The organism is Corynebacterium coyleae, assembly GCF_030408635.1.
Lineage (GTDB): Bacteria > Actinomycetota > Actinomycetes > Mycobacteriales > Mycobacteriaceae > Corynebacterium > Corynebacterium coyleae.
In genome coordinates this window covers 1478791-1593036 of record NZ_CP047198.1, presented here as the reverse complement: position 1 = coordinate 1593036, position 114246 = coordinate 1478791, and the positions used below count along the sequence as shown (strand labels likewise).

The 114246-nt window shown below is 60.6% G+C and carries 108 protein-coding genes (2 of these 108 cut by a window edge); 60 read left to right on the top strand and 48 right to left on the bottom strand.

Features of this window, described 5'->3' with window-relative positions:
• Nucleotides 1–698, top strand: the 3' end of a protein-coding gene (locus CCOY_RS07760) for a penicillin-binding transpeptidase domain-containing protein (RefSeq protein WP_092100207.1). 1108 nt of this gene lie to the left of the window's left edge; only the last 698 of its 1806 coding nucleotides appear in the window; its start codon lies off the left edge, out of view; the stop codon is at nucleotides 696–698.
• 59 nt (nucleotides 699–757) lie between these two features.
• The gene (gene map / locus CCOY_RS07755) at nucleotides 758–1657 is read left to right on the top strand and encodes a type I methionyl aminopeptidase (RefSeq protein ID WP_167594451.1); all 900 of its coding nucleotides are present in this window, start codon (nucleotides 758–760) and stop codon (nucleotides 1655–1657) included.
• 142 nt (nucleotides 1658–1799) lie between these two features.
• On the opposite strand, the gene CCOY_RS07750 is transcribed toward map, so the two are convergent.
• From CCOY_RS07750 to CCOY_RS07735, 4 genes are all read right to left on the bottom strand, one after another.
• Nucleotides 1800–2279, bottom strand: coding sequence for a hypothetical protein (locus CCOY_RS07750; protein ID WP_143028411.1), 480 nt, complete (start codon nucleotides 2277–2279; stop codon nucleotides 1800–1802).
• Nucleotides 2280–2330: 51 nt separating this feature from the next.
• A complete protein-coding gene (locus CCOY_RS07745) occupies nucleotides 2331–2765 on the bottom strand; it encodes a hypothetical protein (RefSeq protein ID WP_092100203.1) in 435 nt (144 codons plus the stop codon).
• A 322-nt stretch (nucleotides 2766–3087) separates the two neighbouring features.
• Nucleotides 3088–4500, bottom strand: a complete 1413-nt coding sequence (gene mtr / locus CCOY_RS07740; RefSeq protein WP_092100200.1) for a mycothione reductase — start codon at nucleotides 4498–4500, stop codon at nucleotides 3088–3090.
• Nucleotides 4501–4541: 41 nt separating this feature from the next.
• Complete coding sequence (locus CCOY_RS07735) at nucleotides 4542–5552, bottom strand: alpha/beta hydrolase (RefSeq protein WP_070816292.1); 1011 nt, start codon at nucleotides 5550–5552, stop codon at nucleotides 4542–4544.
• Nucleotides 5553–5683: 131 nt separating this feature from the next.
• Here CCOY_RS07735 and mqo point away from each other — a divergent pair, with 131 nt between their 5' ends.
• Nucleotides 5684–7180 carry a malate dehydrogenase (quinone) gene (gene mqo, locus CCOY_RS07730; RefSeq protein WP_092100198.1) on the top strand — a complete coding sequence of 499 codons (1497 nt, stop codon included), beginning with the start codon at nucleotides 5684–5686 and terminating at the stop codon, nucleotides 7178–7180.
• Between the two features lie 27 nt (nucleotides 7181–7207).
• Here mqo and CCOY_RS07725 read toward each other — a convergent pair whose 3' ends face one another.
• Entirely contained in the window at nucleotides 7208–8413 is a 1206-nt protein-coding gene (locus tag CCOY_RS07725) for a protein adenylyltransferase SelO family protein (RefSeq protein ID WP_092100196.1), read from the bottom strand.
• 24 nt (nucleotides 8414–8437) lie between these two features.
• On the opposite strand from CCOY_RS07725, the gene cobA reads away from it, so the two are divergent.
• From cobA to CCOY_RS07705, 4 genes are read left to right on the top strand one after another with little or no spacing between them, the layout of a single operon-like run.
• Nucleotides 8438–9178, top strand: coding sequence for a uroporphyrinogen-III C-methyltransferase (cobA, locus tag CCOY_RS07720; protein ID WP_070771436.1), 741 nt, complete (start codon nucleotides 8438–8440; stop codon nucleotides 9176–9178).
• On the top strand, nucleotides 9162–10112 hold the full coding sequence (locus CCOY_RS07715; RefSeq protein ID WP_092100194.1) for a class I SAM-dependent methyltransferase: 951 nt from the start codon (nucleotides 9162–9164) through the stop codon (nucleotides 10110–10112). Before cobA ends, CCOY_RS07715 begins: the two co-directional genes overlap by 17 nt.
• 41 nt (nucleotides 10113–10153) lie before the next feature.
• Nucleotides 10154–10405 (top strand): type II toxin-antitoxin system Phd/YefM family antitoxin, encoded by a 252-nt coding sequence (locus tag CCOY_RS07710; RefSeq protein ID WP_070422281.1) that lies wholly within the window; start codon nucleotides 10154–10156, stop codon nucleotides 10403–10405.
• On the top strand, nucleotides 10405–10659 hold the full coding sequence (locus tag CCOY_RS07705) for a Txe/YoeB family addiction module toxin (protein WP_070422282.1): 255 nt from the start codon (nucleotides 10405–10407) through the stop codon (nucleotides 10657–10659). The genes CCOY_RS07710 and CCOY_RS07705 overlap by 1 nt, the downstream gene beginning before the upstream one ends.
• Here CCOY_RS07705 and CCOY_RS07700 read toward each other — a convergent pair.
• A complete protein-coding gene (locus tag CCOY_RS07700; RefSeq protein ID WP_070422283.1) occupies nucleotides 10656–11384 on the bottom strand; it encodes an NAD-dependent deacylase in 729 nt (242 codons plus the stop codon). The genes CCOY_RS07705 and CCOY_RS07700 overlap by 4 nt on opposite strands.
• Nucleotides 11385–11493: 109 nt before the next feature.
• On the opposite strand from CCOY_RS07700, the gene gltS reads away from it, so the two are divergent.
• Nucleotides 11494–12714, top strand: a complete 1221-nt coding sequence (gltS, locus tag CCOY_RS07695) for a sodium/glutamate symporter (protein ID WP_070422284.1) — start codon at nucleotides 11494–11496, stop codon at nucleotides 12712–12714.
• A 3-nt stretch (nucleotides 12715–12717) separates the two neighbouring features.
• Here the strand turns inward: gltS and CCOY_RS07690 are convergent, their stop codons facing one another.
• Nucleotides 12718–13440 (bottom strand): DUF1648 domain-containing protein, encoded by a 723-nt coding sequence (locus tag CCOY_RS07690; RefSeq protein WP_143028410.1) that lies wholly within the window; start codon nucleotides 13438–13440, stop codon nucleotides 12718–12720.
• 311 nt (nucleotides 13441–13751) lie between these two features.
• On the opposite strand from CCOY_RS07690, the gene CCOY_RS07685 reads away from it, so the two are divergent.
• Nucleotides 13752–14573 carry a hypothetical protein gene (locus CCOY_RS07685; protein ID WP_143028409.1) on the top strand — a complete coding sequence of 274 codons (822 nt, stop codon included), beginning with the start codon at nucleotides 13752–13754 and terminating at the stop codon, nucleotides 14571–14573.
• Nucleotides 14574–14576: 3 nt separating this feature from the next.
• Here CCOY_RS07685 and CCOY_RS07680 read toward each other — a convergent pair whose 3' ends face one another.
• The gene (locus tag CCOY_RS07680) at nucleotides 14577–15242 is read right to left on the bottom strand and encodes a YaaA family protein (RefSeq protein ID WP_092100186.1); all 666 of its coding nucleotides are present in this window, start codon (nucleotides 15240–15242) and stop codon (nucleotides 14577–14579) included.
• A gap of 31 nt (nucleotides 15243–15273) precedes the next feature.
• Between CCOY_RS07680 and CCOY_RS07675 the strand changes: the two genes are divergently transcribed.
• Complete coding sequence (locus CCOY_RS07675) at nucleotides 15274–17061, top strand: proline--tRNA ligase (protein ID WP_092102738.1); 1788 nt, start codon at nucleotides 15274–15276, stop codon at nucleotides 17059–17061.
• Between the two features lie 131 nt (nucleotides 17062–17192).
• Nucleotides 17193–17732 (top strand): hypothetical protein, encoded by a 540-nt coding sequence (locus CCOY_RS07670; protein ID WP_092100184.1) that lies wholly within the window; start codon nucleotides 17193–17195, stop codon nucleotides 17730–17732.
• Here the strand turns inward: CCOY_RS07670 and CCOY_RS07665 are convergent, their stop codons facing one another.
• Nucleotides 17733–18527 carry a DUF4439 domain-containing protein gene (locus CCOY_RS07665; RefSeq protein ID WP_244268613.1) on the bottom strand — a complete coding sequence of 265 codons (795 nt, stop codon included), beginning with the start codon at nucleotides 18525–18527 and terminating at the stop codon, nucleotides 17733–17735.
• A 30-nt stretch (nucleotides 18528–18557) separates the two neighbouring features.
• On the opposite strand from CCOY_RS07665, the gene rimP reads away from it, so the two are divergent.
• From rimP to CCOY_RS07620, 9 genes are all read left to right on the top strand, one after another.
• Nucleotides 18558–19109 (top strand): ribosome maturation factor RimP, encoded by a 552-nt coding sequence (rimP, locus tag CCOY_RS07660; protein WP_070422288.1) that lies wholly within the window; start codon nucleotides 18558–18560, stop codon nucleotides 19107–19109.
• Complete coding sequence (nusA, locus tag CCOY_RS07655) at nucleotides 19106–20119, top strand: transcription termination factor NusA (protein WP_070422289.1); 1014 nt, start codon at nucleotides 19106–19108, stop codon at nucleotides 20117–20119. Before rimP ends, nusA begins: the two co-directional genes overlap by 4 nt.
• Nucleotides 20120–20308: 189 nt before the next feature.
• The gene (locus CCOY_RS07650) at nucleotides 20309–20632 is read left to right on the top strand and encodes a YlxR family protein (protein ID WP_070451066.1); all 324 of its coding nucleotides are present in this window, start codon (nucleotides 20309–20311) and stop codon (nucleotides 20630–20632) included.
• A gap of 106 nt (nucleotides 20633–20738) precedes the next feature.
• Nucleotides 20739–23555 carry a translation initiation factor IF-2 gene (gene infB / locus CCOY_RS07645; RefSeq protein WP_092100182.1) on the top strand — a complete coding sequence of 939 codons (2817 nt, stop codon included), beginning with the start codon at nucleotides 20739–20741 and terminating at the stop codon, nucleotides 23553–23555.
• Between the two features lie 95 nt (nucleotides 23556–23650).
• Nucleotides 23651–24091, top strand: coding sequence for a 30S ribosome-binding factor RbfA (rbfA, locus tag CCOY_RS07640; RefSeq protein ID WP_070422292.1), 441 nt, complete (start codon nucleotides 23651–23653; stop codon nucleotides 24089–24091).
• Nucleotides 24054–25082, top strand: a complete 1029-nt coding sequence (locus CCOY_RS07635; RefSeq protein WP_083323260.1) for a DHH family phosphoesterase — start codon at nucleotides 24054–24056, stop codon at nucleotides 25080–25082. The genes rbfA and CCOY_RS07635 overlap by 38 nt, the downstream gene beginning before the upstream one ends.
• Nucleotides 25079–26413, top strand: a complete 1335-nt coding sequence (locus tag CCOY_RS07630; RefSeq protein WP_092100180.1) for an MATE family efflux transporter — start codon at nucleotides 25079–25081, stop codon at nucleotides 26411–26413. The genes CCOY_RS07635 and CCOY_RS07630 overlap by 4 nt, the downstream gene beginning before the upstream one ends.
• Complete coding sequence (locus CCOY_RS07625) at nucleotides 26410–27207, top strand: metallophosphoesterase family protein (protein ID WP_092100178.1); 798 nt, start codon at nucleotides 26410–26412, stop codon at nucleotides 27205–27207. Before CCOY_RS07630 ends, CCOY_RS07625 begins: the two co-directional genes overlap by 4 nt.
• A 2-nt stretch (nucleotides 27208–27209) precedes the next feature.
• Entirely contained in the window at nucleotides 27210–27863 is a 654-nt protein-coding gene (locus CCOY_RS07620; RefSeq protein WP_092100176.1) for a 4'-phosphopantetheinyl transferase family protein, read from the top strand.
• A 3-nt stretch (nucleotides 27864–27866) separates the two neighbouring features.
• Here the strand turns inward: CCOY_RS07620 and truB are convergent, their stop codons facing one another.
• Nucleotides 27867–28760, bottom strand: a complete 894-nt coding sequence (gene truB / locus CCOY_RS07615) for a tRNA pseudouridine(55) synthase TruB (RefSeq protein ID WP_092100174.1) — start codon at nucleotides 28758–28760, stop codon at nucleotides 27867–27869.
• Nucleotides 28761–28781: 21 nt separating this feature from the next.
• On the opposite strand from truB, the gene CCOY_RS07610 reads away from it, so the two are divergent.
• The 4 genes from CCOY_RS07610 to CCOY_RS07595 all read left to right on the top strand — a co-directional run bounded on the left by CCOY_RS07610 (nucleotide 28782) and on the right by CCOY_RS07595 (nucleotide 33514).
• Entirely contained in the window at nucleotides 28782–29762 is a 981-nt protein-coding gene (locus CCOY_RS07610; RefSeq protein ID WP_371326410.1) for a bifunctional riboflavin kinase/FAD synthetase, read from the top strand.
• A complete protein-coding gene (locus CCOY_RS07605) occupies nucleotides 29759–30721 on the top strand; it encodes a nucleoside hydrolase (RefSeq protein ID WP_092100172.1) in 963 nt (320 codons plus the stop codon). Before CCOY_RS07610 ends, CCOY_RS07605 begins: the two co-directional genes overlap by 4 nt.
• 102 nt (nucleotides 30722–30823) lie before the next feature.
• Nucleotides 30824–31093, top strand: coding sequence for a 30S ribosomal protein S15 (gene rpsO / locus CCOY_RS07600; RefSeq protein WP_070422298.1), 270 nt, complete (start codon nucleotides 30824–30826; stop codon nucleotides 31091–31093).
• A gap of 96 nt (nucleotides 31094–31189) precedes the next feature.
• Entirely contained in the window at nucleotides 31190–33514 is a 2325-nt protein-coding gene (locus CCOY_RS07595; protein ID WP_092102732.1) for a polyribonucleotide nucleotidyltransferase, read from the top strand.
• Between the two features lie 55 nt (nucleotides 33515–33569).
• On the opposite strand, the gene CCOY_RS07590 is transcribed toward CCOY_RS07595, so the two are convergent.
• From CCOY_RS07590 to CCOY_RS07575, 4 genes are read right to left on the bottom strand one after another with little or no spacing between them, the layout of a single operon-like run.
• Nucleotides 33570–35135 carry a succinic semialdehyde dehydrogenase gene (locus tag CCOY_RS07590; RefSeq protein ID WP_092100170.1) on the bottom strand — a complete coding sequence of 522 codons (1566 nt, stop codon included), beginning with the start codon at nucleotides 35133–35135 and terminating at the stop codon, nucleotides 33570–33572.
• 10 nt (nucleotides 35136–35145) lie between these two features.
• A complete protein-coding gene (locus CCOY_RS07585; protein ID WP_092100169.1) occupies nucleotides 35146–36117 on the bottom strand; it encodes an oxygenase MpaB family protein in 972 nt (323 codons plus the stop codon).
• A gap of 19 nt (nucleotides 36118–36136) precedes the next feature.
• On the bottom strand, nucleotides 36137–36388 hold the full coding sequence (locus CCOY_RS07580) for a hypothetical protein (protein WP_070422300.1): 252 nt from the start codon (nucleotides 36386–36388) through the stop codon (nucleotides 36137–36139).
• Nucleotides 36388–37038 (bottom strand): AMIN-like domain-containing (lipo)protein, encoded by a 651-nt coding sequence (locus tag CCOY_RS07575; protein ID WP_070771425.1) that lies wholly within the window; start codon nucleotides 37036–37038, stop codon nucleotides 36388–36390. Before CCOY_RS07575 ends, CCOY_RS07580 begins: the two co-directional genes overlap by 1 nt.
• Before the next feature lie 55 nt (nucleotides 37039–37093).
• Between CCOY_RS07575 and dapB the strand changes: the two genes are divergently transcribed.
• The 7 genes from dapB (at nucleotide 37094) to CCOY_RS07540 (ending at nucleotide 45701) form a co-directional block, all read left to right on the top strand.
• Nucleotides 37094–37837 carry a 4-hydroxy-tetrahydrodipicolinate reductase gene (dapB, locus tag CCOY_RS07570; RefSeq protein WP_070816278.1) on the top strand — a complete coding sequence of 248 codons (744 nt, stop codon included), beginning with the start codon at nucleotides 37094–37096 and terminating at the stop codon, nucleotides 37835–37837.
• Nucleotides 37838–38473 (top strand): FAD-dependent thymidylate synthase, encoded by a 636-nt coding sequence (locus tag CCOY_RS07565; RefSeq protein ID WP_092100167.1) that lies wholly within the window; start codon nucleotides 37838–37840, stop codon nucleotides 38471–38473.
• 36 nt (nucleotides 38474–38509) lie between these two features.
• Nucleotides 38510–39418 (top strand): 4-hydroxy-tetrahydrodipicolinate synthase, encoded by a 909-nt coding sequence (gene dapA / locus CCOY_RS07560; protein WP_070422304.1) that lies wholly within the window; start codon nucleotides 38510–38512, stop codon nucleotides 39416–39418.
• Nucleotides 39419–39420: 2 nt separating this feature from the next.
• A complete protein-coding gene (locus tag CCOY_RS07555; protein ID WP_070422305.1) occupies nucleotides 39421–41499 on the top strand; it encodes a ribonuclease J in 2079 nt (692 codons plus the stop codon).
• 70 nt (nucleotides 41500–41569) lie between these two features.
• A complete protein-coding gene (locus CCOY_RS07550; RefSeq protein WP_070451016.1) occupies nucleotides 41570–41995 on the top strand; it encodes a hypothetical protein in 426 nt (141 codons plus the stop codon).
• Between the two features lie 24 nt (nucleotides 41996–42019).
• Nucleotides 42020–42646: a TIGR03085 family metal-binding protein gene (locus tag CCOY_RS07545; RefSeq protein WP_083316784.1), complete on the top strand. Its 627-nt coding sequence runs from the start codon at nucleotides 42020–42022 to the stop codon at nucleotides 42644–42646.
• 67 nt (nucleotides 42647–42713) lie between these two features.
• Nucleotides 42714–45701, top strand: a complete 2988-nt coding sequence (locus CCOY_RS07540) for an FtsK/SpoIIIE family DNA translocase (protein ID WP_092100165.1) — start codon at nucleotides 42714–42716, stop codon at nucleotides 45699–45701.
• Nucleotides 45702–45760: 59 nt separating this feature from the next.
• On the opposite strand, the gene CCOY_RS07535 is transcribed toward CCOY_RS07540, so the two are convergent.
• Nucleotides 45761–46810, bottom strand: coding sequence for an HNH endonuclease signature motif containing protein (locus CCOY_RS07535; RefSeq protein WP_167594449.1), 1050 nt, complete (start codon nucleotides 46808–46810; stop codon nucleotides 45761–45763).
• Nucleotides 46811–47071: 261 nt separating this feature from the next.
• On the opposite strand from CCOY_RS07535, the gene CCOY_RS07530 reads away from it, so the two are divergent.
• On the top strand, nucleotides 47072–48247 hold the full coding sequence (locus tag CCOY_RS07530) for a TerC family protein (protein ID WP_070820314.1): 1176 nt from the start codon (nucleotides 47072–47074) through the stop codon (nucleotides 48245–48247).
• On the opposite strand, the gene CCOY_RS07525 is transcribed toward CCOY_RS07530, so the two are convergent.
• Entirely contained in the window at nucleotides 48244–48528 is a 285-nt protein-coding gene (locus CCOY_RS07525; RefSeq protein ID WP_070422311.1) for a YciI family protein, read from the bottom strand. The two genes, CCOY_RS07530 and CCOY_RS07525, sit on opposite strands and share 4 nt — an antisense overlap.
• Before the next feature lie 49 nt (nucleotides 48529–48577).
• Here CCOY_RS07525 and pgsA point away from each other — a divergent pair, with 49 nt between their 5' ends.
• From pgsA to CCOY_RS07505, 4 genes are all read left to right on the top strand, one after another.
• Nucleotides 48578–49117, top strand: coding sequence for a CDP-diacylglycerol--glycerol-3-phosphate 3-phosphatidyltransferase (pgsA, locus tag CCOY_RS07520; protein WP_083279421.1), 540 nt, complete (start codon nucleotides 48578–48580; stop codon nucleotides 49115–49117).
• Entirely contained in the window at nucleotides 49114–49653 is a 540-nt protein-coding gene (locus CCOY_RS07515) for a CinA family protein (RefSeq protein ID WP_092100159.1), read from the top strand. The genes pgsA and CCOY_RS07515 overlap by 4 nt, the downstream gene beginning before the upstream one ends.
• Nucleotides 49654–49676: 23 nt before the next feature.
• A complete protein-coding gene (locus CCOY_RS07510; RefSeq protein ID WP_070422314.1) occupies nucleotides 49677–50024 on the top strand; it encodes a helix-turn-helix domain-containing protein in 348 nt (115 codons plus the stop codon).
• A gap of 74 nt (nucleotides 50025–50098) precedes the next feature.
• Nucleotides 50099–50923 (top strand): PspA/IM30 family protein, encoded by an 825-nt coding sequence (locus CCOY_RS07505; protein ID WP_070451023.1) that lies wholly within the window; start codon nucleotides 50099–50101, stop codon nucleotides 50921–50923.
• 55 nt (nucleotides 50924–50978) lie between these two features.
• Here the strand turns inward: CCOY_RS07505 and CCOY_RS07500 are convergent, their stop codons facing one another.
• Genes CCOY_RS07500 through CCOY_RS07490 form a run of 3 tightly spaced genes read right to left on the bottom strand, consistent with a single transcriptional unit; the run spans nucleotide 50979 to nucleotide 52842 of the window.
• The gene (locus CCOY_RS07500; protein WP_092100157.1) at nucleotides 50979–51584 is read right to left on the bottom strand and encodes an energy-coupling factor transporter transmembrane component T family protein; all 606 of its coding nucleotides are present in this window, start codon (nucleotides 51582–51584) and stop codon (nucleotides 50979–50981) included.
• Complete coding sequence (locus CCOY_RS07495; RefSeq protein ID WP_092100155.1) at nucleotides 51581–52270, bottom strand: energy-coupling factor ABC transporter ATP-binding protein; 690 nt, start codon at nucleotides 52268–52270, stop codon at nucleotides 51581–51583. The genes CCOY_RS07500 and CCOY_RS07495 overlap by 4 nt, the downstream gene beginning before the upstream one ends.
• A gap of 5 nt (nucleotides 52271–52275) precedes the next feature.
• On the bottom strand, nucleotides 52276–52842 hold the full coding sequence (locus CCOY_RS07490) for a biotin transporter BioY (RefSeq protein WP_070422318.1): 567 nt from the start codon (nucleotides 52840–52842) through the stop codon (nucleotides 52276–52278).
• A 58-nt stretch (nucleotides 52843–52900) separates the two neighbouring features.
• On the opposite strand from CCOY_RS07490, the gene CCOY_RS07485 reads away from it, so the two are divergent.
• The 4 genes from CCOY_RS07485 to miaB all read left to right on the top strand — a co-directional run bounded on the left by CCOY_RS07485 (nucleotide 52901) and on the right by miaB (nucleotide 56679).
• Nucleotides 52901–53116: a DUF3046 domain-containing protein gene (locus tag CCOY_RS07485; RefSeq protein ID WP_070422319.1), complete on the top strand. Its 216-nt coding sequence runs from the start codon at nucleotides 52901–52903 to the stop codon at nucleotides 53114–53116.
• 201 nt (nucleotides 53117–53317) lie between these two features.
• Nucleotides 53318–54439 (top strand): recombinase RecA, encoded by a 1122-nt coding sequence (gene recA, locus CCOY_RS07480; protein WP_092100153.1) that lies wholly within the window; start codon nucleotides 53318–53320, stop codon nucleotides 54437–54439.
• Between the two features lie 3 nt (nucleotides 54440–54442).
• The gene (gene recX / locus CCOY_RS07475; RefSeq protein WP_092100151.1) at nucleotides 54443–55027 is read left to right on the top strand and encodes a recombination regulator RecX; all 585 of its coding nucleotides are present in this window, start codon (nucleotides 54443–54445) and stop codon (nucleotides 55025–55027) included.
• Nucleotides 55028–55149: 122 nt separating this feature from the next.
• Nucleotides 55150–56679, top strand: coding sequence for a tRNA (N6-isopentenyl adenosine(37)-C2)-methylthiotransferase MiaB (gene miaB, locus CCOY_RS07470; protein ID WP_092100149.1), 1530 nt, complete (start codon nucleotides 55150–55152; stop codon nucleotides 56677–56679).
• Nucleotides 56680–56694: 15 nt separating this feature from the next.
• Here miaB and CCOY_RS07465 read toward each other — a convergent pair whose 3' ends face one another.
• The gene (locus CCOY_RS07465) at nucleotides 56695–57363 is read right to left on the bottom strand and encodes a response regulator transcription factor (RefSeq protein WP_092100147.1); all 669 of its coding nucleotides are present in this window, start codon (nucleotides 57361–57363) and stop codon (nucleotides 56695–56697) included.
• Complete coding sequence (locus tag CCOY_RS07460) at nucleotides 57360–58505, bottom strand: sensor histidine kinase (RefSeq protein WP_167594448.1); 1146 nt, start codon at nucleotides 58503–58505, stop codon at nucleotides 57360–57362. The genes CCOY_RS07465 and CCOY_RS07460 overlap by 4 nt, the downstream gene beginning before the upstream one ends.
• A gap of 194 nt (nucleotides 58506–58699) precedes the next feature.
• Here CCOY_RS07460 and CCOY_RS07455 point away from each other — a divergent pair, with 194 nt between their 5' ends.
• The 3 genes from CCOY_RS07455 (at nucleotide 58700) to CCOY_RS07445 (ending at nucleotide 62488) form a co-directional block, all read left to right on the top strand.
• Entirely contained in the window at nucleotides 58700–59395 is a 696-nt protein-coding gene (locus tag CCOY_RS07455; RefSeq protein ID WP_092102729.1) for an ABC transporter ATP-binding protein, read from the top strand.
• 64 nt (nucleotides 59396–59459) lie between these two features.
• A complete protein-coding gene (locus tag CCOY_RS07450; protein WP_143028408.1) occupies nucleotides 59460–61832 on the top strand; it encodes an ABC transporter permease in 2373 nt (790 codons plus the stop codon).
• Between the two features lie 41 nt (nucleotides 61833–61873).
• On the top strand, nucleotides 61874–62488 hold the full coding sequence (locus CCOY_RS07445; protein WP_092100141.1) for an Rv2732c family membrane protein: 615 nt from the start codon (nucleotides 61874–61876) through the stop codon (nucleotides 62486–62488).
• Nucleotides 62489–62632: 144 nt separating this feature from the next.
• Here the strand turns inward: CCOY_RS07445 and CCOY_RS07440 are convergent, their stop codons facing one another.
• Both CCOY_RS07440 and CCOY_RS07435 read right to left on the bottom strand, forming a co-directional pair.
• Nucleotides 62633–63700, bottom strand: a complete 1068-nt coding sequence (locus tag CCOY_RS07440; RefSeq protein ID WP_092100139.1) for a GNAT family N-acetyltransferase — start codon at nucleotides 63698–63700, stop codon at nucleotides 62633–62635.
• Entirely contained in the window at nucleotides 63700–65064 is a 1365-nt protein-coding gene (locus CCOY_RS07435) for a DUF349 domain-containing protein (protein WP_092100137.1), read from the bottom strand. The genes CCOY_RS07440 and CCOY_RS07435 overlap by 1 nt, the downstream gene beginning before the upstream one ends.
• Nucleotides 65065–65194: 130 nt before the next feature.
• Here CCOY_RS07435 and CCOY_RS07430 point away from each other — a divergent pair, with 130 nt between their 5' ends.
• The 3 genes from CCOY_RS07430 to dapF are packed head-to-tail and all read left to right on the top strand — an operon-like array spanning nucleotide 65195 to nucleotide 67454.
• Nucleotides 65195–65761 carry a hypothetical protein gene (locus CCOY_RS07430; protein ID WP_092100135.1) on the top strand — a complete coding sequence of 189 codons (567 nt, stop codon included), beginning with the start codon at nucleotides 65195–65197 and terminating at the stop codon, nucleotides 65759–65761.
• Complete coding sequence (gene miaA / locus CCOY_RS07425; protein ID WP_092100133.1) at nucleotides 65758–66657, top strand: tRNA (adenosine(37)-N6)-dimethylallyltransferase MiaA; 900 nt, start codon at nucleotides 65758–65760, stop codon at nucleotides 66655–66657. The genes CCOY_RS07430 and miaA overlap by 4 nt, the downstream gene beginning before the upstream one ends.
• Nucleotides 66600–67454, top strand: a complete 855-nt coding sequence (gene dapF / locus CCOY_RS07420; protein ID WP_092100131.1) for a diaminopimelate epimerase — start codon at nucleotides 66600–66602, stop codon at nucleotides 67452–67454. Before miaA ends, dapF begins: the two co-directional genes overlap by 58 nt.
• Nucleotides 67455–67458: 4 nt before the next feature.
• Here the strand turns inward: dapF and CCOY_RS07415 are convergent, their stop codons facing one another.
• Entirely contained in the window at nucleotides 67459–67974 is a 516-nt protein-coding gene (locus CCOY_RS07415) for a hypothetical protein (RefSeq protein WP_070483813.1), read from the bottom strand.
• Between the two features lie 18 nt (nucleotides 67975–67992).
• The gene (locus tag CCOY_RS07410; protein ID WP_208856563.1) at nucleotides 67993–68745 is read right to left on the bottom strand and encodes a hypothetical protein; all 753 of its coding nucleotides are present in this window, start codon (nucleotides 68743–68745) and stop codon (nucleotides 67993–67995) included.
• Between the two features lie 106 nt (nucleotides 68746–68851).
• Here CCOY_RS07410 and hflX point away from each other — a divergent pair, with 106 nt between their 5' ends.
• Entirely contained in the window at nucleotides 68852–70396 is a 1545-nt protein-coding gene (gene hflX, locus CCOY_RS07405; protein WP_092100129.1) for a GTPase HflX, read from the top strand.
• Nucleotides 70397–70429: 33 nt separating this feature from the next.
• Here hflX and nagB read toward each other — a convergent pair whose 3' ends face one another.
• Entirely contained in the window at nucleotides 70430–71191 is a 762-nt protein-coding gene (nagB, locus tag CCOY_RS07400) for a glucosamine-6-phosphate deaminase (protein ID WP_092100127.1), read from the bottom strand.
• Nucleotides 71192–71268: 77 nt separating this feature from the next.
• Here nagB and CCOY_RS07395 point away from each other — a divergent pair, with 77 nt between their 5' ends.
• Nucleotides 71269–72546 carry a uracil-xanthine permease family protein gene (locus tag CCOY_RS07395; protein WP_092100123.1) on the top strand — a complete coding sequence of 426 codons (1278 nt, stop codon included), beginning with the start codon at nucleotides 71269–71271 and terminating at the stop codon, nucleotides 72544–72546.
• 76 nt (nucleotides 72547–72622) lie between these two features.
• Here CCOY_RS07395 and CCOY_RS07390 read toward each other — a convergent pair whose 3' ends face one another.
• From CCOY_RS07390 to lexA, 5 genes are all read right to left on the bottom strand, one after another.
• The gene (locus CCOY_RS07390; protein WP_070422337.1) at nucleotides 72623–72892 is read right to left on the bottom strand and encodes an HPr family phosphocarrier protein; all 270 of its coding nucleotides are present in this window, start codon (nucleotides 72890–72892) and stop codon (nucleotides 72623–72625) included.
• A gap of 66 nt (nucleotides 72893–72958) precedes the next feature.
• On the bottom strand, nucleotides 72959–75025 hold the full coding sequence (locus CCOY_RS07385) for a PTS fructose transporter subunit IIABC (RefSeq protein WP_092100121.1): 2067 nt from the start codon (nucleotides 75023–75025) through the stop codon (nucleotides 72959–72961).
• 19 nt (nucleotides 75026–75044) lie between these two features.
• Nucleotides 75045–76028 (bottom strand): 1-phosphofructokinase family hexose kinase, encoded by a 984-nt coding sequence (locus tag CCOY_RS07380; protein WP_280137887.1) that lies wholly within the window; start codon nucleotides 76026–76028, stop codon nucleotides 75045–75047.
• A gap of 55 nt (nucleotides 76029–76083) precedes the next feature.
• Nucleotides 76084–76884 carry a DeoR/GlpR family DNA-binding transcription regulator gene (locus CCOY_RS07375; RefSeq protein WP_070451043.1) on the bottom strand — a complete coding sequence of 267 codons (801 nt, stop codon included), beginning with the start codon at nucleotides 76882–76884 and terminating at the stop codon, nucleotides 76084–76086.
• A 104-nt stretch (nucleotides 76885–76988) separates the two neighbouring features.
• On the bottom strand, nucleotides 76989–77636 hold the full coding sequence (lexA, locus tag CCOY_RS07370; RefSeq protein WP_092102723.1) for a transcriptional repressor LexA: 648 nt from the start codon (nucleotides 77634–77636) through the stop codon (nucleotides 76989–76991).
• A gap of 657 nt (nucleotides 77637–78293) precedes the next feature.
• Between lexA and nrdR the strand changes: the two genes are divergently transcribed.
• Complete coding sequence (gene nrdR, locus CCOY_RS07365; RefSeq protein ID WP_070422341.1) at nucleotides 78294–78755, top strand: transcriptional regulator NrdR; 462 nt, start codon at nucleotides 78294–78296, stop codon at nucleotides 78753–78755.
• On the opposite strand, the gene hrpA is transcribed toward nrdR, so the two are convergent.
• Both hrpA and CCOY_RS07355 read right to left on the bottom strand, forming a co-directional pair.
• Nucleotides 78752–82690: an ATP-dependent RNA helicase HrpA gene (gene hrpA, locus CCOY_RS07360; RefSeq protein WP_092100117.1), complete on the bottom strand. Its 3939-nt coding sequence runs from the start codon at nucleotides 82688–82690 to the stop codon at nucleotides 78752–78754. The two genes, nrdR and hrpA, sit on opposite strands and share 4 nt — an antisense overlap.
• 15 nt (nucleotides 82691–82705) lie before the next feature.
• On the bottom strand, nucleotides 82706–83662 hold the full coding sequence (locus CCOY_RS07355; protein WP_092100115.1) for a hydrogen peroxide-inducible genes activator: 957 nt from the start codon (nucleotides 83660–83662) through the stop codon (nucleotides 82706–82708).
• Between the two features lie 115 nt (nucleotides 83663–83777).
• Here CCOY_RS07355 and CCOY_RS07350 point away from each other — a divergent pair, with 115 nt between their 5' ends.
• A complete protein-coding gene (locus tag CCOY_RS07350) occupies nucleotides 83778–84374 on the top strand; it encodes a peroxiredoxin (protein WP_070422344.1) in 597 nt (198 codons plus the stop codon).
• Nucleotides 84375–84460: 86 nt separating this feature from the next.
• Nucleotides 84461–84985, top strand: a complete 525-nt coding sequence (ahpD, locus tag CCOY_RS07345) for an alkylhydroperoxidase, AhpD family (RefSeq protein WP_070483800.1) — start codon at nucleotides 84461–84463, stop codon at nucleotides 84983–84985.
• An 88-nt stretch (nucleotides 84986–85073) separates the two neighbouring features.
• On the opposite strand, the gene ocd is transcribed toward ahpD, so the two are convergent.
• The 6 genes from ocd to CCOY_RS07315 all read right to left on the bottom strand — a co-directional run bounded on the left by ocd (nucleotide 85074) and on the right by CCOY_RS07315 (nucleotide 96305).
• Nucleotides 85074–86102 (bottom strand): ornithine cyclodeaminase, encoded by a 1029-nt coding sequence (gene ocd, locus CCOY_RS07340; RefSeq protein ID WP_070422346.1) that lies wholly within the window; start codon nucleotides 86100–86102, stop codon nucleotides 85074–85076.
• A 31-nt stretch (nucleotides 86103–86133) separates the two neighbouring features.
• Nucleotides 86134–87645, bottom strand: coding sequence for an amino acid permease (locus CCOY_RS07335; RefSeq protein WP_083279407.1), 1512 nt, complete (start codon nucleotides 87643–87645; stop codon nucleotides 86134–86136).
• 35 nt (nucleotides 87646–87680) lie between these two features.
• A complete protein-coding gene (locus CCOY_RS07330; RefSeq protein WP_092100113.1) occupies nucleotides 87681–91112 on the bottom strand; it encodes a bifunctional proline dehydrogenase/L-glutamate gamma-semialdehyde dehydrogenase in 3432 nt (1143 codons plus the stop codon).
• 203 nt (nucleotides 91113–91315) lie between these two features.
• On the bottom strand, nucleotides 91316–92563 hold the full coding sequence (locus CCOY_RS07325; RefSeq protein ID WP_083279408.1) for an NAD(P)/FAD-dependent oxidoreductase: 1248 nt from the start codon (nucleotides 92561–92563) through the stop codon (nucleotides 91316–91318).
• Between the two features lie 104 nt (nucleotides 92564–92667).
• On the bottom strand, nucleotides 92668–95196 hold the full coding sequence (locus CCOY_RS07320; RefSeq protein ID WP_092103128.1) for a DEAD/DEAH box helicase: 2529 nt from the start codon (nucleotides 95194–95196) through the stop codon (nucleotides 92668–92670).
• A gap of 56 nt (nucleotides 95197–95252) precedes the next feature.
• Nucleotides 95253–96305, bottom strand: a complete 1053-nt coding sequence (locus CCOY_RS07315) for a PAC2 family protein (protein ID WP_425284118.1) — start codon at nucleotides 96303–96305, stop codon at nucleotides 95253–95255.
• Between the two features lie 36 nt (nucleotides 96306–96341).
• Between CCOY_RS07315 and CCOY_RS07310 the strand changes: the two genes are divergently transcribed.
• Complete coding sequence (locus CCOY_RS07310; RefSeq protein ID WP_092103125.1) at nucleotides 96342–97589, top strand: DUF4192 family protein; 1248 nt, start codon at nucleotides 96342–96344, stop codon at nucleotides 97587–97589.
• Here CCOY_RS07310 and galE read toward each other — a convergent pair.
• The 6 genes from galE to CCOY_RS07280 all read right to left on the bottom strand — a co-directional run bounded on the left by galE (nucleotide 97586) and on the right by CCOY_RS07280 (nucleotide 103054).
• A complete protein-coding gene (gene galE, locus CCOY_RS07305) occupies nucleotides 97586–98566 on the bottom strand; it encodes a UDP-glucose 4-epimerase GalE (RefSeq protein WP_070422349.1) in 981 nt (326 codons plus the stop codon). The two genes, CCOY_RS07310 and galE, sit on opposite strands and share 4 nt — an antisense overlap.
• A gap of 19 nt (nucleotides 98567–98585) precedes the next feature.
• A complete protein-coding gene (locus CCOY_RS07300) occupies nucleotides 98586–99275 on the bottom strand; it encodes a metal-dependent transcriptional regulator (protein WP_070422350.1) in 690 nt (229 codons plus the stop codon).
• A gap of 129 nt (nucleotides 99276–99404) precedes the next feature.
• Nucleotides 99405–100394, bottom strand: coding sequence for a sigma-70 family RNA polymerase sigma factor (locus CCOY_RS07295; RefSeq protein ID WP_070422351.1), 990 nt, complete (start codon nucleotides 100392–100394; stop codon nucleotides 99405–99407).
• A 118-nt stretch (nucleotides 100395–100512) separates the two neighbouring features.
• Nucleotides 100513–100947, bottom strand: coding sequence for a D-aminoacyl-tRNA deacylase (gene dtd, locus CCOY_RS07290; protein WP_070422352.1), 435 nt, complete (start codon nucleotides 100945–100947; stop codon nucleotides 100513–100515).
• Nucleotides 100948–100968: 21 nt separating this feature from the next.
• On the bottom strand, nucleotides 100969–102510 hold the full coding sequence (locus tag CCOY_RS07285) for a DUF7782 domain-containing protein (protein ID WP_208856562.1): 1542 nt from the start codon (nucleotides 102508–102510) through the stop codon (nucleotides 100969–100971).
• Nucleotides 102503–103054 carry a DUF3099 domain-containing protein gene (locus CCOY_RS07280; protein WP_083279411.1) on the bottom strand — a complete coding sequence of 184 codons (552 nt, stop codon included), beginning with the start codon at nucleotides 103052–103054 and terminating at the stop codon, nucleotides 102503–102505. Before CCOY_RS07280 ends, CCOY_RS07285 begins: the two co-directional genes overlap by 8 nt.
• A 48-nt stretch (nucleotides 103055–103102) precedes the next feature.
• On the opposite strand from CCOY_RS07280, the gene CCOY_RS07275 reads away from it, so the two are divergent.
• Genes CCOY_RS07275 through CCOY_RS07265 form a run of 3 tightly spaced genes read left to right on the top strand, consistent with a single transcriptional unit; the run spans nucleotide 103103 to nucleotide 105730 of the window.
• Nucleotides 103103–103360, top strand: a complete 258-nt coding sequence (locus CCOY_RS07275) for a DUF3039 domain-containing protein (protein WP_070422354.1) — start codon at nucleotides 103103–103105, stop codon at nucleotides 103358–103360.
• Nucleotides 103357–105114, top strand: coding sequence for a DEAD/DEAH box helicase (locus CCOY_RS07270; protein WP_070820299.1), 1758 nt, complete (start codon nucleotides 103357–103359; stop codon nucleotides 105112–105114). Before CCOY_RS07275 ends, CCOY_RS07270 begins: the two co-directional genes overlap by 4 nt.
• A 52-nt stretch (nucleotides 105115–105166) precedes the next feature.
• On the top strand, nucleotides 105167–105730 hold the full coding sequence (locus CCOY_RS07265; protein WP_070451290.1) for a DUF4190 domain-containing protein: 564 nt from the start codon (nucleotides 105167–105169) through the stop codon (nucleotides 105728–105730).
• A gap of 109 nt (nucleotides 105731–105839) precedes the next feature.
• Here CCOY_RS07265 and CCOY_RS07260 read toward each other — a convergent pair whose 3' ends face one another.
• Together CCOY_RS07260 and ppgK are read right to left on the bottom strand one after the other, a co-directional pair.
• Nucleotides 105840–107282 carry an RNA polymerase sigma factor gene (locus tag CCOY_RS07260; protein WP_070422357.1) on the bottom strand — a complete coding sequence of 481 codons (1443 nt, stop codon included), beginning with the start codon at nucleotides 107280–107282 and terminating at the stop codon, nucleotides 105840–105842.
• 309 nt (nucleotides 107283–107591) lie between these two features.
• The gene (ppgK, locus tag CCOY_RS07255; protein WP_092102715.1) at nucleotides 107592–108410 is read right to left on the bottom strand and encodes a polyphosphate--glucose phosphotransferase; all 819 of its coding nucleotides are present in this window, start codon (nucleotides 108408–108410) and stop codon (nucleotides 107592–107594) included.
• A 160-nt stretch (nucleotides 108411–108570) separates the two neighbouring features.
• Between ppgK and CCOY_RS07250 the strand changes: the two genes are divergently transcribed.
• Nucleotides 108571–108864: a DUF4193 domain-containing protein gene (locus CCOY_RS07250; RefSeq protein WP_070422359.1), complete on the top strand. Its 294-nt coding sequence runs from the start codon at nucleotides 108571–108573 to the stop codon at nucleotides 108862–108864.
• Nucleotides 108865–108907: 43 nt separating this feature from the next.
• Here the strand turns inward: CCOY_RS07250 and CCOY_RS07245 are convergent, their stop codons facing one another.
• Nucleotides 108908–109429, bottom strand: a complete 522-nt coding sequence (locus tag CCOY_RS07245) for a DUF3093 domain-containing protein (RefSeq protein WP_070422360.1) — start codon at nucleotides 109427–109429, stop codon at nucleotides 108908–108910.
• 56 nt (nucleotides 109430–109485) lie between these two features.
• Between CCOY_RS07245 and dut the strand changes: the two genes are divergently transcribed.
• From dut to dxs, 4 genes are all read left to right on the top strand, one after another.
• Complete coding sequence (gene dut, locus CCOY_RS07240; RefSeq protein WP_224212648.1) at nucleotides 109486–109962, top strand: dUTP diphosphatase; 477 nt, start codon at nucleotides 109486–109488, stop codon at nucleotides 109960–109962.
• A gap of 71 nt (nucleotides 109963–110033) precedes the next feature.
• Nucleotides 110034–110984 carry a DUF3710 domain-containing protein gene (locus tag CCOY_RS07235; RefSeq protein ID WP_083279413.1) on the top strand — a complete coding sequence of 317 codons (951 nt, stop codon included), beginning with the start codon at nucleotides 110034–110036 and terminating at the stop codon, nucleotides 110982–110984.
• A gap of 2 nt (nucleotides 110985–110986) precedes the next feature.
• Complete coding sequence (locus CCOY_RS07230; protein ID WP_244268736.1) at nucleotides 110987–112246, top strand: class I SAM-dependent RNA methyltransferase; 1260 nt, start codon at nucleotides 110987–110989, stop codon at nucleotides 112244–112246.
• Nucleotides 112247–112375: 129 nt separating this feature from the next.
• A protein-coding gene (gene dxs / locus CCOY_RS07225) for a 1-deoxy-D-xylulose-5-phosphate synthase (protein ID WP_092100101.1) crosses the window boundary here: on the top strand, nucleotides 112376–114246 show its 5' portion. Its footprint extends 49 nt past the window's final position; 1871 of the gene's 1920 nt are visible here — the first part of the coding sequence; its start codon is at nucleotides 112376–112378; the stop codon falls past the right edge of the window.

Here is a 114246-nt window from a genome sequence, read left to right as displayed (position 1 = left end):
GGCTTGCACGGCAGGGGCTCACACCAGGTTCACCGGTACCGTGTCCGGGCACGATGAATCTGTATGGGCGCATCGTGACCAACTATGCAGGCTTCAGCCTCGGCACTGTGCCGTTGGAAACAGCCTTTGCGCGTTCGTGCAACACCACGTTTGCGGACATGTCGACGCGCCTCGGACCAGGTGAGCTGCAGGATGTGGGCAAGCAGTTTGGTCTCGGGCTCGATATGCAGATCCCAGGGGTAGAGACAATCACTGGCTCGATCCCGGTCGGGGAGGAACCCCTCGACCGCACTGAGGCCGGCTACGGCCAGGGCCTCGACCTTGCCAGCCCATTCGGCATGGCACTCGTTTCTGCAACGGCCGCGCGTGGATCCTTGCCGGTGCCGTACCTGGTACAGGGTGAGGAAACGAAACTCAGCGAGGACGTGCAGCCCCTTCCACCGGAAGCGATCGATCAGCTCCGCCAGATCATGGCTGCCGTGACCGGTCCAGGCGGTACCGCAGGCGGAATGAGTGCCGGTGGCGATATTCGCGGCAAGACCGGCGAGGCCGAAATCAACGGTGGGTCCCACTCCTGGTTCACCGGCTACCGCGTGGAAGACGACATCGCGTTTGCAACCCTGGTGGTCCTCGGCGGTGGTTCTGAAGCGGCAGTCGCGCTGACGAACACGATGCTTGCCAACTTGCCGCTGGGGTAGATCAGAAAGCTGGCTAGCTACCGCAGGGCCAATTTGCTCGCGGTACTACCATGGCGTTTATGAATCCAAGAGGACTACTTACACCAGGTAAACCGACCCCAGTGCGTAAGGTCCCGGACCACATTGAGCGTCCGGAGTACGCCTGGAAAGACGATGTGCAGGAAAACGTCGGCGAACCCGTCATCCAAACGCCCGAGACGATTGAGGCTATGCGCGAGGCATCCAAGATCGCCGCGAACGCCCTTGCCCTTGCCGGTGCGGCGGTTGCGCCGGGCAAAACCACCGATGAGATCGACGGCATTGTGCACGACTACCTGATCGAGCACGGCGCATACCCCTCCACGCTTGGCTACCGAGGCTTTACAAAGTCTTCCTGCGTGTCGCTCAATGAGATTGTGTGCCACGGCATCCCGGATACGACTGTGATCCAGGAGGGCGACATCGTCAATATTGACGTCACCGCATACAAGAACGGTGTGCACGGCGACACCAACGCCACGTTCTTCGCGGGCGAGGTTGCACAGGAACACAAGGACCTTGTGAACCGTACCTACCAGGCCATGATGCGTGGCATTAAGGCTGCAAAGCCGGGCCGTGAGATCAACGTCATCGGGCGCGTGATCGAGGCGTACGCGAAGCGTTTCGGCTACAACGTGGTCACCGACTTCACCGGCCACGGTGTGGGCACGACGTTCCACAACGGCCTTGTTGTGCTGCACTATGACTCGGATGCCTACACGGATGTTCTCGAGCCGGGGATGACGCTGACCGTCGAGCCAATGATTAACCTGGGTGAGTTGCCGTACACCGTGTGGGACGACGGCTGGACGGTACAGAACGTCGATGGTGAGTACACCGCGCAGTTCGAGCACACTATCGTGATCACCGACGACGGTAATGAGATCCTGACAATCCCGGATGCGGATGTGGCAGCTGGCCAGCACATGCTGGGGGAGTAGACGCTGTACCGGTAGATGCAAGTGTGCCCCGCAGGAATCATCCCTGCGGGGTACACATTTATAGCTTGCAAGGCCGACACTGACCAAAGCGAAAACCCGCTGCCAAAGCAGCGGGTTTCTATCGTCCTACGACGAAGTTAACTTAGAACTTCGGCAGCTGGATGAAGCCGTTGTAGGAAGCGAAGTTGATGCCAGCGATCACGAGGCCGACGAGAGCGCCGATACCAGCGACGATGGTGCCGTCGATCCAGTAGCGTGCCCACTGCGGGACAGCCTCAGGGTTGGTCTTCTCGCCGAAAGCGTCGGTCGGGTAGAACGGGCGCTCGATGTCCTTCTCATCGAAGTACTTGGAGGAACCCTTGCCGTTGAACAGGCCCGCGGTGCCGTCCTTGACAACGTTGCCGAAGGACTTGTCGCCCTCCTGCTTGCCAGCGAAGATGACCTGCTTGTCGGACTTCTTCTTCTCGTCCTGGCCGGTCTTGTCGTCCTGGCCGGCCTGCTGCTCAGCAGCGTTGGTCTGGTCCTTGTTAAGGTCCTCAGCGGAAGCGATAGCGGTGCCGCCAACGAAGACGGTCAGAGCGGTTGCGGAAGCAACTGCGGCGGTGCGGAAGTTACGCATCATATTCCTTCTTTCGAAATGTGAGTTGGAAGTGGTTAGCGGAAATCCGCGTTATTAGAACTTGACCGGGCCGTGAACGATGAAGTTGTACAGCGGGCCAACGATGAGGCCGACAACGGCGGAGACAGCGGTGAAGATGGTCAGGCCGTAAGCAGCCTTAGCGTAGTCAGGCTGGTTGTTGAAGCCGTTTTCCCGCTTCTTGGTGCCGAAGATTGCGCGGCCGTCAACACCGTTGACCTTGGCGTCGCCGTTCTCGTCCTTGCTCCAAACGCCGAGCTTGTTGCCCAGCTTGGTGGAGGAACCGTTGGTCTTCTCGGCGTCGTTGTCGACGCCCGGCTTCTGGTCGCGGACCGGTGCCGGGTAGGAGGTGTACGTCGGGGTCGGGGTTGCCTCCGGCTTTGCGGTCTCAGCGGTTGCGACTGCGGTGGAGCCGAATGCCACAGCGACGGCGGTTGCGCCGGCGAGGGCTGCCTTACGGAAATTACGCATGAAACGAAATCCTTCTCTGATAGTTCTTGCACGACGTCCGGGTGGAATTCAAAGAAGTCCAGGGGCATTGAGCTCCTAGGACCGATAGCAAGCCTTAGAGGCTCGGTCCCGGTGTCTGCAACGACAATAGCCGATCGTTTCCAGCATCGTGCAAGTTTGGTGTGTGATTTGATGCAAAGATCATCAAAAGGTTGGAGTCTCTGTGTGTCCGCTGGGAATGATTGCGGGTTGATAACAATCGCAACGTGCGCTTTTCGCTTCTTGGGCAGTTGTCCCAGCGGCTTTGTTGAATGGCCCCCAAATTAGGGGGTAAAGGATAGGTTTAGACTTCTTTGAAAGTCAGATCAAGGCCCAGGATCGCGTTTTCCGTCACTTCGGCCAGTGCTGGGTGGATCCAGTATTGGCTGCGTGGGAACTCGCGAAGGTCGAGGTCGTAAGCCATGACGGTGATCATTTGCTGGATCAAGGTCGATGCCTGTGGGCCCATGTAGTGGGCGCCCAGCAGTTTGCCGGTGGTGCGGTCGGCGATGAGCTTCACCAGTCCGGTGCTGTCCTCCAGCGCCCAGCCGTATGCAACGTCGCCATAGTTCTGGACCTTGACGGTGACATCGTGGCCGGCCTCGATTGCTTGCTGCTCGGTCAGGCCGACGGTGGCGATCTGCGGGTGGGTGAAGATCGCCGACGGTACATGGTCGTGCGGCATCGGAACGAGCGCGCCGTTGCCTCGCCACGTGGCAAGTACGTTGTGGGTCACCGCGCGCATCTCGGCGTTGGCAACGTGCTTGAGTTGGTAGGGGGAGGAGAGATCACCAAGCGACCACACACCCTCAGCGGTCGTGCGGCCGAACTCGTCGACCTTTACGCGGCCGTCGTCATGCGTTTCGATGCCACCCGCTGCAACGTTGAGGGTGTCACTGTTCGGGATGCGACCGGTGGCGATGAGGAGGGCGTCGGAGGTCACCTGAGTGTCGTCGTCAAGCGTGAGCGTCACCTGGCCGCCATCCTCAGTGGCGGATGCGACCGTGCGGCCGATGTGGGTGGTGTAGCGCTGTGTGGCGATCTCGTTGAACGGATCGCGCAGATCCTCGTCGAGCGGACGCAGCAGGGGAGATCGGCTGATGATGGTTACGTCGGTGCCCAGGGCATCGAAGACGTGCGCAAACTCCATGGCGATAAAGCCGCCGCCAACGATGGTCATCGACTTTGGCAGTTCGTTGAGGCGCATGACGTCCTCGTTGGTGTGATAGGTGACGCCCTTGGCCCACTCGGGGATAAACGGACGCGCACCGGCGGCGAGAATGATCGTGTCTGCGGTAATCGTTTCCTCTAGGCCACCGCGACCCGTCTTCAGGGTCTTCGGCTCGACAAAGGAGGCCTCCATGTCGTAGACGGTGACGTTGTCGCACTCATTGCGGCGGTAGTTTTCGCCGCCCTTAGCGATGAGGTCGATCCGGTTATCAAAGACACGTTCCTTGATGGCATCCCAGTCGGCGCCATGGAACTCAAGATCAACACCGAGTTTGCCGGCCTCTCGTGCGGCAAAGGCGTGCTCGGCGGCCAGGACGTACATCTTCGTCGGGATGCAACCCACGTTCAGGCACGTTCCACCGAATTTGCCCTTTTCGACGATAGCGACCTTCTTGTCATCGAAGTCCGGGGTCAGGATCGAGTTGCCGGAACCGGTGCCCACGATAATGAGGTCGTAGTGGGTGGAATTCGTCGCCACAGCAGACATGCTCGTCTCCTCTATATATATGTATGGATTGGGTTTAGACGTTACTGCGCCCCGGTGAGATCGTCTAGCCACGTAAACGTCGCCTTGAACGCGGACTCGCGGGCATGGCGTTCGGAGAGGAAAACGTCGTGGCGGGCGCCGTCGATAACTCGCACTTGTGAATCTTTCCCAAGTGTCGGGGCCCAACGCTGGATCTGGTCGACATCAAGCACGGTATCGGCCGTGTCGGCAGCGGGGGAGTACTCCTTGCCCAGGTATGAGTGCGAAGAGCACAGGGTCAGCGTTGGCACGCCGGTATCAACGTTGCCCTTGTGGATTTGTTCCTGTCCTTTAAGTACTGCCCGGATCCAGCCGAAGTACTTGCGGTGACCGACCAGCGGTTTCCAGGTGGTGTTGAAGCTCCATTCGCCGTGTTTGCTCTCGTGGATAGAGGTGCCATAGGTGCCCAGCCCGCCGCCCGGCAGTGGGATAGACGGGAAAATGGCTCCAAGCGTGTTCAGTACTGGGCGCAGGAGCTTCACCTGCCAGGTCGGGTACTGCAGGTCCAACCACGGGCTGTTGAGCGCGATTCCTTGAAGCAGTGCATGATCCGCGGGCGATTCTCGTCGTAAATGATCCGCCCACAGCGGAACAATCAACCCGCCAGTGGAGTGCGCGAGCACAACGACCGAGCCATGCTCGCGCGCGATGAGCCGCAGCGCCGTCGTGAGTTCCTCGAAGTAACGACGCATATCCAGCGTGAAGTGGAAGCGCTGGCCCTTCGTGTGCGCGCGGCCACAACGGCGCAGATCCAGCGCGTAAAAGGGGTAACCGCGTTCCACGAACTCGTCGGCAACATGGTTGTGGAAGAAGTAGTCCGACATGCCGTGGACCCACAGCACCGCGGGCTTATTGCTTGTCGACGACCTCACGTCCCGGACCAACACCGCCTCCGGTGCATGTCCCGTGTCGGGGTCCTTATCTAATTGCAGACGCGCATGCTCGTAATTTTTACCGAGCACGTCCGGTTTCCAGGTAAGTGTGTCGAGGGATGCTTCTTCTGTTTGATTCATGGGGCTGATGATACTGACCCGAAAGCGGGTGTGGGCCGTGTCATAATTCGGGCCTATGCACGTTCCGGTGCAGATAGACGTAGAATGTCTGTACTCCAAAAATTGTCGAAACACTATAAGGATGACTACGCATGTCTGACAACGGTGGTAATAAGTACGCGGACGAGGTGGACATCCTGCACGTTGGCGCTGGCATTATGAGCGCCACCCTGTGCTCGATGTTGCACGAACTGGAGCCCGAGTGGAGCCAGGTGATCTTCGAGCGCCTCGACGGTCCCGCCGAGGAATCCTCGTACGCGTTCAACAACGCTGGTACGGGTCACTCCGCTCTCTGCGAACTGAACTACACCCCGGAAAAGAACGGTCGAATCGACGTCTCTAAGGCGATGGCGATCAACGAGAAGTTCCAGGTCGCCCGCCAGTTTTGGTCCCACCAGGTAGAAAACGGTGTGATCAAGGACCCGCGCGCCTTTATCAACCCGGTGCCGCACGTTTCCTTCGCCCAGGGCGAAGACCAGATTGCATACCTGCGTAAGCGCTACGACAAGCTTTCTGCGAACCACATGTTCCCGGAGATGCAGTTCACCGATGACCGCGAGAAGTTCGCTGAGAAGCTGCCGCTGATGGCGCAAGGCCGCGACTTCGACGCTGAGCCGGTCGCAATTTCCTGGACCGATGCAGGCACTGACATCAACTACGGTTCCCTGACCAAGCAGTTCCTGGAGTCCGCTCAGGAAAGCGGCACCAAGATCCGCTACGGCCACGAAGTGCTCAACCTCAAGCGTGAGGGCAACTTCTGGAAGGTCACCGCAAAGAACGTTCGCACCGGTGACAAGCAGGTCGTTCGTGCACGCTTCGTGTTCATCGGCGCTGGCGGCTACGCCCTGGACCTGCTGCGCAAGGCAGGCGTTCCAGAGGTTCACGGCTACGCGGGCTTCCCGATCTCCGGTTTGTGGCTCAAGACCACCAACCCGGAACTCGTCCAGCAGCACAAGGCAAAGGTGTATGGCAAGGCCAAGGTTGGTGCCCCGCCGATGTCTGTTCCGCACCTGGACCTGCGCGTTGTCGATGGCGAAGAGACCCTGCTCTTCGGCCCATACGGCGGCTGGACCCCGAAGTTCTTGAAGGAAGGCTCCTACCTGGATCTGTTCAAGTCCATCCGTCTGGACAATATCCCGTCCTACCTCGGTGTCGCGGCAACCAATATCGGCCTGGTCAAGTACCTGGTTGAAGAGGTTTTCCGTAACTTCGACGGCAAGATGGACGTGCTGCACGAGTACTACCCGATGGCAGACGGCAAGGACTGGGACGTTGTCGTCGCCGGCCAGCGCGTGCAGGTGATCAAGCCGGCAGCATTCCCGCGTTTCGGCACCTTGGAGTTCGGTACCGCTCTGGTCAACGACCAGAACGGCACCATCGCGGGCATCCTCGGCGCATCCCCGGGCGCGTCGATTACCCCGGCTGCGATGCTCGAGCTGTTGGAGCGCTGCTTCGGTGAGCGCATGATTGAGTGGGCTGACAAGCTCCACGAGATGTTCCCGACGTACGGCAAGTCGCTCAAGCACGACAAGAAGGCGTACGAGGACCAGTGGGCATGGACCCAGAAGACGCTGAAGCTCGAGGATTAATCCGCTCGCTTCACTGAACTGGCTGCCCTACGTCCCGCAGAAGGTGACGTAGGGCAGTTGTCCTTCCGGCCGGGCCATCCATTCGGGCCCGGCCTGTTCGTTGTACGGGTCGGATACTGCCGCGAGCAGTTCGTTGTACTTCGCGTAATCACCGTGCAACTCAGCGGTGTCTATCGCATCCTGCAGCATGTGGTTGCGCGGGACGAAGATCGGTCCTGGATCGCCGTTGATGCCGTGTTCGCGGTTGTAGGTGGTGATGTCGATGGCGTTGTTGAGCCCCTCGTGGTCGTCGCCGATCCAACGCTGCCACGCCTCGTCCCAGGTTGGCTGGACTGTTTTGATGTAGGCGTCAACATAATCCTGACCCAGCAAGGGGTAAAGCGCCTCTGCCAGGCGAGCCATGTTCCAGGCGATGATGCTCGGTTGGTTGCCAAAGGCGTAGCGGCCTTGCCTGTCGATAGATGAAAACGACGCTGCGGCGTCGAAGCGCTCCGTGAACGCGCATGGCCCGTAGTCGATCGTTTCGCCTGAGAGTGCCACGTTGTCGGTGTTCATCACCCCGTGGACGAAACCGATGCGCATCCAGTGCGCAACTAGGTCGAAGTGGCGGCGGGTGACGGTTTCGAGCAGGCTGGCTGCATTGTCGAAACCGGCAGCGGTGACGATCTGGCGTACAAGGTCCTCGGATTGCGTTGCCGCGTACTGGACGCTGCCGACACGAAGGTGGCTTTTCGCCACGCGGACCACAACCCCACCCGGCACCGCGCCGTTTTGGCGTATGACCTTCTCTCCGGTGGTCAGCACCGCTAGCGAGCGTGTCGTCGGTACGCCGACGGCGTGCATGAACGTAGAGACGAGGTGTTCGCGCAACATCGGGCCGATCGCACCGACGCCGTCAGATCCACGCCGTGAAAACACTGTCAGGCCGGATCCTTTGAGTTGGATCTCGTGGCCGGCGATGTTGCCGAGCAGCAACGCGCGGCCGTCGCCAAGCAATGGCACAAACTGACCGAACTGATGGCCCGCATATGCCAATGCGTGCCCGCCCTGGGCGCCGGTAAGCCAGGCGAGGCCGTCGCTGCTACGCAACCAAGCGACATCGAGCCCAAGTTCTACTGCGAGAGGCTCGTTGAGGGCAACCATCTGGGGGTTCTCAAAACTTCTGCCTGGTTCAGCGTGGGCGAGCTCGGGCAGGTTCTCGGCGAATGTGTGGTCGAGCTGGGGTCGTGTCATGGTGCCACCCTAGACTGTGTCGCTATGACGAAAGGCCACATCACTCTTGTCGGCGGCGGCCCAGGCGCATGGGACCTGCTCACCATCCGAGGCTTGCGCGCGCTGGAAGCAGCGGACGTAATCCTTGCGGATCACCTTGGGCCGGCCGCGGAGCTTGAGGATTTTCTGGATCTGACCGGCAAAGAAGTCGTGGACGTGGCCAAGTTGCCCTACGCGCGCCAGGTCGCGCAGGAGCGTATCAACGAGATGCTGGTGTCCTATGCGCGTGAGGGCAAGCAGGTCGTGCGGCTCAAAGGCGGCGACCCGTACGTGTTCGGTCGCGGCTTTGAGGAGCTGCAGGCATGCGCGGCTGCCGGTCTTGAGTGCTCGGTAATCCCGGGCGTGACGTCCGCGGTGTCCGTTCCTGCGGCGGCAAACGTGCCCGTGACGCAACGCGGGGTGACGCATGCGTTCACCGTGGTGTCGGGACACTTGCCGCCGGAGCATCCCAAGTCGCTCGTGGATTGGTCCGCGCTTGCACAGGTCGGCGGCACCATCGTGGTGGTGATGGGGGTGCGCAACGTGCGTGCGATCGTCGAGAAGCTGCTGGAGGCATCGCTGTCCCCGGATACGCCCGCAGCGGTGATCCAGGAAGGCGAAACCGACGCGCAGCGCGTGTTCTTCGCTACCGCGGCCACCCTGCCGGATGTGATGGAGAACAACGATGTGACCTCACCTGCCGTGTACGTGTTTGGGGAGGTCGCAGGCCTTGCGCACACTGGATAGTCTGATTTGGGACACGGCCGATGTTGCTCAGGCTGAGACAGTCCTCGTGTGCAACGACCCGACACTCGATCTCACCCGCACCGCACTCGCTGCTGGGGCGAAGGTTGTGTTTTTGGACTCCGACTACTCACGCTGCCAGGAAGCAGCGTCGCTCGGTGCGGAGATTGCGGGCGATATGCGTATCGACGACTACCTTGCCGGTTCTTCAGGCACAGCCGTTGCCATTGGGGAGATGCCGAAGTCCCTGGCGCGGCTGGACTACCTGGCACGCTCGATTGCGGGAGCTGGGTTTGCTTCTGCGCGAGTGGTGTTCGGCGCGAACAATAAACACTTGTCTCGTGGCATGAATGTGGTGCTGGGCGAATCGTTCGACCAGGTGGCGGCCTCCCGTGGGCGCGGGAAGTTTCGCTGTCTTGTGGCGTCTGGGCCGCGCGAGGTGTCCTATGAGCCCGTACGCGGCGATGGACTTGTCGCCATCGGAGGCGTGTTCTCAGGGGCGAAGCCCGACCGTGGTGGGGAACTGCTGCGCTCCTGCCTGCCGGCAGAGCCTGGACGACTGTTGGACCTGGGGTGTGGCAACGGCTCTGTCACGCGTGGCTTGGAGGCAGTGGCCACAGACGCTGACGCAGACGCGGTGCTATCCGCCCGCGCCATCGGGCTGGAAGCGACCTGGGATGACGCCGGCTCACAGTTCCCGGACGGCTCCTTCGACACCATTGCGCTCAACCCACCGTTCCACGACGGGACCACCGTCGACGCAACCCTCGTCCAGCACCTCCTCGACGCCTCCAAGCGACTACTCGCGCCGGGCGGCACGCTCTACCTGGTCTACAATTCGCACCTGCGTTACCGCGGCGAGGTGGAGCAAAGGTTCGGCGCCGTGGAGCAGGTCACCCGCGATAAGACCTTCACGGTCCTGCGTGCTTCACTCTAGAGTGTGGTACCGTATTGCGGTACCACTCGGAGGAGGTTGTGATGTCTATCAGTGCATCTGAAGCGCGGCGCACGCTATATCCGCTCATCGAGCGTGTGAACAATGATCGCGATCCCGTTGAAATCGTGTCGCGTCACGGTAATGCAGTATTGATGGCTGCAGATGACTACGCGGCATGGGTTGAGACTGCCTACCTGTTTAAGTCGCCAGAGAATGCTCGACGCCTGACTCAGGCCTACGAGGAAGCACTCAACGGGGCAGTGGCCGAACACGACATCGACCTGGACGCGTAATGCGGCTTGTGTGGACCACCAACGCGTGGGAGGACTACCTGTACTGGCAGGGCAACGACAAGAAAACGCTGAGGCGAGTCAACCAGCTTCTGCGCGACACCTTAAGGGATCCGTTTGAAGGCATAGGGAAACCCGAACCGCTGAAGTACGGAGCTGAAGGGGCGTGGTCGAGGAGGATCACGCAAGAACACCGCTTGGTCTATACGGTCGCTGGGACAGATTTGGTGATTCTCCAAGCCCGGTACCACTACTAACCCAGCAGCTTCGGCAGGGCGTTGGCGGCGGTGTCCTCGATGACCACGTCGGCGATATGCGACAGGTCCGTGCGCATCGGGGTGACCTCAATGATGGGGATTTCGCGCGCGTGCGCCATTAGCGGCAGGCCGGCGGCGGGGTAGACCACACCAGAAGTGCCGACGATGATCAACGCGTCAGCGGTGCGCATGCGACGCTCCGCCTCCTTCCACTCAGCTTGGGGCAACATCTCGCCGAACCACACCACGCCGGGACGCACCGGCCCGCCACATAACGGGCACTGGGGCGGAGTGATCGTCGGGACAGGCTCCTCGGGCAGTGGGATTGGGTCGGTGTAGGGCTCGTCGCAAAGCGAACAGCGAAACGCGAAGAGCGAGCCGTGCAGGTGGACGACATTGTCGCTGCCAGCACGCTCGTGAAGGTTGTCGATGTTTTGCGTGGTTACCGTTGTCTTCGGCGATTGCGCGATGGCGAGATGTCCTGCATTTGGCTCGGCGCGCTGGGCGAGTTGGGCGCGCCAGAGGTACCAGGCGAGCATTGTGTCCGGGTCGGTGTGCCAGGCGTCGATAGACGCCATGGCCTGCGGGTCCACGTTCTCCCACAACCCGGTTTGTGCGTCGCGATAGGTCACAAGGCCACTGTCGGCGCTCATGCCGGCGCCGGTGAAGACCTCGATACGGCTGGCGTCGGCGAGTAGTGCGCGGGCGTTGTCGATTGTGGTCATGGTTTAAACGCTACCGGGAGAAGCAAAGGAGCGTGTTCTTTGTCACAAACCGTGTGCGAGCTTTAGACTCTTCGAGATCGACAGACATCTAACAGAGAGGTGGCCGCCGATGGCGATTGAATTCAACATGATCCAAACCATCGGCTTCGCCGTGCTCCTGCTCGTCGTTGGACGCTGGCTGCGCAACAACGTGGCGTTCTTTGAGCGCTTCGCCATCCCAGCGCCGGTGATCGGCGGGTTCCTTTTCGCCCTGTTCAACCTGGTGTTCAAACTCACCGGTTGGGTGGACATCACCTTCGACACCACCTTGCAGGGCTTCTTCATGACGATGTTCTTCACCACCGTCGGCTTCGGCGCCAGTGTCGCGCTTCTTGGCAAAGCCGGCAAGATGGTCACCCGCTTCCTTCTCGTCGCCTCTGTGCTGGTGGTGCTACAGAACCTTCTTGCGGTGCTGCTCGCGCCGATTGTGGACATCCCGTCCGCGCTCGCGCTCATGACCGGGTCTGTGTCCATGACCGGCGGCCACGGGGTGTCCGGCGGTATGGCCCCGCTCGTGGAGGCGCAGGGTGTGGAGCGCGCAGAAACCGTCGCCTACACCGCAGCAACGTTCGGCCTGCTGATGGGCTCGCTCATAGGCGGGCCTGTCGGCGACCGTCTGATCAAACGCAACCGCCTCCAATCCAGCGGCACCCGCAATGTCGACGTGGACGATAGTTTGCTCACTGCGTATCGACGAGACCTGCGCAGCGACCAGGTCATGCAAGCCTTCATCGTCATCCTCATCGCGATGTTTATCGGCACCTACATCACCGACGGCATCAACTGGATCATCAGCCAGTTCACCGACAAAGCCGCCTTCCCGAACTACCTGGGTGCCATGCTCGTCGGCATTCTGTTCCGCTACATCTCAGACACGCGCAACCAGCGCCAGTACCACGAGTTTGTGCCCACACAAGAGGTGGAGATCATCGGCAGTGTTGCGCTCGCACTTTTCCTCGCGCAAGCACTGATGACGATCAAACTGTGGGAACTGGCAGACCTTGCCATCCCGCTTGTCATTCTGCTCATCGCCCAGACCGTGCTGATGCTCCTCTTCGCCCGCTTTGTCACATTCCGAGCGATGGGCAGCGACTACGACGCCGCCGTCCTGTCCGCCGGCCACTGCGGTTTTGGCATGGGCGCAACCCCCAACGGTGTAGCCAACATGGAGTCGGTGGTGCAGAAGTACTCGCCGTCGCGCCTAGCGTTTTTCGTTTTACCAATCGTCGGTGGGATGTTCATCGACTTCGTCAACATCCTCGTGGTGACGGTGTTCCTCAACGTGCTGTAGCCGTTAGATAAACACAAACAGGAGACAGACCACCAGGACTGCGACGACGCTTGTCATCACACGCCACAGGTAACGCTTGCCCGGCGCGTGTGCCGTGTTGACCGAGATCTTGCCCGGGGCCTGCGGCAGCACCGCGGCGACCATCGGGTCGTTCGGCTCCTTGTAGGTGCCCATGCCACCCTGCATCCGCAGCAGGTGGTTGCGTTGTTGCTCCGCTTCGTCGGGTTCGATGCCGTCCTTGGCCGTGGTCATGCGGATTGCGATGACGACGACGTAGACGGTGAAAGCGATCCACAGTGCGATCTCCAGCCAGAATGGCAGCGAGATGTCCGGCAGCATCATCGAGACGTTGGTCAGCGCGAACAAGACCGCCATAGCGAGGAGGGTCTTCGACATGAAGTCGGCTGTTGCATCGCACAGCTTCTCGACGCGCGCCGCCGCCGTCTCCGAAGACGGCAACGCCTTGTCCTCCGGTACGTTCGCGGTCTGGCGTGCGAGGGTTTTCGGCGGTACGCACGCGAGCATCGATATGGAGATGGCGATGCCGATTGTGATCAAGAACGTCGCGTGAAGCAGGGTTTTCGGTTCGAATCCGTCCGCGTCGCCGTTGACGTTGAAATGGACCGGCACCGGGTCGGGGATCGCGTCCCAGCGCAGGAGGATATACGCGAACGCGGCTGCGTAGGCCAGGGCAGCGAGGGCATAGCGACGGTAATGGGCAGGCATGTAGGCGATCTTAGACACAACCCAAAAGACGATATCGTCTTTTGTGCCGGCGATGGAGCCGCGACCTGGGGTTTTAGATCCGCGCAAATGCTAAAAGACGATATCGTCTTTTAGGCTGTGGATAACCGGCGCGAAAGTATCCGGAGTTACCCGAAGTTATCCACAAAAACGGGCGGGGTCTTCCGCCGACACGGGATCTCTGCAATCGTTGTGGCATGGATATGGGGAGGCAACGGGAGATCCTGAGCAAGGTGATCGACCGTAGAGATACACAAGCAGGTAGGACAGTCGCGTTGTCGGCAAGGCATGCGATGCTACAGGCCGACTTTCGGACGTTGGCGTTTTACGAAAAGCGCTGGGTGCAGGCGGTTGCAGCAGGTCAGGCAGCGAGGAAGGCGGCGCTGGCTGGCAGGTCTGCAGCACGCGTGCTGGGGATGTGGCTGGTGACCACGGACTCAAACGAACCGGTAGAACTGTTGCTCCCGAACGGCAGGACACCATCGAGAAGACAGTGGCCGGACAATACCGTCTATCACCGTGCGCGCAACTGCGAGACTGTGATCAAGCACTTTGACACATTGCGCGTTACCGACGAGCTGACCACAGCGTTTGAGATCGCTCTGCACCACGGGTTCAGGGAGGGGCTGGTGGCGATGGATTGGGTGCTCAAACACCACACGGATCGTGCGACCGTGGAGACGGAAGCCGACAGGCTCGGACGGGTCAAGGGGATAGGTGTGTTGCGGAAAGTGCTGCGATACGCGGTGGATAACTCGCGGTCGCCGTTCGAATCGTACGCACGCGCGGTGTTGATTGAGCGGGTGGCCGACGGCTGGATCGTCAACGGCATGTTCGCGGGCTACGAGGTGGACCTACGCCTCGGGGCACTGATCTTGGAGATCGACGGGGATTACAAATACGACGGGGTCACGTTTAAGAAAACTGACGAGACGCTGCGACAAGAGCGCAAGCGGGAGAAACATCTGCTCAAACGTGGTGTGTTCCTGCTCAGGGCGTCGCCGCATGATCTGTTGTTTAAGGAAGGCGAGTTTGTCGACGACGCCCGCGCCCTGCTCGCCCTCGCCCAGGCGCGGGAAGCAGCCAACGGGGCAGTACACACCCAGGCAGCGTGACACCTACACACGCATGGTCAACAGCGTGCCGTCAACGGCGACGTCGAAGCCCGCAGCCACGGACAGGTCCACGACCTCCGAAGCAGACGACGCGTCGTGTGGCGCCAGTACCCGGGCCAGCTCGCCCTTGTACTTCTTGTTGAAGTGGCTGACCACCTTGCCGGTATCAGCCTGCTCCACACGGATGGTCAGCGCGCCGGGGACAGGGCCGAGGTTCTGGTAGGCGCCGGAGCGCATGTCGACGACAAAGCCGCAGTCTGCAAGAGCATCGGTCACGGCAGATCCCCACCAGGCGCGCAACGTCTTGCCGCCCAGTTTCATCCCGGCAGACAGGCGGTAGCGGGGGATGAGGTCGCCTGCCCGAACCACGCCGAACAGCGCGGAGCCAACGGCAAGGCGCGATAGCGCATCGGCGGGCAACGTGGAGGCATCGAGCGAGTCGTACAGCACACCCGTGTAGCGCTCGATGGGCGGCATCACCGGTGCCGAGCGCAACGTGAGGTTCTCCTCCGCCTCTGCCTGCTTGGAGGCGGGGGCGTCGACGAGGGTGTGGGTGAGTTCGTCGAGAAGCGAATTGCGAATGGGATCCAACGACGGAAACGACAACGCCATCGCAGCGTCGGTGCCGCCGGGCGCTTTGGTTTCGGAAGGAGGGAGGACGATCAGCATGACGAACAAGCTACCGGGTAAACTGCCCCGCATGATTACTCGCCTGTCCACGCTGTTCCTGCGCACTCTGCGCGAAGACCCGGCCGACGCTGAAGTGCCGAGCCACAAACTGCTTGTCCGTGCTGGTTACGTCCGCCGCGCCGCGCCGGGCGTGTACTCCTGGCTGCCGCTTGGTCTGCGTGCGCTGCGCAAGATCGAGGGTGTGGTGCGCGAGGAGATGGACGCAATGGGTGGCCAGGAACTGCTGTTCCCGGCACTGCTGCCGCGCGAGCCCTACGAGGCGACGAACCGTTGGACCGAATACGGCGATGACTTGTTCCGCCTGAAGGACCGCAAGGGTGCGGACATGCTGCTCGGCCCGACGCACGAGGAGATGTTCACCACGGCGGTGAAGGATCTGTACTCGTCGTACAAGGATTTCCCGGTCACGCTGTACCAGATTCAGACGAAGTACCGCGACGAGGCACGTCCGCGCGCGGGCATCCTTCGCGGGCGTGAGTTTGTGATGAAGGATTCCTACTCCTTCGACATGTCGGACGAGGGTCTGGATGAGTCGTATGCAAACCACCGTGCGACCTACCAGCGCATCTTCGACCGTGTGGGACTGAAGTACGAGATCTGCCAGGCCACCTCCGGTGCCATGGGTGGCTCCGCATCCGAGGAGTTCCTCGCGTACTCCGACAACGGCGAGGACACCTTTGTCGTTTCCACCGCGGGCGATTACGCCGCCAACGTCGAGGCCGTGACTACGGTTGCTCCGGAAGCACGCCCGATCGAAGGGCTGCCCGAGGCTGTCGAGCACGACACCCCGAAGTCCGAGACCATCGCGGCACTCGTGGAGTGGGCGCAGAGCGCAGGAGTGCTTATCGACGACCGCCCTGCCGAAGCCTCCGACACCCTCAAGTGCATGATGATCAAGGTCAACGATCCGCGCGCCGTGGATGAGGACGGCAAGCCAGTCGGCCCACAGTTGGTCGGCGTGCTCATTCCGGGCGACCGCGAACTGGACGAGAAGCGCCTGGAATCATCGCTCGAGCCGGCGACCTTCGAGTTGGCAAGCGACGAGGACTTTGCCAAGAGTGATTTCCTGGTCAAGGGCTACGTTGGCCCGCGTGCGCTCCAGGCCAACGGTGTGCGTGTGCTCGCAGACCCGCGTGTGGTCGAAGGCTCCGCGTGGATCACCGGCGCGGACGCTCCGCAGAAGCACGTCGTCGGACTGGTCGCTGGTCGCGACTTCACTGTCGATGGCTACATCGAGGCCGCCGAGATCAAGGAAGGCGACCCGTCGCCGTCCGGCAACGGCACCGTGAAGCTCGCCCGCGGCATCGAACTGGGCCACATCTTCCAGCTGGGCCGCAAGTACACCGAAGCCATGGACGTGCAGATCCTGGACGAAAACGGCAAGCGTGCCGTGCCGACCATGGGTTCCTACGGCATCGGTATCTCTCGCATGCTCGCTGTGGTGGCGGAGCAGCGCCACGACGACAAGGGCCTGGTCTGGCCGGTGGAGATCGCCCCGTACCAGGTGCATGTGGCTGTGGCGAACAAGGACGCTGCTGCGCTCGAGGCAGGCGACCGCATCGCTGCAGAACTCTCCGACGCCGGGCTCGAGGTGCTTTTCGACGACCGCCCGAAGGTCTCCCCAGGCGTCAAGTTCAAGGACGCCGAACTGTTGGGCATGCCGTTTATCGTGATTCTGGGCCGCGCGTTCGCAGACGGCAACGTCGAACTGCGCATCCGTGGCGGCGAGACCCTCGAGGTCCCTGCCGACGAGATCGTGGCGAAGGTCCAGGAACTGGTCGCAGAGCGCCGCGACTAGACGCGACGGCTAAGCGCGTTTTAACTGGTTGATTTCGACGACAAACCCTGCGAAGTAATGCTTTAATTTGAGCAATCGCTGTGCTTCAGCAGGGAAGCGCCTGTATGCGATGTCTTCGAAAGGAACTGGGTATGAAATTGAACGCGCTTAATAACCCACTGCGTGACCTCAGCAACCTGCTCCCGCAGATCGCGGGAGCACTTGTAACTGTCATCGTTCTCATCGCCACGATCGTTGGACTTGTCCAGGGTGAAGGTGAGGGAAACACCGGTAACTCTAGTGACCGTGTGGCCGGCATTGTTCAAGGAAAGGCCGAAAACCTTTCGCCGGAAAACCTGAAGCAGACGACGTACATGGTTGCAACAAAGAACACCAAGTCGGGTGGCAAGAATTACCCGAACTCTGTCGAAACGACGCGTGGTAAATCGGGATTCATCCGCATCAAGGAGTCTGCGACCGTCAAGCGGCTCGTGCTCCATGCTGGGTACCCGGACGGTACCGGCAAGGGCAAGCGCGGCACTGTGACCGTACAAGGTGGCAACATCAACCGAACCTATGATGTCCGACCAGGTGAAACCACTCTGATCGACGTACGATTCGATGGCGCTGGACTGATCACTGTCGGCGCGAGCACCGACGTCGCTCTGCTCTCGCCAGTGATCTACCGCTAACTAGGCCCGCTGGGCGTGGGCGGCGAGTTGGATTGCCGCCTTGCGCCACTGCTTGGTCTCTGCGTGAGCGGCGGCGTAGCGCCACTGTTTGACAAGGTCACCGTGCATCGTTTCGACGAGTGCGGTGGCCTCTTGCGTTGTCTGGGGGTCGTTGTAGCCGTCCGCGAGGCTGTATCCAGCGGCGGGAACTAACGCCTGATCGTCTGTATCGCCGAGCAACGCAGTGAGCGCCTCGGTGCGTTCGTGGGACGCTTCGCGCAGTTCACTAATGCGGGTGCGCAAAGCGTCGTCGGCGTGGGCGAGAGCAAGGCCGAGGCCGTAGTACATCGCGTTTTCGCGGGCGAGGAGGTCGGCGGCGGATTGGGTGGCGGCATCGTCGTCAAGCGGGCGCTCGATCTCAATCTCGACTGGCGTGAGTGCAAGCGCATCGATGGCTTGGGCTACTACGAGGTCAACCGAATCGTCGGGCACCTTGTCGGCGGCGGTGACGGTGTGCTCCAAAAGGGCTGCGCCGTCCGCGGCGGCCGGAAGGTCAGTATCGCCATAGCCGACGTTGCAGGACTGCGGCGTCTGTCCAGTTTCGTCGGTGCCGCACAGGCGCAGGGCTTCGTCTTGAAGCTGCTCGCTCTGGAACTTGCGCAGCTCCCTCCACTCGGGGTGCTCCCCGAACACCCAATCTGCGGAGGCTTGCTTGGCCAGCGACATGATCTCGCCGTTGGCGCGAGGGCCGACAACATCCATCACTGTGCAACTGGTCAGGAGCAGTGCAGCTGGCAAAACAAGCAGTTTCTTCACCCGCTGCACGTTACACGCTAGGTTTGACGCATGGCATTTCCCACAAATAACGAACTTGAACAATTGGTCGCCCCTGTCGTGAAGGCGTACGCGATGGACATTGAGAACATTCGCACCGTCAAGGCGGGGAAGAAATCGCAGGTCGTTATTGCGCTCGACTCGGATACGCACCCGACGCTGGATGAGTTGGAGGAAGTGTCCAATGAGCTATCAACGCTTTTCGACGACCTCGAGCAGCGCGGGGAAGTCAACTTCGGCGCCGGATACACGCTTGAACTGACCACCCCTGGTGTGGATATGCCGCTGACGCAGCCGCGACACTTCCGTCGCAACCAGGGCCGTCTGATTAAGGCGGGTGAGCAGAAGTGGCGCATCGCCGTACTGGATGAGGCGCAGGAGCATGTTGCGCTGGTGCGTTCGTCGAAAAAGGGCGATGAGGTGCGAATTGCACCGGTTTCAGAAATTGCTGGTGCAGTGGTAGAAATTGAGTTCAACGCGCCGCCAGCAGCAGAAGTTGAGCTGGCGGATCAGACGTTTGCAGAGCTCGAAGCCGCAGCGGCGGCACAGGAAGGAAACAAGTGAATATCGACTTGAACGCGCTGAAAACCATCGAAGAGCAGCAAGGCATTTCGATGGAGGATCTGCTGACCACCATCGCAAACGCGTTGCTGTTTTCATACCGCGAGTTCAAGGAGGAAAGCGGTACGGAGCGTTCCAAGGCGCGTGTGGACATTGACACCGAAACGGGCGACGTTGCCGTTATCGTCAGCGAGCTCGACGCCGAAGGCGAAGTCATCTCTGAATACGACGACACGCCGGTGAACTTCTCCCGAATTGGTTCCGTCGCCGTGCGTGACGCGATCAAGGGCCGTCTGCGCCAAGCGGAGGCTGGCCGCGTTTACGGCGAGTACGCCGAACTCGAGGGCCAGATTGTCTCTGGGCTGGTCCAGCGCGATGCCCACGCAGAGGCGCGCGGCATCAGCATCGTCCAGCTCGGTACGGAGGCAGACCCGCAGGACGGCATCCTGCTGCCGGCAGAGAAGATCCCGGGCGAAGTGTTGCGCCACGGCGATCGCATCAAGGCTTACGTGGTGGGTGTGAACAAGGGCGACAAGCGCGTGCAGGTCAACCTGTCGCGCACGCACCCCGAGTTGGTTCGAGGCCTGTTCGCACTCGAGGTGCCGGAGGTAGCCGACGGTTCGGTAGAGATTGTCAGCATCGCGCGCGAGGCAGGCCACCGCTCCAAGGTTGCGGTGCGTGCAACCGTCAAGGGTGTCAACGCCAAGGGCGCGTGCATCGGGCCTCGAGGAGCGCGCGTGACCAACATCATGCAGCAGCTCGGCGGCGAGAAGATCGACATCATCGATTGGGATGCGGACCCGGCGAAGTACGTCGGTAACTCCCTGGCCCCCTCGAAAGTGGTGGATGTCACGGTGCTCGATGCGGATATGCAAGCGGCTCGCGTGACGGTGCCGGACTATCAGCTCTCCTTGGCCATCGGCAAGGAAGGCCAAAACGCCCGCCTGGCCGCCCGCCTGACCGGCTGGAAGATCGACATCCGCTCCGACGCTGATATCGCCGACGACGAATAAGGTCTTTGCCAACGTTTATGAAACCCGCAGGAAGTACAGATTCTGCGGGTTTTCGCGTACAGTGTTTAACGGCTTTGCGTCCGCACGTTGGGTGCGGCGGCCCACCACGCACACGAGTGCGCCGGTGTGAGACATAACGGCACAGTGTTAGACGGCAGATAGGTTGCGGGAAGGATGCGAATGAGCGGAATGCGTAAGCACCCCATCCGCACACGTACCTGTATTGCCACCCGAAAAACTCACCCCGACGTCGAACTGTTGCGCGTGGTCGCCGATCCGGACGTGCCGGGGAAGATCCTCGCCGACCCGGACCGGAAACTGCCTGGTCGGGGAGCATGGATTACCCCGTCGTTGGACGCAGTCGAGCTGGCGGAACAACGCCGAGCCTTTGGGCGAGCGCTCCGTCTGTCTGCGAAAGTAGACCTAGGTCATGTACGTACGTACCTCGCCTCGTCGCAAAGCAGAAGCGCCGAGGCGGTCGACCCAGAGAATGAAGGAAAGACCGAACACTGATGAGTACGCAACCATGAAGCAGCATCAGCGATGAAAGTCACTGACCACGTCTAGGGGCCGGTAGCCGAAGGGCACTGGGCTCCTAGCATGAACAACAAGGAGACATGTGTCCGGAAAGCTACGCGTACACGAGTTGGCTAAGCAGCTCGGCGTAACAAGTAAGGAATTACTCGCAACCCTGAAAGAACAGGGTGAGTTTGTGAAGACGGCGTCGTCGACCATTGAGCCGCCTGTCATCAAGAAGATGAAGGCGCACTACGCCAAGCTCAATGGCGGTGGCGCAGACGACAACGAAAAGAAGGAAGCACCGACTCCGGCGAAACCGCCGCTGAAGAAGCCTGGCCAGAACCGTGCCAAGCCTGCAGCGCCGAAGCCCGCCGGTTCCGCACCAAAGCCGGGCGAGGCTGCGAAGCCGAAGCCGGCTCCGGCTGCTCCGAAGGCACCGGCTGCGAAGGCTGCGGGTGAGCCGGCCCAGAAGCCAGGCGCCCCGAAGCCGGGCGCACCGAAGCCTGCAGCGCCGAAGCCTGCGGGTTCCGCCCCGAAGCCGGGCGCACCTAAACCCGCAGCTCCTAAACCCGCAGCTCCAAAGCCTGCAGCGCCGAAGCCGGCTGCTGCGAAGAAGGACGGCCCGACTCCGGGCGGTATGCCTCGCCCGATGCCGAAGCCTGGTGGACGCCCGCGTGTTGCTAACAACCCGTTCTCGTCCAACACCGGCGGTGGGCAGCGCCCGCCGCGTCCGGGTGGACGTCCGGGGCAGGGCCGCGGTGGCCAGGGCCAGGGCGGCCCACGCCCGGGTGGTGCCCGTCAGGGTGGCGGCAACCGTCCGTCCCCGGCGGATATGCCGGCAGGTCCGTCGCCGACACAAATGCCTGCGAAGGCTGCACCGGCCGGTGGCCGCGGCGGTGGCCGTGGTCGTGGCCGTGGTGGCCAGAACGGGCCACAGCGTGGCGGTTTCGGCGGACCGGGTGGCGGTTTCCGCGGTCGCGGCGGACGTCGCGGCGGTACCGCAGGTGCATTCGGTCGTCCGGGTGGTGCACCCGGCAAGCGCCGCAAGTCCAAGGGCCAGAAGAGGGCTGAGTACGAGGAGATGCACAAGCCGAACGTCATCGGTGGCGTTCGTCTCCCCGACGGCGGCGGCAAGACCGTTCGCTTGCGCCAAGGCGCGACCCTGTCTGACCTCGCTGAGAAGATCAACACCGATGCATCGTCGCTGGTGCAGGCGCTGTTCAACCTCGGTGAGATGGTGACGGCAACGCAGTCCGTGTCTGAGGACACCCTGCAGCTGCTCGGCGCTGAGATCAACTACGAGGTCCAGATCGTCTCGCCTGAGGACGAGGATCGCGAACTGCTTGAGTCCTTCGACCTGCAATTCGGTGAGGACGAAGGCGGCGAAGAGGAGCTCGAGCAGCGTCCTCCAGTGGTCTCCGTCATGGGTCACGTCGACCACGGTAAGACCCGCCTGTTGGACTCCATCCGCAAGGCAAACGTGGGTCGTGGCGAGGCCGGCGGTATTACCCAGGGCATTGGTGCATACCAGACCGAGGTCACCCTCGACGGCCACCCGCGTAAGATCACGTTCCTGGATACCCCGGGCCACGAGGCGTTTACCGCCATGCGTGCCCGTGGTGCGAAGTCGACCGACTTGGCCATCCTCGTGGTGGCAGCGGACGACGGCGTCATGCCGCAGACCGTGGAGGCGATTAACCACGCCAAGGCTGCGGAACTGCCGATCGTGGTCGCAGTGAACAAGGTGGATAAGCCGGAGGCATCGCCGGACAAGATCCGCGGCCAGCTCACTGAGTACGGCCTCGTGCCGGAGGAGTACGGCGGTGACACCATGTTCATCGACATCTCTGCGAAGCAGGGCACCGGTATTGATGACCTGCTGGAGGCTGTGCTCCTGACCGCAGATGCGGCGCTTGAGCTCACGGCGAACCCAGACATGGACGCGCAGGGTGTTGCCATCGAGTCCCACCTGGACCGTGGCCGTGGCCCGGTGTCCACCGTCATCGTGCAGCGCGGTACCTTGCGTGTCGGTGACTCCATTGTCGTCGGCGGCAACTTCGGTCGCGTGCGTCGCATGGTCGACGAGTGGGGCAACGATGTGGAAGAGGCGGGCCCGTCCCGTCCGGTCCAGGTCCAGGGCCTCAACGGTGTTCCTGGCCCGGGTGACAACCTGCTCGTGGTCGAGGATGACCGCGTTGCTCGTCAGATTGCTGCACAGCGTGATGCTCGTCAGCGCGCTGCTATGCAGGCACGTCGTAAGAAGCGTGTGTCTCTGGAGAACCTGGATCAGGCTCTCAAGGAGCGCAGCCAGCTCAACCTCATCCTCAAGGGCGACAACGCCGGTTCGGTGGAAGCCCTCGAGGAGGCGCTGCTCAAGATCGAGGTCGACGACGAGGTGCAGGTCAACATCATCGACCGTGGCGTCGGTGCTGTGACCCAGACCAACGTCACCCTCGCGGCGGCATCCGACGCCATCATCATTGGCTTCAACGTCCGCGCGGACGGCAAGGCCACGGAAGAGGCGAATGCCGAAGGCGTGGAGATCCGCTACTACTCGGTCATCTACCAGGCGATCGAGGATGTGGAGCAGGCGCTCAAGGGCATGCTCAAGCCGATCTACGAAGAGCGCGACCTGGGCGAAGCCGAGATCCGTCAGATCTTCAAGGCTTCCGCAGTCGGCCTCATCGCAGGTTGCATGGTTACCGAGGGCAAGGTCAAGCGCGGTGCGAAGCTGCGCCTGGTCCGCGACGGCAACGTCATTACTCCGGATGCGTCGATCGATTCGCTGCGCCGCGAGAAGGACGACGTCAACGAGGTAGCCAAGGGCTACGAGTGCGGCATGGTGCTGTCCTACCCGGATATCCAGGTGGGCGACATCATTCAGACCTACGAGATGGTCGAGGTCCCGCGCGACTAGTCGTCGCAAAGCAATTGCTTATCGACGAAACCCCCGCCCCGCACGCACGTGCTCGGCGGGGGTTACACTATGCAGAAGTTTTGAGGAGGAGTGACATGGCTGATAACACCCGCGCCCAGCGGTTGGCGAAGCAGATTCAGACGATTGTTGCTTCCGCGATTGAGCGGGAGATTAAGGACCGCCGGCTGGAGTTGGTCACTGTGACCGACACCCGAGTCACCGGGGACCTTCATGACGCCACCATTTACTACACAGTGCGTGGCCAAGAGATCGACGACGAACCTGACTACGAGCAGGCCGCTGAGGCGCTCAACCGTGCTCGCGGGCAGATCCGCAAGATCGTGGGTGATCAGCTTTCGGTTCGGTTCACGCCGACCATCTCGTTTGAGCGCGATACCGTGCCGGAAGCTTCCGCGCACATGGAGGAGCTGCTCAACCGTGCACGCGCGCGTGATGAGGAGCTAGCAAAGCTGCGCGCAAATGCGAAGCCGGCTGGCGATGCTGACCCGTACAAGCGCTCCGGTGAAGGGGAGTAGTGCCCTGAACAGCCAGCTGTTTGCGGAGCATGCTCCGCTATTTGCCGAGGTTGCCGCTCGTATCCGCGCCGCGGACCGCGTCAACGTGGTCGCACACATCAACCCCGATGCGGATGCGATCGGGTCGGCGTGTGCGCTCGCAAAGGGGCTCACGGCGCTTGGTATCGACAACGACGTTTACATTGGCCAGCCGTTGCCGCACCCGGCGAATATGCGCACTATCCCGGGAGTCGATGAGATCATCTACGGCGAAACTTTACCGGAGGATGGCCTTGTTGTCACCGTGGATTGTGCCTCCGCAGATCGCACAGGAGCATTCCTGGTCGATGTTTCGGATAACCCGTCGCGCGTTGTTGTCATCGATCACCACAACACCAACCCCGGGTTCGGCGACATGAATTTGATCGTCGAGTCCGAATCGACCACAACGATGATCCGCGAGTTGCTTGATCATCTTGGGGTGGAGCTTGACGAGGACATCGCGTACTGCCTGTACGCGGGCTTGGTCACCGACACCGGCAGCTTCCGGTGGGGCACACCGAGGATGCACCGTTTGGCCGCGGAGCTGATGGGCTACGGCCTGAATACTCGCCAGATTGCGCTGGACCTGATGGACACGATGAGTGCGACTGACCTCCAGCTCATGGGCGCGGTGTTGGCGGAAACCCAGATCATTCCGGTCAAGGGGCTCTCCGTTGCAGTGCTCACCATTCCCACGGGGTTGTTAGCGCGCATGAGTCAGCCAACGGTCGAGGCGATCATCGACTACGCCCGTGCCCTTGAAGGCACCGACGTTGGTGTGGTGTTGAAGCAGTACAGCAGCAAGCACTGGGCGATGTCGCTGCGTTCTACGGTGCTGAATGTTTCAACCGTCGCGCGCTCTCTTGGCGGTGGCGGACACAAGGCAGCAGCGGGGTACTCGGCCACCGGTTCGCGCTCTGAGGTCGTCCGCGACCTGCTCGACGCATTGCCGGAACCCGCCGACCGATGAGGGGCGCGGACGCTGCCCGCACACCAACCGCGCGGGATATCTTGATGCTCGCGCTGCCCGCGCTCGGCGTGCTGGCAGCCAACCCGCTGTATCTCCTGCTGGATACCGCTGTCGTTGGCAGGCTCGGCACCGCGCAGCTGGCTGCACTCGCTGCAGGCGCTGCCATTCAGTCGACCGTGACAACCCAATTAACGTTTTTGTCCTATGGCACGACGGCGCGAAGCTCGCGGTTTTATGGTGCCGGAAAACGCGATCAGGCAGTCGAGGAAGGTGTACAAGCTACCTGGGTAGCGCTCGGGGTGGGCGCGATCTTGGCGCTGATTGTGTGGGTGTTCGCCCAGCCGTTGGCGATGGCGCTTGCAGGTGACGTTGACACGAGTGTGCGCGCTGCGTCCTGGATGCGTGTATCCGCATTCGCCATCCCGATGACGCTGATCGTCATGGCCGGAAATGGCTGGATGCGCGGCGTGCAAAATACGCGATTGCCGTTTTACTTAACGTTGTGTGGCCTCATTCCCGGCGCGATCTCGTTGCCGTTATTGGTGAACCAGTACGGGCTTGTGGGCTCCGCGATATCCAACGTGATTGGCATGGGGATCACGTCGACGTTGTTCGTGGTGTTTCTTATCAGGGAGCACCGGACGTCGGGCCGGGGCTGGGCGCCGCAGTGGTCGGTGATTTCCAAGCAGCTCGTGTTAGGCCGCGACCTGATTTTGCGGTCGTTATCGTTTCAAGTCTCGTTGCTGACCGCTGCTGCAGTTGCTGGTCGCTTCGGCGTGGTTGCGCTTGCTGCTCACCAGTTGATGCTGCAGCTGTGGAACTTCCTCACACTCGTGCTTGATTCGCTGGCTATTGCGGCGCAGACCCTGACCGGCTCGGCTTTGGGGCGGGCAGGGGCGCAGGACGCACGCGCCGTTGGTGAGCACGCACTGAAGTACTCGATGGTCTTCGCGGTCGTGCTGGCCGTGGTGTTCGCGTTGTTCCGTGAGCCGATTCTGGGTTTGTTTACGCAGGATCAGGCGGTCGTCGATACGCTGCAGCTGCCGTGGCTGTTGTTTATCGCCATGATCATCGCCGGGGGAGCGGTGTTTGCGCTCGACGGGGTGCTGCTTGGTGCGGCTGATGCGGCGTACCTGCGCAACCTGACACTGTTTTCTCTGCTCGGGGTTGCGCTGCCGATCATCATCGCTTCCGGTTTCTTCGGCTGGGGCCTGACCGGTATTTGGGTCGGACAACTCGGCCAAATCCTTGTGCGCCTCGTAGGTGTAGTGCACAGGTTCCGTTCCATGCGATGGGCAGTGACAAGCGGTGATGGTAGGAATGACGCATGACCACGACACTCTGGGCAGTCAGCGACCTGCACGCCGCAGTGAAGCTCAACGGCCCAAAAATCGACGACATCCAGCCTACTGACCCGTCTGACTGGCTCATCGTCGCTGGCGACGTGGCCGAACGGTTCGAACTCATCGTTGAAGTGATGACAGAACTGGCCAGTCGGTTCGACACCGTCATCTGGGTGCCCGGCAACCACGAGCTATTTTGCTGTTCTGCGGACAGGTACCGCGGCCGAGAAAAGTACGCCATGCTGGTTCAAGCGATGCGCGCTATCGGTGTGATTACCCCGGAAGATCGCTATCCGGTGTTCGGCGGAGTGACCATCGCGCCGCTATTTACGCTGTACGACTATTCGTTCCGCAGCAGGGAAATGACTGTCGACGAAGCCCTGCAGGCTGCCCACGACAACAACGTGGTGATGACAGACGAGTTTGCCATCGCACCATTTGTGGATATCCGTGGCTGGTGCTGGGACCGTTTGGCCTACACCACCAAACGCTTATCCCGCATTAGCGGGCCGACGATTCTGGTCAACCACTGGCCGCTGGTGCAGGAGCCGGTGCAGCGCATGATGTGGTCCGAAATCGCCCTGTGGTGCGGGACCCGGCACACCAGGACATGGCCCAAGCGCTACAACGCGCAGGCAGTGGTGTACGGTCACCTGCACATGCCGGGGGTGACCAAGGTCGATGGCGTCGACCACATTGAGGTCTCCCTGGGCTATCCGCGCGAGTGGCGCCACCACCCGTCCACGCGGCAATTCCCGTACCCGGTCATGGAGGTTGAATAGTGATGCAAGATATTTCGCTGTTTCCTCCAGAAGCACGCTGCGTCTTTTTACTTACCGACGACGCCGGCGACCTCACCCGCTACGACCACCTCCACCCGGCGGAGCGCCAAGAGGTCAAAACCGCAGTCGATTTGCGCAAGGGAGAGTTCGGCGATGCCCGCTGGTGCGCACACCAAGCTCTGCGCGAACTGGGCGTGGAATCTGCAGGCGCGATCCTGCGCGGGGAACGCGGTATGCCGTTGTGGCCAGAGGGGTTTACCGGCTCGCTGACCCATACCGATGGCCTGCGCGCCGCTGTCGCAGCACCCACCCGGTACGTGCTGTCGATGGGGCTCGATGCGGAGCCGGCAGAATCGCTGCCAGACGGGGTGCTGGAGTCGATCGCCAGTGATACTGAGATTGCGATGGTCAACGGTATGCGTCAGCAGGGGCAGCAATGGGCCGACCGGCTGCTGTTTTGTGCCAAGGAAGCGACTTACAAGTGCTGGTTTCCGATGACACGGCGTTGGCTAGATTTCGACGAAGCCGAAATTGAGTTGCGCGCCGACGGCACGTTTGTCTCGCAGCTCCTCGCCCGTCCCGCGCCGGTGCCGGTGTTTGAGGGCCGCTGGGTGGTCCGTGGTGGCTACGTGGTGGCTTCCACGTACGTGCGCTAAGAGCTAAAGCGTGGATGGCCGCGCCACAAACACCGTGGCTAGGCGCTTGCCCTGCTCTTTCACTAGGGCGACTGCTTTGCCGTCTGGTCCGACGGCGGCGTGCACGCCCTTCAAACCGCGCGGCTCGAGCCACTTGCCCATGGAGAGCGCCGCGTATTCATCAGTAGTGACATCAAGCACCGGCCACGAGCGGGTCAGTGCCTCATCCATGGTCAGCGACAACACAGCATTGTCTTCCAACGCGTCGAGGGTGTGGGCGTCATCGATGGAGAACGGGCCGACGGAGGTTCGTCGCAAAGCAATCAAATGCCCGCCAACCCCCAACGCCGCGCCGAGGTCGCGGCCAAGCGAGCGGATATAGGTGCCGGAGGAACAATGCACGCGGGCGTCGATGTCGACGACGCCATCGTGGTGGCGGATCTCGCTGACATCGAAAGCGTGGACGGTCACGGGGCGGGGAGGAATGGTGACCTCCTCACCGGCGCGCACCAGTTCGTGGGCTCGGCGCCCATCGATCTTGATCGCGGACACCTTCGACGGAACCTGCATGATATCGCCGGTCAGCAGTGCGATCTGCTCGTGGATCGCGTCGTCGGTAACCGCAGACGCGTCGTGCGTTTCGGTGATCTCGCCCTCCGCATCGTCTGTGGTCGTGGACGCACCGAGGCGGATCGTCGTTTCGTAGACCTTGTCCTCTGCGACCAGGTGCGCCAGCAGCTTCGTGCCGCGCTCAATGCCTGCGACAAGCACGCCCGTGGCCATCGGGTCGAGCGTGCCAGCGTGGCCAACTTTGCGAGTACCGAAGAACCGACGCAGACGCGCCACCACGTCATGACTCGTCAAGCCCTGAGGCTTATCGACGACAACAATGCCGGACTTTTCGAGGGGATCGTTCATGCTTTTGAAGTATGCCGTACTGTGTCCTCCGTGGATATTTTGCGTGGCCTCGACGCAGTGCCGGAAACATTTGGCGAGCCTGGTGGCACCGTCGTCACTATCGGCGTCTTTGACGGTGTGCACAGAGGCCACCAACTGCTGATCTCGAAGGCCGTGGATACCGCACGTGAACTCGGTGTGCCGAGCGTGGTCATGACCTTTGACCCGCACCCCGTGACGGTATTCGCACCAGGTCACACGCCTGCGGCGCTGATGTCGCTTGAGGAGCGCGCCCGCCACATCGCTGAGTTGGGCGTGGACTACTTGCTTGTCATTGATTTCCGGCACGAGCTCGGCGGGGTTTCGCCCGAGGGGTACGTGGAGGACGTACTCGTGGGCCAACTGCGCGCCCGCCACGTGCTGGTGGGGGAGAATTTCACCTTTGGAAAGGATGCCGCAGGCACCGCTACAACCATGGCGCAGCTAGGGGAGCGCGCAGGCATCGACGTGACGATTGTGCGATTGCTTTCCGACGGCGGCGTCAAGGTCTGCTCCACCGCCATCCGCGACGAACTCTCCGGCGGAAACGTACAAACGGCGACCGACTACATGGGACGGCCGTTCTCTGTGATCGCACCGATTGAACGTGGTGCCGGCCGTGGCGGCAAGGAACTGGGATACCCGACGGCCAACCAGTACGCATCCGATGCGGCCGCGATCCCGGCTGACGGTGTCTACGCGGGCTGGCTCACCATCATCGACGACGCCCCCATCGACGGCGACATGGAACCCGGCGTGCGCTACCCAGCGGCGATCTCCGTGGGGACGAACCCCACGTTTGGCGACAACCGGCGCAGCGTTGAGTCGTTTGTGCTCGACCGCGACGCTGACCTGTACGGGCGGATGGCCCGAGTGGAGTTCGTGGGCAAGGTTCGCGACATGGTCAAGTTTGACTCCGTTGAGGAATTACTTGAGCACATGGCGCGCGATGTGGACACCACCCGCGATATTCTCGGTGCATGACCACGAAGCTGATCCTGGACCTAGACACCGGCATCGACGATGCCCTGGCACTGGCGTACGCACTCGCGTCGCCCGAAGTAGAACTCATCGGCGTGACCTGCACCTACGGCAACGTGGTTGTCGAGGATTCAGTGCGCAACACCCTTGCCATCTTGGAGCTGTTTGGCCGCACAGACATTCCTGTGTTCGCAGGCCCAGACCACGCGCGCGCGAAGGACTCCTTCGAGGTCCAGGAGATCTCCGCGTTCATCCACGGCAAAAATGGCATTGGCGAGGTGGAGATCCCTGATCCGACGCGTCAGGTGGAATCGATGTCTGCGGTGGACTTCCTCGTCGAGTCGGTTACGGCGTACGGCGATGACCTCATCATCGTGCCCACAGGCCCGTCCACCACAATCGCGGCAGCGGTCGAGGCATCCAACGTGTTCCGTGAAAACGCCAATATTGTGATGATGGGCGGCGCACTCACCGTCCCTGGCAACGTCACTGCCTGGTCTGAGGCGAACATCAACCAGGACCCTGAGGCCACCGATGTGTTGTTCCGAAAGCTACGTAACGTCACCATGATTGGTCTTGACGTCACGCTGCAAACGCTTTTGACCACTAAAGAGACCGCGAAGTGGGCCGAACTGGGCACCACCGGCGGGAAGTTCCTTGCCGACATCACGAACTACTACATCGACGCCTACAAGACCACCTCGCCACACCTTGGTGGCTGCGGACTGCACGACCCGTTGGCGGTTGCCGTGGCTATCCAGCCGGGTTTGGTGGACACGCTTGGCATCAACATGAAGGTGGACACCGAGGGCGAGACGCGTGGGCGCACGATTGGCGACGAAACCCGCCTCAACGACCCCGACAAGTGCGCAGCAGTGGCTGTACGGGTAGATACTGCAGGCTTCCTCGAAGAGTTCATGCGTCGATTGACGGGTTTGGCCCAGTCCACCCCTGTCGTGTAACCTTTTCGAGGTCTTGCGCCAGCCGACTGTGGTTCGCGGCAGTCATGGAGCAGCACAGACTTTTTCCGTAGAACGCGAACTGAAACAAACAAGGAGTACCTCATGGCACTGTCCACTGAGAAGAAGGCCGAAATCCTCAAGGAGTACGGCATCCACGAGACCGACACCGGTTCCACCGAGGCACAGGTTGCGCTGCTCACCGCGCGTATCAACAACCTGACCGAGCACCTGAAGGACCACCAGCACGATCACCACTCTCGTCGTGGCCTGCTGCTGCTCGTTGGTCGTCGTCGTGGTCTGCTGAAGTACCTGCGCGAGAACAATGTTGATCGCTACCGTGATCTCATTGCCCGTCTGGGTCTTCGTCGCTAAGCAATAGCGCAAAAAATAACGCCTCACCTGCGCGGTGGGGCGTTTTTTGCTATTATTGCTGGCCGTTGCAAGAACACCTATGACATGGCGGCACCGATGATCGCCAACACGCCTTCGAAGGAGAGGGATCTTTTGCGCAACTTTAAGCCAAACAACTCGTTTGATGTCCACGTCGATGAAGATTTCGGCGTCACCGAAGCGGTTGCCACGCTGGATAACGGCGACTTCGGCACCCGCACCATTCGTTTCGAGACCGGCCAGCTCGCGCGCCAGGCCGACGGTTCCGTCACCACGTACCTCGACGAAGAGACCATGATGCTGGCCACCACCACCGCATCCAACCAGCCGCGCGAAGGATTCGATTTCTTCCCGCTGACCGTCGACGTTGAAGAGCGCATGTACGCCGCGGGCAAGATCCCGGGTTCGTTCTTCCGCCGCGAGGGCCGCCCGTCCACCCAGGCGATCCTGGCGTGCCGTCTGATCGACCGCCCGCTGCGCCCGACCTTTGTTAAGGGCCTGCGCAACGAGGTTCAGGTTGTCATCACGGTGCTGTCGCAGCACCCGGAGGAGTACTACGACGTTGTCGCGATCAACGGCGCGTCCGCCGCGACGCAGCTTTCCGGCCTGCCGGTGTCCGGCCCGGTTGGTGGCGTGCGCATGGCACTGCTTGCCGACGATAAGCACCCCGAGGGCCAGTGGGTCGCATTCCCGAACTATGAGCAGCACGAGCGTTGCCTGTTCGAAATGGTCGTTGCTGGCCGCATGGTTGAGCGCAAGCGTGGCCGCAAGACCGAGGAAGATGTCGCCATCATGATGGTGGAGGCTGGCGCCGGCGTGAACGTGGTCGAGCAGATCAAGAAGGGCTACCCAGCCCCGACTGAGAAGACCGTTGCAGAAGGTCTCGAGGCTGCCAAGCCGTACATCGAGACCCTGTGCCGTGCGCAGCGTGCGCTTACCAGCGAGGTTTCCACCGAGCAGAAGGAATTCCCGCTCTTCCCGGCGTACTCCGAGAAGGTGTTCAAGGCCGTTGAGAAGAAGGCTGCGAAGAAGCTGGCCAAGCTGATGACCATTGCATCGAAGGCTGAGCGTGAGAACGCCACCAACGAGTACATGGAAGACATCGAGGAAGATCTGTTCGACTCCTTCGATATCGACGATGACGAGCGCGAGGAGCGCGACGCAGCATCGAAGGAAATCCGCGCCGCGTACAACGCATTGCAGAAGCAGATCGTGCGCGAGAAGATCCTCACCGAGGGCTTCCGTATCGACGGCCGCGGCGTGACCGATATCCGCGACCTCGGCGTCGAGGTGGAGCTCATCCCGCGTGCCCACGGCTCTGCGTTGTTCGAGCGTGGCGAGACCCAGATTCTCGGCGTGACCACCCTGGACATGCTGAAGATGGAGCAGCACCTCGACTCGCTGCACCCGGAGGAGTCCAAGCGCTACATCCACCACTACAACTTCCCGCCGTACTCCACTGGTGAAACCGGACGCGTCGGCTCTCCGAAGCGCCGCGAAATCGGCCACGGTGCGCTCGCCGAGCGTGCCCTTGAGCCGGTGATCCCGTCGCGTGAGGCGTTCCCGTACACGATCCGTCAGGTTTCCGAGGCGCTCGGTTCTAACGGCTCGACCTCGATGGGCTCCGTGTGTGCTTCCACGCTGTCGCTGTACAACGCTGGTGTGCCGCTGGCAGCACCGGTTGCGGGTATCGCGATGGGTCTGGTCTCCGGCGAGGTCAACGGTGAAACCGAATACGTTGCGTTGACCGACATCCTCGGTGCCGAAGACGCGTTCGGCGACATGGACTTTAAGGTCGCCGGTACCCGCGAGTTCATCACCGCCCTGCAGCTAGACACCAAGCTCGACGGCATTCCGTCCAGCGTTCTTGCAGATGCGCTGAACCAGGCCCGCGACGCCCGCGAGGCTATCCTGGACACCATGGCTGAGGTCATCGACGGCCCGGACGAGATGAACCCGCTCGCACCGAAGATCACCACCGTGAAGATCCCGGTATCCAAGATTGGCGAGCTGATCGGCCCGAAGGGCAAGACCATCAACCAGATCACCGAGGACACCGGCGCAGACATCTCCATCGAGGACGATGGCACCGTGTTCGTCTCCGCCACCTCTGGTGAGGCTGCCGACGCCGCGATTGAGAAGGTCAATGCGATCGCGAACCCGCAGATGCCGAAGGTGGGCGAGCACTACCTGGGCACCGTGGTCAAGACCGTGGCGTTCGGCGCGTTCGTGTCCATCACCCCGGGCACCGATGGCCTGATCCACATCTCCAACCTGGGTGGTAACACCCGTGTGGAGAAGGTCGAGGACGTCATCAACGTCGGCGACAAGGTCGAGGTTGAGATCCGCGACATCGACAACCGTGGCAAGATCTCGCTTGTCCCGGTGGAGGATAACGCGTAGTTTTTCGCAAACATCATGGGCGCTTCCCAGTTGGGGAAGCGCCCGTTTTGTCTTGCTAGGGCAGAAGACGCAACCTTTTGCTAAGCGCCAGTGCCGAGGTCATGAGCGGGCCGTAGAGCCGCTTCGGCATCGCGTGTGGGCCGCGCATAGACACGATGCGTTGCTGTGCGATGTTTTTCACCTCGGTGTATTTGGTCATTCCGTCGCGTCCGTGGCGCCGGCCCATCCCGGATTCCTTTACCCCGCCCAGCGGGGTTGCCATCGAGCCCCATGTAGCGGCGTAGCCGTCGTTGATCGTCGCGCTGCCGGCTTCAACGCGGCGCGCGATCTCCCAGGCGGTGTGCGGGGATGCAAACACGGAGGCGTTAAGTCCGTAGGGGAGGGCGTTTGCCAGATCGATCGCCTCATCGACGCTGCCCACACGCTGGACATACACGACGGGGCCGAATACCTCTTCCTCACGCAGGTTCGCGTCAGCGGGTAGGTCTGCGAGAACGGTCGGCGCGAAGTGGAGAGGGCCAACATCTGGGCGAGGTGTGCCACCGGTGACCACCCGTGCACCCTTCGCTACGGCGTCGTCGACGTAGGTCTGCACCCGTTTGAGCTGGGTATCGTCGATAAGCGAGCCCATGTCATAGTCCCAGTTCAGTCCCTTGCCCAAGGTGAGTGATTCGGTGGAGTGGGTGAACGCGTGCAGGAAGTCGTCGTAAATGTCTGTGTGGACGTAGATGCGTTCGATGGACACACACAACTGACCCGCGTTGGAGAAGCACGCGATAGCCATTGTGCGCGCGTGCTTTTGCACGTCGACGTCCGGCGCGACGATCATCGCGTTTTTGCCGCCGAGTTCCGCGGAATAGCCGATGAGCCGTTCGCCGACAGTGCGGCCCAGTTTCTTGCCGGTGGCGGTGGAGCCGGTGAACATCAGGTAGTCGCACCGCTCGGCTATCGCACCGCCGACTTTTTGGCCGGAGCCTGTCACGACTTGGAACACGTCCGCTGGAAGGCCAGCCTCCACGAGCAGTTGCTTGACGACGAGACACGAAAACGGCGTCTTCGAATCCGGCTTCGCCACTACAGCGTTGCCAGCGATAAGAGCCGGGATGGCATCAGAAATAGCCAGGGAAAGCGGGTAGTTCCACGGACTGATCTGGCCGACAACACCGACGGGGATGCGTTGCTCCCGCGCACGGGTCAGCAGAGGTAGAGCACCCGGGCGTCGTTTCTCTGCCAGAAACGTTGCTGCGTTGCGGGCGTAGTACCGGGCATTATTGAGCACGTCGAGCACTTCGTCGAACGCTGCCGTTCGGTCCTTGCCGGTCTCGAGCTGCACGATGTCCGCCAGCACGTCGCGGTGCCGGTAGACCAGCGAATGGAACGCGTCGAACACCGCGGTGCGATCCGCCAGGCTGCGCTCCGCCCACGCACGCTGCGCCACACGGGCGCGGCGAAACGCCTCATCCACGTCGTCTGTGGTGCCTGCGGGGACGGTGCCGAGGGGCTCGTCGATAAGCGGAGATGCGACGGAGATCACCTCGCCGCCGTGGTTCGTCGTCAGGGCGACGAGCTCGCTCTGAAGGTGTGCGGGCAGTGGTTGTTCGCGGAGGCGTTTTGGCAGCATAACGCCGATGCTAGACGGGGCAACCGCCGGACGTTGCGTCTTGGCTCTTCGGAGAGTACGGGGTGATCAGTTTCGGTTCCTTGTACTTGCCGGAGATCATGCCGTTTTTGATCATCAGCGAGCGCCCTGGCTCCATGTAGCGCTTGTCCTCAGGCAGGATTTTGAACACACTGCGGATAAACCTTGCGATTCGGTTGAAGCGGCGCTGGTCGCGGTGCGTCCACTCAAGGTCGAGGATCTGGCGCTCCTTGTCGTTGAGCGTGCCAACAGTCAGCCAAATCACGCTGCGCATGATCGGCTTCCAGATGACCTTCCACACAGCCTCGGGGACACCATCCGGTGCCTTCACCGGTTCGACGCGGGCGGTACGCAGCGCGAAATCGACGGTATCGTTGCGCTCAAGCACGGTGTCTTCCATCTCTTCGATGTAGGCGATCAGGTCGTCGTAGTTGTCAATGACAGGGCGCTCGGACAGGCCGTACAAGTCCCACCAGGTCACGCCTTCGCGCACGATCTGGTCTTTCTCCGCGTGGGTAAACGGGGTCCCGAACAGTTCCTGAGCGAGGATGACACGGTAGACGAATGTTGCGTGTGCCCACCAGTAGGTTTCTGGGTTGAGCGAGTGGTAGCGCTTGCCGTCGCGGAGCTTGCCCTTGATATCTACGTGGTAATCGCGGATTTGTTTACCGATCACGTCCTGGTCGTCGTAAATCGACGCGATGATTTGCGGGGTGGAGCGCTCAAGGCGTGCGAAAGGCTCCTCGAAAAACTTCGAGTGATCCAGCAGTGACTGGCCGATGGCTGGGTGCATATTCTGCAGCACGCCGGTGTAGCCGCGCAGGAGTTGAATGCGGTTGTCGGCGCCCCATTTCCACAGCAGCGAGTCAGGGCCGAGCGGTGCGCGTTTTACGTCGCGCTTACCGGTTTTGACACTGCCGTCGAGCAGGTCGTCGAAGCTATCGGATGGCTGTGGCTTTGACATGGTGTGAAGCGTAACACAATCACGCTCTCCCTTGACCTGTCTCACTGGAAGTTTCTTCCGAATCGTCACGATGGCCGAGCAATTCTTCGCGACGATTCCACGTAAACAATCCGGCAAGCGGCGAGATACCGAAAAGCAGGCCCCAGCGGCGCTTGGCGTCGTCGTCAAGATCGCTGCGCTGAATCTCGCGCAACTTGCGCCACAAGACGAACAACCCAAGGACACTCACCCCGATGACGAAGGCGAGCCCAAGCCACGATGTGGCGTTCATTACTTCTGAAAGTCCACGACGATGCGGGTCGGGTTTTCAAGCACGCTGAGCTTGTACGGGCGCTGCTTGTCCAAACCGACAACGTACTGGGCGTCCGCTTCGTACACGCCGCCGTCCGCGATCTCCGTGATGCTGCCGGCCGCAACGCCGGCGGGGCTGGACTTAGCCAAGACTGCCTCATCTGCAGACATACTTAGCGGCACACCCTGGATGATCAGCGTGAAGTACGCATTACCGGCGGGTTTCAGTGGGAGGCCGGAAGCCTGCTGGCGCGGGTCGGTGTCGTACCCGGCGATCACGCTCGGCGAACCGGTGCCAGACAGTTCCACTACGAGGCGGTCGTATCCCTCGTGCGAACCAGCACGCACGTCTTCGATCATCATCTCGGCGAGTTGCTCGGACTGGATGTGTGTGTCTTCGAGCGAGAACCCATCTTTGGTGGGTGGCTCTACGGGGGCAGCTGCTGCGGCAGGGGAGACGTCAGTGGTCGTCGCCGCTTCGCTCGAGGTAGCGGTCGTGCTCTGCGACGTTGGTGCTGTAACGGTGGCGTCGGTATTGGAATCAGTGCCGGTGTCGTTGTCCGCAGAGCACGCGCCGAGCAGCAGCGCCGCAATGGCACCCGGGATAAGTAGTGTCGTGTGGCGTTTCATAGTCGCCCAGCTTAGGTGGCGCTACCATTGCGGGCGAGCGAAAGAAAGGATGCACATGATCAAGGTTGGAGTGCTTGGCGCACAGGGCAAGGTCGGCTCGGCAGTCGTCGCCGGGGTGAAGAAGGTGGACGATCTCGAGCTGGCGGCGGAGATCAACAAGGGGGACTCGCTGCAAACGCTTGTCGACGAAGGCGTCGACGTCATCGTCGATTTCACCACCCCGAACGCGGTGATGGACAACCTGGAGTTCTGCATTAACAACGGCATCCACTGCGTTGTTGGCACGACTGGCTTCGACGATGCCCGCTACCAGCAGGTCCGCGACTGGTGCGCCGCCAACGAGGGCGTCGGCGTGCTCATCGCTCCGAACTTCGCCATCTCTGCGGTACTCACCATGGCGTTTGCCCGCCAGGCGGCGCCATTCTTCGAGTCGGCGGAGGTCGTCGAGTTCCACCACCCGAACAAACTCGACGCGCCGAGCGGCACCGCAGTCAAGACAGCGCAGGGGATTGCACAGGCCCGCAAGGAAGCCGGTATGGACGCGATGCCGGACGCGACCGAGCAAGCACTCGACGGCTCCCGCGGCGCCGATGTCGACGGTGTGCCTGTCCACGCGGTACGCATGCAGGGCATGGTCGCGCACGAAGAGGTCATTTTCGGCACCACCGATCAGTCACTGACCATCCGTCAGGACTCTTACGGCCGTGAATCCTTCGTCCCAGGTGTTTTGACTGGTGTGCGCGAAGTGGCCAACCGTCCAGGTCTGACGATCGGCCTCGACGAGTACCTCGGGCTCTAAATGCGTGCCGAACTCGTCGCCGCAACCGCCCTGCGCAACACCCGCCCCGCAGGCGGCACCGATGTCACCGACGCAGAGGCGGTTATCGCGCACGCCGCAATGTCGTCCCACGACGCCGAAACAGTGCTGCGCAGGCTTATCGACGACGACCGCGCCGACTTTCTCGCCCACGCCAGCGCCACCCTCCACGTGTACGGGGTATCGCGCGCCGCGGCAGAAATCATCCGTGCACACCCCGGTTTCGCGGTGAGCCTGCGTGACGACGACGGCGCGGTCGTCCCACACCTCATCGCGGAAGACGAGGACCTCGTCAACCTGTTTGACACCGCCATCGAACACATTGCATTCATCCGCCAAGAACTCCTCGACGGTCTCGAGCACGTGCTTGTCGACGACCCCAACCTGCTCTCTCGGCGCAAACGAGCCGCCGAAGCAGCCCGTTCTCTTTTGCCGTTAGCCACCGCAACGCAACTGGTAATCACGGGGTCGTACGGGGCGTGGCGTGGTTTCGTCGAAAAGCACAGCGGAAAATATGAAGACAAAGAAATCAGAATGATCGCACGCGCGTGCCTCGATGTGCTCCAGCCGGAAGCGCCCTTGGTGTTTGAAGATTTGGCGGCAGGGGAACGTCGATAAGCACATACGTGTCAATAGGAGGTATTCTTCTTGCTCATGGGCTCATCATGCAAAGTTGATACAGGCGCCAACACATTCGGCACCGTCTGCGTCGCCATGGTTACGCCGTTTGATTCCGACGGCAACCTCGACCTCGCCGCAGGACGTCGGCTTGCTGCCCACCTTGTAGAAAACGGAATCGACACACTCGTCCTCGCCGGAACCACCGGCGAATCCCCAACAACCAGCGCAGAAGAAAAAGTTGAGCTGCTCAAAGCAGTGCGCGAAGAAGTTGGCACCAACGCAAAAATCGTCGCTGGAGCCGGCTCCAACAACACCCGCCACGCAGTCACGCTGGCACAACAAGCTGCAGACGCGGGCGCAGACGCCCTGCTCGCAGTCACCCCCTACTACTCCAAACCCTCACAGGCCGGAGTAGTCGCGCACTTCAAAGCAATCGCAGCCGCAACCGACCTACCCGTCTGCCTCTACGACATCCCGGGACGCTCCGGGATCCCCATCACTGCCGAATCGATCCGCGAACTCGCCGAGGTCGACAACATTCAGGCAATGAAAGACGCCCGCGGCGACCTCTTCGAAGCCGCAGGCCTCATCCAAGAGACAGGCCTGGCGTGGTACTCAGGCGACGACCCGCTCAACCTGCCCTGGCTCACACTCGGCGCAACCGGAGTTATCTCCGTCGTCGGACACGCAGCACCACAAGCGCTGCGGGGACTCGTGGACGCATTCGAGGCCGGCGACCTCACCCGCGCACGGGAAATCAACGCCAACGTACTCAACGTCCTCGCACGGCAGCAGGCCGAGCTGGGTGGCGTGACATTTGCAAAAGCAGCTCTGCGACTGCAGGGCATCGAAGTGGGAGACCCGCGCCTGCCTGTCGCACCAGCGACAGCCGAGCAGGTCAAGCGGCTCCAAGAAGATATGAAAGAGGCTGGAGTCCTATAAATATGAACGAACCCCGCAACCGCGCCCGCAAGGTGACGCGCAAGGCAGGACCCCCGGAACCGGCTGATCAACAGCCGGTCTTCCAAGCTCCGGAGACCCCGGACACAAACGCACAGAAGAACACCGCCGATAATGGCGGCGACGCGGGCCGTGATGGCGGTCGCGACGGTGGTCGCAATGGCGGCGAAAGGCCGCGCGGCAACCGTGGTGGTAACGGCGGCAACAACGGTGGTGGCGGCAACGGTGGTGGCAGCAGCCGAAACCGTCGCCGTGGCCGTGGTCGCGGTGGCAACCAGGGCGGCGGTCGTCGCAACCCGGTGAAGGGAATGCAAGGCGCCGACCTGACCAAGCGCTTGCCAGCCCCGCCGAAACTGGCCAAGGACACCCTGCGTATCTACGCACTCGGTGGTATTTCCGAAATCGGCCGCAACATGACGGTCTTCGAATACAACGGCCGTCTGCTCATCGTGGACTGTGGCGTGCTGTTCCCGAACTCCGACGAGCCGGGCGTGGACCTGGTCCTGCCGGACTTCGGCCCGATTGAGAACAAGCTGGACAAGATCGACGCGCTCATCGTCACCCACGGCCACGAAGACCACATCGGTGCGATCCCGTGGCTGCTGAAGCTGCGCCACGACATCCCGATCTACTCGTCCAAGTTCACCAACGCCCTGATCAAGGCAAAGACGCAGGAGCACCGCCAGCGTCCGAAGCTCAACGACGTGAACAAGGACTCCGAGGTCACCGTCGGCCCGTTCCGCCTGCGCTTCTGGCACGTCAACCACTCCATTCCGGAGTGCCTCGGCGTGTCCATCAAGACCGGTGCCGGACACGTCGTGATGACCGGCGACGTCAAGGTTGACCAGACCCCGTACGACGGCAAGCCGACCGACCTGCCGGCCCTGTCGCGTCTTGGCGACGAGGGCATCGACCTGTTCATGTGTGACTCCACCAACGCCACCATCCCGGGCATCTCCGCCTCTGAGGCGGGTATTGAGGAGACGCTGATCCGCCTCGTCGGTAATGCTCGCCAGCGCGTTGTCATTGCCTCGTTCGCCTCCAACGTTGCACGTGTGCAGATGGCGGTCAACGCCGCTGTGGCCAACAACCGCAAGGTTGCCTTCAACGGCCGATCCATGCTCCGCAACATGGAGATTGCGGAGAAGATGAACCTGCTCAAGGCTCCGAAGGGCACGATCATTCCGATCGAAGAAGCCGCGAAGATGGCCCCGCATAAGACGGTACTGATCACTACGGGTACGCAGGGTGAGCCGATGGCGGCACTGTCGCGCATGTCTCGCCGCGAGCACCGTCAGATCACCATCCATGACGGCGACACGATCATCCTGTCGTCCTCGCTCATTCCGGGCAACGAGGAGGCCGTGTTTGCGGTGATTAACAACCTCGCCCAGATCGGTGCGAACGTGATCACCAACGCTGAGGCGCACGTTCACGCGTCCGGCCACGGCTACGCTGGCGAGCTGCTTGCGCTGTACAACGCAGCACGCCCGCGCAACGCCATGCCGGTGCACGGCGAATGGCGTCACATGCGCGCGAACAAGGAGCTCGCGATCTCTACTGGTGTGAAGCCGAACAACACGGCGCTTGCCCAGAATGGTGTTGTCGTCGATATGCACAAGGGCAACATCAAGGTTGCCGGCCAGTACCAGGTGGGCCAGCTCTACGTCGACGGCGTGACCATGGGTGACGTCGACCCGGACGTGCTCGCCGATCGTACGTCGCTGGCATCCGGCGGTGTCGTGTCGATTACCTGCGTTATCGACGACGCCACCGGTCGTCTCCTCGAAGCACCTCGCGTATCGACGACCGGCTACTCCGACGATGACCGCGACTTCAACAAGAAGGTCGTCGAGGGGGTCGAAGCCGTCATGGGTGACCTCGCCGCGGAAGGCGAGAACGATCCGTTCCGCATGGTGCAGCAGATTCGCCGCAAGGTCTCGCGCGCGATCGAGCAGAACTACAAGCGTCAGCCTGTGATCCTGCCGACCGTTGTGCCGATGTCGTCCGACAACCACATCGCGACTGAGGAAGAAATCGCCGCTACTCGCGAGTCCCGCTAGTTCGCTGCGTTAACCCCCCAAATCGGGGTCTGGCCGTAACGCCGGGCCCCGATTTTGCTATTTCAGAGGTATGAAAAAGTCACTCGTAGCACTCACCGCCACCGCGACCCTTCTCACAGCCACGCCTGCACTTGCCGACGAGCGAGCACATCCGCTGCCGGAGGGGACACCGGTTCCGTACGATCCGGGCTACACCGGATACTGGATGAGCCACGACGTTGTGCGCCCTGGTGATCAGGACTACTACTCGGCTAATAACGATGCGATTCGCGTGCTGGGTCGTTTCGACGGCGACCAGATCCTGTGCGCTCACTACAAAGGTGGCATGCAGGGGTGCTACGTCGAAGGGCAGACGGTCACCGATTTGGGTTACGGCGCGTCGGGTCGGGTCGTGACCACTGACAAGACGTGGGCGATGTTCGCACCTGTACTCCGAGTTTTCATCAATATCGAGCAGAATCTCTTTAGCGTGTTCCGGAGCGCGCAGCTGCTCTAAAAGCTCGTGGCTATGCTCGTTGGCATGTCTTTTGCACAACGAGAACGCTCACGTCTGGCCGAGTTGTTCCTTGAGGTAGGCCCTGATGCGCCCACCTTGAACGAAGGGTGGAACACCTTCGACTTGGCCGCACACCTGCTGATCCGCGAGTCGAAGCCCTTGGCGTTGCCGGGCATGTTCGTGGACGCACTGTCGGGTATGACGGAGAAGGAAACCTCAAAGGTGAAGGCCCGCCCATACACCGAGGTGGTGAACGAGTGGGCGGCCGGCCCGCCGGTGTGGATCAAGCCGTTCGATGCTGCAATGAACACTGCCGAGCACTTTATTCACCACGAGGATGTGCGCCGGGGTGGGGGAGAGGTGCGCCCGCGCGACTTTTCTCGCACGGTGAACGCGCAGCTTTTGGCGCTGGCGAAGCGCTTCGGCGCGATGACGTTGCGCAAGGCTCAAGCGCCCGTGATTCTGACACCGCCGGACCTGCCGCCGGTGACTCTCGGGGATAAGGCAGGGGTGGCACAGCGTGGCGACGACGTCGTGCGCGTCAGCGGAGCACCCGGCGAATTGCTGTTGTGGGTATCGGGTCGCAACGCTGCGGAGATTGAACTGACCGGCGCATTGGAAGCGCTCGATGGCCTGGATGTCAAGATTTAACGCTTGACACCGCGCCTCTGGTGTGGCGTATGGGGAAAATGTGACTTAAGGCGTTAGAGTTACACCCATGTCTGTCAAAAACACCGCACCGCGTAACTCGCGGTCTTCTTCACGCCGCTCGGCGGACGGCACCCGCTACGGCGGGCCGGTGTCGATGACACACCCGCCGACCTCTTCCACCGTGGCCGCCGACACTGCCGATGAGCGCGTCGGCTCTGCGTACAAAGTGGTCGGTAGTTCCCTCGGCGCCGCAGCCCGCGGCGTCGGTTCGTTTCTCCGGCGCGAGCCGCGCCACCATGAGCAGGAAGAAGAGAATCTGAGTACCTCACGCCGTCGCCCGCGACGCGACCAGTACGACGACCACGACGAGCTCGAACAGCGTGACGACGACCCCACGCCCCGCACCAGCACCTTCGAGCATCACGCCGACGCTTGGGGCCTTGTGCTCATCGGCCTGGCCGCGGTCATTGGTGGCTCGGTGTGGTTCGATGTTGCAGGCCCGGTCGGGGATTTGATCTCCACCGGCACGCACTGGTTGATCGGTGCGGGTGCGCTGATCCTGCCGGTCGTGCTCGTCGGCGTCGCTATTGCGCTCATGCTTAACGTGCGCGCGAGCGACGAGGTTCGCGCACGCGCCGCTCTGGGCTTCAGCATCATCGCAGTGGCGATGCTTGGCCTCATCCACGTGTTCGCCGGCAACCCTTCGGCATGGGAAGACCGCCGGATCGCTGGCGGCGCGATCGGTGCCTTCACCGGTGGTTTGCTCGCTGCCGGGTTTTCCTCGTTCGTTGCCGTGCCGCTGCTGGGCTTGATCGTGCTGTACGGCGCGCTCAAAGCGACAGGTATTACGGTGCGCGAGGCCTACGACTACGTCAAGGGCCTCGTTACCGGCATGCTCAACGCAGAAGACGATGAGGACGACGACCCGTACTCGCACGTCGACGCAGACCTCGATGACATTGCAGAAGGCCGCGACCGCCCACGCCCACGCGCGTCGCGTCCAGCCCCACGTCTGATGCCTCGTCCGCGCCGCCCGCGCACGCCGATGGAGAGTTACCCCACCAACGAGGACGAAGACGACGACCTGTTCGACTTTGCGGACGACCTCAACGACACCGACGACACCTCCGAACCAGAACCAGAACCGGAGGCGACCACGGTCGTTCCTCGTCCGAAGCGTCGCCCCGCACCGACGCCAGCGCCGGCACCAGCGCAGACGACCCGCGCCGACAACAACCCCAACGAGACGAAGGTGTTGGAGCGCCCGGAAGAGACGTCGGATCGTCGACAAGCAGTGGCCCCCGATGCCGTCGAGACCTCGCGCGAGCAGATGGCGAAAGCCATCGCCGCACGCTCCGGCATCGACGCCTCCAAAATCCCTGCAACCACCCCAAAGTCCGAAACCCAACCACCGGCACCGAAGCAGGTACGCAAGATCCCGCAGGGCGACTACACCCTGCCCTCAACCGACCTGCTCATCCCCGGCAACCCGCCGAAGACGCGCACCGAAGCCAACGACCGCATGATCGAAGCCATCACCGATGTCTTCGAAGAATTCAACGTCAACGCACAAGTCACCGGCTTCTCCCGCGGCCCGACAGTGACCCGTTACGAGGTCGAACTTGGCCCAGGTGTGAAGGTCTCCAAGATCACCAACCTGCAGTCCAACCTCGCCTATGCGGTGGCCACCGACAACGTCCGCCTGCTCACCCCGATCCCCGGCAAATCCGCCGTCGGCATCGAGGTACCCAACGCTGACCGCGAAATGGTACGCCTGCGCGACGTGCTCGACGCACCGAACGTGGCGTCGCAGGACGATCCGATGCTCATCGGTCTGGGCAAGGACATCGAAGGCGACTTCATCGCGTCGTCGGTACAGAAGATGCCGCACCTGCTGGTTGCGGGTTCGACGGGTTCCGGTAAGTCAGCGTTCGTGAACTCCATGCTCATCTCGTTGCTCACGCGCGCCACCCCTGAGGAGGTCCGCCTCATCCTGGTGGACCCGAAGATGGTGGAACTGACCCCGTACGAGGGCATCCCGCACCTGATCACGCCGATTATCACTCAGCCGAAGAAGGCGGCCGCAGCCTTGCAGTGGTTGGTGGAGGAGATGGAGCAGCGCTATATGGACATGAAGTCCGCGCGCGTGCGCCATATCAAGGACTTCAACCGCAAGGTGCGCTCTGGTGAGCTGACGGCCCCTCCGGGGTCGGAGCGTGAGATGCGTCCGTACCCGTTCATCGTGTGTGTTGTCGACGAGTTGGCAGACCTGATGATGACGGCGCCGAAGGAAATCGAGGACTCGATCGTTCGTATCACGCAGAAGGCGCGTGCGGCCGGTATCCACTTGGTGCTTGCGACCCAGCGTCCGTCCGTGGATGTGGTGACTGGTCTGATTAAGACGAACGTGCCGTCGCGTCTTGCGTTTGCGACCTCGTCGTTGACGGACTCTCGCGTGATTCTGGATCAGGGCGGTGCCGAGAAGCTCATCGGTATGGGTGATGGTTTGTTCATCCCGCAGGGTGCCGGCAAGCCGCAGCGTATGCAGGGCGCGTTCGTTTCGGACGAGGAGATCCAGGCGGTTGTCGACGCTGCGAAGTCCCAACAGGACGAACCCGACTACGTTGAGGACGTCACGGAGGATAAGCAGGCGGAAGCCAAGGTCATTGACGACGACATCGGTAAGGACATGGACGACCTCCTCGAGGCCGTCGAGCTGGTGGTGACTTCCCAGCTGGGGTCGACGTCGATGCTGCAGCGCAAGTTGCGTATCGGTTTCGCCAAGGCTGGCCGCCTGATGGACCTGATGGAATCTCGCGGTGTGGTCGGTCCGTCTGAGGGGTCGAAGGCTCGCGAGGTGTTGGTCAAGCCGGAGGAGTTGGAGACGATCATCTGGATGATCAAGGGCGCCGATCCGGCTGAGGCACCCAAGGACGTCATGCTTGACGACGATACCACCACCGACGGCCCTGACTCTGGCAGTGACACTGGCGGCACCGACGGCGACACCCGCACCGTCACCGCCACGTACAACCCCACTGGGGGAGCCTTCTAGCCTGTCTGAGGGCATGTCGAATAACCCGCCGTGTGCGGGTTTTCGTCGTTAAGTAGCCGCTAGCCGAAGAGTTGCTGCATTGCCCCCGCTTCGGTCACGGGAACCGGCACACCACTTGGCGAGACCCATGTCGGGGTGCCGTTGATGATTTCGATGCGCCCTCGACTGGTGTGCCAAGGGTCGTCGTCGTTGACCCGGTTGTGGTAGCTGCACAGGGGTGCGAGGTTATCTATGTTGGTTTCTCCGCCGTGCTTCCAGGCCGTGATGTGGTGAATCTCGCAAAAGTCAGCTCCATGACGACAAGAGGGGAAGGGACAACGAGGCATGAGCAGGCGTGCGAGGTCGCGCTGTTTTTGGTTGGCGAAGCGCTGTGTCCGGTAGAGGTTCACCGCCCCGGCTTGCGGGTGGAACAGGGCGATTTCACCGAAGGTGAGATTGAGGTACTCGGCTCCGGTCATGGTGGTGCCGTCGGTAAGTACGAGGGTCACATCCTCGCCGTCGCCGGAGAGGATCCGGATGTGCTCAGGTAGCGGTGCGAGCACTATCGGGCGAGGAGCGGCGTGTGGGATGGAGGTGCCGTCGCGAAGCAATGTCAAGAACGCGTCAAGCATCTGTGGTGCCGCGGGCCGTGAGCTGTCCACGTGCTGGCGCAGTGCGTGTTCGAGATCCGCGATGTCTCGCTCGGAGGCGGTGACCCTCATCGTCCGCATCCCAAGGGTGGAGCAGGAGAACGTAATTTGTGCCTTCGGCATCCTCGGCGCCGTGGGTGGGATGAGGTCTTTTGCGGCCTGGCGCAGTGCGGCGAAGCTGCCGTGGACGGCGAGGAGTTTGTGGCGCACGCGCCAACGCTCGCCCTCATCGTCGATTGCAGTCAGGCGATTTTCAATGTACGACAGCCGGTCCAAATCGAACGCGCCAGCGCGGGCCGCCTCCAGGGCTCGGCGCTGCTGCTTGGTCCACTTTGTGGCGCCGAAGTAGACGTCGTGGATGCGGCCCCAGGCGGTCACGGTTGCTGGCCGGCAGCGGCTGGCAAGTGCGGCTGCACGGTTGAAGCCTTGCAGGCTATCCACCGTGGGTAGGTCCGCGAGGAAGGTTTCAAATGGGCTCATGCCTCGCACGTTAAACCAGTTCCGCAATGCCCGGCAGGGCCCTTGTGGATAACCGCGTTGACGCATCAACAAACTGGGGTGGTTATCCACATTCGCGACACCAAAAAAGTGTGTGTATTGTGTTACCCACTTGGAGGGGAGTACCCCGGAAGTGTTCTGGATCGTCAACACGGTGTCGTCGAAAAGTGATGGCCCCGGTCCGAACAGCCCACTTGGGTGGGGGAGACCTCCGGTCGTTTCTGCTACCGGAGGATTAAACGCATGCATGTGCCGTTAAGTATTTGGCTGATCACCTCTGCGGTGATCCTGGGATTTTTCATCTTTGACTTCGTCTCGCACGTGCGTACCCCGCACGAGCCGACGATGAAGGAATCGGGCGGCTGGGCCCTGTTCTACATGACCATGGCCTGCATTTTCGGCGGGATCGTGTGGTGGCTGTGGGACGGCGAACACGGCATGCAGTTCTTCACTGGCTACATCACTGAGCTGTCGCTGTCGGTAGATAACTTGTTCGTGTTCGCGCTGATCATGGGTGCGTTCAAGATCCCGCGTGCATATCAGCAAAAGGTGTTGCTGATCGGCATCGTGATCGCGCTGATCTGCCGTCTCGTATTCATTCTGCTGGGTGCCGTGATCATCGAGGCCTGGTCGGACGTGTTCTACATCTTCGCCGCCTTCCTGATCTACACCGCGATCAAGATGGTGTACGACGAGGTGACGGACCAAGAGGATCCGGATCCGAACGACATGATGGTGGTCAAGACGCTACGCAAGGTTATTCCGGTGACCAGCTCGTACCACGGAGACCGTCTCGTTTCCGCTACCCAGGCCGGCAAGCGCGCGGTTACCCCGCTGTTTGTGGCGCTGCTGTCCATCGGGTTCATCGACGTGATGTTCGCGTTCGACTCCATCCCGGCTATTTACGGCATTACCCAGGAGGCGTTCCTGGTGTTCACCGCCAACGCGTTCGCACTGCTTGGCCTGCGTCAGCTCTACTTCTTGCTCAACGGTCTGTTGGATCGTCTGGTGTACTTGCCGTACGGCCTCGCGGTGGTGCTCGGCTTCATTGGTGTGAAGCTGCTGTTGCACGCGCTGCACGAGAACAATCTGTCGTTCATCAATGGCGGCGAGGGTCTCGACGTGCCGGAGGTCGGCACTGTCGCCTCGCTGCTGATCATCGTCGGCGTGCTCGCGATCACCGCGATTGCCTCGGTGATCAAGGACCGCGCTGACGTGAAGGCAGGTGTCCGTGATCCGAACGAAAACCAGTACCACATTGATTTCGACGACCACGGCAACCGCCGCAAGGTCGACCGTCACGGACACCATGTTGAGTGGATCGACGATCCGGCGACATCTGGCAAGGGCGATCACACCGCGACGGGATCGCGCGAGACCGCCCACCTCGATGTCGCGCGTGGGGGTAGGAAGGCTTAGCCGAAGATATTCATCACCGGGTTCCACTCCCGGATCTCGCGCGCTGCGAGTGCGCCGGCGGTCGTGTATGGGTCTTGATCCAGCACGGCCGCCGCATCAGCTTCAGTGGCAGTGTCGGGCAGTTGCAGGATGATTAGGGCTTGATTGACGCCGATAAAAGGGCCGGATCCCACGATGCGTCCGAGTGCGAGTTGCGAGGAGATGAATTCGCGGTGGGCGGGGCGGGTGTCGTCGACAAGCGTTTGCTCGCCGTAGGTGTAGGTTGCTGCGAAATACTTCATGGAGGGCAGTCTAGGTGGAACGCGTGAGATGGGTATGGTGGATCGCGTGATGCAAACGGATAAGCCGTCGAATTGGAATCTGCCGAATGTGTTGACGTCTCTGCGGATTCTGTTCATTCCTGTGTTCGCGTGGCTGGTGCTTTCGGAGCGCTGGTGGTGGGCGTTTGGCCTGTTTGTGGCGTTGATGATCACAGACAAGCTTGACGGGGATATTGCTCGTGCGCGGGGGCTGATTACGGATTTCGGCAAGATTGCTGATCCGATCGCGGACAAGGCGTTGATGATTACTGCGCTGGTTACGTTGAATATTGCGGGGCCGTTGCCGGTGTGGGTCACTGTGGTGATCGTGGCTCGTGAGCTGGGGATCACGGTGTGGCGCATGTGGATGTTGCGTCGCGGTCTGGTGGTGCCGGCGTCGAAGGGTGGCAAGGTGAAGACTGTCCTGCAGTCGCTGGCGGTTGGCCTGTACTTGTGTCCGTTGCCCGCATGGGCGGATACGCCGGTGTTTGTGGTGATGTTGCTCGCGGTGGCGGTCACCGTGGTTACGGGTGTGCAGTATTTGGTTGATGCAGGAAAGGCGAACAAATGACGACGGCGCAATTGCTTATCGACGAACTACGTTCCCGGAACCAAACCATCGCTTTTTGCGAGTCGCTGACTGCCGGGCTTGCTGCTGCGACCCTTGCGGACGTGCCGGGTGCTTCCGACGTACTCGTCGGCGGTTTGGTGACGTACTCGGCGCAGCTCAAAACCGAGTTGGCCCACGTTCCGGCCGACCTGATTGAGGAAGAAGGCGTGGTCTCTGCGGCAGTGGCCCGCGAGATGGCGCGCGGTGCTCGTAAGGTGTGCGGGACGGATTGGGCGGTTGCGCTTACTGGCGTCGCAGGGCCCGGTGCGCAAGACGGTATGCCGGCTGGCACGGTGTGGATTGGGCTGGCGGGGCCGAAGTGGACGGCGTCGTCGCAAGCTGCGGAACTGCTCGATTCGGAAGCGGGCCGGTATGCGCTTGTCGATGGACATGCGACCCCTGTCCGAGTCCTCGCAGGGTCGCGCAACGAGATTCGCCGACGCGCGGTCGAAGCGGCCCTGGTTGGTGCGCTGACTGGCGTTCGGGAACAAAACTAGACCACCGATCGTTGGAGCAGCTGATGACAACTACGACTCTGCTTTACGAAGCCCCGGTAGAACTGCCGATTGCATCCGCCCCAGCGCGTGAGCCACTGTTCCGCGAAGCCCTCGGTATGTCGCTGCGCGCTTTTCGCGCTGATAAGGGCGTAACTCTTCGCACGTTGGCGAAGGAGGCTCGCGTGTCTTCCGGCTACATCTCGGAGTTGGAGCGCGGTCGCAAGGAAGTGTCCTCTGAACTGCTTGCAGCGCTGTGCGAGGCACTGGACACCACGGTGTCTGAGGTGTTGCTGGAAGCGGTGGCGAATATGTCGCTGCATTCCTTCAACGAGGAACTCGCGGTTACCTCTCCGGCGGCTGCGGAAGCGTAACGGAGCTCACCCGACTATTGTGGGTGGAGTTTGACGCACTAACTAATGAAGATGAAAGGTCGCGGTGATTAGCCATGGCGAACCCCTTTTCCAAGTTCTGGAACTACCTGATGGCTCTCTTCGACAACAAGATCGAAGAGAACGCTGACCCGAAGATCCAGATTGAGCAGGCCATCAACGAGGCGCAGCGCCAGCACCAGGCACTGTCGCAGCAGGCTGCCGCGGTGATTGGTAACCAGCGTCAGTTGGAGATGCAGCTCAACCGTCGCCTCGAGGATGTTGAGAAGCTGCAGGCGAATGCCCGCCAGGCGCTCAAGCTTGCTGATAAAGCTCGCGGCGAGGGCAACGCGCAGAAGGCACAGGAGTACGAAAACGCCGCGGAGGCGTTTGCGGCACAGCTGGTCACCGCTGAGCAGGGTGTGGAGGATACTAAGCAGCTCCACGACCAGGCGCTGCAGCAGGCAGCTCAGGCGAAGCAGGCTGTGGAGCGTAACGCGGCACACTTGCAGCAGCAGGTTGCTGAGCGCTCGAAGCTCCTGTCGCAGCTTGAGCAGGCGAAGATGCAGGAGAAGGTTTCGGAGACGATGCAGTCGATGAACTCGATTACTGCGTCCGGTCCGAACTTGGATCAGGTTCGTGAGAAGATTGAGCGTCGTTACGCTAACGCGCTTGGTGCCGCCGAGTTGGCGCAGAACTCCATTCAGGGTCGTATGGCTGAGGTTGAGCAGGCTGGTATCCAGATGGCTGGTCACGGCCGCTTGGAGCAGCTGCGTGCGGAGATGGCAGGCGAGCTCACCGCTGGCAAGAAACAGGCGATTGAGCCGGGGCAGTCCGCTACCGACGCTAACGTCAGCGATGATGCGGTTGCGCAGCGCATGCGCGAACTGCGCGGCGAGTAAGGAACAATATCGAAGGCCCGAAGCACATCGCTTCGGGCCTTTTCGCTGCGTGGGGTTAGTCCACGGCGCCGCGCGCCATCAGCGCTTCACCGATCATCTTCGCCCGCCGCACGGAGCGGATGACCAGGGGAGTGCCGAACGCTAGGAGGGAGAAGCCAGCCCCGCGGGCTTTGCGGGCGTCGAGGACTTCGTTCGCGGTCGCGAGTGTCAGCGGAATCAGGCGAATGGTGAGTGCAATGGTGAGCGAGATGAGTTCGCCTGTGCGTCCCAACGGTGCGAGTGCGCGGTCGAGGGCGTCAAGGAGTTCCTGGACCGGGGTGGTCAGTGTGAGCAGGTTCGCCGCCGCGATGGTGGCAAGCAGCCCGATGAGTAGCGTCGCCGCCGATTCGACGCCGTTTTGCCACACCATGAACGCGCCTAAAAAGATCAGGAAGGGCAGGAGTGGCACGAGTTGGCGCCACGCAATCTTCATTGGGATGCGTGCCCACAAGTAGAGCACCAGCACAAACCCGAGTGCGGCGGCTGCGTGCCAGGGCCGGGTGGGCAGGACAGTGACCCCGATGATGAAGACCACCAGCAGCACGAACTTCAGCGCTGACTGCATGCGGTGGAGCAGTGTGTCGCCGGGGATGTAGACACCGAGGGGGAGTTCGCGGATCATGGTTTGTTATCCATGAGGTCGGTGTAGAACGCGATGGCGTCGGCGGGGTTGCTGTCGTAGACGAGTGCGCCGTCGTCGATGACGAGAACGCGTTCGAAGTCGCGCAGCATGTCCAGGTCGTGTGTGACCACGATGAGTTGCTGCTCGAGTGTGTTAAGTTCGCGCACGATTCGTTTGCGGTTGCGCAGGTCAAGCAGTGTCGTGGGTTCGTCTGCGATGATGGTGTCTGGTTCGATCACCATCACGGATGCAAGTGCGAGCATCTGTTTTTCGCCGCCCGACAGGGTGTGCGGTGAGTTTTCGGCGAGGTCGGTGAGTTCGAAGCGGGCGAGAGCGTCGTCGACACGCGATCGCACTTCGTCGCGGGGGAGTTTGAAGCGGCGAAGAGAGAAGGCGACGTCGTCGGAGACGCGTGGCATGACGATTTGGGATTCGGCGTCGGAGAAGACGAATCCGACGCGTTTGCGGACGTCGCGGCCTTGGGTGGTGGGGGAGAGGTCGTCGTAAAGCACTTGCCCTGAAGTGGGTTCGATGAGTCCGTTGATGAGGCGCACGGTGGTGGATTTGCCGGAACCGTTGGAGCCGATGATGCCGATGCGTTGCTCACTCAGGCGCGTGGTGAGTGGCTGAAGGACGGTGTTGCCGTCGTAGGTGACGGCTGCGCCTTTGAATTCGATGACGGGCATCGTGCTTATCGACGACTACCGCGCAGGTCAGGGAACGCCTGGTGCACCGCGATTGCGATGGCGATCATGAGAGCGACCTTGCCGGCGTCAGGCAGCAGGAATGGCACCTGTGCGGCCCATGCTGCGCCGAAGGACATCTCAGCGCGGGCCATGAGGCCGAATACGCCGCAGAGGTACTGGAAGAACAGGGCAACGTAGCCGGCGACGATGAGGACGCCGATCGTAGCTGCGGTGTTGCGGCGGAATGGCGCACGGTAGGCGATCAGGCCCGCGACGGTAGCGGAGACGAGGTAGCCCACAAGGTAGCCCACGGTCGTGCCGCCGAGTGCGGAGATGACGGTGCGGCCGCCTGCAAGCACGGGTAGTGCGAGGCCGACCAGGAGGAAGATACCTGCGGTGAACAGGCCGCGGCGCCAGCCGAGGACGAGGCCGGCGAGGATGATGGCTGCGTTTTGCAACACGATAGGCACGCCTGCGGCGCCGACGGGGATGGAGACGAAGCCGAGAGCGATGATGATGGCCGCGAAGACGGCGATGAGCGCAATGTCCTGCGCGGTGGAAGATTTACTCATGCGCGGCAGTGTACCTGAACGCCGTTCAATAACGCGTGTTCGGGTAGCGTGTTGAGTCATGCGTTTGACGGAGTTTCATCAACTGGTCGAGGACGAATTTGGCGCGGGTCGAGCCAAGTGGATTATCGATACGCAGGTGATACCGGGCTACGAGCGCACCGCGGCGGACATGATCGAAAGTGGTGTCGATCCCCGCGAGGCGTGGCGCGGACTCTGTGAAGCGTTTGACATTCCGGAAGAGCGCCGACTTGGCATTGACAGGCCCGGGTTTTGAATTCCCGTTCGAACACGTTTGCGTGTACAGTGTTCGGTGTCGTAGCCGCATTCTAAAGTGGCTCCTGTATTCGCCCCCGAGGAACTTTCCTTGTTTTGGAGGGAACCGAAGGGTAGGCGCGTGCGTCTAATAGGCACGGACTAACACACAGTGTGGATGCGGCAACCGTCGCACCACCGACAATTTGGAGGAAAACACCACATGGCAACGAAGAAGAAGACTGCCGCTTCCGCCGCGAACTCGCGCCAGAACGCGCTCGACGCTGCGCTTGCGATGATTGAGAAGGACTTTGGCAAGGGTGCCGTCATGCGCTTGGGCGACGAGAATCGCCCGCCGATTCAGTCAATCTCTTCCGGCAACACTGCTATCGACGTTGCCCTTGGTATCGGCGGCTGGCCACGCGGCAGGGTCGTGGAGATCTACGGCCCGGAGTCGTCCGGTAAGACGACCGTTGCCCTGCATGCGATTGCGGAGGCGCAGCGCGCAGGCGGCATCGCGGCGTTCATCGATGCCGAGCACGCCCTCGACCCTGACTACGCCCGCAAGCTTGGCGTGGATACCGACAATCTGCTGGTCTCCCAGCCAGATACGGGTGAGCAGGCGCTTGAGATCGCGGACATGCTGGTGCGCTCCGGAGCGATCGACATGATCGTGATCGACTCTGTCGCGGCGCTGACTCCGAAGGCTGAGATTGAGGGCGAGATGGGTGACTCCCACGTTGGCCTCCAGGCACGCTTGATGTCGCAGGCACTGCGCAAGATGACCGGTGCGCTGTACAACTCCGGTACCACCGCGATTTTCATTAACCAGCTGCGCGAGAAGATCGGCGTGATGTTCGGCTCCCCAGAGACCACCACGGGTGGTAAGGCGCTGAAGTTCTACGCGTCTGTGCGTTGCGATGTCCGCCGTATTCAAACCCTGAAGGACGGCCAGGATTCCATCGGTAACCGCACCAGGATGAAGGTTGTGAAGAACAAGGTTTCCCCGCCGTTCAAGATCGCCGAATTCGACATCATGTATGGCGAAGGCATCTCGCGTGAGTCCTCCATCATCGACATGGGTGTGGAAAATGGCATTGTGAAGAAGTCTGGCTCCTGGTTCACCTATGAGGGCGACCAGTTGGGGCAGGGCAAGGAGAAGGCGCGTCTGTTCCTCAAAGACAACCCGGACCTGGCCGACGAAATCGAAGACAAAATCTTCCGCGCGCTCGGTGTGGGCCAGTACGCCAATGTTGACGACGATGCCTTGTCCGACGATCCCGTAGACATGGTGCCCAACATCGATTTTGACGACGAAGACGACGCCAAGGCCGACGAGAAGTAGCCGATGGCGGACCCCGAAAAGATTGCGCGCCTCAAAGCTGCTCTCGAGGCGTACGAGCCGGGGTCGGGTTTCATCGACCACGCACATGAGGAGGCGAAGGCCCCGGTACGCAAACGCGCATTAGGGCTGCTGGATCAGCGGGCACGCTCGCTTGAGGAGCTTCGTGGTCGGCTGATCAAGGCCGAGTTTGAGCCTGCGCTTGTCGACGAAGTCCTCGACGACCTCGCCGCTTCCGGCCTGATCAATGACGCTTCATTTGCTTCTGAGTGGGTGCGTCAGCGCGCTGCGCGTCGCGGAAAGTCTGCTCGTGCGCTCGATATGGAGCTGCGTGACAAAGGAGTGGGGAGTGCGGACCGTGCGGCTGCGCTCGAGCAGATTACTGACGACGATGAAGAGCGCATCGCCCGCGGGGTCGCCGAAAAGGCAGCACGCAAGGTGAAACACGCACCCGAGGATCGGGCAGAGTACGACAAGTTTTTGCGCCGGATCGTTGGGGCACTTGCCCGCCGTGGGTTTCACCAGGGGATGGCAATGCACTTGGGGAGGGAAGCACTCGACGAACGCATCGCCGAGTGCGAGAGTGCTTGATTCCAGCGTCTGGTCGGCTTTAGCCACCTTGAAATCAGTGAAGGACTTAAAGCAGCCGATGGCGCCGAGTTTGGCTATACACAGTTAGGTCTCGGCGCTGCGCCTGGTTAGACTGTCTCGCCGTGACTACGGCAAATACCTCTGAAAACACCACTTCCCGCACCTATGAGGTGCGTACGTTCGGCTGCCAGATGAACGTGCACGATTCTGAGCGCCTCTCGGGCCTGCTCGAGGATGCTGGGTACGTGGCGGCAGACGAGGGGACCGAGCCTGACCTGGTGGTCTTCAATACCTGCGCGGTGCGTGAGAACGCTGATCAGCGCCTGTATGGCTCGCTCGGACAGTTGAAGAACACGAAGGCGAATCATCCGGGCATGCAGATTGCGGTCGGCGGGTGTTTGGCGCAGAAGGATCGCGACACGGTGATCGAGAAGGCACCGTGGGTTGATGCGGTGTTCGGTACGCACAACATCTCCGCATTGCCGGCGTTGCTCGATCGCGCACGGGTGGAGGACGAAGCCCAGGTAGAGATTGTTGAGTCGCTCGAGGTGTTTCCGTCTGTCCTGCCGGCGAAGCGCGAGTCTGCCTACGCCGGTTGGGTGTCCGTGTCGGTGGGCTGCAATAACACGTGTACGTTCTGCATCGTGCCGTCGTTGCGTGGTAAGGAGCAGGATCGTCGCCCGGGCGATATTTTGGCCGAGGTGCAGGCGCTCGTCGATCAGGGTGTGTCCGAGGTGACGCTGCTTGGTCAGAATGTGAATGCGTATGGCGTGAACTTTGTCGACGAGGACATGGAGCGCGACCGTTCTGCGTTCTCCAAGCTCTTGCGTGCCTGTGGCGACATCGAGGGCTTGGAGCGTGTGCGTTTTACGTCGCCGCACCCGGCGGAGTTCACCTCGGATGTGATTGACGCGATGGTGGAGACTCCGAACGTGTGCCCGCAGCTGCATATGCCGTTGCAGTCGGGCTCCGACAAGGTGCTCAAGGACATGCGCCGGTCGTACCGGTCGAAGAAGTTCCTTGGGATTTTGGATGAGGTGCGTGAGAAGCTTCCGCACGCGTCCATTACCACCGACATTATTGTCGGCTTCCCGGGTGAGACTGAGGAGGATTTCCAGGCCACGCTTGATGTGGTGGAGAAGGCTCGTTTCACTTCTGCGTTTACGTTCCAGTATTCGCCGCGTCCGGGCACGCCGGCTGCGGAGATGGAGCAGCAGATTCCGAAGGCTGTGGTGCAGGAGCGTTTCGAGCGTTTACTTGCGCTGCAGGATCGAATTAGCGCCGAGGAGAACGAGAAGTTGATCGGCACGGAGCAGGAGTTGCTTGTGCAAGCGGGTGGCGGACGTAAGAATGACCGGACGCACCGCATGTCGGGTCGTGCTCGTGATGGTCGCCTGGTGCACTTTGCGGTCGAGGGTGACATTGATGGCGAGATCCGCCCGGGCGATTACGTCACTGTCACCATCACAGAGTCGAAGCCGCACTTCCTCATCGCGGATTCCGGGGTGCGTCATCACCGTCGTACGAAGGCTGGTGACAATTCGGCGGCGGGCCAAGTTCCAACGACTGCACCTGTCGGAGTGGGGCTTGGCTTGCCGACGATCGGCCGGCCCGCCGCCGCTCCAGCAAATTCCGCCTGCTGCGGCAGCTAGGGAAGCATCTTCGGATTACTGCCGCGGAGTGGTTAGACCGGCATCGTACGCAATGATGACGAGGTGAACCCTATCCCTCGCGTTGAGCTTGCTCAGGAGGCGACCGACATGGCTTTTCACGGTTGTTTCCGCCATGTGCAGTGAAGCGGCGATCTCCTGATTGTTCTGTCCCCGCGCGATGGCGGTGAGCACCTCGAGCTCGCGTGGAGAGAGTTCCTCTGACAACTTCGCCGCTAGCGTTGAAGGACTCGGTGCGGCCATATGTGGGCGGAACCGATCGATCACCCGCGCAGTGGTTGAAGGGGCAAGCATCGCGTTGCCAGTGGCAACGGTTCTAATCCCCGATATGAGATCTGCTGCACCGCAGTCCTTGAGCATGAACCCTGACGCGCCTGCGGCGAGTGCTTCATAGGCGTATTCATCGAGATCGAAGGTGGTTAGGGCAATTACGCGGGTGTGGTACCCGGCGGCAGTGATTGCTCGCGTTGCTTCTAACCCGTTCATGTGCGGCATGCGGATATCCATGCAGCACACGTCCACTTCCAAACCGCTTTCAAGCAGTTCGAGCGCTTCGTTGCCGTTTGCAGCCTCGCCGACCACCTCGATATCCGGCGCGGTGCTAAGTACTAAGCGAAAGCCGGTTCGTACCAGCTGCTGGTCGTCGACAAGCAATACGCGAATCATGCCTTGACCTCCTGGCCTGCAATTGGCACCTGTGCAACCACTGCGAAGCCTCCTTCGTCCCGTGGGCCTGCAACAAGATCCCCTCCGACGCTTCGAGCTCGCTGGGTCATGTTCGCAATTCCGATGCCGCGGGCGCCGTCGGTGTGGCGGGCAGCGCCACTATTGACGATCTCGACGCGGACGTGCTCACCCACTTCGGTGACGGCCACGTACGCTCGGGCACTTTCACCGGCGTGGCGCATGACATTCGTGAGGGCCTCTTGCACGATGCGGTACAAAGCGACTTGAGCAGAGGGCAAAAGCGGGGAGTTTGCAAGGTCGTCGGGACTTCGAATTTCGAAGCGCTTACCCGTGGGGTCGCACGATTGCACCAGGTCAGGCAATTGCTCCAAGGTGGGCTGCGGGGCATGGTCTTCGGTCTCGGAACTGACTGCACGAACCAGGTTGCGGGTGTCCTGTAGTGCCTGCACAGCGGCCACGTGCGCGGAACTGATTGCCTCATAGGCTCCAGGCGGGCAGTTCTGAGACTGCTTGAGCACATGCGCCGCGGCATCCGTCTGTACTGCGATGACCGACAAGGAGTGGGCGAGGATGTCGTGAAGATCTGCGGCGATACGCGATCGCTCCTGCTCCACGGCGAGTTGGGTGGTGAGGCGATGGTCGCGCTCGGTCTGTGCAGCTTGGACTGCGAGCATGGCTGTGCGCTCTCGGTGCATGCGGATGACGGCACCAAGCGACACTGAACCGATTACAGGGACCGCTGAGATGAGCAATACCGGAATCGGATCGAGGATCCAATCGACGATTGTGCGCGCGGGCCGAGTTGCCGAACTGTTCCACCGGAACCACGTGTGCACGGTCAGCGCAAGCACGGAAGCCACAGTCCACCAGCGTGTGGGCGTCGATCCTCGCCGAACAGCGATGAAACACAAGCCGATGAGCGGGACGACGTTGCCGGAGGTGAGATCTGCGGCATCCGCAAGCCGCCCCAGAAACACCTGCCCCACGAGCGCGGGGACGCTGAGTATCACGGTGAGTTCCGGGATGGCGAACAGGAATATCAGGGGCAGGGTGAATGCCAGGGCAAGAAGGAGATTGGGCCACTCATCGGGGAGCGGATACCGGGCTAGTGCTCCGATCATGAGCAAGGGAAAGGAAAGCGTCGCAACTATGCAGCCCCATACTAATGGGCGGGTTTTGACGCGTTCAGCGAAATCCTCAACCATGCTCTGTATTGTCCTCCGTTGTCGTTACGCAGTACATCCTCCTGCAGTAGATGAAGTTTGTGTACCGCAGTCCGATGTGGCGACGCGTGGGCCTCAGGGACACTGTCGCCATGACACATCCTCCCTTGCTGCATGTACACGCAGTCGAAAAGACCTACGGCACCGGTGCGGGCGCGGTCCGGGCGCTTGACCAGGTGAGCTTGGATGTTCCGCGTGGGCAGTTCCTCGCAATCATGGGCCCGTCCGGTTCTGGAAAATCCACTCTTCTTCAATGTGCTGCAGGCCTGGACACCGTGGATGCGGGACAGGTCGTGTTGGACGGCGACGTGCTCACTGCGATGCGCGACGACCAGCTCACCATCACCCGGCGAGACCGGATTGGATTCATTTTCCAGGCGTTCAACCTAATTCCAACACTCACCGCGAAAGACAACATCGTCTTGCCGCTGAAAATGGCCAAACGCACGGCGGATCCGGTTTGGTTTGATCACGTTGTGGGGATGCTGGGCTTGCTGGACCGTCTCACTCACAAACCGGCGGAGCTTTCGGGAGGGCAGCAGCAACGCGTTGCTGTGGCCCGCGCGTTGATTACTCAGCCGGATATCATTTTTGCTGATGAACCCACTGGTGCTCTCGACCAAGCTACGAGTGCGAGCCTCATTCGGTTCTTAAGGCGCCTCACGGATGAGCTCAACCAAACTCTCGTCATGGTCACTCATGACGCAGCCGTGGCCGAATGGGCTGATCGAATCGTGGAGCTTCGCGATGGCAGTATTGCCAGAGACGTCGCCAGGTCGGTGAATTAGCGTGCTCCGTATCTCTCGCACTTCGCCAGCGAACTTAATCGCTGTCCTGTTTGCTACAGCGCTCGTGACATTCACCGTTTTCCTCCAAGCGGGTGTACGCGGAGATCTCGAGCGAGCCGTGCGCACCGCAACCGGCGACGCTGACCTCATTGTCACCCTCACCGGTGCTGACTCGGCATTACCCGCAGATCTCATTGGGGGGATCAGGGCAGTGCCAGGAGTAGAGAAGGTCGAAGAACAGACTGCCGGTATCGCGGTGGTCGACGATGAAATAGGCGCAGCCATCGAAGTACAGTCGCTTCTCGACGACACGTTGTTCCGCCTCACTGCGGGGCGTATGCCCACCAGTGACAAAGAGTCGGTCATTGTGGAAACCCCAGGAAAGCCGATGCGTTATCTGCCCGGCGCCGAGATCAACCTCAAGAATAACGGCAGCGGTTCCGAAACCATCGTCGTTGTCGGCACCGCGGAGTCTGAACCCGGCGCGACGATGGAGCCGTCCCTGCCCACGCTTCTGTGTTCGCGCAGTGCCGCTCAGCGGCTGTTGGGGATCGCGGGAAGCAACGCAGCATTTGTTCAAGTAAGCGGCAGCGTCGACGATGTTCGGGCACAGGTTGCCGAGAAAGTTGCTCAATTTGGCACTACCGCGCGAGTCGAGAGCAGCAGCGAATACGTTGCTGCGAACGCGTCGAAGTACGAAGCTGGCACACAAACTGTAATGCTCGCGCTGCGTCTGCTTACCGCTGTCGCCTTACTTGCTGCGCTCGTGGTGGTGGGTAACAACTACAGACTTCAGCTTGCACGCCGTACGAGGGAGATTGCGCTACTGCGGAGCATAGGTGCTTTGCGACGCCAGGTGTTTACGTCGGTAATTGCCCACGCCGCTGTCGCCGGCGCACTTGGTTCGGCGGGCGGAATCGCACTTGGCGTGGTTGCCGGAGTTTTGGCGCTGAAGGGGATGCCTGCCGCGTCAACAGATGCGGGATTCTGGATGCGGCTGATCGCGCTTGGATTGGCTGCTGGAGTTCTTCCTAGCCTTTTGTCGTCTGTAAGGCCGGCTCGACGGGCAACTCGTGTCGCGCCAGTCGAAGCCCTTCGTCGGACGGAGCCAGCAGTCCGGACACCTGGCGGTTCTCGTGGTGGGGGTGGTGCGCGCACGGTGTTGGCGGTGCTGCTCGTCTTCACCGGGATAGCTGTGACCGTCACCGGCGGGGCCACTCAGTCGCTGGCCCTGGTGATCACAGGAGTGCTCCTCGCATGTGCCGGCTTGTTGATCCCTGGAGCGCAAATCTTTACGAGCACGGCACTGGGTTTCAGCCGGATAGCAATTGCTCGAGGGGGAGCGCACGCGGAGCTTGCCAGCGAGCAGCTGCGGCGCCACCCCGGGCGATCTGACGCCACCGCAGCGGCAGTGTGGCTAGGGGCGACATTAATGGCAGCGTTGCTCTCCGGAAGCACTACGGCCCAGGCCACGATGGGCGAAATTGTCGAGGCTGCGACACCAACCGACATCATTGTCACTCCAGCCGGAGACACGGACAACCCTGTGGAGCTAGGCAACCGCGTGAGTCAGCTTCCCCAGGTTGCAAATACTGCCGTCGTGTCAGACGTCGTGCTTGACGCGGAGTTCGCTGCATCGCCGGATAGTGACGGTCCGATGACCGTGGCAGCGTGGACCCCGCAGCTAGGTAGCGTGCTTCGCAGCGACGCGATCATCCCTGAACCCGAGCCAGGAACGATCATTTTGCCACCCACACCGGAGACCACTGCGGGGTCAGGGCTAGTCACCGTCACCCTCCGTCAGTCTGGCAATGCACACCCCTTCGATATCACGGTTATCGAAGGCGCGCCCCTGATGGGCATCGTGCACCAATCGGATCTTGCACGATTCGCGGTGTCTACACCCAGCGTGTGGGTGAAGGTGGTGCCCGGAGCTGACCCACTTGACGCGGCGGATGCGATTGGCGAGCTACCCGGTGTGGCAACGCTGAACAGCCCGGCCGTCCAACGCCTCGAGGCGGATGCGGAACTCACACGATTCGTTGCGCTCGGACTCGCGTTTCTCGCTGTAGCGCTGGTCATTGCAGTAGTGGGACTATCCAACACCGTTGCGCTTTCAGTTACCGAGCGCTATCGAGAAATAGGTCTGCTTCGTGCCCTTGGAGCCCGGCGCACCCAAATTACAGGGATGGTTCTGACTGAGACATTGCTGCTCGCTCTCGCTGCTGGACTCATTGGCGTGGTATTCGGAGTGCTCTTCGGCGTTACTGGGGCGAATGCGCTACTAGGAGGCGAGAAGCTCCATGTTGTGACAGCGATCCCGTGGGCTTCGCTCGCCGCACTGGTGGTGGGCTTGCTCGCAGCTTCGGCGATTGGAGCAGTGCTACCGGCGCGCCGAGCCGCGGCTATTCCGCCGGCTGCGGCGCTCGCGCAGTAGCGGATAATCAATAGCAGGTACTAGGGGCTACAGTGACTGTCATGACGCAGCCCAATACCGAATCCCTTGCCCGCGCGGAGAAGAAAGCCGCATCCACCGTGGACATGGGCGTAAAGCGCTGGGTGCTCGCCGCCGCGGTGGCCATCTACGTGGTGGCGCTGTTCCTGCCGTTCGTCGGCGGGGCATCGCTGTGGCAGGCGCTCGCCGTAACTGACGCGGCGAAGGACGCTCAAACCGCGTTCACGGAGTACGTCTTCGCGTGGATCTCGCTTATCGGCGTGGGTGTCCTGACCACACTTGCCGTGGTCACGCAACGCTTCGCACTCGCGGTTCCCGCGTGGATGGTCACCACCGTCTCGCTGGTTTACTCCGTGCTTGGCATCTGGCTGCGCAACTCCAACGCCTCCGGCATTAGTCGTGGTCCCGGCTACTACCTGGTCCTGCTCGCGGTAGTGATCGTGGTGTTTACGGTGTTCCTGCTGATTCTGTCGCGCAACGAGGAGCAGGTGGCCGTCGCGAAGCAGCGCGCCGAAGCGCAAGACAAGGATGAGGTGGCGCTCGCACAGCGCGCGGCGACAAGGGAGCAGGAAAACCCTTTGCTTATCGACGACCGCCGTGCCCGCGCAGCAGAGCGACACCGCAAGACGTTGGACTAACAGGTACAAGCTCGGGGGGTCCCAAGCCCGCAAAAGCCGATATCGTCATGTAGCGTGACCACCGATCCGCGACCTGGGCTTTTGTGACAGCTCACCCTGTAAACGCCGATATCGGTATTTACGAGGTGTGCGCGTTGCCTACCGCTAAACCTGCCACGCGGTGGTGGACGAAACCACCTTGGCGTCAAGCCCGCGCATGATGGCCTTCGCCGTGGGCGAGTCGGCGGGGTAGGAGCAGTACACCGTCTCCAAGTCTTCCCAGATCTCTTTGGCGCGGGTCAGCGACGCGCGCAGCAGGGATTTGCCGATGCCACGGCCACGGTGCTCTGGCAGGACGTAGACAAGGCCGAGTTCGCAGACCTTCGGGTCGTCGGCGTGGAAGCGCACGACTTCGCAGAGCCCGACGATGACGCCGTCGACGTAGGCCAGTCCGGTCAGTTGCGAGCCGCCTCGGTCTTGCAGCCTCGCGCCGGCGTCGCGGATGCGCTCAAGGTCCCAGTTGATGGTGTCCATCACCAGGTCGCCGCGAGGGTAGTCGCGCGATGCCGCGGTGAGCAGACGGGAGAACTGCTCTACCTCGTCGGCGCCTGCTTTGCGTTTGGAGAAGAATCCCGGGCCTTCGATGACTGCAAACTCGGCGGCCCCAGAATCGGGCAGCGCTTCCAGTGCGGTGATCTCGAACGTGGCCTGGTCTTCTCGGAAGGCCGCCGTGTAGCCGGCTTCGGTCAACGCGGGGGATGCCGGAGCGTCGGGCAGGTGTGTGACCCAGAGTTGGCGGATGGGACGTTCGAGGCGGGTGGAGAGGTCGTCGAGAAGCGACAGTGCTGCAGCCCACGGCTCGGACGGCTCATCTTCGCCGGGCAGGGGCGCGATCTCGGCGTCGAAGGTGAAGTTCGCTTCGATCACGCGACGGTCTTCGAGCAGGGGCAGGGAGATGAAGAGCCAGGCGTCGGTGTGGTCGAGGTCGTCGTCGAAAAGCTCGCGGTAGCCCAAATCCGTCACCGGGCGAGGCGCCTGTTGGGAGGTGAGCGCGAAAAGGATTGCTTCGGATTCGGCGGACGGCTCGAGACGCTTCGCAATGTGCGATGCGGACACCCCAGAGGTGGCAAGACCGGTGATGTCTTGGATGGCGAGCGTTGCGGAAAATGCGTAACCCCCGACCACTGCCTCCGATGAGTTGGGCCGGGGGACGTACTGCTGTGGTGTGAGCACTAGCCCTCGTTCACAGCCTTCGCGGCAACGTCGGCGAATTCCTGCCACTGCTTCGCCTGCTCACGCAGCGTTGCTGCCTTTGCGGCGTTGCCTTTAGCCTCGGCCTCTTGGGCTTGGCGCTCAAAGTCGTCGGCTTTGACCTGGAACTGGTTGACCTTGTCCTGCTGGGCAGGGTTGGTTTTGCGCCAGCGGGAGTCTTCGGCGTCGGAAACTCGCTGCTCGATGCGGGCGATCCTGTTCTCGTACTCGCGGACGCGGCCACGGGGAACGAAGCCAATCTCGTCCCACTTGTCCTGCAGTTCGCGCAGTTTCGCCTTCGCGGCGCCGAGGCCCTTAGCCGGGTCGATCTGCGCGTCGTATTCGGCGATCAGCGCATCCTTGGCTTCTGCGTTGGCCTCGAATTCGCGGTCGCGTTCCGCGTTGACGGCGTTGCGGGCTTCGAAGAAGTGGTCCTGGGCGGCGCGGAAGCGCTCCCAGAGCTTGTCGTCTACCTCGCGTGGGGCGCGGCCGGCGGCCTTCCATTCCGTCATCAGGTCGCGGTAGGCGCGGGCGGTGTTGCCCCAATCCGTGGAGTCCTTGAGCGCTTCGGCGCGGTCGACGAGTTCTTCCTTGACCTTCTTGGCTTGGGCGCGGTTGCGGTCCAACTCGGCGAAGTGGGCGCCGCGGCGACGGTTGAAGCTGTCGCGGGCGCGGGAGTAGCGCTTCCACAGTTCGTCATCGGTTGCGCGGTCGATGCCACGGATGCCACGCCACTCCTCGAGGATGTCGCGGATGCGGTCGCCGGCGCGCTTCCATTCGGTGGAGTTTTCCGCCAGGTCTTCGGCTTCGGCGGCGAGGGCTTCCTTGCGGGCGATCGCTGCCTTACGTCGCTCCGCCTTCTGCTCCTTGGCCTGCTCACGCGCATCGGCGGATGCGGCGATGGCAGCATCGAGGCGGGCTTCGACGGCGTCGAGGTCGCCGATCACTGCGGCGCCGTCAAGCGATGCCTTGAGTGCCTCTGCGGATTTGCGGATCGCATCGGCGTCTTCCGGGTGAGCGCGCAGGCGGGTCTCGATGAGTTCGACTTCGGTAACCAGGTCGTCGTAACGCTGCCCGTAGTGTGCGAGGCCTTCCTCGGGCGTACCTGCCTGCCAGGACGCGATCTGGCGTTCAGTGCCGCCGCGGGTGAGGAAGACGTTGCCCTCGGCATCAACACGGCCAAACTTCGACGGATCCGACGGCGTACGCGCCGGAACAGGCGCCGGTGTCACTGACGGGGCGGCAGGCGCCGCGGCCGGGCGTGGCCGAGGCTTCGGGCCCTTCTTCGCCATGGCGGCAGGCGATGGGATCTTGCCTGGTGTGTTGGTGGGGTTCGACTCGGTCATGGTGGTCGTCCTTTCCGCGGCATGGGCCGCACTGTGCCGCGCGTCGCGGCTGCCTTTGCGCAATGCAAGCGATCGTACAGCCACACACACCACTGCGGGGCGAATTGGGGTGCTAGGTAGGGTTGGGCGGGTGCGAGCAAACCTTTGGATCATCCCCGGATCGCCTGCGTTGGCGCTCTCGCCTCACGACGACGCCTCGCAGCGCCTCCTGGCCGTCACCCGTGCGTTGGCGGAAACTGCAGGTAGCCACCCGATCGATATCGTCTGCTGCCTCGATGAGCGGTGGTACACGGCGCACACTGGCTCGTTTCGTGCCTGGGGAGGCCCTGACATCACGGTGCGTGGTGGTAACCACTTAGGTGAGCTGGTTGCCAGGTTTGCGCTGGGGGACCCGGAGGTTCGCGAGGTACGTTCGCGCATTGACGACCCTGACCCCGCCGCCATCACCGTTGTCGTCGTCGACGGGCCTGCGGGGTTAACTCCGCGCGCCCCGCTGGCCTTGGTGCCCGGCGCGCCGGAGACGCACGAGGCCATTGTGCGGTGGTTGGACGGTGGTGAAGCTGTGCTCGTCGATACGCAGGTGCTCGAACCGGAAATGTGGCGTGAACTCGCATCACTTGAGCGCAAGGATGCGCGGTTGATCGATGCTGATGACACGCTGGGTGTCGGTCGGTATGTAGCGGAGTGGAGCGTATGAACCCCATTGCAGTTGTAGGTCCTACCGCCAGCGGCAAGTCCGCGCTTGGCATTGCGCTTGCGCACGAGTTCGGCGGGGAAGTGGTCAACGTGGATTCGATGCAGCTCTACCGGGGTATGGACATCGGCACCGCGAAGTTGCCGGTGGAGGAGCGCGAAGGCATCACGCACCACCTGCTGGATATCTGGGATGTGACCAAGACCGCCTCCGTCGCGGAGTACCAGACGCTTGCCGTGGCCACGGTTGAGGAGATCATGGCGCGTGGCAAGGTGCCGGTGCTGGTGGGCGGTTCGATGCTGTATGTGCAGTCGCTTATCGACGCCTGGTCCTTCCCACCCACCGACCCCACCGTGCGCGCCCGCTACGAGGCGCGTCTGGGGGAGATCGGCGTCGACGCGCTGCACGCCGAACTCGCCGAGGTCGATCCGGAAGCAGCCAGCATCATCGAGGACAAAGACCCGCGCCGCACCGTGCGCGCCCTTGAAGTCATCGAATTGACCGGCAAACCGTTCAAGGCTTCCCAACCGCCGAAGAATGCACCTCCACGTTGGGGTACGCGCATCCTTGGCCTGCGCACGAACGCCGAGTGGCTCAACCCCCGCATCGAGCTGCGCACCCGCATGATGTTCGAACAAGGGTTTATCGATGAAACCCGCGCCCTGGTCACAGACGGCCTCGTCCGCAATTCCACCGCCGGTCGCGCCATCGGCTACGCGCAGGTTCTCGCCATGTTCGACGGAGAACTCACCGAAGAAGAAGCACTCGAACAGACCATCACCGGGACCCGCCGCTACGTGCGCCGGCAACGCTCGTGGTTCAACCGCGACCCGCGCACGGTATGGCTCGATGCTGCCGATTCGAGCGTGGTGGATCTCGCGTTAGACTCGCTGGCGTGAAGTTCCTGAAAGCACATGCCACCGAAAACGATTTCGTCGTCCTGATCGACGTCGACGACCAACTCGACATCACCCCTGAGCAGGTCGCCTTCCTGTGCGACCGCCGAGCCGGCGTCGGCGGTGACGGCCTGCTGCGTGTCGTCCGACGTGACGGTATGTGGTTCATGGACTATCGCAACGCCGACGGCTCCATCGCCGAGATGTGTGGCAACGGCATCCGTGCCTTCTCCCATGTGCTCGTCGCCGAGGGGCTTGAAGATGCCCGCGAGTTCGACGTGGACACCCGCGCCGGGGTGAAGCACATCCGGGTGCTCGAAGCTGATGAGGCCGATGCCGTCGTCTCCGTCGGCATGGGCCCGGTGGAAGTCACCGGTGTATCCACCGCGACGATGGGGGAGAACCAGTTTGCTGGCATCGGCGTGGACGTGGGCAATCCGCACCTCGCCTGCGTGATCCCGGGGCTGACACCTGAAGGGCTTGCGGAGATGAACTTTGTCGCCCCGACCTTCGACTCCGAGTTCTTCCCTGAAGGCGTCAACGTCGAGGTGCTCACCGAACTTCGCGACGGCGAGGCCCACATGCGTGTCTGGGAGCGCGGCGTCGGGGAGACCCGCTCCTGTGGGACCGGCACGGTTGCTGCAGCGCAGGCAGTGCTTGCAGATGCCGGAATTGAAAACGGTGCCGTCACCATCAACGTCCCCGGTGGTGCCGTCAAAGTCGAGCTCAACGACGGTGTAGCCACCATGACCGGCCCGGCCACCATCGTGTTCCGTGGAGAGCTGGCCCGCGAACTTTAAACCGTTACGCCGGGCCGATCTCTTTTGCGGCCCGGCGTGCGTCGTCCCAGGCCTCCTGGAGTTCGAAGGCACGCTCGTCGGCGACCATCAAGATGCGTTCCAACTGGGTTTTGTCGGTGCCGGGGGATTCGAGATAACCGTCAACGCGCTCGATGAAGCGACGCGCGGAGGAGGCCCGGAGCAGAAATTCGTTGATCTGGGGGACTGAGTTATCTGGGTTTGCCAGGGCGGGGTAGTGCAGCGTGCGATCTGCAATGTCGGCGGCTGATGCGCCGTTTTGGAGCTTCTCGTATGCGTCGAGAATTTCGAGGATGTCGTCGCGCGCGTACTGCAGTGACGAGCGCATTGCTGCCACTTCGGGGTCAGGCTGCAGATGTCGGCTGATGAAGAATGCACAAACAATCAGTAGGGCAGACACGAGCAGACCGGGTAGTTTCAACGTCAAGACAAGCACTACTGAGGCGGCGAGTACGAGCGCGCCGAGTAGTGCTCGTGAGAGGTCTTTGTCCGGTGAACTCATGGTTCAAGCCCTACGGGATTAATGGCCGCCGCAACCGCAGGATCCGCCGCAACCGCCGCAGCCGCCACCGGTCCGAGTGGGGATGGAGCCGGCCATCACTGCGGTGCCTGCGATGACGGAGTCGCGGGACGGCAGGTCGCCGTCGGGCAGGCATACGTCGAACGGGAACGCGGCGTCGACGGAGACGTGGATGAAGCGCTGGCCGGTCAGTTCGGAGGTGCGGTATTCCGCATCCAGTACGCGGCCGGAGAATTCGGCGCGTGCGTCCGGGGTAGCGGCGGCACCGGATGCGACTGCTTCGGCGCCCGGGGAGGTTACCGTGCCAACCACCGCTCCCGGGTGCAGGGCCAGGTAGGCATCGGTTGAGGTGTAGCGCTCCGTTGTCAGCGCGAGTGCGGTCACGGAGAGTTCTTGCCATTGGAGCGTGGGCTCGTCGACAAGCAGCGGCCCCTGGGCAAGATTCACGGTCAGGGATGCCATCGCGTTGCCGCGTGGGTCCACCACATCGGCGAGCGCAACTACGTCGTTGATTGGGGTGACGTGCGCGTAGGTGCGGGTCACGGAATCGAATCCTGCAAAGGTAGCGAACGGCTCAACTGCCAAAATGTTGAGCTGGGCGCCTGAGGGGTCGGCGTATTGGATCAGCTGGCCGCCGCGCACTTCACCAGTGACTGCGAGACGGTCGGTGGCAATGGCGGCTTCCACAGCGTCCTGCCACTTCTCAAAGTTCAAGCCGATTGCGGCGAGGTCGTTGCTGATTGCTGTGCTCATGGCGCCCGATAATAGTCGCAGTCGCACACGGGGAAGAATCTCGGCCGTATCTGCGTTTAATGGGGTAGATATGAAGAGGACATTTCAAGCTCCATTAAAGGATGTAATGACTGAACCCCACCTTGACCGTTTCGGCGGTAACCGTGAGCGCTTTTTGCGTGACGACGACACCACGCCCGAGCAGCGCGCCCACGACGAACTTCTCCGTGAGGCTTTTCGGCACAACACCGTCCCTGACGAATCCGAGCCGACGGTAGGCGCGCTTGACCTGGAGGAGCGCAACGCGTTTCGTTCCGTGACCGGGTCGACCGAGATCCGCTCGCAGGACCAAAAAGACATCACCGAGGTGGAGTACCGCAAACTCCGCATCGAACAGGTCTTGCTCGTTGGCGCGTGGACCGAAGGCACCCTTGCGGAGATTGAGGCTCGCATGTGGGAGCTTTCAGCACTGGCGGAAACAGCCGGCGCTGAAGTCGTCGACATGCTGTATCAAAAGCGCGACAAACCTGATCCGGGTACTTACATCGGCTCCGGCAAGGTTGCGGAGTTGCGTGAGATTGTGCTGTCTACCGGCGTTGACACGGTGATTTTTGATGGTGAGCTTTCGCCGTCGCAGATGATCGCGCTGGAGGAAGCCCTCAAGATCAAGGTGATCGACCGCACGATGTTAATTCTCGATATCTTCGCCCAGCACGCGAAGAGTAAAGAGGGCAAAGCACAGGTCAGCCTTGCGCAGATGGAGTACCTCTACAGCCGTACCCGCGGTTGGGGTGGCAACCTGTCGCGTCAGGCGGGCGGTCGTGCTGGCTCCAACGGCGGTGTGGGCCTGCGTGGTCCTGGTGAGACGCGTATCGAGGCCGACCGTCGCCGCCTGCGCACCGAGATGGCCAAACTGCGCCACCAGCTGCGCGATATGGAGACTGCCCGAGAGATCAAGCGCGCGCAGCGCCAGCGCTCCACTATCCCGAAGATCGCGATCGCGGGCTACACCAACGCGGGTAAATCCTCGTTGATCAACGCGATGACGGGTGCGGGCGTGCTGGTGGAGGACGCGCTGTTTGCCACTCTCGACCCATCGACGCGCAAGGCCAAGTTGGCAGACGGGCGCAACGTAGTGCTGACCGACACTGTCGGGTTTGTGCGCCACCTGCCTACCCAGCTGGTTGAGGCGTTTAAGTCCACGCTCGAAGAGGTCAGCGGCGCCGACCTTGTCCTGCACGTCGTGGACGGTTCGGATCCGTTCCCACTGAAGCAGATCGAAGCAGTCAATGCGGTCCTTGCAGAGGTCACACGCGACTCGGGCGAGGAGATGCCGCCGGAGATCGTTGTGGTGAACAAGATCGACGACGCTGACCCGATCGTGCTCGCCGAACTTCGCCACGCCTTTGAAAAAACCGGCCGCACCGCGGTGTTTGTGTCCGCGCTGACGGGGGAGGGAATCGACGAGCTAGAGGCGCGCATCGAGCAGCACCTCAACTCCATCGACGCGCACGTGACCATGGTCGTGCCCTACACCCGCGGTGATGTGGTAAGCCGCGTGCACGAGGAGGGCACAGTGCGCTCCGAGGAGTACGAGGCAGAGGGCACGCGTATCGACGTCCGCCTGCCACGTGTCCTCGCCGACCAGTATGCGGAGTTCGTCGTCTCCTAAGCCTGGCGGTTCGGGTTGGCGTTGACCCCGGTGTTAGCGCCAGTAAGGGTCGAACGCCTTGTAGGTTTCGGCCCCGGTGAGCATCTCGGCGGCGCTTTCGTCTACGACAACCTTCGCGGCGTTGTGCAGCTGCAGTGCCGATGCCGGGCACGATGCGGACAGAGGCCCCTCGACGAGTGCTTGTACCGCGTTAGCCTTCGCCGGGCCAGTGGCGATAAGCACCAGGTGGCGTGCCTCAAGGATGGTGCCGATGCCCTGTGTCAGGGCTTGGCGCGGGACCTCGTCGGCAGAATCGAAGAAGCGTGCATTGTCCTCGATCGTGCGTGGATGCAGGTCGATGAGACGGGTACGGGAGCGCAGCGAACTCGTCGGCTCGTTGAACGCAATGTGTCCGTTTGCGCCAATGCCGAGAATTTGGATATCTACACCGCCCGCGTGGCGGATGGCGTGGTCGTAGGAGGTAGCTGCTGCCTGGGGGTTGGCGGCCTCGCCGTCGGGAGACGCAACGGACGAATCCGGAATGTCGATAGAGCCGGTGAACTCGCGGCGGATCGTCGAGTAGTAAGACTGCTCGTGGTCACGGGGAATGCCGTAGTACTCGTCGAGCAAGAATGCCTTGCAGCGAGCAAAGCTCAAACCTTCTTCGCGGTGGCGACGGATCAACTCTTTGTAGGTTGGGTTGGGGGAGGAACCGGTCGCAAGGCCGATGGTTGCGCCTTCGCGGGCGAACGGCTCGATGCAATCGGCGGCGTATGCGCCGACTTCCTCAGGGGTGCGTCGAATGATGATTTCCATGGGGAGCAATTTACCCGCTCGTGTCCCATTGCTCACGATTAGTAATGCGTGGCGTACGAGGGCCATAATGAAGACTCGTGACGAACTCCATTGGTTGGACCCTGCACGGCGATGGACGCCGTGTGAAACCCGGGGCCGTAGTTGCCCCCGACGAACGACTGTCGTGGTCGCGCACCATCGGCATCGGCATGCAGCACGTAGTGGCCATGTTCGGTGCGACGTTGTTGGTGCCAACGCTCACCGGCTTCCCGGTCAACACCACATTGCTATTTTCTGGCCTCGGCACGATTATTTTCCTGCTGATCACCCGGAACCAGTTGCCTAGCTACCTCGGCTCTTCCTTTGCCTTCATCGCCCCGCTGACTGCATCACAGCAGTACGGTATCGGCGCGCAACTCGGTGGCGTGCTGTTGACCGGTGTGGCGTTGATCCTTGTCGGTGTGATTGTGCAATGGGCCGGCAAACGCGTTATCGACGCCGTCATGCCGCCTGTGGTCACCGGCGCGATCGTGGCACTTATCGGTTTCAATCTCGCACCGACAGCGGTCAGCAACGTGCAAACACAGCCAGCAGTCGCAGGTGTAACGCTTTTGACCATCGTCGTCGTGACTGTTGCCTCTCGAGGAATGCTTTCGCGTCTGTCCATCCTTATCGGTGTGCTGGTTGGATGGTTATTTGCGGCACTGAGCGGTGGCTTGAGTGAAGACGCGCTGGCCACAATCGGTGACGCCGCCTGGGTTGGCCTGCCGCAGTTCCACACTCCGGAGTTCCACCTTTCTGCCGTGCTAGTGACACTTCCGGTGCTTGTTGTGCTCATTGCTGAAAACGTCGGACACGTCAAGGCGGTCGCCGAGATGACCCACCGCAACCTGGACCACATGCAGGGCCGGGCACTGATCGGCGATGGCATCGCCACGACCCTGGCGGGTGGCTTCGGCGGCTCCGGCACCACTACTTACGCCGAAAACATTGGAGTCATGGCCGCGACCAAGGTGTATTCCACCGCTGCGTACTGGGTGGCTGCCACCTTCGCGATCATCCTCGCGTTCATCCCGAAGTTCGGCGCCGTCATCTTCACCATTCCCGCCGGCGTGCTCGGTGGCGCGTGCTTGGTGCTCTACGGCCTGATCGGCATGCTTGGCGTGCGTATCTGGCAGGACAACAAGGTCGACTTCACTGACCCGGCGAACCTCACCGCAGCTGCCGTCGCGCTGATTGTCGGCATCGGCAACCTCACCTTCGAGGTCGGGCAGGTCACCCTGGAAGGCATCGCCCTCGGCTCCGTTGGCATCATCGTTATCTATCCGATGATGCGGTGGGCTTACGACCATATTGGTGAAGGTCAGTTCCGCTAACCTCACCCATCAAAAAGACTACGCCCGGGCAACCACTGTGGTTGCCCGGGCGTAGTCGTCGCTAAGCAAGAAGCTTTTACTCGTCGTCGAGATTTTTCGCGATCAGTGCGGCGATCTTCTCAACCGCCTCGGCATTATCAGAGGTGACGATGACCTCATCGCCGTGCTCTGCACCCATCGCCATGATCATGAGCGAGGACGCAGCATCAGTCTCATCGTCCTCGTCGCCGCCGACCAGGGTAAGCAGGATCTCGTCATCGTACTCACCAGCAGCGTCCGCAATCACCGTCGCCGGACGAGCGTGCAGACCAACCGTGGAACCGACCTTGACCGTCTTCGAAGCCATAATGCAACTTTCCTTTCACGCGGTTTTTCAAGAATGCGTTTTGCAGTCGAGTGTACGCCCTTGTGCTTAAGCCGACACGAGTTCTTCCTCGCGTTTCGCAGCCTTTCGGATCTCATCGTTAGGCCACCACTGTTTGAGCGCCACAACAGCGAGCGTTGCCACCGCGACACCGGCAGCCAACGCCACGAGCATGCCCCACCACGGGTGGTAGGCGAAGATCACAAACACGCCACCGTGCGGTGCCTGCGCACCCACGCCAAGGGCCATCGAGACCGCACCTGCGGTTGCGCCGCCAAGCATCATCGAAGGGATCACACGGAACGGATCTGCAGCTGCGAACGGGATCGCACCTTCAGATACGAAGGACAGGCCCAGCAGCCAGGCAGATTTGCCGTTCTCCTGCTCAGCCGGGGTAAACAGCGAGGAACGCAGGAAGGTGGCGATAGACAGTGCGATCGGCGGCACCATGCCCGAGATCATTACCGCGGCCATGATTTCGTACGCACCCTGGGTACCCGCAGACAAGCCAGCGGTGCCGAACAGGTAGGCAGCCTTGTTCACCGGGCCACCCAGGTCGAAGCACATCATCAAGCCGATAGTCACGCCAAGCAGCACGGCAGACGAACCGGACATGGACTCCAGCCACGCGGTGAGTCCTTCCATGACAGCGCCGAGCGGACGGCCCAGCAGCAGGAACATCAGTACGCCGATGATCAGCGATGTCAGCAGCGGGATGATCACCACCGGCATGAGCGAGCTCAGCCAGCGCGGAACCTTCCACGTCTGAATCCAGTGCGCGATCACACCTGCGAGCAAACCGGTGATCAGGCCACCGATGAAGCCAGCGCCGACCATCACGGAGATTGCGCCGCCGACGAAGCCAGGTGCGATACCCGGGCGCCCAGCGAGTCCGTAGCCGATGTAGCCGGACAGTGCCGGCACGACGAATTGCATAGCCATCTGCCCAGTGGCGAAGAGCACTGCGCCGAGGTAGAGCAACCAGCCGGAGCGCCTGAACGCAATGAGTTCGCCGTCCACAGTGATCTGATTGCCAGGCAGGTTAGTCGGGGAGTGCTCGGTGACCAGTGCCTGCCAGCCATTCGCCATGTCCGCGCCGCCGAAGAGGAATCCGAGGGCCAACAGCAGGCCACCGGCGGCGACGAACGGCACCATGTAGGAAACGCCGGTCATGATCGCCTGTTGGATGCGCTTGGGCCAGCTCTGTGTCGCGGCAGACGCGGTGTCGTCACTATCTGCCTTCGACGCTGCAGCTACTCGAGGTGCGTTTGGGTCCTTCGATGCGGCGATCGCCTCATCGATCATCGTGTCCGGTTCGTTGACACCACGCTTGACTGGACTGTCGACCACGGGCTTACCCGCGAAGCGACTCTTTCCGCGAACAGCGACATCATGGGCGAAAATCACCACATCAGCGGAATCGATAAACGCCTGGTCGAGCGGATCCCCACCGGAGGAGCCTTGCGGCTCGACACGAAGATCAACATTGTCGCGCTTGCTAGCTGCTTGCGTCAGTGCATCCGCTGCCATGTAGGTGTGCGCAATGCCGGTCGCACACGATGTGACCGCTGCAATACGAATTGGCGCATTGCTTTGCGACGACACCACCGCATCGGCCTTCTTCTTCGGCTCAGCCTTCTTCGGTTCAGCCTTCTTCGGTTCAGCATTGACCACGCCGTGCACAAGATCCACAATCTCCTGCTCGGACGCGGCGGAGCGGAGGTTATCAACGAAATCGCCGCGGACAAGTGCGCGGGCGAGCTTTGAGAGAATCTTTAAGTGTGCCTTGCCGCCGCCTTCAGGTGCTGCAATGAGAAACACCAGCTCGGCGTCACCGTCGGGGCCGTTGAAGTCAACAGGGTTGGACAGCCGGGCAAACGCAAGCGTGGGTTCGGTGACAGCGGCACTACGGCAGTGCGGGATAGCGACCCGTCCGTTCACGCCGGTGCCGGCCTTAGCCTCGCGCGCGACGGCTGCCTCAGCCACCGCTGCGGCATCAGTCGCACGGTCAGAATCTGCGATACGTGCAGCGAGCTGGCCAATGACATCGGAGGGAGAAATGCCAAGGTCAGCATCAAGCGTGACAAGTTTTGGCGTGATGAGAGGTTGATTCACGTTGTCTTCTTTCATGCAGTTATACGGGGAACACGTGAGTGTGTTCAAGGTCGATATCGGAAGGAGAGGGGATGCCAGTGCCCGGCAGCGACGCCGCAGCCGAGCCGTACGCCACTGCACGGCGGAGGCACTCGGCTGGTTCATCCCCGGCGATCCGTGCCATCAGGTAGCCAGCCAACGAACTATCACCAGCGCCGACGGTTGAGAGCACCGTGACTGGAGGTGGGGTCGCCGCCCACGCACCAGCGCGAGTAACTAAGCATGCACCGGCGCCGCCTAAGGTGACCAGTACTTCGTTGACCCCGTGGTCAATCAGTTTCTGTGCTGCCGAAACGATGGCGGCGTAGTCGCCCTCGGAAGCGCTGCGCTCCAATGCGCTGCCGTCGCCACCGGTGAGCCGCGCGAGCTCAAACGCGTTTGGCTTCAACACGTCCGGCGCGCTCGTATCGAGTCGCTCACCAATTGCCTGCAGCGGTGCATCGGAAGTATCCACTGCGACCAGCGCGCCAGCATTAACCCGACGGATGCGCTCCACAAGATCTGCGTACCAGTCAGTTGGGACACCAGGGGGAAGCGATCCTGCAAGAACGACGGCTTCAGCGTCTGCGACGACTGAATCTATAGCTGATTCAACGGCCGCCTTTTCGTCGTCGCAAAGCCTCGCTCCTGGTTCGTTGATCTTTGTCGTTGTTGCGTCATCTTCAACGATCGCAGTATTGGTTCGCACCGATGCCGCGATAGCAACGGGGTGAAACTGCACCGGCAGTTCACGGATGACGTCCGCAAACGGATCGGAGGGGGCACAGGGGGCAATCGCGATGGTTCGAATGCCCGCTTTGGCACACGCGTGCGCGACATTGACCCCTTTTCCACCCGCCTCTTTTCGGGTCTGGGAAATCCGCGCAACCTCACCGCGTTTAAGCACGGGGACGTTTACCGTCACATCCATGCTGGGGTTTGGGGTGAGGGTGACTACCCGCACCGTGTTCTTTGTGCTGCTCACACAACCAGTGTGTCCGATTGTATCCGTTTTTGCAACGAATCCCACACAATCGGAATTAGTGTGTGCTGGATGTCACCGGCGCAAGAACGACCTCAATATCATTGCGCTCGAGATCTTCGAGGAATGTCTCAGGTGCACCACTATCGGTAATGACGATGTCGATGGCATCGAGGGGTGCGAAACTGACAAGGTAATCGTTGCCGATCTTCGATGAATCACACAAGACCACGACCTTCTGGGCATTTGTGACCATGGCCGATTTCACGGCTGCTTCCTGAGAATCGGCGGTAGATAGGCCGTGGTCAATCGTCAGAGCATTGGTACCAATGAATGCGACATCGGCGCGGAGCAATGCCAACGTTCGAAGTGCAGTCGCACCAACTACCGCTTGCGTAATTGCACGAACTGACCCACCAAGAAGCTGTACGCCATCAAGGCCTGCGGAGGAAAGATCCAGGGCGATTGGCAGCGAATTTGTCACGATAGAGCAGTCTTGAGCGCGGGTGCCCTCGCAAAGCAACTGTGCAAAGTAACTGGTTGTAGAGCCAGAATCCAGAAAAATCGCGGCGTTGTCGTGGCGGGGGAGAAAATCCAGTGCAGCTTTCGCGATCGCGGTTTTCGCATCAGATGCCGCACGAGACCGGGCATCGAGCGGGAGTTCAGAGGTGAGAAACGCTTGGTTTGCAACAGCACCACCATGTACGCGGTGCACAATCCCATCGGCGTGAAGTGCGGTGAGGTCGCGGCGGATCGTTTCGGCAGTGACATCGAACTTTTCCGCGAGTTCAGCGACGCTCACCCTGCCTTCCACAGCAGTAAGTGACGCAATCTGGCGTTTGCGCTCCTCGGCGTACATCGCACTCCTCAAACGTTTTGGTCGGAGTACTCAGTATTTCAGACATTCATGCCCGGATGTCTGCGATTGTGTTTGGTTTGCCCCTAAAGGAGGGCAAATTCCCGCTAAAGAGTGCGGAAAACGGAAATAACACGCCCCATGATCTCTGCGCTATCGCCCTTGATTGGGGCAAACGCATCATTGTGGGGAAGGAGCCACACACCGGTGGAATCGCGGTGGAACTCTTTGACTGTCGCCTCGCCGTCAAGCAATGCAGCGACGAACTCGCCTTCCTCGGCAACAGGCTGCGAACGTACAACAACCCAGTCGCCGTTGAGGATGCCGGCATCGCGCATGGACTCTCCAACAACCTGAAGCATAAAAACGTCGCCATCACCGAGTAGGTCGCTAGGAAGTGGGTAATAGGTGTCGACGTTTTCTTCGGCCAGGATAGGTGCACCAGCTGCTATTTGTCCCAAAACTGGAACGAAACGCGCGGGAGTCGCGTCCTCGGGTGTGTCCTGCTGGGGGGTTTTGCGCTTCGGTTTGGTTGTCTGTTGCAGGTGGCGCAGATCCACGGCACGCGGCTTATTGGGGTCGCGGCGCAGGAAGCCCTTCTTCTCCAGTTCCTTGAGCTGGTATGCCACGGATGAGGTTGATTGCAGCCCGGTAGCGTCGCCGATCTCACGGATGCTTGGCGGGTAGCCGCGGAGTACAACGGCATCTTGGATGACCTGAAGGATTCGACGTTGCCTGTCTGAAAGTGTGCTCATGTCGAGATTGCCTGCGTCAGATTTTTTCTTTGCCACTGCTTTTCTTCTTTCCGCGTGTCTCTGTTTCTAGGTCTGTAGGCATAGAACCTACCAGAGAGGGCAAGTTTGTTCGATATTTTCCACTTTGGGCTAGACAGTGTTTGCTCGCTTTGCTATAAATCGAACGTGTAAGCGGAGTCGAACATACAAACGATTACATATTCGAACATGTCGAGTGCATTCGTACAGTGGTGCACGAGATTGAAGGAGAGTGAAATGTCGGTAACGATTAATCCAGCAGTGAACAGTGGGTATGGGAGCGATTGCGGTGTATCTCGGACGCCTCGGTTAGCGCAGCCGGTCGAGGTGTGGGACCTTAATCCAGGACGAGATCGTAGCGGTGTTTATAGCGGTGTTCGAACGCTTGACGTTATTGATCGAAAGGGTGAGCGTACAGAGAACCTAGGTTATGGACGTCGGGAATATGTATCTGAGGCATTCGAATCTCACCGCGAGGGCAAGGAAGGTTTCGTCTTAGCAGCGTTGCTGACTGGAGCGCTTTTAGCCGGCTCTGCGTTTGGTGGAGTGTTTAGTGATGCAAGCCAGGTGCCGGGGTCGTCCCAGCCGGTTTTCATCGCAGACTCGGAGGTGGTCCGCTAGAGGGGTAGTCTGAGCCCTATGTATTGCCCCTTCTGTCATAACGAACAGACCAGAGTCGCTGACTCCAGACTTGTCGAAGCAGGCTCTGCAATTCGCCGTCGCCGTGAATGTACAGAATGCGGTGGTCGATTCACCACTGTTGAAAACGCGGTACTCACCGTCGTCAAACGTAATGGAGTAAGTGAGCCGTTCGACCGCGACAAGCTCATCGTTGGTGTGCGGCGTGCATGTCAAGGTCGGGACGTTTCCGACGATGCACTGAAGCGCCTCGCACAAGAAGTCGAAGAAATCGTGCGTGCGCAGGGCAGCTCGCAGGTTCCTGCTCACGAGATTGGTTTGGCAGTACTCGAGCCACTTCGTGCGCTTGACGAGGTTGCATACCTGCGCTTCGCATCTGTGTATAAGTCGTTTGAAAGTGCCGACGATTTCGAGTCGGAAATCAGGCTTATGCGTCGGCGCGACCGCGAAGAATATCGCTAGCGCAGCGCATCAATTTTCTTCTCAATCCGGCGCTGGCTGACCGGTCGGGGAGTGCCAAGTCGCTGCGCGAACAAACTGACCCGCAACTCCTCAATGAGCCAAAGAATATCCTTGTAGGCCCGCGTCTTCGACCGTTGTGCGGGAAGTCGCTTCATATGATCAGCAAGGTAGCGTTTCACCCCATCGACAACTGCCTGGCGGTCAGCATCTCGGTCCGGGTCCAGACGCATATCCTCCAGCCGGATCCGCATCGCATCGATATAGCGCGGCAAATGCTGTAAGTGCTGCACCCCATGAACCGTTATCGCGTGACGGGGGAGATAGAAGGCGAGCTGCGAACGCATGTCATCAATCGCAGGCCCCTCCCACTGATCGAGCTCCACCGAAATGTCGGCGTACGCGGCAAGCGCTGGAGCAGTGTTGACCACAGCACGCCTTACACCACCCGAGACCTGTGGCTTAATCTCGGCGAGAAGGGCGTCGAACTCCTCCGGAGTGCGCACCGGGCCTCCGTGCGACATCATCAGATCACGAATCACCGATACACGAGCATCCTCGACCAGGCCATTTGCTCCGCCATGGGGATAGCGGTCAACAGCGACCTTATGGCGCAACGGTAGGCCCTTGGTCATCTGCTGCGCATTAACGCTGATTTCGCGCAACAGCAACGTCAGTGTCGCAGTGACCATCGACGCGTCGGCAGCAGCCTTCGTCGGGTGCACCGTGACCTTGACACCGTCTTTTGTAGCTTCGAGTGCTGGGTAAGCATCAACCTCGTTACCGTCGATTGTTGTGGTCACAGTCTCCGGTACAGCGCCGAGCGAGTCCGACGTCCACTTTTTTACAGACTCAGACTCCGATTGGCGTCCAGCTTTGGATACAGACGACTTAATCTTGCCCGCCTGACGGCGTTTTAACGCTGCGAGATCCTTGTCGTGGTCGACGATCTTGCCGCGGCGGTCGATTGCCGCATAGGTAACCTGCAAGTGCGGTGGCAACGCCTGGGGGTTGAAATCCGTGGCGTTAATACCGCGGCCACCAACGCTTCGAAGCGCATCGGCGAGCGCTTCAGTAAACGGGATGTCCGTGTTGACGTCCTCGGGCATTACCTCGAGTGCACGCTGCGCAAAGTCGGGGGCGGGGACGACGGTTTTACGTAACGCCTTCGGTAGGGTGCGGATCATCTCGGCAGCGAGTTCAGAGCGCAAGCCTGGGACGAGCCAATCGAAGCCGTCAGGGTCAAGGTTTGCCAGGAGTGGCACGGGTACCTCGACAGTGACTCCATCAAACGGGTCGCCCGGTTCGAACTTGTAGCGCAGTGCGTATTCCACGGAGCCCTGGCGCTTGGCCTCGGGAAAGGCGGTCGCAGAGGCGTCAACGTTGTCGTCGTCAAGCAATGCGTTCGGATCGAAGTCCAAATAATGCTTGTCTTTCGCACGCTGTTTCTTCCACCACGAATCAAAGTGGCGAGCGGTGGTGACATTGTCGGGCAGGCGAGCGTCGTAAAAGTCGAACAACGTATCTTCGTCGACGACAAGGCCGCGGCGGCGAACCTTTTCCTCGACCTCGGCTGCTTCCGCAAGCAACGCTTCATTGTGGTCGATGAACTTATGGTGACGGTTCCAATCGCCCTCCAGCAGCGCGTGGCGGATGAACATTGTGCGCGCAGCGGCAGGATCCACCCGGTGGTAGGGAACAAGCCGATCACGCACGATGGTCACGCCGTAAAGCATGGATTTTTCGTGGACCATCGCTGCGGAACGCTTACGCGACCACACAGGTTCCGAATAGGAGTGTTTGAGCAGGTCGCCGGCGGCACGCTCAACCCAAGCAGGTTCGATCTTGGCTACGTCACGAGCCCAGAGCCGTGACGTTTCGACGAGTTCAGCGGCCATGAGAAACTCCGGAGGCCGCTTAGCCAGCGACGAGCCGGGAAAGACCATAAACCGTGTCCCGCGCGCTCCCTGAAACTCTTTGGAATTGCCGTCACGCGCGCCGATATTGGAGAGCAAACCAGTCAAGAGCGACTGGTGGACTGCAGCTGCATCGCGCTCACCCGCGACACTATCGGCGGGAGACCAGCCGAGCTGTCGCTCCACGTCGCGCAATTGGCGGACAAGATCGCGCCACTCACGGATGCGCATGTAGTGGAGGAACTCGCGCTTCATACGCTTACGGAATGCGTTGCCGGACAGCTCGTCGCGGGAATCGCCGATGTAGTCCCACAGTTTCAGCGATGACAGGAAGTCGGACTCTTTGTCCTTGAAGCGGGCGTGTGCTTGGTCGGCCTGGGCCTGGTACTCCAAGGGGCGTTCTCGAACATCCTGGATGGTCATGGCTGCGACGATGACAGTGACGTCATCAAGCACGCCGAGGCGATTGGCCTCCACCAGCATGCGGGCCATCTTGGGGTCCACAGGAATGCGGGAAATATCGCGGCCAACGTTGGTGAGGGTCGGTGCGCCACCACGTTCTTTTTGCGAGATCGCCCCCAATTCGTGCAGCAGCATAAGTCCGTCGCGGACCGCCTTATGGTCAGGCGCCTGGATGAAGGGGAACTCATTGATATCCCCAAGCCGCAGCGAGATCATCTGCAAGATGACTGACGCCAAGTTTGTGCGCAGAATCTCCGGGTCAGTGAACTCTGGGCGCGCTTCGAAGTTCTCCTCCGAATACAGGCGGATGGCAATGCCGTCGGCGGTACGGCCCGATCGGCCCGAACGCTGGTTCGCGGAAGCCTGGGAGATTTCCTCGATAGGCAGACGTTGGACCTTGGTGCGTGTCGAATACCTCGAGATACGCGCCAGGCCAGTGTCCACCACATAGTGGATGCCCGGCACGGTCAGAGACGTTTCGGCGATGTTTGTCGACAACACAATGCGACGACCCGAGTGTGGGGAGAACACACGGTGCTGCTCCGCGTTGGAGAGGCGACCGAACAGCGGAACAACCTCAACGCCACGCCAGTGCTGCTTCTCAATCGCCTCCATGCAGTCACGGATGTCGCGCTCTGAAGAGAAGAAACACAGAATGTCGCCGTTGCCCTCACCCATAAGTTCTTTGCAGGCGGCGACGACACCGTCGATCATGTCGGTGTCAATCTCCTTGATGGAGCCGTCTTTTTTCTGAATCTGCTCAACCAGTGGTCGATAGCGGATTTCGACTGGGTAAGTACGCCCGGAGACCTCGATAATCGGAGCTGGGTTGCCCTCGGCGTCGGCGAAGTGGCTGGCAAATGCCTCCGGGTCAATGGTCGCAGATGTGACAATCACCTTGAGGTCCGGCCGCTTGGGCAGCAGTCGCTTGAGGTAGCCCAGCAGGAAGTCGATGTTGAGTGAGCGCTCGTGGGCCTCGTCGATAATGATCGTGTCGTACGCGTTGAGGAAGCGATCGCGCTGCATCTCTGTGAGCAAGATGCCGTCCGTCATCAGCTTGACCGCAGTAGACGGGGATACTTTGTCGTCGAAACGAATGGCGTAGCCGACAGATTCACCGATGTCCTGGCCGAGCTCGTCGGCGATGCGCTCCGCAACGGTGCGAGCGGCGAGTCTGCGCGGCTGCGTGTGTCCAATCAGTCCACGCCGGCCACGCCCCATCTCCAGCAGCATCTTTGGAATCTGGGTGGTCTTGCCCGATCCCGTCTCGCCGGCGATAACAACGACCTGGTTGTCGCGCACCAGTTCCATGATGTCGTCGCGGCGCGCAGACACCGGCAGGTTTTCCGGGTAAGTAATTTCAGGGATCAGAGCATCGCGCTTCTCGACGACACCCCGTGCCCTCTCAATATCCTTCCCAATCGCCCGCAGCGCATCCGGCGCGCTCGCATTTTTGAGTCGCCTACGGAACCGTCGAACATCCGCAATCGGTACAGCATCGAGCGCATCGTAGAGCTGCGGCTTCGGCGGGGCGGGGGAGGAGGAAGAATGATCAGTCATAGCCAGAGGCAGAGCTTAGCGCGGAAGCAGGGATTTACCTGATTCCAGGGCCCGCTCATACGAAGCCTTCACGAGTCGCCCTAACTGCTCGAACTCCGCAACACGCTGCGAGGACGCACGGTAGACCAAGCTCACCGTGCGTTGCGCCTGTACGCCGTTTGCAAACGTTGCGGAAGCGACTCCGGGGCGAGAGCACTCAGTGCCTACCGCGGAGGCCGGAATCAACGTTGACCCCAGCCCTGCCACGACCAACTGGACGATCGTGGTCAGTGACGATGCGCGTGTCACAGCATGCTTGCGCGCGCCGGGAGTTGCCTCAGCGATCTTGCACAGCTCCACAATCTGATCCCGGAGACAGTGGCCGTCATCCAGTAGTAAAAGGTTGAGGTCCTTCAGGCTGTCCAGCCCCAGATCGGTGCGGCCGGCAAGTGGATCGTCCGGATTGGTCACTGCCACAAACGGCTCGTCGTAAAGCGGCAATTGCTCCAAACCTGGTGCGTGCGTCGGAGTGGCAAGCACTGCCAGATCGAGTTGCCCGTCGCGCAACATTTTTAACAGTTGATCCGTTTGGTTTTCTACGATGCGCGGTTCCAAATCCGGGTAGTTTTCCTCGATCCCAATAAGCACTCCCGGAAGGAGATACGGCGCAATTGTAGGGATGATGCCAATGTTCAGTGGGCCGGCGAGCTCGCCGAGCGCTCCGCGCGACTGGGCAAGAAAAGCATCGGCAGCGTCGAGGGTTGCCTTCGCATATGGCAACAGCGCTTCACCGGTGGGGGTGACGATCACGCGCCGGGTGGAACGCTCGATAAGTTGCAGGCCAAGACCATTTTCAAGCGACGCCAAAGCCTGTGACAGGGAAGGCTGGGAGATGCCAAGTTTCGCTGCTGCGCTCACAAAGTGTTTCTGTTCTGCAACCGTGACAAAGGTACGGATCTGTGCGAGTGTCGGTTTATACTCTCGATTGCTCATACTTATGAATCCTACACCGGCTAATAGGTTTTTGGTTGCAACCTTCTGCGAACTGTGTCATACTGTTTTACGTCCGAAACACATTCGTTTGACCAGATTCTTTTGGAGGATCATCATGCCGATCATGACCGTTGGAGAGCGTTTTCCGGAGTTCGACCTTCTCGCACTGAAGGGTGGCAACCTGAAGGAAGCTAACGCTGCTTCCCCGGACGACTACTTCGAGCGCGTCTCCCTGGATAAGTACGAGGGCAAGTGGAAGGTCATCTTCTTCTACCCGAAGGACTTCACCTTCGTTTGCCCGACCGAGATCGCCGCATTCGGCAAGCTCAACGAGGAGTTCGAGGACCGCGACACCCAGGTGCTCGGCGGCTCCATCGATAACGAGTTCTCGCACTTCAACTGGCGTGCAACCCACGAGGAACTGCTGGACATCCCGTTCCCGATGTTCTCGGACATCCGCCACGACCTGATCCGCGCCCTCGGTGTTGAGAACGCTGACGGTGTCGCAGACCGTGCAACCTTCATCATCGACCCGGACGGCATCATCCAGTTCGTGTCCGTCACCCCGGACGCTGTTGGCCGTAACGTCGACGAGGTCCTGCGTGTCCTCGACGCTCTGCAGTCTGAAGAGGTCTGCGCTTGCGATTGGCAGAAGAACGACCCGACCAAGAACATCGACAAGATGGCTGTGGTCCAGGAGTCCCTGAAGTAGCACCCGAACTTTAGTTTCCGTGCCGCCCCGCGCTCCTTAACGCTGGAGTGGCGGGGCGCTCCCATACCAACTGAAAGGATCAACGTATGTCTATCGATAACCTGCGCAACGCACTTCCCGAGTACGCAAAGGACCAGAAGCTCAACCTTGGTTCGCTGACCCGCTCGACCGAGCTGAATGAGCAGCAACTGTGGGGCACGCTCGTCGCCTCCGCGGCCGCGACCCGCAACGCAACCGTCATCTCCGAGATCACCGACGAGGCCAAGGAACACCTCTCCGAGGAGGCCATCGACGCAGCCTTCGGTGCGGCCACTGTCATGGCGATGAACAACGTCGCGTACCGCGCTAAGGGCTGGTTGGGTGACGACTACGCCAACGTGAAGTTCGGCCTTCGCATGAACATCATCTCCAAGCCGGGGGTAGAAAAGGCTGACTTCGAGCTGTGGTCGCTCGCCGTTTCCACCATCAATGGTTGCGAGCACTGCGCCGTCGCCCACGCCAACACCGTCCGCGAGGAAGGCCTGACCAAGGAGCAGGTCTGGGAGTCCATCAAGGTTGCCGGTGTTGTCCAGGCTGTTGCCCAGACGATCACTATCGAAGACGCACGCTAAGCCACTAGCGCGTATCGACGATTAAACGCCGCTGGCCCCGAACCTTTCTGTTCGGGGCCAGCGGCGTTTCGTCGTTAGGCAGAGCGCTCTACATGGGGCTGAGCACCTTGGTGGTCAGGGAGAACAGGTCCTTCGGATCATCCGGATCGGCGACCAACTCAATATAGGTCTGGAAGTCGGTGCCAGCAGTCGAGTCGCGCAGGTAGCGCAGGGCGGAGAAGTCCTCGATTGCGAAGCCGACCGAGTCGAACAGTGTGATCTCCTCATCGCTAGAGCGGCCCGGGACCTTGCCTGCGATGACCTTCCACAGTTCGACGACCTCGAAGTCCTCGCCCTTGTTTTGGATCTCGCCCTCGATGCGGGTCTGGGGAGGGAATTCGACGAACACGGTGGCGTCGTCAAGAATGCGCGGATCAAGCTCCGTCTTGCCCGGGCAGTCACCACCCACACCATTGATGTGCACACCAGGGCGAACCAGGGAGTAATCCAGGATGGTGTTTTGCGCCTTGTCGGCGGTGCAGGTCGTAATGATGTCTGCGCCTTCGAGCGCATCCTCAACGCTGTCGGCGATGTAGACCTCGATGCCGAGCGGCTCGATATTGCGGCGGAACTTCTCCATCGCGTCCGGGTCGATGTCGAAGATGCGGACCTTCTCGATACCCAATGCCGCACGGAACCCGAGCGCCTGGAACTCCGACTGGGAACCGGAGCCAATCATCGCCATGACTTCAGAGTCCTTGCGCGCGAGGTACTTTGCCGCCATTGCGGAGGTTGCAGCAGTACGAAGTGCGGTGAGCAAGGTCATCTCGGCTTCAAACGTAGGGTAGCCGTTGTCTACGTCAGCCAGGAAACCGAAAGCGGTCACAGTCTGGAAGCCACGAGCCGGGTTCGACGGGTGGCCGTTGACGTACTTGAATCCGTATTCGATTGAGTCGGAGGTGGGCATCAGTTCGATGACACCGATAGGGGTGTGGCTGGCCACGCGCGGAATCTTGTCAAATTCCTCCCAGCGGACGAAGTCCTTTTCGATGTATTCGAGGATGCCGGCGATGATCTTCTCCACACCGTGGTGGTCGATCCAGCGGCACATGTTGGTGACGTCGACAAGTTGAGTCATATGGGCAGTTCCTTTCAAAAGTGTGAGGGGATTAATGGGTAACGATTGGGGGATCAATGTCGGGTGCTTGTTCACCAGTGACGTGCTCGTAGTTCACGTGCGAACGCGAGATGAATTCAACGCGATCGCGGACCTTGAACCAGCCGAACGCAAGCGCCGGCCACATCAGCAGTGACACAATCAGTGTCCAGGTGCCAATTGGGTAGTCGAAGGCCATGAGCACGACAACCAGCCCAAGGAACAGCAGCGAGACAATATCGGTGAACGGCGAGAATGGTGCGCGGTAATCCGGACGGGTGTACTTGCCCTGCCGGGCCAGCCGCACAAAGCGCATGTGCGACAGGGAAATTGCCGCCCAGGACGCCATCGTGCCAAGTGCCGCGATATTCAACACAACCTCGAACGCTGCCTCCGGCACGAAGTAGTTGAGCACAACGCCGAACAGGGCGACGCCGGTGGTCATCAGAATGCCACCGTAGGGCACACCACCCTTGGTGACCTTGCCTGCCCACTGCGGTGCGGAACCGGCCTTGGACAGCGAGTACATGATGCGGCCCGTGGAGTAGAGGCCGGCGTTCAGGGAGGACAACGCAGCGGTGATGACCACCAACTGAGTGATAGGACCGGCGTACGGCACGCCGATGGAGTTGAAGAAGGTCACAAACGGTGACTCGTCACCGGAGTACTGGGTGTACGGCAGCAGCATGCACAGCAGGAGCACGGAGCCGAAGTAGAACACCAGCAGGCGGAAGACAACAGCATTAATCGCCTTCGGGATGTCCTTACGGGGGTTCTTTGCCTCACCAGAGGTCGTGCCCAGCAGCTCGATACCTGCGTAAGCGAACACGACGCCTTGGATCACGATCAGTGCCGGCAGTACGCCGTTCGGGAACCAGCCACCGTGATCGGAGATGAGCGTCAGGCCAGTCAGATCACCACTCGGATTGCCGAAGATGACCATGAAGATGCCGACCGCGAGGAACGTGAGCAGGAACGCCACCTTGATCAGGGAGAACCAGAACTCCATCTCGCCAAAGAACTTCACCGAGACGAGATTCATCCCCGTCACAAGAGCGATGATCGCAAGTGCGATGACCCACTGCGGAATGTCGTTAATCCAACCGTAGAACTGGCCGAACCAGCGGATGTAGATCGCAAGCGCTGTCGCGTCAGCAACGGCGGTCGCTGCCCAGTTGAACCAGTACAACCAGCCCGAGACGTATGCGGCCTTCTCGCCAAAGAATTCGCGAGTGTAGGACACGAACGAACCCGAGGTTGGACGGTGGACAATGAGCTCACCCAGACTCCGCAGGATGAGGTATCCGATGAAACCGCAGAGCAGGTACATCAGGGCTAGCGACGGTCCGGCAGCCTCAAGGCGCGAACCTGCGCCAAGGAACAGACCGGTACCGATCGCCGAGCCAATTGCGATCATGTTGATCTGACGGGTGGACAGCCCTTTCTGCAAGCCGGCATCTTCGTCAGGAATGACGCCAGCTTTAGGACGAGTTGATGCTTCCGATGGTGGTGGTTTCGTAGTCATCGGGTTCTCCCAGGGTTGTGTCGGTTAGTGGGGGACTAGTTCCTGATGCCGGCCGGGTCATGGATGACGCCGAAACGGTGCAGGGTTGCGGAGATGGCCTGCTCCAGTAGGTACGGGAGCAACTCACGTCGGCCGTCGATGAGCGCCGGGCCATCGAAAACTGCAGTAGTGATGTCGCCGTAGATGTCTGCCGGGGCATCGCCGATAACGCGGATGCGCGACGGGGTGCCTTCCACACGGTTCGCATCGACCGTGATCGCAGCAGCCTCCAGATCGGGAGCAATCGCTGCAGGTGCAACGACGCGGATCTCAGAACCGGTGATCGCTGCTGCGAGCAGCTGGCGGTAGACATCGCGCAAGCGGTAGTTCTCACCGACGTAGATCACGACCGGCTCGAGCGTGTTGCGGTAACGGAAGATATTTGCCTCCGAGCGCAAACCAGAGTGGTCGTGACCGCGGCCGAACTCGCGGTCCCATGCGCGCTGGTCGTACTCGGCGGCACGAGAGAGCCAGCCGTAGTCCTCTGCGTCGACGTTCGGGCGGAACGCCTCCAGCAGCTCCTGAATATCAGCAGAGATGCTTACGCCCGGCGACGGAGCAACGCCATCACGGTCGCGCCAGGTGCCCATCTGCGCCACATAGTTCGGGCCGCCAGCCTTCGCGCCGGGTCCAACCGAGGACTTCTTCCAACCGCCGAACGGCTGACGCTGCACAATCGCACCGGTGATGCCACGGTTGACATAGACGTTGCCTGCTTCCACACGGTCGAGCCAGGTATTGATCTCGTCGCCGTCAAGGGTGTGAATACCGGCGGTCAACCCGTAGCCGGTGGAGTTCTGCCACTCGATGGCCTCGTCGAGATCCTTGGCGTGCATGATGCCCAAGACCGGGCCGAAGCACTCGTTCTGGTGGTACCAGGAGCCTGGCTTGACGTTATCGCGGATACCCGGGGACCAGAACTTGCCCTCGTCGTCGAGCTTCTTCGGCTGGAGCAGCCACTTCTCGCCCGGTTCGAGCTGGGTCAGGCCGCGCTGCAGCTTCTCGCTCGGAGCCTCGATCAGGCCGTTCATCGTGGTGGACAGATCGGTACCTGGGCCGACCACGAGGGTGGAGGCTGCGTCGAGCAGCTGGCCGCGAATACGCTCAGACTCGGCCGCGGAGCCGACGAGGATCGCTAGCGAAGCAGCAGAGCATTTCTGGCCGGAGTGGCCGAACGCCGACAAGTACAGGTCGTTGATAGCCAAATCCGGGTCAGCGGACGGCGTGATGATGATGGCATTTTTGCCAGACGTCTCCGCCATGACGTTGAGCTGCGGGTTCCACGACTTAAACAGCTGGGCGGTCTCAGATGCGCCGGTGAGGATGATGGCGTCCACGGCGTCGTCGGTAAGCAATGCTTTGCCAGCTTCGCCTTCGTCAGCGCGAACGTACTGCACCGTATCCGGGTCGATGCCCTGCTTAGCGAAGACTGCCTGGATGCAATCCGCGATCAGCTTGGCACACTGCGTCACCTGCGGTGCTGGCTTCAGGATCACAGCAGAGCCTGCAGCCAACGCCGCCATGACACCACCAGTCGGAATAGCGACCGGGAAGTTCCACGGCGGAACAACCACCGTGAGCTTGTTCGGTTCGAACTCTGCCTCAATGTCGTCGAGGTGACGGGCGCTATCAGCGTAGTAATCGCAGAAGTCGATAGCCTCGGAGATCTCCGGGTCGGACTGGTCGACAGTCTTGCCAGCCTCGTGCGCAGCAACGGAGATGAACTCGCCACGGCGGCGCGCGATCTCGTCGCCAATCGCCTCGAGCACTGCTGCACGCTCGTTAGCGGACAGCGCGCCCCACGCTTTCTGTGCCTCGAGTGCGCGTGCAATGTTGTCGCGGATAGCAGCCGGATCGGTGATCTCTGCGCCAGTGTCGATCGAAGGTGGAGTGTTCAGGTGCTTGATAGCCCAATCACGGTTCGCCTCAAGCGCAGGATCCGTATCCGGCTCGTTGAGGAAGCGACCGGTCGTTGCGGAAGCATGCGCAACGTGGCGCTCAGTTTCCGTAGTACGGTCTTGCGTGCGGTTCGGGCCATTGTGCACGTCCCAACGGTTGCCGACAGCCCAGCGGAAGACGTTCTCCTGCTCCTTAATCGGATCACGGTCCTCAGTCTTCGGAGCGAACAGAGCATGCAGGAAGTTCTGCGGGGCGGCGTTCTCTTCGAGACGACGCACCAGGTAGCTCACCGCCACGTCGAAGTCATCGCGGCCCACAACCGGGGTGTACAAGATCTGGTCGCCGTACACCCCGCGCACGATCTCTTGCTGCGCAGGTGACATGCCCTGCAGCATTTCGGAGTCAATCATCGCTGTGACACCGCGGCGCTGTGCCAGCTCGTATGCCAACGCAGACGTGAACAGGTTGTGCGAAGCGATACCGATCGACAAAACATCGGCAAACTCAGGGCGCAGGATGAAATCCAGCAGGCGGTAGTAGTTGGCGTCCACCTCATCTTTGGTCAGGTACGGAGCCTGCTCCCAACCCTTCACCTCAGCGTGGTGGCGTTCCATGGACAGGTTCGCACCCTTGACCAGACGGATCTTGATCTTGGAGCCACCGTCGGCCACACGCTTTTGGGCGAAGTCGGCCAGGTACTCGAGTGCACCCAGCGTGTCCGGCAAGTACGCCTGAAGCACAATGCCACCCTGGTAGTCCTTGAACTCGTCCTCGCTGAGCAGCTGTGTGAACACGTCCAGCGTGAGATGCAGATCGTGGTACTCCTCCATGTCCATGTTGATGAACACCTGAGGGGTACGGTCACGCGCAGCGCGGTAGAGCGGACGGATGCGGTCCTTAACCAATCGAACGCATTCGTCGTAATCCCAGTGGTTCAACTGCGACACCATCGACGATGCCTTGACGGACACGTAGGTAACTCGTGGGTTCTTAATCAGGTTGAGGGTGCGTTCTGCACGATCTGTTGCTTCCTTTTCGCCGAGGACAGCCTCACCCAGCAGGTTCAAGTTGAGCTGCTCGCCACGCTTTTTTGCGTTGTCGAGAAGCTTGTTCAGCGCGTCACTTTCTGCATCGAGCACCAGGTGGCCAACGAGCTGGCGTAGACGGGCACGTGCCGCAGGAACGACCACGTTTGGCAGGAATGGGCCGACGAACGCACCAATTCCGACGAGCAGGGAGTTGATCTGGCCGAGGAATCGGGCATCGACACCGCGGGTGATCGCGCGCAGTGCCTGTGCAGCGACACGGTTGCTTTCGGGACGCATGACACGGTCAACGAAGTCCATGGTGAAGCGGACACCGTTCTCGTCGCGAAGCAGCTCGGCGAGCTGCTGGGTGGAGGCGTCGTCGGCGTCTGCTTCGGCGGTAGCTTCCATCCAGTGGTAGGCACGCGCAACAGCTGCCTCGATTACAGCCTCGAGGTCATCGCTATTCGACGGCGCGATCTGGTTGGTGCTCAGTTGTGGCATTTGTGTTCCTTATCACTCAAAACTGACCAATGTGACAGGCAATACGATAAGGCACAACTGCGATTTTCAATGCAATTAGATGCCGTCGCACGAGTCGTGCGAGGAAACCTGCAGCGCACAGCGTTGACGGGTGGGGAAAACGGGGGATAAAAATAACCCCGCCACATGCATAGTGCAGTGACGGGGTTTGAAACGTTGGTGCGTTACAGGCCACCGAACGGGCCGCGCAGCGGGTCGAATGGCTTGATCGTCTCGTCGATCTCGCCGGTCACAATCTGCTTTGCCAGCATCTTGCCGGACAGCGGGCCCAGGATGATGCCCCACATGCCGTGACCACCGTTGGTGTACACGTTTGGCACCTTCGTCGCGCCAACCAGTGGGAGACCGTCCGGAGTGACCGGGCGGGAACCGACCCACTCGTCCTGGCGATCTTCCCAGTCGATGCCACGGAAGAACGGCTTCGTCGAGTGAATCATCGAGGCAATACGGCCTGGCTGGAACGGCTCATCCGGGCCGCGGAACTCCATCGTGCCTGCAATGCGGAAGCGACCCTGGTACGGGGTGCAGGCGATCTTTGGATCCGGCAGATACACCGGGCAGGTAGCAGGCTCAGCTGTCTCAACCGAGAAGGAGTAGCCGCGACCAGCCTGAATCATCGTGTTCACACCAAGCTGTTTAGCCAAGGACGGAAGCCACGCACCGGTTGCCAAAACAACGTTGTCGGCCTGCAGCCACTCCCCGGTGGAAAGCTTCACGGCTGGCTTGCGGGTGGAGGTGACCTCTACGACCTCAACACCCGTCGTGATCTTGCCACCGCGCTCGATAATCGAATCTGCAATGGCCCGGCAGTACGGACCCGGCTCGATGAAGCGCTGACCGCCCATGCGGTAGGTTGCGCCGACCTTCTCGGTCAGCATCGGGGCGTCAGTGCGGGCGTCGTCAAGCGTGATCTGCTCGAAAGGAATATCTTGGCCGTGACGCTGAGCGCCTTCGACTTCCTTGAGGAAGCCGGCGGCTTTGCCCTCGTTTTCGAAACCGATGATGAACGGACCCTCATGTGTGGAGGCCTTCACACCACCTGCTTCGAGCTCGTCGAAAGCAGCGAGGGAAGCAATATCTGCCTTAGTGAGGCGAGCCATGGTCTTGTCCCATGCGCGTCCCGTCGCGTGTGCCATGAAGTTGGCGCAGAAGCGCCACAGCTTCGGGTCGAAACGCACCGGCACATCCAAAGCAGCGTGCTTATCAAACAGTGCGGTCGGGCCGTATGCCCACAGGCTCGAGTTGGACAGCGGGATCGTCTTGCCCGGTGCCAACCAGCCGGCGTTGCCCCAGGAAGAACCGGCCGCAACATCGATGCGTTCGAGAACTTCCACCTCATGGCCATATTCCTGCAGATGCCATGCGGTTGACAGACCGGTCATGCCGGCGCCGACAACAATTGTGCGCGTCACGTTGTGCTCCTTGTCACGCTAGAACCAAAGTTTGCCCCACACAATCTAGCCGGGGTGGATGTGTTTTGGGGCAAATTAGAACTTTCCGTTTCATGCGAGCACTTCTACTGCCCCCGAACCTCCAACGAGGAGACCCGAACCTCACCCGCTTCATCGGATGCGTCGAGATCCACCACACCGTGAATCTGGAACGCGTTGTCGCCTTCGGGGTCGTTAATAATCTGGGTGACCTGCCAGGATCTGCCGGATTGATCACCGATGTGGAAGAATTCAGGACCGCGTGCGTCTGGGCCAAGATCGACATCGTCGTACTCGTCGAAGTAGTCGTCCATCGCCCCCGGCCAATCCACCCGCTCGTCTGTTTCTAGGTAGTCGAGCATCTCGGCCAACTCATCTTCTTTCTCATAAGCGAACAGTTCGACCATTCGGAAGAAGTAGTTGCGGACCATGATTGTGAACGCACGACGGTTGGCGGTCAGTGCGGATGGGTCTTGTACACCAAACGCCAGCTCTCGGTCGATGGTTTCCTGGCTGACAGGTTCGTCTTCTCCGGTCATGTGCGCCCATTCGTCGATGAGCGACGAGTCCACCTGACGAATCATCTCGCCGAGCCATACGACGATGTCCTCGAGCTCGTCGTTCATGTAGGCATCGGGGATGGAGTAGGAGAGCGTGCGCCAAGCATCGGTGAGGTAGCGAAGCACCACACCCTCGGAGCGCGCCAGCCCATATGTGGAAATGAGATCGGAGAACGTCATTGCGTGCTCGATCATGTCCCGCACCACAGACTTCGGCGACGGCTCGAACTCCTTCGCCCATGGGTTGCCTTGGGTGAAGGTATCGAACGCTTCGTCCAACTCGTCGGCCAATGGCTTCGGATAGGTGACATCCTCAATAATCGCCATGCGCTCGGTGTAGTCAACACCTTCAGCCTTTAGCGCAGCAATTTCTTCTCCACGAGCGGCTTTCTCTTGCGCTTGGAGGAGTTGCCTCGGGTCGTCGAGGATCGCTTCAAATGCTGAGATGACATCAAGGGTGTATGTATCCGATTCCGGATCCAGCAGGGTAAGAAACGCCAGTGCGAACGGAGCGAGAGGTTGATTTAGCGCAAAGTCGCGGTCGAGCTCCTGCGTCAGCGTGTATGGGCGAAACGCGGGAGAGTCCGGAGTACGTTCCACCACTCCAGCGTTAATCAGCCCACGGAATAGCTCCACTGCGGTGAGGATGTCCCTGTTCTGCTTCGCACGGTTGTCGTGGTTGTCGCGCAGTAACTTGCGCATGTGCTCGTAGCCGTCACCAGGGCGTGCCACCACGTTGAGCAGCATCGAGTTGCTCACCTTGAACTGGCTTGTCAGCTCTTCGGGTTCAGCGACCTTCAGACGTTCAAAAGTGTTCTCAGACCAGGAAACTTCACCGTCGCGGGCAGATTTCTTCCGTATCTTCTTGAGTTTCTTCGGATCATCACCCGCCTTGCGGCGCAGCTTTACGTTTTCTATCTCGTGTTCGGGTGCTTCCACCACTACAGTGCCTTCGGTGTCGTAGCCTGCGCGACCTGCGCGGCCTGCGATTTGGTGGAATTCACGCGACTTCAAGATGCGCTGGCGAGTTCCGTCGTATTTGGCCAACCCAGTGATGAGCACTGTACGAATCGGCACGTTAATCCCCACACCGAGCGTGTCTGTACCGCAGATGACCTTCAGTAAGCCGGTTTGGGAAAGCCGTTCGACAAGGCGACGGTACTTCGGCAACATGCCTGCGTGGTGGATTCCGATGCCACGACGCACAAGTTTGGACAGCGTCTTGCCAAACGTGGTGGTAAAGCGGAAATTGCCAATCTCTTCAGCGATCCGCTGCTTTTCCTCATCCGTAATGATTTTCATGCTGGTCAGCGCCTGCGCTCGTTCGGTGGCTTCGCGCTGAGAGAAATGCACAACGTAGATCGGTGCCTTGCCGTCGGCGAGCAGCTCCTCAATCGTCTCGTGCACCGGCGTGAACACATAGTGGAAATCCAGCGGAACGGGACGCTCAGCGCCGCCCACATAAGTGGTGGTGCGCCCGGTGCGTTTCGTCAGGTCCTCCTCGAGCCACGCAGTATCGCCTAGTGTCGCCGACATCAGCAGAAACTGTGCCTTTGGCAACTCGAGGAGCGGAACCTGCCAGGCCCATCCGCGCTCCGGCTCGGAGTAGTAGTGGAACTCGTCCATGACGACTTGGTCGATTCGCGCATGCTCGCCTTCTCGCAGTGCGATATTTGCGACGATCTCCGCTGTGGCTGCAATGATTGGCGCATTGGAGTTCACCGTTGCGTCACCGGTCATCATGCCGACGTTTTCAGCGCCGAAAATCTCGCACAGCGCGAAAAACTTCTCGCTTACCAGCGCCTTAATCGGCGCGGTGTAAAACGATCGCTGTCCACGGGCGAGAGCAATGAAATGCGCCGCGTTGGCCACCATGGACTTCCCGGATCCAGTTGGGGTAGCCAAGATAACGTTGTCGCCAGCGAGCAACGCTAGCGAAGCTTCCTCTTGAGCAGGGTAGAGGCTGATACTGCGGGACTCGGTCCAGGAGGTAAACGAGTCCCACACCACGTCCTCGAAGAGGGACTCTGGTGCTTCGGCAATGTCGGAGAGCATGTCTGTGAGCGTCACGCTCACCACCGTAGCTGACCGCCCCGACATCCCATCAGCATTTAGGATGTTGCGCCGGTGTCACCTTCGCTGTCGCCGTCACTGTCGCCGTCACCTTCTTCAGCGTCGGGGTCGATGAAGTAGTAGTCACGCAAGCGCCGATCAGTGTCCTCATCGTGAGGCAGACTGCGCTGTTGACCACGGTTGCGGTCACGGTCCTCTATGGCGGTGAGGTAGTTCTCAAAAGCCTCGCTAATTTCCTCACCAGACGGCATCTGCGCCTCACCGGGCATCATGGCTTGCGGGTGGTGGCGACGGTATTCCTCCATCTCCTGGTCATAGTGTTCCTCCAATGCTTGGACCACATGGGTGATCTCAGCGGAGTTCGTCGTTTGTTCTGCAAGTTGCTGGGAGACCCGCTTCATGTCGCCTTCCAACGAACCAAGCGGGAAGGTCAACGTGGTGGAATCCTCTACCGACTGCAAGAGCTGGAAAGTTGCGTGCGGGTACGGAGAAGCAGCGACATAGTGCGGGACGTGCGCTGTGTAGCCTGCGACATTTCGCCCACGCTTGTGGAGTTCGCGCTCAATGAGAATTGCGGCGGAGCCAGGAACGCTCACCATACCGTCGAAGGTGTACATCGAGCCGACGAGGTCGGTGTCGTTGCCGTGTGCTGATACCACAAGGGGGCGAGTGTGTGGCGCGCCCATAGGGGCAGCGTAGAGGCAGATCGTTTTATCCACGTTGAAACGCTCGACGAGGTCGGCGACTGCATTGCTAAACGCTTCCCAGCGAAGATCCGGTTCAGGCCCGGACAGGAGCAAGAAAGACTTGCCCTTGCTGTCGCGCAGGACCCGCATATCGAGTTGCAGGTCTGCAACGTCTGCGATTTCAGCATGGGCGAGTGTCACCGTTGGGCGTCGTGAGCGGTAGTCGATGAGCTCGTCGTTGCTAAACGTCGCCACCGTATGGGTCTCTAGTGCGGCCTTAAGATGGTCGGCTGCAGACTCAACTGCGTGACCTGCGTCGGCGTAGCCGTGCATGGCAATAATCAGCGCCGGGCCCGATTGGGAGGTGCTGTCCACGGTGGGCGAGGGGTACTCAAGCTCGTACATCTGCTGATCGTAAGTCACGGTTGTAGATCTCCTGAAATGGTATCGCTGATTCCCCCACCACAACGAAGGAAGCGAGCAAAACATTCCCCGTTATGTTTTTGGATGGAACCGAACACTGCTTCAGTGCGTCTGATATTTATGACAGACACTCAACCACAAGGAACTCATTCATCGGATGGTGCTGGCGCGGCGCACCACGACACCTACACATTGCAATCGCCCGCGCACTTGATTGCATCACTTCCTGGAACTCTCGGGTACTTTCCAACTGAAACCGTTTCGCTGATCACCTTGCAAGCGCGTCCGGGGGAACCTGACATCTTGGATGTTGGGCCGTACTTATGCTCTGATTTGGGCAGCACAGAGCAGCTTCGCAACATGCTTGAGCAACTGCCAATAACGCAACGTGTGGCGACGTTTGGCGTGATCATTAGCCGAGTCCCTGATTCGGAGATGGTCAAACAGGCCATTAAGGAGTTGCGAGACAGTTATCAGGGGATTGTGCCACTGGTCGACGCGTGCTGGTTAGTTTCGGAAGTCGCTGATGGCACCCCGTACCGCCTCGCGTTCTCCAACGAGACGGAGAACGCACAGATCTGGGGGTGGGAGGACACATTCGCTTCGGGTACGGTCGCTTCGGTGATCGCGTCGCCGGCGATGCGGCCGTACATCGATAACGGCTTGCTGCCGGAGCTCGATCGCGCGGATACGTTCGAGCACTTCGACCCGCTATTGCTCAGCGATGCTGTGCGTTGCGACGAGGTCGCGCCCGCTGCGTATCGACGAGGCCTTGACCTAATGGATCTGGTCTCAGTGGCACCTGCTCTTGCGCGCCGGGACGTCGAGCGGGCCTGCGAGCTCTTCGTCTCAACGCCAGCGGATTCGATCATTGACGGGGATGGATACGTTGAACTGAGCGATGTGTTTCAGTCGGATGACGAAGTCGAACTTATCGCCGCGATGCTGAGCAGAAGCCGGTTGCGCGACTGCTTAATCGTCGACGCGCTTGCATACCCGTTCGGGGCATCCGCGGTGATGTTGTGTATCGCGAGGAACTTCACCGGAGCCATTCGGGCCAACGCGTTGTGTCTTTGGGCGATGGTTGCCCTTTCCCAACGCTTGTACGCATGGGCGGGCACTGCGTTGCGGTGCGCAGACGAGGAAGTTCCAGGTCATGCGCTGTCGAATCTGCTGCTGCAAGTGATGCTGGCGGGCAAGGCAGAAGAGATTCTTGAAGTGAGCAGTCGAGCATGCAGAGACACGTGGCTCGAATTCGGAGGTTAACGCGCCGAGTGCGAACGGCTTCCCAGTTCGCGGGTGAACGCCCATGCGTCCTCGACGATTCGGCGTAGATCTGTGCGGGTGGGGTTCCAACCAAGCTCACTTTTGATCTTTTCGGACGACGCGATGAGCACAGCCGGATCGCCTGCACGGCGAGGAGCTACCTCAGCTGGGATGGGATGGCCGGTGACTTCGCGACACATCTCCACAACTTCTCGCACCGAATAGCCAGCACCGGAACCAAGGTTATAGATCTTGTGTTGGCCAGGCGTGTTGTTTTCCAAAGCGAGCATGTGGGCGTCGGCGAGGTCGCGGATGTGAATGTAGTCGCGCACGCAAGTACCGTCGTTTGTTGGCCAGTCATCGCCGTACATCATGATCTTGTCGCGGTAGCCCATGGCAACCTGCAACACAATGGGGATGAGGTGGGTTTCAGTGATGTGGTTTTCACCAACACCGTTGTGTGCGCCGGCGACGTTGAAGTAGCGCAGACTCGTTGCGCCGAGGCCGTACGCATTGGCGTAGGACGTGATTGCGTGGTCAATCGCTAGCTTGGAGGCGCCGTAGGGATTCGTTGGACGTGTTGGCGCATCTTCGGTAATCGGCACGGTGTCTGGTTCACCGTAGGTGGCAGCGGTCGAGGAAAACACCAGGGATTTCACGTCGTGCTTGCGCATTGCGTCGAGCAACGCGAGTGATACTCCGACATTGCCATGCCAGTACTTGGCGGGATCCTCCATCGACTCGCCGACAAGCGAGCGTGCAGCGAAATGCAGTACGCCATCGACGTCACCGTCAGCCAGTACGTCGTCGATAACATCGACAATGTTTCCCTCAACGAGCACAGCCTGCTCAGGGACAGCGTAGCGGTTTCCAGTGCTGAAATCGTCGATAACGGTGACGTCGTGGCCTGCTTCAAGCAGTGCTTGCGCGCACACACTTCCGACGTATCCTGCGCCGCCTGTGACTACAAGTTTCATGGGGTTTCTCCTCGAAGCGTTAGTTGAGCGGTTCGACGCGCAGCGCGTGTGCTAGCTCAGATGGAAGTACAACAGTTTCTCCGTTGGCGGTCTTGACTTCCAGCGCGCCGTCTTCAAATGGAGTCAACGTCACTTCTTGGCCGACGAAGTGACCGATGCCTGCAAGGGAGACACCGTCTGTCAACGGGACCTGAAGAATTTCCGAAATCTGCACAACACGCGCTCTGGTCGGTTCCTGGATTCGAAGATCGGTCGCTCGAGTTCCGCGTGTCTCGGGCACCCCCTGTGGTGCTCCCAGCTCTTCCAGTGCGGGGATCGGGTTACCAAATGGGGAGTGGGTGGGGTTATCCAACACTGCGACAAGGCGACGTTCGACCTCTTCGCTCATGACGTGTTCCCAGCGACATGCCTCGTCGTGCACTTTCTCAATATCAAGGCGCAGCACGTCGGTCAGAAGACGTTCCGCGAGACGGTGTTTGCGCATCACCGCGGTTGCGAGTGCGCGCCCTTCCTCAGTGAGGGAGAGGGAACGGTCTTGCTCAACAACGATAAGTCCGTCGCGCTCCATGCGTGCCACAGTTTGCGACACGGTGGGGCCAGACTGCTCAAGCCGTTCAGCGATGCGAGCGCGAAGGGGAGTGATGCCCTCTTCTTCCAGCTCGTAGACCGTTCGCAAGTACATTTCTGTGGTGTCGACGAGGTCACGCACGGTTGTTGGTTCCTTCCACTCGACGAGGCAGCAGCTGTTGCTGCTATAACGAACGTTCGACAAATACTGTAGCCCAGCGATAGTGACCTAAGTCCCATCACTGGGCGTAGTTGTTGTTTTTCCTAATGGCTACATTGCGTAATCGCGAAGACGGTCTGCACGTTCGCCCACACGAAGCTTCGCCATGACTTCGCGTTCGATCTGACGTACGCGTTCCCGGGATAGTCCGTACTGTCGGCCAATCTGGTCCAAGGTGCGCGGCACACCGTCAGTCAGTCCATAGCGCATGCGGATGACATCCTGTTCGCGCTGCTCAAGGCCGTTAATGATGTCTTGAATGTCGTCATGGCGCAGCGTAGTCACGACGGCGTCTTCGGCGTCGGTGGCTTCCGCGTCCTCGATGAAGTCACCCAAAGGCGCCTCTTCATCTGCACCGACCGGCATATCCAAGCTGACGGGGTCGCGGGATTGGCGCAGCAGCATTTCGATCTTGGACTCTTCGATGCCGGACTCTTCGGACAGTTCCTCGTTCGTCGGCTCACGGCCGAGAGATTGATACATTTCGCGACGAATACGTGAGAGCTTGTTGACCTGTTCGACAAGGTGCACAGGGAGGCGGATTGTGCGGGACTGGTCAGCCATACCTCGCGTGATTGCTTGGCGGATCCACCAGGTGGCGTAGGTGGAAAACTTAAAGCCCTTGGCGTAGTCAAACTTTTCCATCGCACGAATAAGGCCGAGGTTGCCTTCTTGGATGAGGTCCAACAGTGGCATTCCGCGGCCGGTGTAGCGCTTCGCAAGCGATACGACCAGGCGCAGGTTCGCCTCGAGGAGGTGCGCGCGCGCCTTGCGGCCTTGCTTAGCGAGGATTGTCAGGTCGCGCTTTTTTGCCCGGGTGAGTTTCACCTCCGGGTCGTCGAGAAGATGCTGAGCGTAGAGGCCAACTTCGATCTGTTGGGCAAGCTCGACCTCTTCTTCAGCGTTGAGTAGGGCGGTTTTGCCGATGCCGTTGAGATAAACGCGTACAAGGTCTGCGGATGGGTTGTCGTTGGTCTGATTACGTCGGCTACCGCGGTCGACGTTCTCTTCTTTTTCTGTGGCACGATCCGGCTGGGTCATGTGACAACGCCTCCTCGGACTGGGGTGAAACACTTCATGTTGCATCGGTGCAATCTGATAGACCAACGGTCCGAGGTGAAGAGGTGTTCCCGCGGGCACCATTTATATTCACTGAGCGTTACGTTTCTACCAACACGGTGAACGGCCCTTCGTTGACACTCTGGACTTGCATGTTGGCGCCGAATCGCCCTTCTTCGACATGAATTCCGCGTTCACGCAGTGCCGACGCGATCTTTGCGATGATTGGCTCCGCAACTTCGCCAGGGGCAGCGTCTCCCCACGATGGGCGGCGACCCTTGGCAGTGCGGCCTAAAAGCGTGAACTGGCTGACTAAAAGCACCGGAGCATTGACGTCTTCAACGGACTTTTCCCCGTCGAGAATGCGCAGTTCTGCAATTTTGCGGGCCATCTTTTGCCAGGCTTCTTCGTCGTCTTCGCGGCCAACGCCGACAAGGGCGAGGATTCCGCCTGTCTCAGCGCAATTGATAGCGCCGACAACGTCGCCGTCGACGGTGACGGAAGCCTCGGAAACGCGGGTCAGGACGGCTTTCACAGGATATTCCTCTGTTTCTGATCAGATAGCGGCGATTTCTGCGGGTAGGACAACGCCATGACGGACAAGATCAACTATGGCTGCCGAGCTGGATTGCTCAAGTTCATGTAGTGCAGCCTCGTCGTTAATACCGTTGGCAGCAGCGTAGAGCCCAGTGACGTCGCGAAGCGCAAGGCCTTGCGGGTGCAGCCCACGAAGTACGGAGAGCACCCCAGCATCCACGGTATGGGTAAACCGTGGCCCGTCCGTGCGAGTCACACGGATGACCTCGGGTGCGAAGCCGATACCGGTTTCGGTGTCGGCCAAACTGACCTCCTCAAGCGCGACCCCTGGGCGCAGCATGTATTGGGCATCAAGAACTTCGGCGAAGGATTTTCCACGCAGCCAATCGCTACGCAGGAAGTATTCTTCAACCTCCGGTGCTAAGCGGTCAGTGAAATGCTGGGATAGTTCCTCAGCGGTGACCTCAGTTGAGGCATCGCCGATATCTTCCAAGACGATCCACCCGAACCCGATTCCAGTGACGTTATTTTGCGCAAAGTGCTCCAGCCACCGTTCGGTGCGTTCGATGCCTTCAGTAGAGCGGGGGTCGATGGATTCGTCGCGAAGCCACGTGGAGACGTACATCCCCGGATCCACAACATCGCGCTGCAGCACCCAGGCGTTCACTCCTGTGCTGGGCAACCACGACGCCACCCGAGACTGCCAGGACGCATCCTTGCTGTGCACCCAGGAACCCAGGATGAAAGCACGGCCACCTTCGGCAAGATGTTCCACTGCGCCGGAGACAACGAGCTCGGAGGCCGCATCAAGATCCAAGCCTGAATCGCGGTAGACATGGCCCACCTCGGGCAGTCCGACAACAAATGGGGGGTTGGCCACAATGCGGTCGAACCGTTCGCCCGCAACAGGTTCAAACCAACTTCCTTGCCTCAGTTCCACATTGTCTACACCGTTGGCAGCAAACGTCGCTCGAGCTAAGTCCAGCGCTCGACCGTGAACATCTGTCGCGACAACTCTCTTAGCAACGTGGGCCTGTGCAAGTGCCTGCACCCCCGAACCCGTTCCCAAATCCAAAACAGACGACACCGGTGTCTGAGGCGCAGCCGAAAGCAGTGATAAGGAAGCGGCGCCAACGCCGAGAACATGATCGTGTCCTGGGACGATGTCGGTCATCGACGCGTCGAGATCGGAAAAGACAAAGCGCTCCTTATCTGCGATCGCATGCGGGCGCACATCGAGTGCGATGTGAAGTTCGGCATTGTCGGTTGCAGGGGCGACCACGCAGTCGTCGATAAGCAGCTGCACAAGCTCTTGCGACAGCACATCACTGAGTTCCGCTGCGGTGCATGGCTCGCGCAAGATAAAAAACCGGATCAACCGCGACAAACGGGACCCATCCTGGCACGCGTGGCGCACTACTCCAGGCTCACCGCGAAACATCGCCTGCGTCGCGGCTGGCCCAAGGTGCTCAGCAATCCCTGCGGACGTAAAACCGGCCTTTGCCAATGCTTGGGCAAGAGTTTTCGCTGTCTCCGGGCTTACCGTTACTGAATCACTCATCGTTGTCTCCTGTTGCATCATCCCCACCGTCGTCGTGATCGATGATATCGGGCACGTTTGCCGTGCTTGACGACGAACTCTCGAGCGCCGTACGACGAGAATTCTCCAACCGAATCTCCTCACGCACTACCGCAGGCTTGTACACGTTTTTTGAGCGTGCATCCCGCTTCTCGCCCTGTGCGTTGCCCAACACCACCGCAATCCAAGGCAGCGGTACCGAGACGACGAACAATATTGCCGCCAGCACCCACCAGCTCATCCACGCAGCCCAGATCGCGGCGAGGATGAACGGTAGGCGAAGCCCCTGCAAAATGGCGTACTGCTTCTCACGAGACTGCCGGTTTTGTTCAGGACTCGTCACCGCGTCTGTGATCAAAGCGCGGGCCATGCGACGACGCCGACGCGAGTGAGGCACAGAGGAGTCGACGACATCCTCGGCTTGAGCGTCAACCGTCTGATCGTCCTGGCTCAAACTAGAGAACAACCCGTCACGGGCTCGGTCCCGCGGATCAGAATCGGGGGAAACGTTCTCATTGGTGCTCATATGCGTCGAGGTTAGCCCTCCGGCTTAACCTCTCGCTCAATTTGGGGCATGATAGAGCGCGTGAACACGACGACGAAGACACTTGAACGCCCGGATTTGCGGGAAGATACCTCGTCGACAACCGACGACGGAACCCCGAAGTTTTTCCACTACGTCAAAAAAGACCAAATTGTCGACTCTGCGATTTCCGGCAAAATGGTCGTCGCCCTGTGTGGCGAAACCTTCCCGGTGAAAAAACAAGCAAAGCCCGGCTCTCCGGTGTGCCCGGACTGCGAGCGGATCTATAAGGGGCTGCGCCGCAAGTGACAGCCGCGTCTTCTGGGCCTTCGCTGCGCAAATGGCAGCAGGAGGCCCTCGATTCGTTTCTGAGTACCAAGCCACGCGACTTCATGGCTGTGGCAACGCCCGGCGCAGGTAAGACCACCTTCGCGCTCACGCTTGCCTCGACCCTGCTCGCTGACCGCACCGTCCAGCGCATTATCGTCGTCGTACCAACCGAGCACCTCAAGCACCAGTGGTCGGACGCCGCCAAGCGGTTCGGAATGTCGTTGGACCCAAACTTCACCAACTCTTCGGCAGTCAACGCCGCCTACGACGGCATCGTCGTCACGTATGCGCAAGTAGGTATGCACCCCTTCAAACACCATGCTGTCGCTTCAGCACGACGCACGCTGGTGATTCTCGACGAGATCCACCACGCAGGTGACTCCAAGAGCTGGGGTGATGGTGTCTACGAGGCATACAACGACGTCGAACACCGACTCGCTCTGACCGGTACACCATTTCGTTCCGACGACTCCCAGATCCCTTTCGTGCGCTACGTCGAAGACGGCGCCGGCCACCTCGTCTCAGAATCGGACTACACCTACGGCTATTCCCACGCACTGGCCGATGGCGTCGTCCGACCCGTGGTGTTCCTTGCATACTCGGGCGAAGCACAATGGAAAGACTCAGCAGGGGAGGAGTACTCAGCTCGCCTCGGCGAACCACTGAACGCCGAACAAACCGCACGTGCATGGAAGACCGCACTGGACCCGAAAGGTGACTGGGTCGCAGCCGTCCTTAATGCTGCACACACCCGCCTGATGAAAGTCCGCGCAAACATGCCAGACGCTGGCGGACTAGTCATCGCCACCAACAAAACCACCGCCCGCGCATACGCGAAGATCCTGGAAAAACTTTCCAACACCCCAGTCACGCTCGTTCTTTCCGACGAACCAGGCGCCTCCGACCGCATTGATGAATTCTCGGCATCCCGCGACGAATGGATGGTCGCTGTCCGCATGGTGTCCGAAGGCGTCGACGTGCCACGCCTATCCGTCGGCGTCTACGCAACCTCAGCATCCACACCATTGTTCTTCGCCCAGGCCATCGGACGCTTCGTCCGTTCCCGCATGCCCGGCGAATCGGCCTCCGTCTTCCTGCCCTCCGTCCCAGTGCTGCTGCGCCTGGCTGAGGAAATGGAGGTTTCACGCGACCACGTCCTAGGCAAACCTCACCGCGAATCCGGCTGGTCCGACGAACTGCTCGAGCAGGCCAACCGCACCCAAAACGAACCCGACGAAACCTCCGGATACGAAACCATCGGAGCATCGGCGGAGCTCGACTCGCTGATCTTCGACGGATCCACCTACGGCACCCCAACAGTCGCCGGCTCTGCAGAGGAACAAGACTTCCTCGGACTGCCCGGCCTCCTCGACGCCGAGCAAGTACGCACCCTGCTGGCCAAACGCCAGGCCGACCAACTCGACGCACGCGATGCTGAAGAAAAAGCGCGCCGGGCAGAGGAACGACGCGCTCGTGAACGAGCAGAGCTACTCGGGGAGCCGCAGAAGGTAACACAGCCGGTGGAGGAGACTCCCCAAAGTGCAACTGCAGCTGACGAACTCCCTCAGCTACGCAGCGAACTCAACGCGCGCGTATCCATCGTCGCCAGCAAAACTGGTCGCCCACACGGTGCGATCCACACCGAGGTACGAAAGGCCTGCGGAGGTCCACCGACTGCACTGTGTAGCGCGGAACAGCTCCGAGAACGCATCGCCTACCTTCGTGACTGGTGACACCGAAGTCGGTACAGTGGGCGGGCACATTACGTAAAACGAGGAGAAACGAATGACTGACCGCTACAACCCCAACGGTTACCCGAACGACCCGAACGGCCACCCTGAGGGAGTCTCGCCCTATAACCAGCCGCAGCCGGAAGGCTACGACACAGCGAACAACTACGCGGGCTATGAGGCACCAGCGGGCTATGACACGGCCCAGAGCCCCTCCGCTTACGGCGCGCCCTACGGCACAGCGCCGGTAGGGGAGCAGAAACCTAATGGCGTTGCAATGGCAGCCCTGATTTTCGGCATTCTCTCGATCCCTGCCATGTTCACGTTGTTCGGTGCCATCATTCTTGGTGTCATCGCGGTGATCCTCGGCATCGTTGGTATCCGTAAATCGAAGAACATCGTGGGGCCGGGTTCCCGCAAAGGCATGGCGGTGACCGGCCTGGTCCTAGGCGCTTTCGCAATGATCGCAACTGCGGTGATGATCTTCTGGGGTGTGTACTTTGCCAAGGACATCATCGGCGATTGTGAACAGTACCAATCGGACAACGCTGCATACCAGAAGTGCATCGAAGATGGCTTCAATGAAAAGATAAATGAAATGGAAGGGTCCTCGAACTAAAGACCGCGGTGATACTCGCCGTAAACGAGTAGCACCGAGTAAAGCGCAAGCTCAGCGCCCCGGCAGATACATGATCTGGCCGGGGCGCTGAGCTTTGTCGCGTGAAAATTTAGTCCAGGTAGTCGCGCAACACCTGGGAGCGCGACGGGTGACGCAACTTCGACATCGTCTTCGACTCGATCTGGCGGATACGTTCACGCGTGACGCCGTAGACCTGACCAATCTCATCTAAGGTGCGCGGCATGCCATCGCTCAAGCCGAAGCGCAGGCGAACGACGCCAGCCTCACGTTCGGTGAGCGTGTGCAGAACGTCTTGCAGCTGATCCTGTAGAAGCGTGAAGGACACGGCATCCACGGCAACGACTGCCTCGGAGTCTTCGATGAAGTCGCCGAGCTGGCTATCGCCCTCGTCACCAATCGTCTGGTCGAGCGAAATCGGCTCACGAGCGTACTGCTGGATCTCGAGGACCTTCTCCTCGGTGATATCCATTTCCTTTGCCAGTTCGAGCGGCGTTGGCTCGCGACCGAGGTCCTGCAGCAGCTCACGCTGAATGCGGCCAAGCTTGTTGATGACCTCGACCATGTGCACCGGAATACGAATGGTGCGGGCCTGGTCTGCCATAGCACGCGTAATTGCCTGGCGGATCCACCACGTGGCATAGGTGGAGAACTTGTAGCCCTTGGAATAGTCGAACTTCTCAACGGCACGGATGAGGCCAAGGTTTCCTTCCTGAATCAGATCCAGGAATGCCATCCCGCGACCGGTGTAACGCTTGGCCAGCGACACGACGAGACGCAAGTTCGCCTCGAGCAGATGGTTCTTTGCCTTACGGCCATCACGAGCAACCGCGCGGAGATCACGCTTTACCGCAGGCGTGAGCTTTGCATCCTTGTCGCCTTCTGCAGCAGCACGTGCCATCTCGTCGAGACGGTGCTGTGCGTAGAGTCCTGCCTCGATGCGCTTCGCAAGAGAGACCTCTTGCTCTGCATCGAGAAGTGCAACCTTGCCGATTTGCTTGAGGTAGGCACGAACAGAGTCCGCGGATGCGGTCAGCTGAGCATCCTTGCGTGCTTGGCGCAGGGCAGCGGATTCTTCAATGTCCCAGACAGAAGAACCGTCGTCCTCTTCTTCCTCGTCATCTTCGTCTTCGGTCTCGTCGGCGTCGTCCATGGCACCGTCGAGATCTTCGTCGAACGCGTCGTCCTCATCGTCGCCCATGTCCGGGTCGTAATCCTCGGCATCGGTCGGATCCAAGGACTCGTCGTCCGCGCTTGTTGCCTCGAGATCCTCGGTCTCGGCTTCGTCCGCCTTCGCTGCAGCGGTTTGAGCAGCCTTTGTGGTGCGCTTCGCCGCAGACTTACGGACAGTTTTCTTCGCGGACTTCTTTACCGTCTTCTTGGCTGTCTTTTTCGCGGTTTTCTTCGCAGTCTTTTTAGCAGTCTTTTTCGCGGTTTTCTTCACTGCTTTTTTGGCTGCTTTCTTCACCGTCTTCTTGGCAGGCTTCGAGTCGGTACCGGAACCGTTGCTCTCGCCACCGTTTGACGGATCCACAGGCTCGCCATGAACGGTGTTGTTGCTTGAAGCTTCGCTGGCTACCACGTACGCCCTTTCGACTCATCAGACTATCTCGGGGCCGGGACCTCGCAAGAGGTTCGGCCCACAACCACTGCGATGTGCACTTCATCGTTGTGAAGTGCAGTTGGTGCAGTGTTTGCTACCACTGGAAAACCAGGGTACGCAAGCACATAAAAATTTTCAGAACGCCCATCCTAGCAAGCAGGTGAACGTTCCATTTTTATGTGCCTACTGCACGTATGGGCGCGTAGCCCGAATATGCAGAATGTCAACACCCTACAGGATTTACCTATGAGGTGAGCCAGCGACATGACCGGCACCGGCCTTGGCAGCGCCCACGATGCCTGCTCGATTCAGTAACTTGGCCACAACTACTGGAGTGTTGACGTTCAGCAGTGGAACCCACTGGTCACTGTTTTCCGAAACACCGCCGCCAACGATGATGACATCCGGGTTGAGGAGTCGTTCGTATTCGCAAAGAACAGTTTCCACGCGCTTGGCCCAATCGGCGTAAGAAAGGCCTTCCCTCGTGCGCACGGCGGATGACGCAAGGTGTTCGGCCTCCGTGTCGTCGATAAGCAGATGCCCGAGCTCGCTATTGGCAAAGAGCTGACCGTTAGCTAGAAGCGCTGAGCCGATACCCGTGCCAAACGTCAGAAACAAGGCAGAGCCGCGCTGTGCTTCGGGGCTTCCGAAAGACACCTCCGCAAGCCCGGCTGCGTCGGCATCGTTGAGCACAGTGACATCGTGGTGCCCCAGCACGGTAGAGAAGGGCTCAACTACATCCGTGCCCACCCAGGTCGCGTCAATATTCGCCGCAGTGCGAGCAATGTTGCGGACAATCACGCTCGGAAGCGCAATCCCAACCGGGCCTGACCATGCTGCTTGACGCGTTAGCTGCGCGACCGCCTCTGCAATAGCGTCAGGGGTCGCCGGTTGTGGCGTAGGCACCTCAAGTCTTTCACCGTGAAATTCGCCACTGTGAAGGTCGACAACCGCAGCCTTCAGGGAGGAGCCTCCAACGTCAACTCCAAAGCCGAACCGGGATGAAGGGGAAACTGAGCGCGACACGTGCGACTCGTTGTGTGGTTGAGGTGAGGTCATGTGCGCAGTGTACAAACTTGCACCCTTGTGCGGATGATGTCGAAAAAATGAGTTTCTACCAGCAAAGATGACAGAAGCATGGACGTGCTTTAGTATTCCGCTCAAATGTCGCGTGTAGAGGCGCGATCAAGCACGACGTTGAGCTGGAGGAACATCAAGCATGGCCACCGATTACGATGCGCCGCGCCGCCGCATGGACGACGACATCGAAACCGACTCCCTCGAAGGCCTGAAGGCAGCAGAGGTTGCAGGCAGCAGCATGGACGATGATGGGGAAATCGTTGAGCCTGTCGAGCCCCCGACGCAGGACCTCTCGGGTGAGGAACTCAATGTTGAGGTCAAGCCACGCCAGGAAGACGAATTCACCTGCGCGTCCTGCTTCTTGGTGCAAAAGAACAAGCGCCTCGCCTATGTCGAGGACGACGGCTCCAAGATCTGCCTCGACTGCGAGTAATTAGTGTCAGGCGGCGCAAGCCGTTATCCGCTCCTCGTGGGGATTAGGAGCGGTCCTTAAGGCCCGGAACGAATGCATCAAGCACGGCTTCCGGGTCTTTTGCTGAAATAAGCCAATACGGCGTCGGATCCTCAGGGTCATCGAGCACGAGAAGAACATGCTCGGGCACCCACGACCGCGTGATGAGGAACGCTGCCGGATCGAGTTGCCTACCCAAAGCATTCTGGCGGGCGGAAGCCGGCACAACCGTCGCGCGGTCCACGACCGTACTGGGCAAGTTCGCATCCCCGGCGAGCAACCAGCGGGTCCCGTCAGGGTCCTGCTCAACGGTTAGGGTGTAGCGCGACAGCCATACTAAAAACCAGACCGCCAACGCGCCTGCGACAACAAAGCCGCCGACAAACCACCACATGTTGCGGTTCAGTGCGAGCTCGCCTGCGAGGAGCAGCGTCAGGCCTGCAACTGCAGCCCACCAGTACCAAGGCACCCATTGGCGTTCGGTATACAGCACTTTCGCTGCATCCGGAGCGGAAGTGTCGGAAGGATTCACTGGGTTCGTAGTCACCCCTCATACCTTAGGCATTGATATCGGAGGAACCCAGCTGCCGTATGGTTGGCAGCGTGGAAGAGCAACAATCAATCGCGCGTATCGACGACACCATCGGCCCAATCGCAGTCAAGCGACTTGACCCTGATTTGCCCTTGCCTCACCGGGCTCACCCGGAAGATGCCGGAGCTGACCTTTACTCCGCAGAGGATGTGACGCTCCAGCCAGGTGAGCGAGCGCTTATTGGCACAGGAATTGCGATTGCGCTTCCTGTAGGCACAGTGGGATTGATTCACCCGCGTTCCGGGCTCGCAGCAAAGCAGGGCTTGAGCATTGTAAATACTCCCGGAACCGTCGATGCAGGGTACCGGGGCGAGCTCAAGGTGTGCCTCATTAACACCGACCGGTCTGAGCCGATTGTCATCACACGTGGAATGCGTATCGCACAACTCGTCGTGCAACGTGTGGAACTGGCAAGCTTTCAAGAAGTAGACGAGCTCGATGAGACGGTCCGAGGCGCTGGCGGCTACGGATCGACTGGCACGAACTAACTCTGTGTCGCTCTGGGGGCTACAGTCTTTAGCGACGAAAACGTACTGAGAATTTAGAGGAGGTACCTGCAATGGCAATCTGGCCGTTCAGGAGGAAGAAGAAGGCCGAAACAACCCCGGAACCGCAGAAGGTTGTAGAGGAGTCAACCGCGGCACCGGCAGCGTCCGAGGCTGAGGCGCCCGAATCGGTTGCTGATACCCAGTCGGCATCTGCTACGGCAGATGCGCAGGTAGAGGCGCCGGAGCTTCGTGTGGCAGAAGGCGTGCAGGTCCTTACAGATTATGACCCGATCAATGGCTCCACGGGTCCGTTCGATGGCGATAACGTCAACATTGATGACTTTGACTTTTCGGACTTCTCCCAGGCCACGCTGAACCTCGGATCCATCCGGATTCCACTGCCGAAGGAATCCCAGGTCCAGGTGGAGATGGGCGAGCAGGGCCCCAAGATGGTTCACATCGTCACCCGCTTCGGCCGCCTGACCCCGGTGGCGTTTGCTGCTCCGCGAACCGGTGGTTTGTGGGAGGAATCTTCCGACGAGATCATCGAAGGTATGCGTTCTGAGGGTATGCCCGTCGAAATTGAACAGGGGCCCTGGGGTCAAGAGATCGTAGGAACCGGCACTAACGGCGTCATTCGAATCATCGGTGTGGAGGGGCCGCGCTGGCTCTACCGCGTGACACTTGCTGCTCCGTCCGGTTCGGAAGACCAGCTTGCGCAACTTGGTCGTGAAACGGTCGCGCGCTCGTTTGTTTACCGTGGCGACGACCCGATTCTTGCTGGAAACTCTCTCCCCGTTGTGCTTCCTGAGCAGCTGGCAAAGCAGGTGCAAGAGGCTGTGGAGGCGCGTGCTCAGCAGGCTCAGGGCGCTCAGGAAGCCCCCGCGGAGGGTAACCCGAACGTGCTGAGCGACGCGTTGCAGAAGATCATCGCTCAAAATGTCGAAGGCCAAAAGCAGCTCCGCGAATTCCGTGAGGCGCAGCGCGCTCAGCGCCAAGCCGGACGCGGTAAGTCCGAGTAGCTGTGACTGACGAGATTACTGCCGGCCTCGTGCTGAAGTTGTCTGTGAGGGCAATGGCGCACGGGGGAGAAGGCATCGCCGACGCCCCAGACGGGCGCGTCGTTTTCATCGCGGGCGCAATTCCCGGCGACACGGTTGAAGCGCGACTGACCCGTGTGAAAAAACGCTGGGCACGTGCAGAGCTTGTCAAAGTAGTGGATCCATCGCCTCACCGGGTCAGATCGGCTTGTCCTGCGGCAGCAGCAGGTGCGGGGTGCTGCGACTTCGCGCACATTGACCCGGCGGTACAGGTATCGCTCAAACGCGACGTTCTTCTTGGCCAACTCGGTGCGCTTGCGAGCAAGAGTGGTGTTGTCGAGGCGGATGTCGTCGAGAAGCAATTGCGGGTTGTGGAGCTTGAACCCAGAACTGGTTGGCGCACCCGTGTCCGCATGGGTGTTGATCCGCAAGGACGAGCCGGAATGCGTGCACTGAAATCGTCAGACGTTGTCGGTGGTGTCGTGTGTAGTCAGGTCGCGCCGCAAGTGCTCGACGGCATCATTGGCGACGACGCGGCTCGATACACGCCCGGCAGTGAGATTGTGGCGGTCGTGGATTCCCGCGGGAAACGTCACGTTGTGGAAACACAGTCGGCGCAGCGTGGCCGACGCGTTGAGCGTATTCACAAGGTGCTTGAAGGCCCGGGGTTGGTCACCGAGGTGGTAGACGGTCACGAGTTTTCCTTTCCCCCTACAGCATTTTGGCAAGCGCACCTCAACGCGGCGCAAACCTATAGCGACCTCATTAAAGAATGGGGAAGCGACAACTACACGCACCGTAACGGATGGGATCTGTACGGAGGCGTCGGTGCATTTGTGCCTGCGATCAATGAGGCAATCGGCGGCGGCAGGATCGACAGCGTTGATTACTCCGCTTCGGCGACGGCGAACCCACAGCCAGTGGAAGACGAGTTTGATGTGCATCGCCACAATGCGAAGGTGGAAGTTGGAATCAGCGAGCTTCCGGCTCCGGGACTTGTTGTCTTAGATCCTCCCCGGTCAGGGGCAGGGCGTGATGTCGTCGACAAGATTGCGCAAGCGGCTCCAGAACGCATCATTCACATCGGTTGTGATCCAGCAACCTTTGCGCGCGACCTCGCAGGCTTTGGCGCGCACGGATTTAGAGTCGAGCACATCGCTCTTATCGATGCTTTTCCCAATACTCACCATTTTGAGGTCATGGCATCACTTGTGCCTGACCACAATGGTGGTGCGGAGGAATAGGGTCAACCAATTTCGGAGTGTAAGCTGACCAGAACCGATTCCGCACTACGCAACGTGCGGAAACCATACGGGAACACTGCAGATGCGGACCGCATCGCGGCGAAAAACCTGAAGGAGAGCGACAGGATAGTGGGACTGCTCGAGCATATTGAGACACCGGCAGACGTGCAGAAGCTCGCGCCGAGCCAGCTCAACGCGCTCGCGGACGAGATCCGGCAGCTGCTCATCCAGAAAGTGTCAGCAACCGGAGGACACCTCGGACCGAACCTCGGCGTTGTTGAGCTGACACTGGCGCTGCATTACGTTTTCGATTCCCCGAACGACCCGATCATCTTTGACACGTCGCATCAGTCGTATGTGCACAAGATTTTGACTGGACGTGCGAACCAGTTCGATTCCTTGCGCAAGAAGGGCGGTCTTTCTGGGTACACGTCGCGATCTGAATCAGAACACGACTGGACCGAATCTTCCCACGCCAGCGCCTCGCTGTCCTATGCGGACGGTCTTGCCAAAGCGAAGGAACTCACCGGTAATTCGGACGATCACGTCATCGCAGTTGTCGGTGACGGAGCGCTCACAGGTGGCATGTGTTGGGAAGCACTCAACAACATCGCGGCCGGAAACCGCAACGTTGTCATCGTGGTTAACGACAACGGCCGTTCGTACTCTCCGACGATTGGCGGGCTGGCCAATAACCTGACCAAGCTCCGTGACCAGCTAGCCGCTATTCGGATCCAGCCTGGCTACGACGAGGTCATGGAGTCTGGGAAAAAGACCCTCAAATCTATGGGGTGGGTCGGAGAGAAGACCTTTGATGCATTGCATGCGCTCAAGGAAGGCGTGAAGTATCAGGTTCTTCCAACCGAAATGTTCCCGGACCTTGGTATGAAATATGTCGGTCCGGTCGAGGGGCATGATCTCAAAGCACTGCTCAACGCCTTTAAGTATGCCAAGCGCTACGAGGGGCCGTTGATCGTGCATGTTGTCACTGAGAAAGGCCACGGTTTCGCCCCGGCAGTCAATGACGTAGCCGACCAGATGCACTCTACCGGCGTGATCGACCCTGTAACAGGAAAAGCACTGGCCACCTCTAAGCCAGGTTGGACCGCAGCTTTCACCGAAGAGCTGCTTCGCGCAGGCCACGAACGCGATGACATCGTTGCGATCACTGCGGCAATGGCGGGGCCAACCGGTCTGCAGCCATTTGGTGAGCAGTTCCCAGACAGGTTCTTCGATGTGGGGATTGCGGAACAGCACGCAGTGACGTCTGCCGCTGGTATGGCACTCGGTGGATTGCACCCGGTTGTGGCGATTTACTCGACCTTCCTCAATCGTGCTTTTGACCAGTTGCTTATGGATGCAGGTTTGCTCCACCAGCCGGTTACGTTAGTGCTGGACCGTGCAGGCGTAACTGGCTCCGACGGCGCAAGCCATAACGGTGTTTGGGATATGGCGATCGCATCGATTGTCCCGGGTGTCCGTATCGCCGCACCTCGAGACACTCAGTCGTTGCGCGAAGAGTTCAGGGAGGCCCTTCTTGTCGACGACGCCCCGACGATCGTACGGTTCCCGAAGGGCTCTGCCGGCCCGACGATCCCGGCACTGCGAAACGTCGGCGGTATAGATATCCTCGCCGAACCCAAAGGTGATGGCAGCGATTCAGAAATCGACGTGCTACTCGTTGCCGTCGGCGCATTTGGTCAGGCCGCGCTCGAGATTGCAGATGCGCTTGTCGACGACGGTATCCGCGTAACTGTTGTCGATCCCCGTTGGATCATTCCGGTCAACGCCGCGCTGTGTGACCTGGCTGTCGAAGCTGACATGGTTGTGGTCTATGAAGACGGCATCATTCGAGGCGGCGTCGGATCTGCTATCGCTGAGGCGTTTTCGGCAGCAGAGGTGGACACACCGCTACGCCAACTCGCGTTTCCGGATGTGTTCCCCCTGCACGGGTCCCGCGACGAAATCCTCGAGGAGTATGGACTCGATGCGGAGTCTGC

Coding starts and splice junctions, on each gene's coding strand:
- CCOY_RS07295 (WP_070422351.1), bottom strand. CDS start 100,394: ATGACCCAGCCGGATCGTGCCACAGAAAAAGAAGAGAACGTCGACCGC.
- CCOY_RS07745 (WP_092100203.1), bottom strand. CDS start 2,765: ATGCGTAATTTCCGTAAGGCAGCCCTCGCCGGCGCAACCGCCGTCGCT.
- CCOY_RS07550 (WP_070451016.1), top strand. CDS start 41,570: ATGAAAAAGTCACTCGTAGCACTCACCGCCACCGCGACCCTTCTCACA.
- CCOY_RS07710 (WP_070422281.1), top strand. CDS start 10,154: ATGTCTATCAGTGCATCTGAAGCGCGGCGCACGCTATATCCGCTCATC.
- CCOY_RS07650 (WP_070451066.1), top strand. CDS start 20,309: ATGCGTAAGCACCCCATCCGCACACGTACCTGTATTGCCACCCGAAAA.
- CCOY_RS07460 (WP_167594448.1), bottom strand. CDS start 58,505: ATGATCGGAGCACTAGCCCGGTATCCGCTCCCCGATGAGTGGCCCAAT.
- CCOY_RS07485 (WP_070422319.1), top strand. CDS start 52,901: ATGCGTTTGACGGAGTTTCATCAACTGGTCGAGGACGAATTTGGCGCG.
- CCOY_RS07275 (WP_070422354.1), top strand. CDS start 103,103: ATGATAGAGCGCGTGAACACGACGACGAAGACACTTGAACGCCCGGAT.
- CCOY_RS07585 (WP_092100169.1), bottom strand. CDS start 36,117: ATGTCAAAGCCACAGCCATCCGATAGCTTCGACGACCTGCTCGACGGC.
- CCOY_RS07705 (WP_070422282.1), top strand. CDS start 10,405: ATGCGGCTTGTGTGGACCACCAACGCGTGGGAGGACTACCTGTACTGG.
- CCOY_RS07735 (WP_070816292.1), bottom strand. CDS start 5,552: ATGAATCAAACAGAAGAAGCATCCCTCGACACACTTACCTGGAAACCG.
- galE (WP_070422349.1), bottom strand. CDS start 98,566: ATGAAACTTGTAGTCACAGGCGGCGCAGGATACGTCGGAAGTGTGTGC.
- CCOY_RS07510 (WP_070422314.1), top strand. CDS start 49,677: ATGACAACTACGACTCTGCTTTACGAAGCCCCGGTAGAACTGCCGATT.
- CCOY_RS07455 (WP_092102729.1), top strand. CDS start 58,700: ATGACACATCCTCCCTTGCTGCATGTACACGCAGTCGAAAAGACCTAC.
- CCOY_RS07750 (WP_143028411.1), bottom strand. CDS start 2,279: ATGATGCGTAACTTCCGCACCGCCGCAGTTGCTTCCGCAACCGCTCTG.
- CCOY_RS07630 (WP_092100180.1), top strand. CDS start 25,079: ATGAGGGGCGCGGACGCTGCCCGCACACCAACCGCGCGGGATATCTTG.
- CCOY_RS07595 (WP_092102732.1), top strand. CDS start 31,190: ATGATCGCCAACACGCCTTCGAAGGAGAGGGATCTTTTGCGCAACTTT.
- CCOY_RS07675 (WP_092102738.1), top strand. CDS start 15,274: ATGATTACTCGCCTGTCCACGCTGTTCCTGCGCACTCTGCGCGAAGAC.
- gltS (WP_070422284.1), top strand. CDS start 11,494: ATGGCGATTGAATTCAACATGATCCAAACCATCGGCTTCGCCGTGCTC.
- dapA (WP_070422304.1), top strand. CDS start 38,510: ATGGGCTCATCATGCAAAGTTGATACAGGCGCCAACACATTCGGCACC.
- dapF (WP_092100131.1), top strand. CDS start 66,600: ATGGCTCGATGCTGCCGATTCGAGCGTGGTGGATCTCGCGTTAGACTC.
- nagB (WP_092100127.1), bottom strand. CDS start 71,191: ATGGAAATCATCATTCGACGCACCCCTGAGGAAGTCGGCGCATACGCC.
- ocd (WP_070422346.1), bottom strand. CDS start 86,102: ATGACTCAACTTGTCGACGTCACCAACATGTGCCGCTGGATCGACCAC.
- map (WP_167594451.1), top strand. CDS start 758: ATGAATCCAAGAGGACTACTTACACCAGGTAAACCGACCCCAGTGCGT.
- CCOY_RS07575 (WP_070771425.1), bottom strand. CDS start 37,038: ATGAAACGCCACACGACACTACTTATCCCGGGTGCCATTGCGGCGCTG.
- CCOY_RS07350 (WP_070422344.1), top strand. CDS start 83,778: ATGCCGATCATGACCGTTGGAGAGCGTTTTCCGGAGTTCGACCTTCTC.
- rimP (WP_070422288.1), top strand. CDS start 18,558: ATGGCATTTCCCACAAATAACGAACTTGAACAATTGGTCGCCCCTGTC.
- CCOY_RS07555 (WP_070422305.1), top strand. CDS start 39,421: ATGAACGAACCCCGCAACCGCGCCCGCAAGGTGACGCGCAAGGCAGGA.
- CCOY_RS07285 (WP_208856562.1), bottom strand. CDS start 102,510: ATGAGTGATTCAGTAACGGTAAGCCCGGAGACAGCGAAAACTCTTGCC.
- CCOY_RS07315 (WP_425284118.1), bottom strand. CDS start 96,305: ATGTACGAGCTTGAGTACCCCTCGCCCACCGTGGACAGCACCTCCCAA.
- CCOY_RS07445 (WP_092100141.1), top strand. CDS start 61,874: ATGACGCAGCCCAATACCGAATCCCTTGCCCGCGCGGAGAAGAAAGCC.
- CCOY_RS07515 (WP_092100159.1), top strand. CDS start 49,114: ATGACGACGGCGCAATTGCTTATCGACGAACTACGTTCCCGGAACCAA.
- CCOY_RS07605 (WP_092100172.1), top strand. CDS start 29,759: ATGACCACGAAGCTGATCCTGGACCTAGACACCGGCATCGACGATGCC.
- CCOY_RS07265 (WP_070451290.1), top strand. CDS start 105,167: ATGACTGACCGCTACAACCCCAACGGTTACCCGAACGACCCGAACGGC.
- CCOY_RS07490 (WP_070422318.1), bottom strand. CDS start 52,842: ATGAGTAAATCTTCCACCGCGCAGGACATTGCGCTCATCGCCGTCTTC.
- CCOY_RS07335 (WP_083279407.1), bottom strand. CDS start 87,645: ATGACTACGAAACCACCACCATCGGAAGCATCAACTCGTCCTAAAGCT.
- CCOY_RS07310 (WP_092103125.1), top strand. CDS start 96,342: ATGGTATCGCTGATTCCCCCACCACAACGAAGGAAGCGAGCAAAACAT.
- CCOY_RS07690 (WP_143028410.1), bottom strand. CDS start 13,440: ATGCCTGCCCATTACCGTCGCTATGCCCTCGCTGCCCTGGCCTACGCA.
- CCOY_RS07495 (WP_092100155.1), bottom strand. CDS start 52,270: ATGCCCGTCATCGAATTCAAAGGCGCAGCCGTCACCTACGACGGCAAC.
- CCOY_RS07390 (WP_070422337.1), bottom strand. CDS start 72,892: ATGGCTTCGAAGACGGTCAAGGTCGGTTCCACGGTTGGTCTGCACGCT.
- rbfA (WP_070422292.1), top strand. CDS start 23,651: ATGGCTGATAACACCCGCGCCCAGCGGTTGGCGAAGCAGATTCAGACG.
- CCOY_RS07530 (WP_070820314.1), top strand. CDS start 47,072: ATGCATGTGCCGTTAAGTATTTGGCTGATCACCTCTGCGGTGATCCTG.
- CCOY_RS07725 (WP_092100196.1), bottom strand. CDS start 8,413: ATGACACGACCCCAGCTCGACCACACATTCGCCGAGAACCTGCCCGAG.
- CCOY_RS07525 (WP_070422311.1), bottom strand. CDS start 48,528: ATGAAGTATTTCGCAGCAACCTACACCTACGGCGAGCAAACGCTTGTC.
- cobA (WP_070771436.1), top strand. CDS start 8,438: ATGACGAAAGGCCACATCACTCTTGTCGGCGGCGGCCCAGGCGCATGG.
- dapB (WP_070816278.1), top strand. CDS start 37,094: ATGATCAAGGTTGGAGTGCTTGGCGCACAGGGCAAGGTCGGCTCGGCA.
- mtr (WP_092100200.1), bottom strand. CDS start 4,500: ATGTCTGCTGTGGCGACGAATTCCACCCACTACGACCTCATTATCGTG.
- mqo (WP_092100198.1), top strand. CDS start 5,684: ATGTCTGACAACGGTGGTAATAAGTACGCGGACGAGGTGGACATCCTG.
- CCOY_RS07280 (WP_083279411.1), bottom strand. CDS start 103,054: ATGAGCACCAATGAGAACGTTTCCCCCGATTCTGATCCGCGGGACCGA.
- CCOY_RS07500 (WP_092100157.1), bottom strand. CDS start 51,584: ATGATCCGCGAACTCCCCCTCGGTGTCTACATCCCCGGCGACACACTG.
- ahpD (WP_070483800.1), top strand. CDS start 84,461: ATGTCTATCGATAACCTGCGCAACGCACTTCCCGAGTACGCAAAGGAC.
- nrdR (WP_070422341.1), top strand. CDS start 78,294: ATGTATTGCCCCTTCTGTCATAACGAACAGACCAGAGTCGCTGACTCC.
- CCOY_RS07355 (WP_092100115.1), bottom strand. CDS start 83,662: ATGAGCAATCGAGAGTATAAACCGACACTCGCACAGATCCGTACCTTT.
- CCOY_RS07685 (WP_143028409.1), top strand. CDS start 13,752: ATGCTACAGGCCGACTTTCGGACGTTGGCGTTTTACGAAAAGCGCTGG.
- hflX (WP_092100129.1), top strand. CDS start 68,852: ATGACTGAACCCCACCTTGACCGTTTCGGCGGTAACCGTGAGCGCTTT.
- CCOY_RS07680 (WP_092100186.1), bottom strand. CDS start 15,242: ATGCTGATCGTCCTCCCTCCTTCCGAAACCAAAGCGCCCGGCGGCACC.
- CCOY_RS07540 (WP_092100165.1), top strand. CDS start 42,714: ATGTCTGTCAAAAACACCGCACCGCGTAACTCGCGGTCTTCTTCACGC.
- CCOY_RS07250 (WP_070422359.1), top strand. CDS start 108,571: ATGGCCACCGATTACGATGCGCCGCGCCGCCGCATGGACGACGACATC.
- CCOY_RS07580 (WP_070422300.1), bottom strand. CDS start 36,388: ATGAACGCCACATCGTGGCTTGGGCTCGCCTTCGTCATCGGGGTGAGT.
- CCOY_RS07410 (WP_208856563.1), bottom strand. CDS start 68,745: ATGAGCACAGCAATCAGCAACGACCTCGCCGCAATCGGCTTGAACTTT.
- CCOY_RS07620 (WP_092100176.1), top strand. CDS start 27,210: ATGCAAGATATTTCGCTGTTTCCTCCAGAAGCACGCTGCGTCTTTTTA.
- CCOY_RS07670 (WP_092100184.1), top strand. CDS start 17,193: ATGAAATTGAACGCGCTTAATAACCCACTGCGTGACCTCAGCAACCTG.
- lexA (WP_092102723.1), bottom strand. CDS start 77,636: ATGAGCACACTTTCAGACAGGCAACGTCGAATCCTTCAGGTCATCCAA.
- pgsA (WP_083279421.1), top strand. CDS start 48,578: ATGCAAACGGATAAGCCGTCGAATTGGAATCTGCCGAATGTGTTGACG.
- hrpA (WP_092100117.1), bottom strand. CDS start 82,690: ATGACTGATCATTCTTCCTCCTCCCCCGCCCCGCCGAAGCCGCAGCTC.
- CCOY_RS07320 (WP_092103128.1), bottom strand. CDS start 95,196: ATGCTCTCCGACATTGCCGAAGCACCAGAGTCCCTCTTCGAGGACGTG.
- CCOY_RS07415 (WP_070483813.1), bottom strand. CDS start 67,974: ATGAGTTCACCGGACAAAGACCTCTCACGAGCACTACTCGGCGCGCTC.
- CCOY_RS07635 (WP_083323260.1), top strand. CDS start 24,054: ATGCTGACCCGTACAAGCGCTCCGGTGAAGGGGAGTAGTGCCCTGAAC.
- truB (WP_092100174.1), bottom strand. CDS start 28,760: ATGAACGATCCCCTCGAAAAGTCCGGCATTGTTGTCGTCGATAAGCCT.
- CCOY_RS07375 (WP_070451043.1), bottom strand. CDS start 76,884: ATGTACGCCGAGGAGCGCAAACGCCAGATTGCGTCACTTACTGCTGTG.
- CCOY_RS07235 (WP_083279413.1), top strand. CDS start 110,034: ATGGCAATCTGGCCGTTCAGGAGGAAGAAGAAGGCCGAAACAACCCCG.
- rpsO (WP_070422298.1), top strand. CDS start 30,824: ATGGCACTGTCCACTGAGAAGAAGGCCGAAATCCTCAAGGAGTACGGC.
- CCOY_RS07700 (WP_070422283.1), bottom strand. CDS start 11,384: ATGACCACAATCGACAACGCCCGCGCACTACTCGCCGACGCCAGCCGT.
- recA (WP_092100153.1), top strand. CDS start 53,318: ATGGCAACGAAGAAGAAGACTGCCGCTTCCGCCGCGAACTCGCGCCAG.
- CCOY_RS07545 (WP_083316784.1), top strand. CDS start 42,020: ATGTCTTTTGCACAACGAGAACGCTCACGTCTGGCCGAGTTGTTCCTT.
- ppgK (WP_092102715.1), bottom strand. CDS start 108,410: ATGACCTCACCTCAACCACACAACGAGTCGCACGTGTCGCGCTCAGTT.
- CCOY_RS07465 (WP_092100147.1), bottom strand. CDS start 57,363: ATGATTCGCGTATTGCTTGTCGACGACCAGCAGCTGGTACGAACCGGC.
- CCOY_RS07505 (WP_070451023.1), top strand. CDS start 50,099: ATGGCGAACCCCTTTTCCAAGTTCTGGAACTACCTGATGGCTCTCTTC.
- recX (WP_092100151.1), top strand. CDS start 54,443: ATGGCGGACCCCGAAAAGATTGCGCGCCTCAAAGCTGCTCTCGAGGCG.
- CCOY_RS07590 (WP_092100170.1), bottom strand. CDS start 35,135: ATGCTGCCAAAACGCCTCCGCGAACAACCACTGCCCGCACACCTTCAG.
- miaA (WP_092100133.1), top strand. CDS start 65,758: ATGAACCCCATTGCAGTTGTAGGTCCTACCGCCAGCGGCAAGTCCGCG.
- CCOY_RS07435 (WP_092100137.1), bottom strand. CDS start 65,064: ATGACCGAGTCGAACCCCACCAACACACCAGGCAAGATCCCATCGCCT.
- CCOY_RS07535 (WP_167594449.1), bottom strand. CDS start 46,810: ATGAGCCCATTTGAAACCTTCCTCGCGGACCTACCCACGGTGGATAGC.
- CCOY_RS07625 (WP_092100178.1), top strand. CDS start 26,410: ATGACCACGACACTCTGGGCAGTCAGCGACCTGCACGCCGCAGTGAAG.
- CCOY_RS07330 (WP_092100113.1), bottom strand. CDS start 91,112: ATGCCACAACTGAGCACCAACCAGATCGCGCCGTCGAATAGCGATGAC.
- CCOY_RS07565 (WP_092100167.1), top strand. CDS start 37,838: ATGCGTGCCGAACTCGTCGCCGCAACCGCCCTGCGCAACACCCGCCCC.